Source organism: Amorphus sp. MBR-141, from assembly GCF_053628695.1.
Genome location: NZ_JBRJGW010000007.1, coordinates 165022 through 278558 on the forward strand (window position 1 = coordinate 165022; position 113537 = coordinate 278558).

Annotated in this window: 104 protein-coding genes, 1 tRNA gene and 1 other RNA gene (2 of these 106 only partly in view); 60 read left to right on the top strand and 46 right to left on the bottom strand. The window is 68.5% G+C overall.

All coding sequences use genetic code 11. From position 1 onward, the window contains the following. A protein-coding gene (locus ACSSVZ_RS11890; protein WP_453970237.1) for an N-formylglutamate amidohydrolase crosses the window boundary here: on the top strand, window positions 1-759 show its 3' portion. 129 nt of this gene lie to the left of the window's left edge; only the last 759 of its 888 coding nucleotides appear in the window; the start codon falls outside the window, past its left edge; the stop codon is at window positions 757-759. A gap of 471 nt (window positions 760-1230) precedes the next feature. Continuing rightward, window positions 1231-2016: a histidinol-phosphatase gene (hisN, locus tag ACSSVZ_RS11895; protein ID WP_453970431.1), complete on the top strand. Its 786-nt coding sequence runs from the start codon at window positions 1231-1233 to the stop codon at window positions 2014-2016. 65 nt (window positions 2017-2081) lie between these two features. Here the strand turns inward: hisN and ACSSVZ_RS11900 are convergent, their stop codons facing one another. Genes ACSSVZ_RS11900 through ACSSVZ_RS11915 form a run of 4 tightly spaced genes read right to left on the bottom strand, consistent with a single transcriptional unit; the run spans window position 2082 to window position 4524 of the window. Continuing rightward, a complete protein-coding gene (locus tag ACSSVZ_RS11900; RefSeq protein WP_453970238.1) occupies window positions 2082-2549 on the bottom strand; it encodes a DUF1178 family protein in 468 nt (155 codons plus the stop codon). Beyond that, on the bottom strand, window positions 2546-3412 hold the full coding sequence (locus tag ACSSVZ_RS11905; RefSeq protein WP_453970240.1) for a carbon-nitrogen hydrolase family protein: 867 nt from the start codon (window positions 3410-3412) through the stop codon (window positions 2546-2548). The genes ACSSVZ_RS11900 and ACSSVZ_RS11905 overlap by 4 nt, the downstream gene beginning before the upstream one ends. Beyond that, entirely contained in the window at window positions 3412-3675 is a 264-nt protein-coding gene (grxC, locus tag ACSSVZ_RS11910) for a glutaredoxin 3 (RefSeq protein WP_453970241.1), read from the bottom strand. Before grxC ends, ACSSVZ_RS11905 begins: the two co-directional genes overlap by 1 nt. 30 nt (window positions 3676-3705) lie before the next feature. Continuing rightward, complete coding sequence (locus tag ACSSVZ_RS11915; RefSeq protein ID WP_453970243.1) at window positions 3706-4524, bottom strand: ComF family protein; 819 nt, start codon at window positions 4522-4524, stop codon at window positions 3706-3708. Window positions 4525-4610: 86 nt separating this feature from the next. Between ACSSVZ_RS11915 and ACSSVZ_RS11920 the strand changes: the two genes are divergently transcribed. Next, a complete protein-coding gene (locus ACSSVZ_RS11920) occupies window positions 4611-5543 on the top strand; it encodes a class I SAM-dependent methyltransferase (protein ID WP_453970244.1) in 933 nt (310 codons plus the stop codon). A gap of 57 nt (window positions 5544-5600) precedes the next feature. On the opposite strand, the gene rpe is transcribed toward ACSSVZ_RS11920, so the two are convergent. The 10 genes from rpe to ACSSVZ_RS11970 form a co-directional block, all read right to left on the bottom strand. After that, entirely contained in the window at window positions 5601-6287 is a 687-nt protein-coding gene (rpe, locus tag ACSSVZ_RS11925) for a ribulose-phosphate 3-epimerase (protein ID WP_453970246.1), read from the bottom strand. Window positions 6288-6454: 167 nt separating this feature from the next. Continuing rightward, window positions 6455-7087, bottom strand: a complete 633-nt coding sequence (locus tag ACSSVZ_RS11930; protein WP_453970247.1) for a TetR/AcrR family transcriptional regulator — start codon at window positions 7085-7087, stop codon at window positions 6455-6457. 132 nt (window positions 7088-7219) lie between these two features. Beyond that, window positions 7220-7465, bottom strand: coding sequence for a DUF6356 family protein (locus ACSSVZ_RS11935; RefSeq protein ID WP_453970248.1), 246 nt, complete (start codon window positions 7463-7465; stop codon window positions 7220-7222). A 184-nt stretch (window positions 7466-7649) separates the two neighbouring features. Beyond that, a complete protein-coding gene (locus ACSSVZ_RS11940; protein WP_453970250.1) occupies window positions 7650-8870 on the bottom strand; it encodes a benzoate/H(+) symporter BenE family transporter in 1221 nt (406 codons plus the stop codon). A gap of 87 nt (window positions 8871-8957) precedes the next feature. Beyond that, entirely contained in the window at window positions 8958-10892 is a 1935-nt protein-coding gene (locus tag ACSSVZ_RS11945) for a TRAP transporter permease (protein ID WP_453970252.1), read from the bottom strand. 247 nt (window positions 10893-11139) lie between these two features. After that, entirely contained in the window at window positions 11140-12135 is a 996-nt protein-coding gene (locus ACSSVZ_RS11950) for a TAXI family TRAP transporter solute-binding subunit (protein ID WP_453970254.1), read from the bottom strand. Window positions 12136-12392: 257 nt separating this feature from the next. Beyond that, window positions 12393-12815, bottom strand: coding sequence for a PaaI family thioesterase (locus ACSSVZ_RS11955; RefSeq protein WP_453970256.1), 423 nt, complete (start codon window positions 12813-12815; stop codon window positions 12393-12395). 38 nt (window positions 12816-12853) lie between these two features. Continuing rightward, entirely contained in the window at window positions 12854-14344 is a 1491-nt protein-coding gene (locus ACSSVZ_RS11960) for a class I adenylate-forming enzyme family protein (RefSeq protein WP_453970257.1), read from the bottom strand. Next, window positions 14341-15348: a zinc-binding dehydrogenase gene (locus ACSSVZ_RS11965; protein WP_453970259.1), complete on the bottom strand. Its 1008-nt coding sequence runs from the start codon at window positions 15346-15348 to the stop codon at window positions 14341-14343. The genes ACSSVZ_RS11960 and ACSSVZ_RS11965 overlap by 4 nt, the downstream gene beginning before the upstream one ends. A gap of 15 nt (window positions 15349-15363) precedes the next feature. Then, window positions 15364-15846 (bottom strand): MarR family winged helix-turn-helix transcriptional regulator, encoded by a 483-nt coding sequence (locus ACSSVZ_RS11970; RefSeq protein ID WP_453970261.1) that lies wholly within the window; start codon window positions 15844-15846, stop codon window positions 15364-15366. Window positions 15847-16057: 211 nt separating this feature from the next. On the opposite strand from ACSSVZ_RS11970, the gene ACSSVZ_RS11975 reads away from it, so the two are divergent. The 4 genes from ACSSVZ_RS11975 (at window position 16058) to ACSSVZ_RS11990 (ending at window position 20630) form a co-directional block, all read left to right on the top strand. Beyond that, window positions 16058-17770: a thiamine pyrophosphate-binding protein gene (locus tag ACSSVZ_RS11975; protein ID WP_453970263.1), complete on the top strand. Its 1713-nt coding sequence runs from the start codon at window positions 16058-16060 to the stop codon at window positions 17768-17770. Then, window positions 17770-18711, top strand: coding sequence for a VOC family protein (locus ACSSVZ_RS11980; protein ID WP_453970265.1), 942 nt, complete (start codon window positions 17770-17772; stop codon window positions 18709-18711). The genes ACSSVZ_RS11975 and ACSSVZ_RS11980 overlap by 1 nt, the downstream gene beginning before the upstream one ends. A gap of 34 nt (window positions 18712-18745) precedes the next feature. Further along, window positions 18746-19318: a TIGR02444 family protein gene (locus tag ACSSVZ_RS11985; protein WP_453970266.1), complete on the top strand. Its 573-nt coding sequence runs from the start codon at window positions 18746-18748 to the stop codon at window positions 19316-19318. A 139-nt stretch (window positions 19319-19457) separates the two neighbouring features. Further along, entirely contained in the window at window positions 19458-20630 is a 1173-nt protein-coding gene (locus ACSSVZ_RS11990; RefSeq protein WP_453970268.1) for a M20 aminoacylase family protein, read from the top strand. A 136-nt stretch (window positions 20631-20766) separates the two neighbouring features. Here the strand turns inward: ACSSVZ_RS11990 and ACSSVZ_RS11995 are convergent, their stop codons facing one another. Then, the gene (locus ACSSVZ_RS11995; RefSeq protein ID WP_453961308.1) at window positions 20767-21150 is read right to left on the bottom strand and encodes a DUF2794 domain-containing protein; all 384 of its coding nucleotides are present in this window, start codon (window positions 21148-21150) and stop codon (window positions 20767-20769) included. 477 nt (window positions 21151-21627) lie between these two features. On the opposite strand from ACSSVZ_RS11995, the gene htpG reads away from it, so the two are divergent. The 21 genes from htpG (at window position 21628) to trmB (ending at window position 44513) form a co-directional block, all read left to right on the top strand. Next, window positions 21628-23586 (top strand): molecular chaperone HtpG, encoded by a 1959-nt coding sequence (gene htpG, locus ACSSVZ_RS12000; RefSeq protein ID WP_453970270.1) that lies wholly within the window; start codon window positions 21628-21630, stop codon window positions 23584-23586. Window positions 23587-23642: 56 nt separating this feature from the next. Then, on the top strand, window positions 23643-24860 hold the full coding sequence (locus ACSSVZ_RS12005) for an aminotransferase class I/II-fold pyridoxal phosphate-dependent enzyme (protein WP_453970271.1): 1218 nt from the start codon (window positions 23643-23645) through the stop codon (window positions 24858-24860). After that, window positions 24860-27622: a DNA translocase FtsK gene (locus ACSSVZ_RS12010; protein WP_453970273.1), complete on the top strand. Its 2763-nt coding sequence runs from the start codon at window positions 24860-24862 to the stop codon at window positions 27620-27622. Before ACSSVZ_RS12005 ends, ACSSVZ_RS12010 begins: the two co-directional genes overlap by 1 nt. A 107-nt stretch (window positions 27623-27729) precedes the next feature. After that, a complete protein-coding gene (locus tag ACSSVZ_RS12015) occupies window positions 27730-28401 on the top strand; it encodes a LolA family protein (protein WP_453970275.1) in 672 nt (223 codons plus the stop codon). Window positions 28402-28490: 89 nt separating this feature from the next. Next, a complete protein-coding gene (locus ACSSVZ_RS12020) occupies window positions 28491-28982 on the top strand; it encodes a universal stress protein (RefSeq protein WP_453970276.1) in 492 nt (163 codons plus the stop codon). Between the two features lie 208 nt (window positions 28983-29190). Beyond that, window positions 29191-29619 (top strand): bactofilin family protein, encoded by a 429-nt coding sequence (locus tag ACSSVZ_RS12025; RefSeq protein WP_453970277.1) that lies wholly within the window; start codon window positions 29191-29193, stop codon window positions 29617-29619. A 148-nt stretch (window positions 29620-29767) separates the two neighbouring features. Then, window positions 29768-30652: a hypothetical protein gene (locus ACSSVZ_RS12030; protein WP_453970279.1), complete on the top strand. Its 885-nt coding sequence runs from the start codon at window positions 29768-29770 to the stop codon at window positions 30650-30652. Between the two features lie 123 nt (window positions 30653-30775). Beyond that, window positions 30776-31336, top strand: a complete 561-nt coding sequence (locus ACSSVZ_RS12035; protein WP_453970280.1) for a NifU family protein — start codon at window positions 30776-30778, stop codon at window positions 31334-31336. 231 nt (window positions 31337-31567) lie between these two features. Next, a complete protein-coding gene (gene tsaB / locus ACSSVZ_RS12040) occupies window positions 31568-32239 on the top strand; it encodes a tRNA (adenosine(37)-N6)-threonylcarbamoyltransferase complex dimerization subunit type 1 TsaB (RefSeq protein ID WP_453970282.1) in 672 nt (223 codons plus the stop codon). Further along, window positions 32236-32727, top strand: a complete 492-nt coding sequence (locus tag ACSSVZ_RS12045; RefSeq protein ID WP_453970283.1) for a GNAT family N-acetyltransferase — start codon at window positions 32236-32238, stop codon at window positions 32725-32727. Before tsaB ends, ACSSVZ_RS12045 begins: the two co-directional genes overlap by 4 nt. A gap of 205 nt (window positions 32728-32932) precedes the next feature. Beyond that, on the top strand, window positions 32933-33316 hold the full coding sequence (locus tag ACSSVZ_RS12050) for a Fur family transcriptional regulator (protein WP_453970432.1): 384 nt from the start codon (window positions 32933-32935) through the stop codon (window positions 33314-33316). Window positions 33317-33321: 5 nt separating this feature from the next. Next, window positions 33322-34140, top strand: coding sequence for a lysophospholipid acyltransferase family protein (locus ACSSVZ_RS12055; protein WP_453970285.1), 819 nt, complete (start codon window positions 33322-33324; stop codon window positions 34138-34140). A gap of 85 nt (window positions 34141-34225) precedes the next feature. Then, entirely contained in the window at window positions 34226-35824 is a 1599-nt protein-coding gene (locus tag ACSSVZ_RS12060) for a putative bifunctional diguanylate cyclase/phosphodiesterase (protein ID WP_453970287.1), read from the top strand. Window positions 35825-35954: 130 nt separating this feature from the next. Next, entirely contained in the window at window positions 35955-37349 is a 1395-nt protein-coding gene (gene miaB, locus ACSSVZ_RS12065) for a tRNA (N6-isopentenyl adenosine(37)-C2)-methylthiotransferase MiaB (protein WP_453970288.1), read from the top strand. Next, a complete protein-coding gene (locus ACSSVZ_RS12070; RefSeq protein ID WP_453970289.1) occupies window positions 37346-38449 on the top strand; it encodes a PhoH family protein in 1104 nt (367 codons plus the stop codon). Before miaB ends, ACSSVZ_RS12070 begins: the two co-directional genes overlap by 4 nt. Window positions 38450-38466: 17 nt before the next feature. Continuing rightward, a complete protein-coding gene (gene ybeY / locus ACSSVZ_RS12075) occupies window positions 38467-38952 on the top strand; it encodes an rRNA maturation RNase YbeY (RefSeq protein WP_453970291.1) in 486 nt (161 codons plus the stop codon). A 260-nt stretch (window positions 38953-39212) separates the two neighbouring features. Continuing rightward, window positions 39213-40277 (top strand): hemolysin family protein, encoded by a 1065-nt coding sequence (locus ACSSVZ_RS12080; RefSeq protein ID WP_453970293.1) that lies wholly within the window; start codon window positions 39213-39215, stop codon window positions 40275-40277. Beyond that, on the top strand, window positions 40274-41929 hold the full coding sequence (gene lnt / locus ACSSVZ_RS12085) for an apolipoprotein N-acyltransferase (RefSeq protein ID WP_453970294.1): 1656 nt from the start codon (window positions 40274-40276) through the stop codon (window positions 41927-41929). The genes ACSSVZ_RS12080 and lnt overlap by 4 nt, the downstream gene beginning before the upstream one ends. A gap of 104 nt (window positions 41930-42033) precedes the next feature. Then, entirely contained in the window at window positions 42034-42444 is a 411-nt protein-coding gene (locus tag ACSSVZ_RS12090; RefSeq protein ID WP_453970295.1) for a helix-turn-helix domain-containing protein, read from the top strand. Window positions 42445-42610: 166 nt separating this feature from the next. Further along, complete coding sequence (metK, locus tag ACSSVZ_RS12095) at window positions 42611-43780, top strand: methionine adenosyltransferase (protein ID WP_453970296.1); 1170 nt, start codon at window positions 42611-42613, stop codon at window positions 43778-43780. Next, window positions 43755-44513: a tRNA (guanosine(46)-N7)-methyltransferase TrmB gene (gene trmB / locus ACSSVZ_RS12100; RefSeq protein ID WP_453970297.1), complete on the top strand. Its 759-nt coding sequence runs from the start codon at window positions 43755-43757 to the stop codon at window positions 44511-44513. The genes metK and trmB overlap by 26 nt, the downstream gene beginning before the upstream one ends. 191 nt (window positions 44514-44704) lie before the next feature. Here the strand turns inward: trmB and ACSSVZ_RS12105 are convergent, their stop codons facing one another. After that, complete coding sequence (locus ACSSVZ_RS12105) at window positions 44705-46987, bottom strand: NADP-dependent malic enzyme (protein WP_453970299.1); 2283 nt, start codon at window positions 46985-46987, stop codon at window positions 44705-44707. Window positions 46988-47207: 220 nt separating this feature from the next. On the opposite strand from ACSSVZ_RS12105, the gene mutS reads away from it, so the two are divergent. The 4 genes from mutS (at window position 47208) to ACSSVZ_RS12125 (ending at window position 52184) form a co-directional block, all read left to right on the top strand. After that, on the top strand, window positions 47208-49931 hold the full coding sequence (gene mutS / locus ACSSVZ_RS12110) for a DNA mismatch repair protein MutS (RefSeq protein ID WP_453970300.1): 2724 nt from the start codon (window positions 47208-47210) through the stop codon (window positions 49929-49931). 111 nt (window positions 49932-50042) lie between these two features. Further along, on the top strand, window positions 50043-50855 hold the full coding sequence (dapB, locus tag ACSSVZ_RS12115) for a 4-hydroxy-tetrahydrodipicolinate reductase (RefSeq protein WP_453970302.1): 813 nt from the start codon (window positions 50043-50045) through the stop codon (window positions 50853-50855). Window positions 50856-50898: 43 nt separating this feature from the next. After that, window positions 50899-51519: a 2,3-bisphosphoglycerate-dependent phosphoglycerate mutase gene (locus ACSSVZ_RS12120; RefSeq protein WP_453970304.1), complete on the top strand. Its 621-nt coding sequence runs from the start codon at window positions 50899-50901 to the stop codon at window positions 51517-51519. Between the two features lie 149 nt (window positions 51520-51668). After that, the gene (locus tag ACSSVZ_RS12125) at window positions 51669-52184 is read left to right on the top strand and encodes a GNAT family N-acetyltransferase (protein WP_453970306.1); all 516 of its coding nucleotides are present in this window, start codon (window positions 51669-51671) and stop codon (window positions 52182-52184) included. Here the strand turns inward: ACSSVZ_RS12125 and ACSSVZ_RS12130 are convergent. Beyond that, a complete protein-coding gene (locus tag ACSSVZ_RS12130; RefSeq protein WP_453970308.1) occupies window positions 52166-53026 on the bottom strand; it encodes an AraC family transcriptional regulator in 861 nt (286 codons plus the stop codon). The genes ACSSVZ_RS12125 and ACSSVZ_RS12130 overlap by 19 nt on opposite strands. Window positions 53027-53077: 51 nt before the next feature. On the opposite strand from ACSSVZ_RS12130, the gene ACSSVZ_RS12135 reads away from it, so the two are divergent. Beyond that, window positions 53078-53671 (top strand): LysE family translocator, encoded by a 594-nt coding sequence (locus ACSSVZ_RS12135; RefSeq protein ID WP_453970310.1) that lies wholly within the window; start codon window positions 53078-53080, stop codon window positions 53669-53671. A 35-nt stretch (window positions 53672-53706) separates the two neighbouring features. On the opposite strand, the gene ACSSVZ_RS12140 is transcribed toward ACSSVZ_RS12135, so the two are convergent. Beyond that, window positions 53707-56733, bottom strand: coding sequence for an ATP-binding protein (locus ACSSVZ_RS12140; RefSeq protein WP_453970312.1), 3027 nt, complete (start codon window positions 56731-56733; stop codon window positions 53707-53709). A gap of 376 nt (window positions 56734-57109) precedes the next feature. Between ACSSVZ_RS12140 and ACSSVZ_RS12145 the strand changes: the two genes are divergently transcribed. The 3 genes from ACSSVZ_RS12145 (at window position 57110) to ACSSVZ_RS12155 (ending at window position 58689) form a co-directional block, all read left to right on the top strand. Then, entirely contained in the window at window positions 57110-57496 is a 387-nt protein-coding gene (locus ACSSVZ_RS12145) for a phasin family protein (RefSeq protein ID WP_453970314.1), read from the top strand. A gap of 395 nt (window positions 57497-57891) precedes the next feature. Continuing rightward, a complete protein-coding gene (locus tag ACSSVZ_RS12150; RefSeq protein WP_453970316.1) occupies window positions 57892-58425 on the top strand; it encodes a phasin in 534 nt (177 codons plus the stop codon). A 187-nt stretch (window positions 58426-58612) separates the two neighbouring features. Then, a tRNA-His gene (locus ACSSVZ_RS12155) sits at window positions 58613-58689 on the top strand. Between the two features lie 39 nt (window positions 58690-58728). On the opposite strand, the gene ACSSVZ_RS12160 is transcribed toward ACSSVZ_RS12155, so the two are convergent. From ACSSVZ_RS12160 to plsY, 3 genes are all read right to left on the bottom strand, one after another. Further along, complete coding sequence (locus tag ACSSVZ_RS12160; protein ID WP_453970318.1) at window positions 58729-59526, bottom strand: SDR family NAD(P)-dependent oxidoreductase; 798 nt, start codon at window positions 59524-59526, stop codon at window positions 58729-58731. Between the two features lie 83 nt (window positions 59527-59609). After that, window positions 59610-60740: a DNA-processing protein DprA gene (gene dprA / locus ACSSVZ_RS12165; RefSeq protein ID WP_453970320.1), complete on the bottom strand. Its 1131-nt coding sequence runs from the start codon at window positions 60738-60740 to the stop codon at window positions 59610-59612. After that, on the bottom strand, window positions 60737-61351 hold the full coding sequence (gene plsY / locus ACSSVZ_RS12170; RefSeq protein WP_453970322.1) for a glycerol-3-phosphate 1-O-acyltransferase PlsY: 615 nt from the start codon (window positions 61349-61351) through the stop codon (window positions 60737-60739). The genes dprA and plsY overlap by 4 nt, the downstream gene beginning before the upstream one ends. A 261-nt stretch (window positions 61352-61612) precedes the next feature. Here plsY and ACSSVZ_RS12175 point away from each other — a divergent pair, with 261 nt between their 5' ends. Beyond that, window positions 61613-63298, top strand: coding sequence for an acyl-CoA dehydrogenase family protein (locus ACSSVZ_RS12175; RefSeq protein WP_453970324.1), 1686 nt, complete (start codon window positions 61613-61615; stop codon window positions 63296-63298). 30 nt (window positions 63299-63328) lie between these two features. On the opposite strand, the gene ruvX is transcribed toward ACSSVZ_RS12175, so the two are convergent. Next, window positions 63329-63820 (bottom strand): Holliday junction resolvase RuvX, encoded by a 492-nt coding sequence (gene ruvX / locus ACSSVZ_RS12180; RefSeq protein ID WP_453970325.1) that lies wholly within the window; start codon window positions 63818-63820, stop codon window positions 63329-63331. 183 nt (window positions 63821-64003) lie between these two features. Here ruvX and ACSSVZ_RS12185 point away from each other — a divergent pair, with 183 nt between their 5' ends. Next, on the top strand, window positions 64004-64705 hold the full coding sequence (locus ACSSVZ_RS12185; RefSeq protein WP_453970328.1) for a metal-dependent hydrolase: 702 nt from the start codon (window positions 64004-64006) through the stop codon (window positions 64703-64705). A gap of 18 nt (window positions 64706-64723) precedes the next feature. Here the strand turns inward: ACSSVZ_RS12185 and ACSSVZ_RS12190 are convergent, their stop codons facing one another. From ACSSVZ_RS12190 to ACSSVZ_RS12210, 5 genes are read right to left on the bottom strand one after another with little or no spacing between them, the layout of a single operon-like run. Then, complete coding sequence (locus ACSSVZ_RS12190) at window positions 64724-65482, bottom strand: polysaccharide deacetylase family protein (RefSeq protein ID WP_453970330.1); 759 nt, start codon at window positions 65480-65482, stop codon at window positions 64724-64726. A 4-nt stretch (window positions 65483-65486) separates the two neighbouring features. Then, on the bottom strand, window positions 65487-66635 hold the full coding sequence (locus ACSSVZ_RS12195; RefSeq protein WP_453970331.1) for a glycosyltransferase family protein: 1149 nt from the start codon (window positions 66633-66635) through the stop codon (window positions 65487-65489). Then, the gene (locus ACSSVZ_RS12200) at window positions 66632-67747 is read right to left on the bottom strand and encodes a glycosyltransferase family 4 protein (RefSeq protein ID WP_453970333.1); all 1116 of its coding nucleotides are present in this window, start codon (window positions 67745-67747) and stop codon (window positions 66632-66634) included. The genes ACSSVZ_RS12195 and ACSSVZ_RS12200 overlap by 4 nt, the downstream gene beginning before the upstream one ends. Window positions 67748-67790: 43 nt before the next feature. Beyond that, window positions 67791-69023 carry a glycosyltransferase family 4 protein gene (locus ACSSVZ_RS12205; protein ID WP_453970335.1) on the bottom strand — a complete coding sequence of 411 codons (1233 nt, stop codon included), beginning with the start codon at window positions 69021-69023 and terminating at the stop codon, window positions 67791-67793. Between the two features lie 4 nt (window positions 69024-69027). Further along, a complete protein-coding gene (locus ACSSVZ_RS12210) occupies window positions 69028-70242 on the bottom strand; it encodes a glycosyltransferase family protein (RefSeq protein WP_453970336.1) in 1215 nt (404 codons plus the stop codon). Between the two features lie 329 nt (window positions 70243-70571). On the opposite strand from ACSSVZ_RS12210, the gene ACSSVZ_RS12215 reads away from it, so the two are divergent. Genes ACSSVZ_RS12215 through ACSSVZ_RS12230 form a run of 4 tightly spaced genes read left to right on the top strand, consistent with a single transcriptional unit; the run spans window position 70572 to window position 75386 of the window. After that, a complete protein-coding gene (locus ACSSVZ_RS12215; protein ID WP_453970338.1) occupies window positions 70572-73241 on the top strand; it encodes an ABC transporter transmembrane domain-containing protein in 2670 nt (889 codons plus the stop codon). Then, on the top strand, window positions 73238-73702 hold the full coding sequence (locus ACSSVZ_RS12220; RefSeq protein ID WP_453970340.1) for a cyclic nucleotide-binding domain-containing protein: 465 nt from the start codon (window positions 73238-73240) through the stop codon (window positions 73700-73702). Before ACSSVZ_RS12215 ends, ACSSVZ_RS12220 begins: the two co-directional genes overlap by 4 nt. Continuing rightward, window positions 73699-74562, top strand: a complete 864-nt coding sequence (locus tag ACSSVZ_RS12225; RefSeq protein WP_453970342.1) for an MBL fold metallo-hydrolase — start codon at window positions 73699-73701, stop codon at window positions 74560-74562. The genes ACSSVZ_RS12220 and ACSSVZ_RS12225 overlap by 4 nt, the downstream gene beginning before the upstream one ends. A 56-nt stretch (window positions 74563-74618) precedes the next feature. Next, window positions 74619-75386: an SDR family NAD(P)-dependent oxidoreductase gene (locus ACSSVZ_RS12230; RefSeq protein WP_453970343.1), complete on the top strand. Its 768-nt coding sequence runs from the start codon at window positions 74619-74621 to the stop codon at window positions 75384-75386. Between the two features lie 25 nt (window positions 75387-75411). On the opposite strand, the gene ACSSVZ_RS12235 is transcribed toward ACSSVZ_RS12230, so the two are convergent. From ACSSVZ_RS12235 to ACSSVZ_RS12245, 3 genes are all read right to left on the bottom strand, one after another. Further along, window positions 75412-76113: a retropepsin-like aspartic protease family protein gene (locus ACSSVZ_RS12235; RefSeq protein ID WP_453970345.1), complete on the bottom strand. Its 702-nt coding sequence runs from the start codon at window positions 76111-76113 to the stop codon at window positions 75412-75414. 3 nt (window positions 76114-76116) lie between these two features. After that, the gene (locus ACSSVZ_RS12240) at window positions 76117-76287 is read right to left on the bottom strand and encodes a DUF1289 domain-containing protein (protein WP_453970347.1); all 171 of its coding nucleotides are present in this window, start codon (window positions 76285-76287) and stop codon (window positions 76117-76119) included. Between the two features lie 97 nt (window positions 76288-76384). After that, entirely contained in the window at window positions 76385-77203 is an 819-nt protein-coding gene (locus ACSSVZ_RS12245) for an adenosylcobinamide-GDP ribazoletransferase (protein WP_453970349.1), read from the bottom strand. A gap of 203 nt (window positions 77204-77406) precedes the next feature. Between ACSSVZ_RS12245 and cobT the strand changes: the two genes are divergently transcribed. The 3 genes from cobT to ACSSVZ_RS12260 all read left to right on the top strand — a co-directional run bounded on the left by cobT (window position 77407) and on the right by ACSSVZ_RS12260 (window position 80302). Beyond that, window positions 77407-78429: a nicotinate-nucleotide--dimethylbenzimidazole phosphoribosyltransferase gene (gene cobT / locus ACSSVZ_RS12250; protein WP_453970351.1), complete on the top strand. Its 1023-nt coding sequence runs from the start codon at window positions 77407-77409 to the stop codon at window positions 78427-78429. Between the two features lie 599 nt (window positions 78430-79028). Continuing rightward, window positions 79029-79640: a glutathione S-transferase family protein gene (locus ACSSVZ_RS12255; RefSeq protein ID WP_453970352.1), complete on the top strand. Its 612-nt coding sequence runs from the start codon at window positions 79029-79031 to the stop codon at window positions 79638-79640. Beyond that, on the top strand, window positions 79637-80302 hold the full coding sequence (locus ACSSVZ_RS12260) for a uracil-DNA glycosylase family protein (protein ID WP_453970434.1): 666 nt from the start codon (window positions 79637-79639) through the stop codon (window positions 80300-80302). The genes ACSSVZ_RS12255 and ACSSVZ_RS12260 overlap by 4 nt, the downstream gene beginning before the upstream one ends. A gap of 53 nt (window positions 80303-80355) precedes the next feature. On the opposite strand, the gene ACSSVZ_RS12265 is transcribed toward ACSSVZ_RS12260, so the two are convergent. The 5 genes from ACSSVZ_RS12265 to ACSSVZ_RS12285 all read right to left on the bottom strand — a co-directional run bounded on the left by ACSSVZ_RS12265 (window position 80356) and on the right by ACSSVZ_RS12285 (window position 83072). Beyond that, window positions 80356-81204: a TIGR00282 family metallophosphoesterase gene (locus ACSSVZ_RS12265; RefSeq protein ID WP_453970354.1), complete on the bottom strand. Its 849-nt coding sequence runs from the start codon at window positions 81202-81204 to the stop codon at window positions 80356-80358. Then, window positions 81182-81814, bottom strand: coding sequence for a 5-formyltetrahydrofolate cyclo-ligase (locus tag ACSSVZ_RS12270; RefSeq protein WP_453970356.1), 633 nt, complete (start codon window positions 81812-81814; stop codon window positions 81182-81184). The genes ACSSVZ_RS12265 and ACSSVZ_RS12270 overlap by 23 nt, the downstream gene beginning before the upstream one ends. Window positions 81815-81996: 182 nt before the next feature. Further along, a non-coding RNA gene (gene ssrS / locus ACSSVZ_RS12275) (6S RNA) lies at window positions 81997-82155 on the bottom strand. Between the two features lie 120 nt (window positions 82156-82275). Beyond that, window positions 82276-82656, bottom strand: coding sequence for a cell division protein ZapA (locus tag ACSSVZ_RS12280; protein ID WP_453970358.1), 381 nt, complete (start codon window positions 82654-82656; stop codon window positions 82276-82278). Window positions 82657-82790: 134 nt separating this feature from the next. After that, window positions 82791-83072, bottom strand: a complete 282-nt coding sequence (locus tag ACSSVZ_RS12285; protein WP_453970360.1) for a DUF4164 domain-containing protein — start codon at window positions 83070-83072, stop codon at window positions 82791-82793. 346 nt (window positions 83073-83418) lie between these two features. On the opposite strand from ACSSVZ_RS12285, the gene tkt reads away from it, so the two are divergent. The 10 genes from tkt to ACSSVZ_RS12335 all read left to right on the top strand — a co-directional run bounded on the left by tkt (window position 83419) and on the right by ACSSVZ_RS12335 (window position 94800). Continuing rightward, window positions 83419-85443, top strand: coding sequence for a transketolase (gene tkt, locus ACSSVZ_RS12290; RefSeq protein ID WP_453970361.1), 2025 nt, complete (start codon window positions 83419-83421; stop codon window positions 85441-85443). A gap of 102 nt (window positions 85444-85545) precedes the next feature. Next, on the top strand, window positions 85546-86553 hold the full coding sequence (gap, locus tag ACSSVZ_RS12295; RefSeq protein WP_453970362.1) for a type I glyceraldehyde-3-phosphate dehydrogenase: 1008 nt from the start codon (window positions 85546-85548) through the stop codon (window positions 86551-86553). A gap of 89 nt (window positions 86554-86642) precedes the next feature. Beyond that, window positions 86643-87836 carry a phosphoglycerate kinase gene (locus ACSSVZ_RS12300; protein WP_453970364.1) on the top strand — a complete coding sequence of 398 codons (1194 nt, stop codon included), beginning with the start codon at window positions 86643-86645 and terminating at the stop codon, window positions 87834-87836. A 95-nt stretch (window positions 87837-87931) separates the two neighbouring features. Next, window positions 87932-88963, top strand: coding sequence for a class I fructose-bisphosphate aldolase (locus tag ACSSVZ_RS12305; RefSeq protein WP_453970365.1), 1032 nt, complete (start codon window positions 87932-87934; stop codon window positions 88961-88963). Between the two features lie 71 nt (window positions 88964-89034). Further along, window positions 89035-89673, top strand: a complete 639-nt coding sequence (locus tag ACSSVZ_RS12310) for a thiamine phosphate synthase (RefSeq protein WP_453970366.1) — start codon at window positions 89035-89037, stop codon at window positions 89671-89673. Further along, window positions 89670-91052 (top strand): tetratricopeptide repeat protein, encoded by a 1383-nt coding sequence (locus ACSSVZ_RS12315; RefSeq protein WP_453970368.1) that lies wholly within the window; start codon window positions 89670-89672, stop codon window positions 91050-91052. The genes ACSSVZ_RS12310 and ACSSVZ_RS12315 overlap by 4 nt, the downstream gene beginning before the upstream one ends. Before the next feature lie 144 nt (window positions 91053-91196). Next, a complete protein-coding gene (gene efp, locus ACSSVZ_RS12320; RefSeq protein ID WP_453970370.1) occupies window positions 91197-91760 on the top strand; it encodes an elongation factor P in 564 nt (187 codons plus the stop codon). Between the two features lie 62 nt (window positions 91761-91822). Continuing rightward, window positions 91823-92632 (top strand): inositol monophosphatase family protein, encoded by an 810-nt coding sequence (locus ACSSVZ_RS12325; protein ID WP_453970372.1) that lies wholly within the window; start codon window positions 91823-91825, stop codon window positions 92630-92632. An 81-nt stretch (window positions 92633-92713) separates the two neighbouring features. Next, entirely contained in the window at window positions 92714-93712 is a 999-nt protein-coding gene (locus ACSSVZ_RS12330; RefSeq protein ID WP_453970374.1) for a flagellar motor protein MotA, read from the top strand. 65 nt (window positions 93713-93777) lie between these two features. Beyond that, a complete protein-coding gene (locus ACSSVZ_RS12335) occupies window positions 93778-94800 on the top strand; it encodes a peptidoglycan -binding protein (protein WP_453970376.1) in 1023 nt (340 codons plus the stop codon). A gap of 43 nt (window positions 94801-94843) precedes the next feature. On the opposite strand, the gene ACSSVZ_RS12340 is transcribed toward ACSSVZ_RS12335, so the two are convergent. From ACSSVZ_RS12340 to ACSSVZ_RS12350, 3 genes are all read right to left on the bottom strand, one after another. Further along, entirely contained in the window at window positions 94844-95383 is a 540-nt protein-coding gene (locus ACSSVZ_RS12340) for an RES family NAD+ phosphorylase (protein WP_453970378.1), read from the bottom strand. Then, window positions 95355-95705, bottom strand: a complete 351-nt coding sequence (locus ACSSVZ_RS12345) for an antitoxin Xre/MbcA/ParS toxin-binding domain-containing protein (protein ID WP_453970380.1) — start codon at window positions 95703-95705, stop codon at window positions 95355-95357. The genes ACSSVZ_RS12340 and ACSSVZ_RS12345 overlap by 29 nt, the downstream gene beginning before the upstream one ends. Window positions 95706-95823: 118 nt before the next feature. Beyond that, window positions 95824-97698, bottom strand: coding sequence for an ABC transporter transmembrane domain-containing protein (locus ACSSVZ_RS12350; protein ID WP_453970435.1), 1875 nt, complete (start codon window positions 97696-97698; stop codon window positions 95824-95826). A gap of 303 nt (window positions 97699-98001) precedes the next feature. On the opposite strand from ACSSVZ_RS12350, the gene rpmE reads away from it, so the two are divergent. Beyond that, window positions 98002-98226 (top strand): 50S ribosomal protein L31, encoded by a 225-nt coding sequence (rpmE, locus tag ACSSVZ_RS12355; protein ID WP_453961378.1) that lies wholly within the window; start codon window positions 98002-98004, stop codon window positions 98224-98226. A gap of 309 nt (window positions 98227-98535) precedes the next feature. Here the strand turns inward: rpmE and ACSSVZ_RS12360 are convergent, their stop codons facing one another. The 3 genes from ACSSVZ_RS12360 to ACSSVZ_RS12370 form a co-directional block, all read right to left on the bottom strand. Beyond that, on the bottom strand, window positions 98536-99717 hold the full coding sequence (locus ACSSVZ_RS12360) for an aminotransferase class V-fold PLP-dependent enzyme (protein ID WP_453970382.1): 1182 nt from the start codon (window positions 99715-99717) through the stop codon (window positions 98536-98538). After that, window positions 99714-100805, bottom strand: coding sequence for a tryptophan 2,3-dioxygenase family protein (locus ACSSVZ_RS12365; protein ID WP_453970383.1), 1092 nt, complete (start codon window positions 100803-100805; stop codon window positions 99714-99716). Before ACSSVZ_RS12365 ends, ACSSVZ_RS12360 begins: the two co-directional genes overlap by 4 nt. A gap of 241 nt (window positions 100806-101046) precedes the next feature. Beyond that, window positions 101047-101889 (bottom strand): hypothetical protein, encoded by an 843-nt coding sequence (locus ACSSVZ_RS12370; protein WP_453970385.1) that lies wholly within the window; start codon window positions 101887-101889, stop codon window positions 101047-101049. 525 nt (window positions 101890-102414) lie between these two features. On the opposite strand from ACSSVZ_RS12370, the gene ACSSVZ_RS12375 reads away from it, so the two are divergent. Further along, window positions 102415-103059 carry a hypothetical protein gene (locus tag ACSSVZ_RS12375; protein WP_453970387.1) on the top strand — a complete coding sequence of 215 codons (645 nt, stop codon included), beginning with the start codon at window positions 102415-102417 and terminating at the stop codon, window positions 103057-103059. A gap of 362 nt (window positions 103060-103421) precedes the next feature. Here ACSSVZ_RS12375 and ACSSVZ_RS12380 read toward each other — a convergent pair whose 3' ends face one another. Continuing rightward, complete coding sequence (locus ACSSVZ_RS12380) at window positions 103422-105626, bottom strand: anthranilate synthase component I (RefSeq protein ID WP_453970388.1); 2205 nt, start codon at window positions 105624-105626, stop codon at window positions 103422-103424. A gap of 328 nt (window positions 105627-105954) precedes the next feature. On the opposite strand from ACSSVZ_RS12380, the gene glpK reads away from it, so the two are divergent. The 3 genes from glpK (at window position 105955) to ACSSVZ_RS12395 (ending at window position 109804) form a co-directional block, all read left to right on the top strand. Then, window positions 105955-107472, top strand: a complete 1518-nt coding sequence (glpK, locus tag ACSSVZ_RS12385; RefSeq protein ID WP_453970390.1) for a glycerol kinase GlpK — start codon at window positions 105955-105957, stop codon at window positions 107470-107472. Window positions 107473-107795: 323 nt separating this feature from the next. Continuing rightward, complete coding sequence (locus ACSSVZ_RS12390; RefSeq protein ID WP_453970392.1) at window positions 107796-108998, top strand: ABC transporter substrate-binding protein; 1203 nt, start codon at window positions 107796-107798, stop codon at window positions 108996-108998. 131 nt (window positions 108999-109129) lie between these two features. Next, the gene (locus ACSSVZ_RS12395) at window positions 109130-109804 is read left to right on the top strand and encodes a DUF4136 domain-containing protein (RefSeq protein WP_453970394.1); all 675 of its coding nucleotides are present in this window, start codon (window positions 109130-109132) and stop codon (window positions 109802-109804) included. Between the two features lie 16 nt (window positions 109805-109820). Here ACSSVZ_RS12395 and ACSSVZ_RS12400 read toward each other — a convergent pair whose 3' ends face one another. The 4 genes in view from ACSSVZ_RS12400 to ACSSVZ_RS12415 are tightly spaced (at most 37 nt apart) and all read right to left on the bottom strand, a layout consistent with a single transcriptional unit that may run on beyond the window. Further along, window positions 109821-111212: an AmpG family muropeptide MFS transporter gene (locus ACSSVZ_RS12400; RefSeq protein WP_453970396.1), complete on the bottom strand. Its 1392-nt coding sequence runs from the start codon at window positions 111210-111212 to the stop codon at window positions 109821-109823. An 18-nt stretch (window positions 111213-111230) separates the two neighbouring features. Next, a complete protein-coding gene (locus ACSSVZ_RS12405; RefSeq protein WP_453970398.1) occupies window positions 111231-112175 on the bottom strand; it encodes a branched-chain amino acid ABC transporter permease in 945 nt (314 codons plus the stop codon). A gap of 37 nt (window positions 112176-112212) precedes the next feature. Then, on the bottom strand, window positions 112213-113076 hold the full coding sequence (locus tag ACSSVZ_RS12410) for a branched-chain amino acid ABC transporter permease (protein ID WP_453970400.1): 864 nt from the start codon (window positions 113074-113076) through the stop codon (window positions 112213-112215). A gap of 36 nt (window positions 113077-113112) precedes the next feature. Further along, window positions 113113-113537: the 3' portion of an ABC transporter ATP-binding protein gene (locus ACSSVZ_RS12415; RefSeq protein WP_453970402.1), read on the bottom strand. The gene runs 280 nt beyond the window's last position; 425 of the gene's 705 nt are visible here — the last part of the coding sequence; the start codon falls outside the window, past its right edge; the stop codon is at window positions 113113-113115.

Sequence of the window (113537 nt, forward strand, 5' to 3'; positions counted from 1 at the left end):
TCCCGTCTCGACCGGGTCAGCATCCGACGGTCGGAGGATACCTTCGTCGACGAGCTGTTTTCGGGCGTTGTGGGGCTCGGCGCCCCGTTGATGCGCGCCCAGTTCCCGCGTGCCTTCCTCGACGTGAACCGCGAACCCTACGAGCTCGATCCGACCATGTTCACCGGGCGCCTGCCGGCCTATGTGAACGCGCGTTCGATCCGCGTCGCCGGCGGGCTCGGCACCATCGCGCGCGTCGTGGCGGATGCCGAGGAGATCTACCGCGAGCCGCTGTCGGTGGAGGAGGGCCTCGCGCGCATCGAGGACCTCTACAAGCCCTATCACGCGGCGCTGCGGGCGCGTCTGGCGGCAACGCTGGAGCGTTTCCCGTTCGTCGGGCTGATCGATTGCCATTCCATGCCCTCGACCGCGCGGGGCCTGGAGCACCGGCCGCGGCCGGACATCATCGTCGGTGATCGATTCGGGACGAGTTGCTCAGGCGCGCTGACAGAGGCGGCGGTGGCGATCCTGCGCGATCTCGGCTACCGGGTGGTGCGCAACCGGCCCTACGCCGGCGGGTACATCACCGAGCACTATGGCCGGCCGGCCAACGGCGTTCATGCGCTGCAGATCGAGGTCAATCGCGGTCTCTACATGGACGAGCAGCAGTTCCGCCGCACCGTCGGGTTCGGTGCGCTGACGCAGGATCTCGCGGCCTTCGCCGAGCGCTTGATGCGGATGGATCTGGCCGAGACCTCGCTGGCCGACGCGGCCGAGTGATCCGCAACGCGCAGCGCTGGATGCCCGACTGCGCACCCGCCATGATGCGGTGTCCGTCCGGTCCGGCGGTTCCTATCCCGAACTGCAGCCGTCCGGGTCAAATCGTCCGGGTCGGAGCGTGCGCTTCGTCAACTATTCGGACGACGGCAGGGCAGCGGAGGGCCCAAAAGAAAAAAGGGCCGCTTCAGCTGAAGCGGCCCAAGTCTAGGGAGGAAACGCCCAAGGAGGGCTGCGATACAACAACGTCATATCGCATTGCGGTAAAATGCCAGTGCACCGCAAAAAGGTCAAGTGGGGCGACCACACGGAAGTGCCTTGACCCTGTGGATGAGACGCGTGGTATCCGTTTGGCGGGCTTTGGACGGTGTCGGCCCGGTTTCCCCAACTGATTGATTAAAAAGGAATTTATCTTGATTTTCCAATGTCCCGACGAGGGTTTTCGCCGACGGAGCGAGCTGTCGCATGGCTGATATGCAGGATGCGCAGCAGGCCGTGGCGCTCATGCACCGGCTCGCAGATGCGGCCGCTTCGGCCATTCTTCCTTCCTTCCGCAACCTCGACGAGGTCGAATCCAAGGCTGAGGAGGGGTTCGACCCGGTCACCGTCGCCGATCGCGGTGCCGAAACGGTGATGCGCAGCCTCATCGAGGAGGTGTTCCCGCAGGACGGCATCATCGGCGAGGAATACGGCATGGAGCGTGCAGAGGCCGACGCCGTATGGGTGCTGGACCCCATCGACGGCACCCGGGCCTTCGTCGCCGGGCTGCCGTCCTGGGGCACTCTGATCGCCCGCATGTGGCGGGGCATCCCGCGGGTCGGCATGATGGCGCAGCCGTTCATCGGCGAGCGCTTCTGGTCCGACGGCGAGGCGTCGTATTGGGCGCGCGGCGAGGACAAGGCCCGCCTGATGACCCGGGAATGCCCGGTGCTGGCGGAGGCGACGCTGTTTGCGACCGATCCCTCGATGTTCAAGGGCAGCCAGCGAAAGGCGTTCGATGCCCTGGCGTCACGGGTGAAGACGGTCCGGTTCGGCACCGACTGCTACGGCTACGCAATGGTCGCCGCCGGCCATGGCGACATCGTCCTCGAGAGCGGCATCCAGCTTTACGACGTCGCCCCGTTCGTTCCCATCCTGGCCACCGCCGGCGGGCGCCTGACGGCGTGGAACGGCGGACCGGCGGCGTCCGACAACACCGCCCTCGCGGTCGGCGATCCGGCCCTTGTCGAGGAGATCAGGAGCGTGCTTCTGGAAGGGTGAAAAATGCTGCGATGCAGCATGATCCGGGCAGCGGCGTCTGCGGCTCGGCAATCCCGAAGCGGGCCTCAGTTGCGATCGTCCGGAAGCATCGGCAGCGGCATCACCTCGACCCCCTCTTCGACGAGCGCCGCCGCCTCTTCGGCCGAGGCCTGTCCGTAGATCCCGCGGGCTTCGCTTTCGCCATAGTGGATCCGACGGGCCTCTTCGGGAAAGCGCTCGCCCACGTCGTCGGCGTTGGCGGTGATCCGGTCGCGCAACTCCTTCAGGGCCGCCGCCATCTGGGCAAGCTTCGGGTTCTGGGGAAGCAGCGCCTGGGTCTGCTCCGGATCGGGGGCGGGCGGCGGCTCGGCAAGGCGCGGGGCCTTTGCGGTCCTGGCGATCGCGGGTGCCATCAAGGCCCGGTCGATCGCGCCCGAGCCGCAGGCCGGGCATGTGAGGATGCCGTCCGCAAGCTGCCGGTCGCAATCCTCCGCCGAGCGGAACCAGGCTTCGAAGCCGTGCCGGGCGTCGCAGGTCAGGCTGTAGCGGATCACGCCTGGACCTCGAAGGTCCGCAACGGCTCCGGTGTTGCGAACGTGCGGGCATTGGCGAGCGCGGGGACGCGCCGCCGCGCAGCCGCGACCCGTTCGAGATCGAGGTCGGCGACCACGACGCACGGGTCCTCGCCCCCCTCGGCAACCACCTTGCCCCACGGGTCGATGATGATCGCATGGCCGTAGCTGTCGCGCCCGTCCTCGTGATGGCCGCCTTGGGTGGCGGCGATCAGGAAGCTGCCGGTCTCGATGGCGCGGGCCCGCGTCAGCACGTGCCAGTGGGCCTCGCCGGTCTGCTTGGTGAAGCATGCGGGCACGGTAAGGATGCCGGCGCCGCCGACCGCGAGGGCACGATAAAGCGCAGGAAAGCGCACGTCATAGCAGATCGACATGCCGAGGGCCGCGAACGGCAGGTCAACCACCACCGCCCTCTCGCCGGGGCGATAGGTGCGCGATTCGCGCCAGGATTCCCCGCCGGGCAGGTCGACGTCGAACATGTGGATCTTGTCGTAGCGGGCCAGAATCGTTCCGTCGGGGTCGATCAGGAAGCCCCGATTGACCGCGGGATCGCCATCCTTCAGCGCCAGCGATCCGATGTGGAGATGGATGTTGAGTTCCGACGCGAGCGCCCGCAGATGCGCCAGCATCTCGTCATTCGCCTCGTCGCGCATCGCCGCGCGCATGCGCGCGCCATCGCGCTCGACGAGGTTGCTGATTTCGGGGGTCTGCACGTAGACCGCCCCCTGGCGCGCGGCTTCGCGCACCAGCCGGTCGGCCTCTTCGATGTTGCGCGCCACATCGCGCGTCCCGCGCATCTGGATGGCCGCGACCCGCACGTCGGATCCCTTGCTGCTGGCGTCCATCACGCCGCTCCGCTCAAGAGGCCGTCGAGTTTGCCCGACCGCTCGAGATCGTAGAGGTCGTCGCAACCGCCCACATGGGTGTCTCCGACGAAGATCTGCGGGAACGTGCGGCCGCCGTTGGAACGCTCGATCATTTCCTGGCGCCGGCCCGGGTCGCCCGACGCGTCGATCTCGTCGTAGCTCACGCCCTTCTGGTCGAGCAGACGCTTGGCGGCGACGCAGAAGCCGCAGAACTGACGGGTGTAGATCGTAACGCTGGCCATGGTCTCACTGTCTCGGGAAGCTGATGCACACTATATGGGCCCGCCCGAATTGCCGACAACCCGCGCGAAAACAAGCACATCCACGGAGCCTGCGCCAGCGCGCCTGAGGGCGCGGACGGCGGCCTCCACGGTTGCGCCCGATGTCAGCACGTCGTCGACCAGAATGACGGCCCGGCCGGCGATCTCCAGCTTCGCCTCGGGCCGGACGCGGAAGGCGCCGCGCACGTTGGCTTCGCGCTCCTTGGCGCTCAGTCCGACCTGATGCCGGGTGGCGCGTGTCCGGACGAGCGCGTCGAACGACTGCGGCAGCCCGGTGGCGCGGGAGACGACCCCGGCCAGCGCGGCGGACTGGTTGAAGCCGCGCATGAGCAGCCGTGTGCGGTGGAGTGGGACGGGCACGAGAAGGTCTGCCGATCCGGTCAGATCGGCTCCGGCGCGCGCCATCATCCGGCCCATGACGATGGCGGTCTCCTGGCGATCGCGGTACTTGAGGGCATGGACGAGGCGCTGGGCGATCCTGTCGTAGCGGGCGACGGCGCGGGCGCGGTCGAAGGGTGGCGGATGCGCGATCGCCTCGGCCGAGAGCGCTCCGGGACCGAGGTCGTAGGCAAAGGGGAGACCGAGGCGTTCGCAGAAGGGACGCTCGATCAGCGAGAGTTCGCCCCAGCAGCGGGCGCACAGGCCGCTCTGGTCGGCGACGGGCATCCGGCACGCCGCACAGAGCGGCGGCACGACGAGGTCGAGCATCGCGCGCCCGCCGCGGCGCAGGAGCCCGGCGAGGGTCGCGGCTTTCTCGGTCGCCCAGCCCGCGGGTTCGGGGGCGGCGAGATCTCCGTCGTGCTCCCACATGATGAGAGTGTAGCTCCACGGACCGATGGGGCGAAGGCAATTCAGCGAGCCGCCCGCGGCAGGCGGCGGCAAGGGACGAGGACACGATGAGCCGAGCGAACGCCCTGTTCGACCGGAGCCTGTTGGCCCGACGGCGCGCCCGGGCGCTGGCAAGGCCCCGGCCCGGTGCCGACTTCCTGATGCAGGTGGCGGTGGAGGACACCGTTGATCGGCTGTCGGCGATCAAGCGGACGTTTGCCGCGGCAATCGATCTCGGCGGCCATGGCGGGCGTCTCGCCGAGGCATTGCGTGCGGTTCCCCAGGTTGAGCGGGTGGTGCGGGCCGACAGCCTCGTCGCCGATCCGGCCGGTGGCGGTCCGGACGTCGTCGTCGACGAGGAGGCGCTGCCGTTTGGCCCGGACTCCGCCGATCTGGTGGTCTCGCTCCTGCAGGCGCAGACGGTCAACGATCTGCCGGGCCTGTTTGCCCAGGTGCACCGCGTCCTGCGGCCGGACGGGCTGTTCATGGCGATGGCGGCCGGCAACGACACGCTGTTCGAACTGAAGAGCGCGCTGGCCGCCGCGGAGGCCGAGATCACCGGCGGCGCCAGCCCGCGCGGACACCCGACGCTCGATCTGCGCGACACCGCCGGCCTGCTGCAGCGGGCCGGCTTCGCGATCCCCGTGGCGGACGTCGACCGATACACCGTCCGCTACGGCACCATCGGCGACCTCATCGCCGATCTGCGGGCGATGGGGGCGACCAACGTGCTGACCGGCCGTGACAGGCGGCCGCTGCCAAGGGCGGTGCTCGCCCGGGCCGGCGCCATCTACCGGGAGCGGTTCGCGGATGCCGACGGCCGGCTGCGCGCAACGTTCGATCTGATCGCGCTGTCCGGCTGGCGCCCGCACGAGAGCCAGCAGAAGCCGCTGAAGCCCGGCTCGGCCTCGGCCAGGCTGGCGGATGCACTGGGCGCGGTGGAACGACCGGCGGGCGAAAAGGCGTCCGGGCCATCCGGCTCCGGCGGCTCGCAGACGTAATCGATCCCCGTCCAGACGGTGATGCCTGAGGGCAGAGATACGGGTTGAAGGCGCGTCTCAGCGGTTGCGACGTGCAGCGCCCGCTTCCGCCGAGGCCCGGATCTCGGCGATCGCCTTCGCATAACCCTGCGGGCCATCCTTGAACACGGCGGATCCGGCTACCAGCACGGTTGCGCCGGCCTCGGCGACGGGGCCGGCCGTCTCCGGCGTCACGCCCCCGTCCACCTCGATCTCGATCTCGCGGTCCCCCACCATGTCAGCGACCCGGCGGATCTTGTCGGTGACGGCCGGGATGAAGGCCTGTCCACCGAAGCCCGGGTTGACGGTCATCAGCAGGATAAGGTCGAGGCGATCGAGCACGTAGGCGATCACGCTCTCCGGCGTCGATGGATTGAGGGAGACGCCGGCCCGCTTGCCGAGGGCCCGGACCGCCTGCAGCGAGCGGTCGAGGTGCGGCCCGGCTTCGGCGTGTACGGTGATGATGTCCGAGCCGGCTGTCGCGAACGCCGGCAGGTATGCGTCGCAAGGCGCGATCATCAGGTGGCAGTCGAACGGCTTGGAGGAAGCGCTGCGGATCGCTGAGACGATGGGCGGGCCGAAGGTGATGTTCGGCACGAAGTGCCCGTCCATGACGTCCAGGTGGATGTAGTCGGCCCCGGCCGCGTCGATCGCGGCCACTTCCTCGCCGAGGCGGGCGAAGTCGGACGACAGGATGGACGGGGCGATGCGGATCGGGCCGGGCATTGAACGGGTCTCGGGGCTGTGTCGGGGACGGGTGCGGAAATCGGCGGCAAGATGTCACCCTGGCGCCGTCGCGGCAACGCATCTCCGCCGGCAGGCCGTGCTTTGTGCGCGAGAGGACGGTCGAAGGGGCGGCGCGACGGCTGCCGGCTGTCCCTGCAGCCGTTCGTTCAGCCCGACCCGAGGGCGCGGGCGTAGCCGGTGGACTGCGTTCGCTCGGCCGACTCTCCCAACAGCAGGGAGGCCATGAACTGGGTTGCCCCACCGGCCTGCGCGCCGTCGTCGGCGCGGCGCAGTTGATGGTTCATGGCGTAGCCGTCGAACGCCATGAAGATGATCTCGGCGAGATGCGGGTCGTCGGCGAGATGGATGCGCTCTTCCGGCAGGCTGGCACGGATCATCCGCAGCAGTCTTCCGAGTGCGCTGTTCAGAAGCGCCGGATTGCAGCGCTCTTCCGGCAGGGCGGTGGTCAGGGCCTGCATGGCGTTGTTGGCCAGACCGTTTTCGGCAGCGGGCAGATCACGCCAGAAGGTTTCGAGAATGCGCAGCAGCCGGTCGCGGGGACCGGCGATCTCGCAGAGCTCATGCTCCAGCTCATCCAGGCGTTCCTCGAGCCATGGCTCGTAGATGGCGAACAGGATGTCGAGCTTGGAGAAGTAGTAGACGTAGATGTTGGATGTCGAGATGTTGGAGGCGCGGGCGATTTCGGCCATCGACGTACGGCTGTAGCCGCGCTCGCGGAACAGCGCGCGGGCGGCCCGCAGGATCGCCTCGGCAACCACCTGCTTCTTGATTTGCGCCATGTGCCGACCCTGGTTTGTTCACAAACGAACAAACAGGATCGGCCACCCGTTTGCAACAGCGGACCGCAAACCGCGGCCCGGATGCTCCGGCTGCCCTTCAGATCAGGTCGGGTCCGACCCGGCCCGCTTTGCTCAGCGGGCCTCGGTCGTGTGTGCCGCCGACGGCATCGGCGTGCGTCGGCGGTTTGCCACCATCCGGTCGTGCAGTTCGCTGACGGTCCGGCTGCCAGTGGTGGTGAACATGAACGGGAACAGCCCGTGCAGGACGCACGCGCACCCGGCGCCGAGCATCTTGGAGCCGAAGGAGAAAGCCACTCCCATGTGCTCGAAGTAGCTCTCCCCGACCGATTCAGGGTGCTCGGTGAACATGCGACGCATCGTACCCTCCGTCAGTGTATGGCGTTCTCTAGTTCATGAACTGTAGACGGGGAGCCGTAGGCGCGGGTTGCAAAATCTCCACTCTTTCGGGCCGGGGATAGAGCCTTGTTCCAAGGAATCGCGATCGGGTAGGTCACGATCCCAAGATGGTCGGCGCCCCGAGAATCGGGCATTTGCCGGTGCCCTATTCCGGCTCGGGCCGGTCCATGGTCCAGACGATCACCAGCCCGGCCAGCAGCGCCCAGAACGCGGAGGATAGCCCGAAGGGGGCGATGCCCGAGGCGGAGACCAGGAACGTGACCAGCGCGGCGAAGCGGTGGCCGACGGCGAAGGCACGGCTGAAGGACTCCTCGAGCACGCCCAGCAGGGCGAGCCCGGCCAGTGTCGCGGTCAGTGCCCCGGGAAGCACGAGCGCCAGGTCGGCGACCGTCGGCGCGAAGATGCCGAGCAGGATCGCGTAGCAGCCGAAGATGATGGCCGCGACGAAACGGCCGGCCTTCGGTCCGGCCGCCGAAAACAGGGCGGTGTGGACGGTGGCCACCGCAGCCGGAATGCCGCCGAACAGCGCGTTGACGGCGCTGATCCCCCCGATCCAGACGGTCGTCGCGTTGACCGGCGGCAGGAATCCGCGGGCCCGCAGGACCGCGAACGACTGGGCGTTGTGAATGGCGATGACGGTCAGGATCATCGGCGGGGCAAGCGACAGGATCGCTTCCAGGTGAAACGCCGGCATGATCAGGGCCGGATGGGCGAACCGCAGCCCCGGCAGCGTGGCCGCGTCGACCGGCTGGAACACCGCAACGGCGACCAGGCCGATCGCGACGGCGGCGAGAATCGGTGGGCAGCGTCGCCTCAAGGCCGGAACGCCGGTCACCAGCAGGAACGCGGCTACCGTTGGACCGGCGATGGCCGGCACGTCCGCCACGCTGGTCACCATGCGGGTGCCGAACGGCAGGAACACTCCGAGCAGCATGCCCAGCGCGACCGGCAGCGGGATCAGCGCGGTAAGCCGCTGGATGGAGCCGGACAGGCCGAGGAGCGCCAGGGCGCCCGATGCCACGATGCAGGCCCCCATCGCCTCCGCGAAGCTCATATGGGTGAGGGCAGCCGGCAGCAGGGTTGCGCCGGCGATGGTCCAGAGGACGGTGATGGGCTGCCGATAGAGGATCGACAGGACAATCGTGGTGAGGCCGCCCAGCCCGTAGACGACCGCGGTGAGCGACCCGATCAGCGCCGACGAGAGGCCGGCCTCCCGGCCGATGGTGAGGAGAATGGCGAACGTTCCGGTCGCCGACAGGATCATGGCGATCGCGGCGGCGGCCACGGTGTCCGCGGTGACACCGGCGCGGATCTCGCCCGGCCGGGGGAGCGGGCGGGCGATCGGCTCGATCGTGGAAAGGCGCATGGGACGGAAAACCCCGGCCTGGAACAAGAAAATGGGCGGCGGAGCCGTGCCGTGCTCCGCCGCCCGATTACGAGATCGCCGCCGGTGTCAGGGCGATGGTTCGGTCGACACGGCTGCTGCGGTGCGGCGCGCACTGTACCAGAACCAGCTGATCAGCAGAGCGATCAGCACCAGGGCCGCGATCGACATGAGCGGATTAGGTGCGATCGATAGCACGCCGAGCGCGAACGCCGCGATCCGCTCCACGGGGTTCAGGTCGCGGAACAGCCAGCCGATGATCGCCGGCGCGAAGGCGATGAAGCCGAACAGCAGCGACACGATCCCGATCACCGTGTCCATCGGCGTGTCGATCAGCAGGAGGCCCGGGTGGAGCACGAAGCTGTAGGGGATGAGGAAGCCCGGGATCGCCAGCTTCACCGCCGTCCAGCCCGTATCCGACGCCGACGCCCCCGAGATCGTTGCCGCCGCATAGGACGAAAGCGCCACCGGTGGGGTGAGCATGGAGAGGATGGCGAAGTAGAAGGCGAAGAAGTGGGCGGTGATCGGCTCCAGTCCCAGCCGGATGAGCGCCGGCGCGATGAGGATGGCGCCCATGATATAGGCCGAGCTGGTGGGCATCCCGGCGCCGAGGATGATGGTCGCCACCATGGCGAACAGCAGGATCAGCGGCAGGTACCCGGCCGACAGCTCCACCACCAGCGAGGTGAACTTGGTGCCGAGGCCGGTGAACGCGATGACCGAGATGATCACGCCGGCGAGCGCGCAGGGGAGCGCGACCGAGAGGGCGCGTTCCGAACAGCGGGCCAGCGCCTGCACGATCTCGAGCGGCCTCCGGCGGCTTGCCGGATTGAGGGTCCCGATCAGAATCGTCAGGGCGATCGCCTCGATCGAGGCATAGGTGACGTTCTGGCCGGTGATGATGCGGTAGGCGAGCCAGCCGAGCGGGACGATCATGATCCCGCGCTTGCGCACGGTCTCGCGAACGGTCGGCACCTCGCCTTCCTTGATCAGCGGCAGCTTCTTGCGCCGCGCCTCGAGGTCGACGCACAGCAGGACGGCGAAGAAGTAGAAGAACGCCGGCAGGATCGAGGCCAGCACGATGTCGGAATAGGGCACGCGCAGGAAGTCGGCCATGATGAACGCCGCGGCGCCCATGACCGGCGGCATGATCTGACCGCCGGTGGAGGCGACGGCCTCGACCGCACCTGCGAAACGCGGCGTGTAGCGGACGCGCATCATCAGCGGGATGGTGAAGATGCCCGTGCTCATCACGTTGGCGACGGCGCTGCCCGAGACCGATCCCATCATGCCGGAGGCAATGACGGCGGTCTTCGCCGGGCCGCCCTGGGTGCGGCCGGCGATGGCGAGCGCGAGGTCGATGATCAGGCGGCCGCCGCCGAAGATTTCAAACACGGCGGCGAACAGGATGAAATAGTAGACCACGTCCACCGACACCCCGATGGGGATGCCGAGAAGGCCGTCGGCCGACAGAACCTGCACTTCGATGAAGCCGAACAGGTCGGTGGAGCGGTGCGCCAGCAGGCCGGGCCAGTAGTCGCCGGTGAAGTAGTAGAAGACGAAGAAGGCCGCGAGCAGGGTCATGCCGAGGCCCAGAAGCCGGCGCGACGTCTCGAACAGCAGGCCGAGAAAGACGAAGCAGCTGTAGTAGTCGGCCCAGGCGAGCGGATCGATGCCGGGGAAGCGATCGAGGGTGCGCTCCAGGTTCGCCCACATGACGATGGGCGGCGTGAGCGCGACGACCGCGAGCGCCTGGTTGAGACGCCGCCACCAGACCGGTCCCTCGCGGGATGTCAGGAGGAGCGCCAGGGCGAGCGCGAACGACACGTGCGTGCCGCGTTTGACCAGCGTGTCGATGTACGGGTTGAAGGCGATGACCGCCTGAAAGAGCGCCCAGGCCACCGCGACCAGCGCGGCGGGCTCGAGGACATTGCGCCAGCGGTCGAACGTGAACCGTGCCGAGCTCTCCTCGGCGGGCGTCTCAGTTTCGGTGCCAGTCGTCAAAGGGGTTCGCCTCCGCGATCATCAGTCCGCCCCGACGGCGTCTCTCAAGACGGCGCACCGGTCAGCGTCGAAGAATTCAAGCGGGCAGGGATGCCCGGTCCGAAGCATGATGATGTTGGATCGAGTTCAGCGTCCGGCTCGATCTCTTTGCTCGCCACTCGCTGCCGATGCCGGACGATGCGGACATCGATCTCGCGTTTCCCCGGCGGAGTAGCGGCTCCCGGCACCGCCGGGAGCCGCGGCGCGGCTACATGTAGCCGGCTTCCTTGTAGTAGCGGATCGCGCCCGGATGCAGCGCGATCACGTTGTTTTCGGGCTTCCAGGCTTCCGCGCAGGTGAAGCCGGAGAGCGCCTTGTGGATGGTCTGGAGCGTCTCGGTCTGCTCGCAGATCGTCTTGGTGATCGTGTAGGCGAGCTCCTCGGAGAAGTCCTCCCGCACGAACAGGATGGTGGTCGTGCCGGGGACCTTCACATCGGCGTCCTGGCCTTCGAAGGTTCCCTTCGGCATCGTCACCGGGCTCCAGCCGTACTTCGACTGCAACTCCGACAGCACCTTCTCGGAGGGCTGCAGGAACGACATGGCCGTCGTCGTGGTGATTTCCGTCATCGCCGGGTGGCCGCGGGTCACGGTGTGCACCCAGAAATCGGCCTGGCCGCTCACCAGCGCATCCTTGACGATGCCGAACGAGCGCACGCGGTCGATCGATCCGCCATCCGCCTCGATCTTCTCCGGCGGGTAGCCGGCCGCGGTCAGCATCTGGATGCCGCCTTCGCCACCTGAGCTGCCCTTCTGGAGCAGCACGACGCGGAGCTTCGGGTTCGCCTTCAGATATTCGTCGAGGCTGGCCGGCTGGTCGGCGCCGGTGACGACGGCCGGCAGGTAGTACTGGTCGAGACCGCCGACGAGGGAGCGGAGGTTGGTGATCGGCTCCTTGTAGACGACGTCGCCCGCTTCGGCCCATTTGGCAACCGAGGCCATGCCGAAGCCGAGGTCGAACTTGCCCTGGCTGACCAGCAGGGCGTTGGCCGTTCCACCGCCCTCCGGGGGGGTGTCGATGACCGAACCGGACGGCAGCACCTTGCGCAGCATCTCGCCGAGCCCGACCGAGTAGGCGTACCAGCTGGACGCCTGGCCGAACGACGCGATGCTCAGTTCCACCGGATCCTGAGCGTAGCTCGGCCCCGCAGAGACCATTGCCGTCGCGATCGCCGCGGCTGCAATGCTGTTCTTGATCATGGACATAGTGAAGTTTCCCCTTGTTGCTGTGTTGGACGAGCGGTCCAACTGCTTGCGCGGTGACGCGGAGCACCCGACAGCATCGATGGCCCGCTCGGCCTGGATGCTCCCGGCAGTCGGCGGCCTCATCGCCGCCGCCCCTTTCACGAATGTGCCGCTGGTCGTGTCCCCTCCGGCGGCAACCCGTGGCAGAGCCTAGTCGGCGCCTCGCGTGGCACAAGGCACACGCGTCTTCCCAGGCGTCGACAAGGCACCTTCCTGTTTCACTTCTTGGCGGCCGCGGAGAAGTATGTTCCCCGGCCCGAAGCGAGCAGCTTACCGTTCTCGTCCGCCACAGTCGCCTCGACGGTTGCAAATTGTCCACCCGCGCGGACGATGCGCCCCGTCACCGTCAGGTCGCCCGGCATGGCGGCGCGGTGATAGTCGACGCGCAGATCGATCGTCGGCACCGGCTTGCCGAGGTCAGCGGCCAGCGCGTAGTCGGCGACCACGTCGATGAGCGTCGCCAGGATGCCGCCGTGCGTGTAGCGGCCCTCGGGATTGACGACGAACTCCTCGCGCCAGCGCGACACCACGACGATGTGATCCTCGGCGACTTCCTGGACCTCGAGTCCGAGCCACTGATGGAACGGGGCACGCGTGATCAGGGTCTGGAGCGCTTCTTTAGTCAGTCGGTCGTCTGCCACCTGGATCTCCTTGTGGGTTTCGGTGCGCGGGTCGGGGATCAGCCGGCGGCGAGCGCCTTGAGCTGCTCCTTGTCGACCTTGTTGGTTCCGGTGAGCGGGATCTCCGGGATGATGAACACCCGCCTCGGGTGGGCGTAGGCCGGGCCGTTCTCGATGGTGAAGGCCTTGAGCTCGTCTTCCGACGGGCTGGCGCCGGCGGCGGGCACGACGAAGGCGTAGGGAACCATGCCCTTCATCTCGTGGGCGAACGGCAGCACGGTCGCCTGGGCCACTGAGGGATGGCTCTCCAGCAGCGTCTCGACCTCCTGCGGGTAGACGTTCTCGCCGCCGACCACGAACATGTCGTCGGTGCGGCCGATGAAATAGAACCAGCCGTCGTCGCCGTGGCGCAGCACGTCGCCGGTGCGGTACCAGCCGTCGATGAAGCGCTCGGCCGTCTTGTCGGGCATGCCGTAGTAGCCGAGGGCGACGCCGGGGTTGCGGACCCAGAGCTCGCCGTCGCGCTCGGTCTGGCCGCCGACGAAGCGGTAGTCGCAGCCGGCGATCGGCCAGCCGACGCTGGTCGGAGGCTGCGGGGACCCGTCCGGACTGTACCAGCCGGTCATGATCGGCCCGCCTTCGGTGGTGCCGTAGTTCATGTGGACTTCGGCGGAGGGGAAGGTCGCGGCGATCTCGGACAGCAGGGTGTCGGAAGCCGGCGCCGATCCCATCGAGATGACCCGGACGCCGCTGGTGTCGACGCCGTCGAGGAACTGGCGACGCTGCAGCAGCATCGCCATCATCGTCGGCACGCCGGTCAGCATGGTCGCGCCGTGGTCGCGGATCGCCGCCACGGTAGCCTCTATGTCGAACTTCGGCAGCACCAGCAGCGTCGACCCGACGAGCAGCCCGGTCTTGATCGCGACGATCGCATTCTTGTGGAAGAACGGGGCGGAGAGCAGGGCACGGTCGCTGTTCACGAGGCGGCGGTGCGTCGCCAGCGTTTCGGCGGCCCAGATCTGGCCGGAATGGGTCAGCAGCACGCCCTTCGGCGCGCCGGTGGTGCCGGACGTGTAGAGCTGCATCGACACCTGCTGCGGCTCCGGGACGATCGCCTCGAAGCTGCCCTCGTCCTTGAAGGTGGCGAGGTCGGTGTCGATGTCGATGAGCAGGCGCGAGGCGGCGTCCGCGGCGTCGCGAAACGCGGCCTCGGTGAAGACGACCCGCACGCCGGCGTCGTCCAGCACCGAGCGCAGCCGCTCGCGCGGCAGCTTGATGTTGACCGGCACCGGCACCGCGCCGATGCGCAGGGCGCCGAACAGGATCTCGAAGAACGCGGTCCGGTTGAGGCAGAGAATGCCGACCCGGTCGCCAGCGACGACGCCGTGGTGCGCAAGTCCGCGCGCCACGGCATCACAGGCGGCGTCAAGTTCACCGTATGTGATGGCGCGGCCCCCCGAACCCGGTGCGACGTCAATCGCAGCCAGGCGGTCGGCCGGAACATGGGAAAAAAGCCGTCCGAGATTGGGGTGAGCCGCGCGTTCGATCATGGGGTGACGATCACCTTGCCGATGACCTTGCGGTCTTCGATGAGGCCGAGGGCTTCCTGAGCCTTATCAAGCGGAAGCTCGCGATCGATCACCGGCTTCATCTTGCCTTCCTGGATGTAGCCCATCAGCGCTTCGAGGTCTTCGCGGGCCCAGGAGTTGGAGCCGCAGACCTTGAGCTCGAAGGTCCAGACAAAGCGCAGGTCGGTCTTCGGATCGAAGCCGGCGGTGGCGCCGCAGGTGAGCAGGCGACCGCCGCGCTTCAGCGAGCGCAGCGACGGAACCCAGGTCTCGCCGCCGGTGAAGTTCACGACCACATCCACGCCACCGTCGAAGGAGCGGCGGTGCGGCTTGCCGAACAGCTCGTAGACCTTCTTGTGGAACTCTTCCTTGCTGTAGTCGACCACGTGGTCGGCGCCCATTTCGGTGAGGCGGGCGAGCTTGCTCTCCGACGAGCCGGCCGCCAGCACTTCCATGCCGATCATCTTGGCGAGCAGCAGGGCGCCGGTGCCGACGCCGCCCGATGCGCCGAGGATGAGGGCCTTTTCACCGGCCTTGATGTTGCCGTTGGTGAACATCATGCGATGGGCGGTGCCGTAGGCGACGGGCAGGGAGGCCGCCTGGGCGTAGGTGACGCCTTCCGGGATGCGGACGAGCTGGTGCGCGCGCGTCTTGCAGTACTCCGCCAGGCCGCCGTTGTAGGTTTCGCCCTGAAGGCCGCCTTCGACACGGTTCAGCGGATCGACCAGCACGCGGTCGCCGACCTTCCAGTCGGTGACGTCGGGGCCGACCTCGGCGATCTCGCCGGCGACGTCGAGACCCGGGATCACAGGCAGGGACAGCTTGATGCCGGGCATGCCGTTGCGGGTGAAGATGTCGTGGTAGTTGAGCGAGCAGGCCTTGACGCGAAGGACAACGTCGCCCGGTCCCGGCGTCGGATCCTCGTAGTCGGTATGGTAGACGAGATTTTCTGTTCCGCCGTGCTCGTGAACTGCGACAGCTTTCATGGGGTGGGTTTCTCCTCAGATCTGTTCGATTGGGGCTTTGCCGGCGTGTCCGGCGGCAGGGTCGAGGTTGGCGATCATCACGTCGAGCGTGTCGACGACCTGAGCGACGGCAGCCTCGGAGAGGTTGTGAATGGCCTGTTCGTTGACCGATGCGATGCCGGTCAGCACGATGGACTGGACGGCGCGGCCGTGCGGTGTCAGCCAGTGGCGGACGAGCCGACCGTCGGTCGGGCAGGGCAGGCGGTCGATAAGTCCGTCGCGTTCCATCCGCTTGAGCGTATGGGCGATGGTGGACTGCTCGATGCGGACGCGCTCAACGAGCTGTTTCTGGGTGAGCCCGTCCTCGCCCCACAGCGCCGCCAGCAGCGGATACTGGCCGGGCAGAACGCCTTCTGCCACCGTGTGCGTCTTCAGCGCCTGGGCCATCAGCCGCGCCAACAGGTTGATGCGGTAGCCGATCGTGTCCGGGGCAGCGACCTGGGTCGTGTCTGTCGTCACGGGGTGCCGTCTCGTTCCTGCCAGCTGGCGGTGCCGGATGGGCACCAGCCAATTTATATCGCATGCCATATTGATTACGAAGTGCCGGATGCGTCAAGATATGGCATGCAATATTTTTTGGCAGGGCTCTTCGAACAGCCATAAAGGGGTTCGCACTGGGCCCCGCCCTGTTTCAACCTGCAGCCAGGCAAATCACGAGGCGAGCGACGCGATGACAGATGGTGCGACGAACGGAAACCGGCTGACCGGGGCGGAAGCCATGGTGCGGCTTCTGGAGGCTCACGACGTCGACACCGTCTTCGGATTGTGCGGGGACACCAGCCTTCCGTTCTACGACGCGCTGCATCGGATCGGCGGTTCGATCCGCCACGTGCTGACCCGTGACGAGCGCTCCGCGGGCTACATGGCCGACGCCTATGCCCGCGTCACCGGCCGCATCGGCGTCTGCGAAGGCCCCAGCGGCGGCGGGGCCACCTACATCCTGCCGGCGCTCGTGGAGGCCGGCGAATCGTCGATCCCCATCCTGGCCATCACCACCGACATCGGCGTCGCCGGCCGCGGGCGCTACACTCTGACCGAACTCGATCAGCGGCTGCTCTTCAACCCCGTCACGACTTACAATGAGGTGATCGACACCGCGGAAATGCTGCCGCGGGTGGTCCGCAGGGCGTTCCGCGAGGCGACGTCGGGCCGTTGCGGCTCCGCCCATCTGGGGCTGCCGTTCGACGTGCAGAAGGACCCGGTGAACGAAGCCGACGTCTGGGCCGATCCGCGCTACGGCCATTTCCCGGCGACGCGGTCCGGTCCCGATCCCGATGAGGTCGAGACCGCCGTTCGCCTGATCGGCGAGGCCAAGCGGCCGGTGCTCATCTGCGGCGGCGGCGTGGTCATCTCCGGCGCCGAGGCCGCCCTCGCGGCGCTCGCCGAGGCGTTCGACGCGCCGGTGGCCACGACGATTTCAGGGCAGGGCTCGATCGCCGACGACCATCCGCTGGCGGTCGGCGTGGTCGGGTCCAACGGCGGTACCCCGGAAACCCGCGCCTGCGTCGAGGCGGCCGACCTGGTCGTGTTCGTCTCCTGCCGGGCCGGCTCGGTCACCACCGAGCGCTGGCGTTTCCCGCCGGTCGGCACGAAGATCGTCCATATCGATGCCGACGCGGCCGCCATCGGCGCCAACTACCCGACCGACGCGGTGCTCGTGGGCGACGCGAAGCTGGCCCTGCAAGCGATGCTGAAGGCGCTGCCGGAGCGGGCCGCCGACCCGGAACGCGCCCGTGCCGTGCGGGCCCGGCTCGCCGATGCCCGGGCGCGCAAGGCCGAGCGGTTTATGCAGCTTGCCCGCAGCGACGAGAGCCCGATCCGGCCGGAGCGGCTGATCGCCAGCCTCTATGCCAACACCGATCCCGACACGATCATCGTGGCCGATCCGGGCACGCCCTGCCCGTATTTCTCGGCCTACTACGACATCCGGCAGACCGGGCGCACCTTCATCTCCAACCGGGCCCACGGCGCGCTCGGCTACGCGCTCGCGGCATCGATGGGGGCCGCGGTCGGGCGTCCGGGCGTCAAGACGATCGCGGTGAGCGGCGACGGGTCGTTCGCCATGGGCTGCGGCGAGCTGGAGACGGCGGTACGCCTCAACCTCCCGATCACCTTCGTCACCATCTCCAATTCGGTCTTCGGCTGGATCAAGGCCGGCCAGAAGACCGGCTTCAACGAGCGCTATTTCTCGGTCGATTTCTCCCGCACCGACCATGCGGCGGTGGCCGCCGGCTTCGGCCTGAAGACGTTCCGCGTGACCGATCCGGCCGACCTCGACGCGACGCTGAAGGCGGCGATCGCGCACGACGGGCCGACGCTCGTCGACGTCATCTGCCAGCCGCTGCAGGACGCGGCCGCACCCGTCAGCGAATGGGTGGCGTGATGGCACGTCCGGATATCGGCGCAGAGGGGCAGTTGCCCCACGATCCGGGCGCGGTCTTTCTCGATCACATCGGGCATTTCGTGGCGGACCATGACGCGGCGGCGGAAGCCCTGGTGTCGCTCGGCTTCGCCCCCACGCCCTGGACCGTGCAGACCAACCCCGATCCCGACGGGGGGCCTCCACGCCTCACCGGGACCGGCAACCGCTGCGTGATGTTCCGCCAGGGCTACGTGGAGGTTCTCGCCAAGACCGCCGACACGCCGCTGGCGCGGGAATTCGACCGGGCGGTGGCGCGCTACCCTGGCGTTCACCTGATCGCCTTCGGCACGGCCGACGCGGCGGCCGAACGGGCCCGGCTTGCCGAGGCGGGCTTCGCGGTGCAGCCGATGGTCGATCTGCGCCGCAAGGTGGAGGACGGCAGCGGCGCCGAGGTGGAGCTGGCGTTTTCCGTCGCGCGGGTGGTGGCCGGCGAGATGGAGGAGGGGCGGATCCAGTTCCTCACCCATCGCACCGAAAAGGCCATGTGGCAGCCGCAGATGCTGGACCATCCGAACGGCGCGGAAAGCCTCACCGACCAGATCGTGGTGGTGGCCGACCTGGAGCGGGCCACCGAACGGTGGGAGCGCTTCCTGGCGCGCCCGTCGACGCCGGTGGCCTGCGGGCGCACCTTCCGGCTGGAGCGGGGACGGATCACGCTGTGCTCGGTCGCCCACGCGTCGATGGCCGCGCCCGGAGACTGCCCCGCGCCGCCGGCAATGATCGCCTACGGCGTCGGCGTCGCCGATCTGGCACCGTTGCAGGCCTGTCTCGACCGGTCCGGGATCGCACCGGTGGACACGGCGCCCGGACGGGTGACGGTCGCCATGCCTGAGGCGCTGGGGATTGGCGTCATCCATTTCCTGACGGCCGAGGCCGACCCGCCATGGCTCCGCGGCGGATGAAGCGGCGGCACGCAGCGAACAGGACCTACCGGTCATGAGCTCCCCGGACATCCCCTTCCCGGAACATCCCTTCTGGGCTTTTTCTCTCGCTGTCTATGGCGGCGATGGGGTCGCCCCGGCGTGCCTGGAACTGCAGGACCGGCGCGGCATCGACGTCAATCTGCTGCTGTTCTGCCTCTGGTGCGCGACCGAGCGGGGGGCTGCGTACGAGACCGATGCGTTCCGCACGATCGCTGCCGCCGCAAGCGACTGGCAGCGCACGGTGATCCAGCCGATGCGGACGGCCCGCCGCCGGCTCAAGGCCGGGTCGCCGCACCTTCCCGAGGACACCGTCGCCGCGCTTCGCCGTGAGGTGCTGGCTTCGGAGATCGCCTGCGAGCACGGCGAACAGCTGATCATCGCGGGCGCAGCAGAAGCCCTGCCCGATGCCCCCCGGACCATGGAGGCGGGAGAGGCTGTCGTGGCCAACGTGCTGGCCTACTGCGCGGCGGCCGGGCTCAGGCTCGAACGGTCCGACGCCCAGGCGCTGGCCACGGTGTTCGCCGCGAAGCTGCCAGACCCCGACGCCAATCTGGCCGCTGCGCAGGTGCTGGACAGCCTCGGCTGATCACGGGAAGAGCTTCGGCCGGATTGCCCCTCTCCGATTGACCGTCACCAGAGGACGCATGGTAGTGTGCGCTGCAACGGGGGCGGGCCTGGCAAGGGCACCGATGCGCCCGAACGACCTGCTCCAGCGGAGGCCTTCCATGCCGATCGTCAATCGCTTTGCCGATCTCCTGCCCGACATCACGGCATGGCGCCGCGACTTCCATCAGCACCCCGAGACCCTCTACGACGTGCACCGCACCGCCGCTCGGGTGGCGGAGCTCCTGACCCACTTCGGGGTCGACGAGGTGGCGACCGGGATCGGCCAGACGGGCGTGGTGGGCGTGATCCGGGGGCGGACCGACACCGCCGGGCGGGTGATCGGCCTGCGGGCCGACATGGACGCGCTTCCCATTCACGAAACCACCAACCGCCCCTACGCCTCGACGGAGCCCGGCAAGATGCATGCCTGCGGCCACGACGGCCACACGGCGATGCTTCTAGGTGCGGCCCACTATCTGGCCGAGACCCGCAAATTCGACGGCACGGCGGTGGTGATCTTCCAGCCGGCCGAAGAGGGCGGCGCCGGCGGCAAGGCGATGATCGACGACGGTCTGATGGACCGCTTCGGCATCCAGCAGGTCTACGGCATGCACAATTATCCGGGCCTGCCGGTCGGCGAGTTCGCGATCCGGCCGGGGTCGTTCATGGCGTCGGCGGACCTGATCGAGATCGCCATCGAGGGGAGGGGCGGCCATGCGGCCTGGCCCCACACCACCGTGGATCCGGTGCTTGTCGGCGCGCACATCGTGACCGCCGTCCAGTCGATCGCCTCGCGCTCCGTCGATCCGCTCGAAGCCGTCGTGGTGTCGATCACCCAGTTTCATGCCGGCGATACCGACAACGTGATCCCGGCGACGGCGCGGCTGGCCGGGACGGTGCGCACCCTCAGCCCCGACGTGCGGGATTTCGTCGAGGGGCGGCTGCGGGAACTCGTCGAGGCGACGGCGGCGTCCTTCGGGGCCAGGGCGACGCTCAGCTACGAGCGCAACTATCCGGTCGTGGTGAACGACGCAGCCGAAACGGAATTCGTGAGCCGGGTCGCCGCCGATATCGCCGGCGCCGACCGGGTCGACACCAACGCGGTGCCGATGATGGGCGCGGAGGACTTCTCGTTCATGCTGGAATCCCGGCCGGGCGCGTTCATTTTCATGGGCAACGGCGACAGCGCCAAGCTCCACAATCCCGACTACGACTTCAACGACGAGGCGATCCCCTACGGCTGCTCCTACTGGGTGCGCCTGGCGGAAACCGCGCTGGCGGCGCGCGCCTGAATGCCTGTCTCGTTCATGTCGCGGCGATCTGAACGGGAAGGAATTGCTCGAGCCATTGGTTCTGGAGCGGTTCTCCTCGACCGACTGGTCCTGCCTCGTCGGAAAGGGCCCCCGACGCCGGCGACGTCGGACGGGCTCAGGACCCGACGAGGCGCAGGTCGCGCTTCTTCTCGAAGACCCGCAGCACCTTCTCCAGGTCGTGGCCGCGCTTGAGGACCGCCCCGCCGGCGTTCACCACCGCATAGGCGCCCTGCTTGCGCGCCAGTGCTGGCGTCTTGGTGACGCGATAGAGGGGAACCTCGGCCGTGCGCCGGAAGATCGAGAAGGTCGCCTGATCGCGGTGATGGTCGATGGCGTAGTCGCGCCACTCTCCTTCGGCGACCTTGCGCCCATAGAACCGGAGAATGAGGCTCAGCTCGGTGCGGTGGAAGGTGGTGAGCCGCAGGGCGGGGTTGGACGGTCTGGAGCCGCCGAACTGGATCACGCTGGCCGGGGATCGACTTTCTTCCGTCTCGCTCATCACGCCTCCTGCCGTCATTCCGCTGACATGATCGGGGTAAAGGCGCCAGGCATCAAGGGGTGGCGCCTATGCGTCGCAGGCAATTGCCGGCACCGCAGGCCCTCGGCTTCGCCGCCGCCTGGGGCGCGCAAATGATCCCCGTTCCGACAAAATTCAGCCCTTTCGCCGCCATGGGGAACCTGCAGGTTGGTTTGGCGTTATCCGGTTGATCCGGTCGCGCTCGGCTTTGGTAATCGTCAGCCCCCCAGCCCCCCGAAGCTGACGACGCGGCCGGATCGCCTACCTCCAGGCTAACGCATTAGGGTCGACCGAAAGGTCGGCCCTTTTTTCTTTTCGACCGCCTGCTTAGCTATCGCTCACAGGGGCTGCGGCTCTTGCGAACCGCACGTGGGTTCGGCAAGACAGCGTTGCCTGCGCGCCGGCACCGGCCGGTCGTGCACCTGGACATCGAAGCAACAAGAGACGGTGAAAACGGCCATGACCGGCGAAAGCGATACCTCGCCCGCATCCGAAACCCGCGCCTTCGAGGCAGACGTTTCGCGGCTGCTGCACATGATGGTGCACTCGGTCTATTCTAAGAAGGACGTCTTCCTCCGCGAACTGATCTCGAACGCCGCTGATGCGTGCGAGAAGCTGCGCTATCGCGCCGTCACCGATGTCGACCTCCTCGGTGGCGACGCCGCGCTGAAGGTGCTTGTCGAGACCGACAAGGCGGCGGGGCGCCTCACCATTTCCGACAACGGCGTCGGCATGACGCGCGACGAGCTGGTCGAGAATCTCGGTACCATCGCGCGCTCCGGCACCCGTGCCTTCCTGGAGGCGGCCGCCGGCAGCGGCGACGGATCAGGCCTCATCGGTCAGTTCGGCGTGGGCTTCTACTCCGCCTTCATGGTGGCGAGCGAAGTGGTGGTCGTCAGCCGTGCCGTGGGCGCCGAGGAGGCCTGGACCTGGCGCTCCGACGGATCCGGTTCGTTCACCGTCGAGCCCGCCGGTGACGACGCTCCGGCGCGGGGCACCCGGGTGACCATGATCCTCAACGACGACTCCAAGGAGTTCGCCGAGGCAGCGACGGTCGAGCGCACCATCCGGCACTATTCCGCCCACGTGCCGGTACCGGTGTTCGTCAGGCCGGATCCCGGCGGCGACGAGAAGGAAGTCGTCGACGGCACCGCCCTGTGGGTGAAGCCGAAGAGCGAGATCTCCTCCGAGGAATACAAGGAATTCTACCATTTCGTGTCCGGCAACTGGGATGCGCCGGCGTTCACGATCCACTACCGGGCCGAGGGCCGACAGGAGTACACGGTCCTCCTGTTCGTGCCGGAGACCCAGCCGTTCGATCTCTTCGATCCGGACCGGCGCGGCCGGGTGCGGCTGTATGTCCGCCGGGTGTTCATCACCGACGATGCCGACGTGTTGCCGTCCTGGCTGCGCTTCGTGCGCGGCGTGATCGATTCCCAGGACCTGCCGCTCAACCTCTCCCGCGAGATGCTGCAGACGAACCCGCTGCTGGCGGCGATCCGAAAGGCGGTCACCAACCGCGTTCTGTCGGAGCTGGAGAAGGCTGCCGGCAACGACGCTGAGGCCTATACGAAATTCTGGGCCACTTTCGGCGCGGTGTTGAAAGAGGGCCTCTACGAGGATCCCGAGCGGCGCGATGCCCTCTTCAAGCTGTCCCGCTTCCACACCACCAGCGATCCGGAGGGGTGGCGCTCGCTCAGCGACTATGTCGGCGCCATGAAGGAAAACCAGACGGCGATCTACTACGCGATCGGCGAGAATCCCTCAGCGCTCGCCGAGGCGCCGCACCTGGAAGGTTTCCGGGCCCGCGGCATCGAGGTCCTGCTGCTGACCGACCCGGTCGATTCGTTCTGGGTCCAGGCGGCGGTCGGCTTCGACGGAAAGCCGTTCCAGTCGGTTACCCAGGGCAAGGCGGATCTCGACGCGATCCCGCTCTCCGACGCCGACGGGAGCAAGGATGACGACGCTGCCGCCCGTGCGGGCGACGTCGCGACGCTGTCGGCGCTCTTCAAGCAGGCGCTCGGCGATCGGGTGAGCGACGTGCGCACGTCCGACCGTTTGGCCACGAGCCCGGCCTGCCTGGTTGCGTCCGAGGCCGGACCCGACCGGCAGTTCGAACGGCTGATGGCGCGCCAGCGCGGCGGGGCCGGCGGGCGCATGCCGCCGGTGCTCGAACTCAACCCGCGCAACGCGCTGGTCAAGGCGCTGTCGGAGCAGGCGAGCCGGGGTGGAGAGGCGGCACGCCTGGAGGAGGCGGCGTTCATGCTGCTGGCCAGCGCCGAGATCCTCGACGGCGAGGCGCCCAGCGATCCGGCCGCCTTCAACAAGCGGCTGCTTGCCATGATGGAGCTGGCGTTCAACGCCGCTCCCGCGGACCGGAGCGGCGCCCCGGCGGCCGACGGCGGCGCGGACGGTTAATGGCGGATTAACCTTGTTCGATTAGACATCGGTCCTGGCACAAACCGAGACCGATAATGACCGGACAGCACCGTTCAGAGTTTCCGGCGCACATTGCCGATTCTCCCTTTCAGCGTCTCGCCGCGCTCATCGCCGGCGAGACCCCCGGAGCGACGCCGATCGATCTTGCGGTCGGCAACCCGCGCCATCCGATTCCGCCGTTCGTGGCCGAGACGATCGCCGCGAACGTGCGCGGCTATGGCGACTACCCGGCGATCCGCGGCACCGAGGCCTTTCGCACCGCCGTGGCCGGCTGGCTCGACGGGCGCTTCACGCTGTCCGGGCTGATCGATCCCGAGACCGGTGTCCTTCCCCTCAACGGCAGCCGGGAGGGCCTCTATTTCGCGACCATCGGCGCCGATGCCTATTTGAAGAAGCCCGGCGACCGGCCCGTCGTCCTCGTTCCCAACCCGGGCTATCCGGCCTATTCGGTCGGGGCATTCGCCGTCGGCGCCGAGATCGTGGCCTACGACGCCGCCACGCCGCACGGCGTGATGCCCGACTGGGACGCGCTCGGCACGGACCTGCTCGACCGGGCCATCGCGGTGTTCGTGGCCTCGCCTTCCAATCCGCAAGGCGCGCTCGCCGGCAAGGCCGACTGGGCCGACCTCCTCACGCGCGCCGACACGCACGACTTCATGGTGTTTTCCGACGAGTGCTATTCGGAAATCTACCGCACCACGGTGTCGCCGCCGGCGGGCGCGCTGGAGGCGGCGGCCGAGCGCGGCAGCGCCGCGCGCATCGTGGTCTTCAACTCGCTGTCGAAGCGCTCGAACCTCCCCGGCCTGCGCTGCGGCTTCGCCGCCGGCGATCCCAAGTTCCTCGCCAACTGGGCACGCCTGCGCAATCTCGCCGCGCCCCAGGTGCCGACCCCCGCTCAGGCGGTCGCCGCGGCCGCCTACGGCGACGAGGCGCACGTGGCGGACAACCGCCGTCTCTACGATGCCAAGTTCGCGCTGGCCGAAGCCGCGCTGGGTGATGTCTTCACCCGCCTGACGCCGCCGGCCGGCTTCTTCCTCTGGCTCGACGTATCGCCCTTCGGCGCCGACCCGGAGGTGTGCCGCCGCATGTGGACCGAAGCCGGCGTCCGGGCGGTGCCCGGATCCTACCTCGGCGCGCCCATGGCCGACGGAACCAACCCGGGCGAGGGGTTCGTGCGGATCGCGCTGGTCCAGGACGAGTCCACGACCGAGGAGGCGCTCGCACGCCTCGCCGACCTGTTCAGGAGCCGTTGATGACGATGCTGCGCGCCTTGCCGCTCAACGATCTCTTCGACCATCCCGTCGTCGAAGCCCTGGCTGGCCCGGTCTCGCGCGCCATCGGCGCGGCGCTGATCCTGCTGTCCATCGGGTTGATTGCGGCGCTGGCCAGCTGGTCGGTGACCGATCCGAGCCTCAGCTATGCTGCCGACGTGCCCATCCACAACTGGATGGGCTGGACGGGTTCGGTGACCGCCGATCTTCTGATGCAGACGGTGGGGCTTGCTGCCCCGCTCGTTCTCGTGCTGCCGCTGACGGTTGCGGCCCGCCTTCTGCGGCGCCGGCCGATCCATCTTCACTGGACGCGCTTCGCGTTCACGCTGCTGGCCGTGGCGACGGCCGCCGGCGCGCTGGCGTTGCTGCCCCCGCCGGCCAGCTGGCCGCTGCCCACCGGACTCGGCGGCGCCCTCGGCGACGGCGTCATCAGCCTTGTCGCGGCTCCGTTCGGCGCTGCATCCGGCCTGCCGGGCATGCTGGCGCTCGTCGCGCTCGCGGTTGCGGCCATCTTCTGCCTGCGCCGGGCGGCGGCCCCCCGGCCGCGCCACCGTCTGGCGGCGGCGGCCGTCGAATCGCGCGGCCTGGGCATCCGCAGGTCGATCCCGAAAGAGGAGATGCAGCGCTCGAGCCGTCGTCCGGCGATCGTCGTTGAGGAGCCGGACGCCGAGGATGACGATGCCGACGCGGGCGACGGCCGGTTCAGCGCCTTCGCCGGCCAGGCCACCCACTGGCTGCTGTCGACGAAGGCCCGCCTCCGCCGCAATTTCGGGCGCGAGGACGCCCCGCGGCAGCCACAGCAGCGGCTGCGCACCGGTTCGAAGCTGCGCGACGCGCTGCTCAACGTCACCGAGACCGAGGACGCCTTCGAACTCGTTGCCGAGGACGATGCGGCTCAGCGTCCGCGCCGGCCGCGCGTCGAACCCCGCTTCGACCTTGGCGCCTGGTCCGACGATGTCGCGGATGCGGTCGCCGACGTTCGAGATGGCAGGGGGGACGCGGTCGACTTCGACGGACCGTACGACACCGACCACGATCCGTTCGAGGATGACGACGAGCTGGACGCGCCGCCGTTCGAGACCAATCCGCAGCCGGGCCGTGGAGCGCGCGCGACCGCTGTCGAGCCGCCATCGCAGACGACCCGCGTTGTGCCTCCGGCCGGTCCCGCAAAGGCGGGCCGCCGCATCATCCGCGAGGCGCAGCCGTCGCTGCTGCGCAACCCGGGCGAATACGAGCATCCGCCGCTCGGCCTGCTGACGCCGCCGCCGGCCGGACGCCGCGATACCGGGATGACGCCGGAGGCGCTGGAGCAGAACGCGCGCATCCTCGAAGGGGTACTCGACGACTTCGGCGTGCGCGGTGAGATCATCAACGTGCGTCCCGGCCCGGTCGTGACGCTCTACGAGCTTGAGCCCGCGCCGGGCATCAAGTCGTCGCGGGTGATCGGCCTTGCCGACGACATCGCCCGGTCGATGAGCGCGATCTCGGCCCGCGTGGCCGTCATCTCCGGCAAGAACGCCATCGGCATCGAACTGCCGAACGAGCGCCGGGAGACGGTCTTCCTGCGCGAACTGCTGGCTTCGGCCGATTTCGAGAAATCGAAGGCGCGGCTGCCGCTGGCCCTCGGCAAGACCATCGGCGGCGAATCGGTCATCACCGATCTCGCGCGGATGCCGCATCTGCTCGTCGCCGGCACCACCGGCTCGGGCAAGTCGGTGTCCATCAACACCATGATTCTGTCGCTGCTCTACCGGCTCACGCCCCAGCAGTGCCGGCTGATCATGGTTGATCCCAAGATGCTCGAACTCTCCGTCTATGACGGCGTGCCGCATCTGCTGACGCCTGTCGTCACCGACCCCAAGAAGGCCGTGGTGGCGTTGAAGTGGGCCGTCCGGGAAATGGAAGAGCGCTATCGCAAGATGGCGAAGCTCGGCGTGCGCAACATCGACGGCTACAACAACCGTCTTGCCGAAGCGGAGAAGAAGGGCGAGGTGCTGACCCGCGTCGTGCAGACCGGTTTCGACAGGGAAAGCGGCGAGGCGATCTTCGAGGAAGAAACGCTCGACTTCGAAGCGATGCCCTACATCGTCATCATCGTCGACGAGATGGCCGACCTGATGATGGTGGCCGGCAAGGACATCGAGGGCGCGATCCAGCGTCTTGCCCAGATGGCGCGTGCCGCCGGCCTGCACCTGATCATGGCGACCCAGCGGCCGTCGGTCGACGTCATCACCGGCACCATCAAGGCGAACTTCCCGACCCGCATCTCCTTCCAGGTGACGTCGAAGATCGACAGCCGCACCATCCTGGGCGAGCAGGGCGCCGAACAGCTGCTCGGCCAGGGCGACATGCTGTACATGGCCGGCGGCGGCCGCATCCAGCGTGTCCACGGCCCGTTCGTCTCCGATGAGGAGGTCGAGGAGATCGTCGCCCATCTGAAGGCGCAGGGTGTGCCCGACTATCTGGAGCAGGTTACCGAGGAGGACGGCGAGAGCGGCCAGGCCTCCTTCGACACCGGCGTGGACAACATGGCGGAATCCGACGACGTCTATGACAAGGCGGTCGCCGTGGTGCTGCGCGACCGCAAGGCCTCGACCAGCTACATCCAGCGCCGACTCTCGATCGGCTACAACCGCGCCGCCTCGATCATCGAGCGCATGGAGGACGAGGGCCTGGTGGGGGCTGCCAACCACGCGGGCAAACGCGAGATTCTGGTGGGTGATCCGGAGGGGGCGGACCAGTGATGCTGCCGCAACTTCGTCAAATCTGGGGGGTATCAACCGTAGCAACAGCGCGCCCAACGGCCGGAAACGGTCGCGCGCAGCTGATTCGATTCAGGAGACATTCCGCAATGAACGGCACTTCGAAGCGCCATAATTCGCATGGCGGCCCGGGGTTCTGGATTCGCATCGCGGCCGTCGTCGCAGCGTTGACCGGACTGACGATCGCGGCCTCCGCCGCACGGGCCGAGACCTCCGCCGACGAGGCGCTGCAGGGCATCAACCAGTACTTCAACGGCATTCAGACCATGCGCGGCGAGTTCGTGCAGATCGGCCCGGACGGCGGACGCACCGACGGGCAGTTCGCCCTGAAGCGTCCCGGTCTCGTGCGCTTCTTCTACAATCCGCCCTCCCAGCTCGACATCATCGCCGACGGCACCTCGGTTGCCGTGCGCGACCGCAAGCGCGCCACCCAGGACATCTGGCCGCTGAATCGCACACCGTTGCGCTTCTTGCTGTCCGACCAGATCGACCTGACCAAGGATGCCAAGGTCTCCCGGGTGGAGGTCCGTCCCGACGTGGTCGACGTCACCATCCACGAGGACACGGCGTTCGGCGACGGTACGCTGACGCTGACCTTCGACCGGGGAACGGACGAACTGAAGCAGTGGGAAGTGGTGGATGCCCAGGGGCAGCGCACTCAGGTGTCAATCTACAACGTGGCACTCGACCGGCCGGTAGACAACGATCTGTTCAAGATCGACTACACGGTCATCCGCGAAGGCGTGAACAATCGCCGCTAATTGAGACCTGAAGTCTCAGCCGATCGAGCCGGCCTGCAAGGGCGAAGAGGCCGCTTGTCGGCCGGATTCGCCGATGGCAAAGTCGGCGCATGATCAGCCCGCGCAAAAGCTACGAACCCGGTCACCAGCGGAAGTTCCTGGTGGTCATCGACGAGACGCCGGAGTGCGATCGCGCCGTCGTCTACGCCGCCCGCCGCGCCGAGCACACCGGCGGGAAGCTCACGCTCCTCTACGTCATTTCTCCCGGCGAGTTCCAGCATTGGCTCGGCGTCGAGACGATCATGCGCGAGGAGAAGGAGGAGGAGGCGGCCGCCACTCTCTCCCGCTTCGTCGACCGCGCCCGCGCGGTGGCGAAGGTGGACCCCGAGACGGTCATCCGCGAAGGGGCGCGTGCCGAGGAAATCCGCAACCTCATCGACGAGGACGTCGACATCGCCATCCTCGTCCTCGCCGCCGGCACGGGGTCGGACGGGCCGGGCCCGCTGGTGACGTCGGTGGTAAGCGCGTCGAGCGGATTTCACATCCCGGTCACCATCGTTCCGGGGGATCTGTCGGATGAGGACATCGGCGGCCTCGCCTGAGACAGGACGGGCACGCCGCGATCAGAAGCGCCTCGACCCTTGACCGGAAGGGCCGCCCCGACAAGACCGGGCGCTGCTGCCGGCATTCGCTGCTGGCAACCGCACGGGTTCCAAAGTAGATGTCGATCCTGCGACCAGCGGCCTGGTGTCGGGGCCGCCGACGGCGGAGCGCGCCTCCGCCCGGGGATCATCTTCGGGAGGGGCACCAATGGCTGACGCCAACGAGCACCAGTTCTATGTGGGTCCGGAAACGGTGGTCGAGAACGCGACCGTGAAGGTCATGGGCATCGCCAAGGTCGACGGCGAAGTCCATGGCGTGCTGCAGGCAACCCATCTGATCGTCGGCGAAACCGGGCGCGTCACCGGCACAGTGGCTGGCGAGACCGCGGATGTCATGGGGACGGTCGAGGGCACCGTCGACCTTTCCGGGCAGCTTGCGGTGCGCTCGACCGGCCTGGTCGAAGGTCGGGTGAGTTACGGGTCGCTTTCGGTGGAAGCGGGTGCGCGGCTCGTCGGCGATCTCGCCAACGGCCAGTCCGCAGCAGCGGGCGGCAGTTCCGCACCCTCGTCCTGGCGCCCTTCGCGCGTGCCGAAATCCACCGTCAGATCGTCGTCGCGCACCACGGACGAAATCTGACCGGAGCGGCCTTGCAAAAAGCGGCTGCGGGAGACGACGTTAAGGCCGCAAACATCTTTTCGCCCTCAGGTGACGCGAAGTGCGTCTGACGGCAGGCGTTGGAAGCAGGCGGCCGTCGCCTGCCCATCAGGAAACGAGGCGGGGAACCATGGCGAAGGCGCCGAAGTCCAGCGAACCGGCCAGGCGGCGGTCCATCATCTGCGCGGCGCGCAGCGGCGGGCAGGGCAAGACCACCGTCGCCCAGCTGATCCACACCGTCTGCCAGCGCAACAACATCCCGCACACGCTCTATTCGGCCGATTTCCTCGGGCGCGACGCGCGCTCAAAGCTCGGCAAGCTCTATCCGGGCCGGGTGACCGAGCTGGGGATCGGCGCGACCTTCCAGGACGTGAAGACGAGCGACGACATGAATCGCTCCATCCGCTACTGGGACCGTCTCGGCGACGTGCTGGTGGAGGGCGGCGCGGTGATCGATCTCGGCGCCAACGTCATCGACCGGGTTCTCGACTGGGCGGAGCAGCGCCACGCCGCCACCGTGCTGCAGAAGCGCGGTGCGCCGGGCCTCGACGCCTGTGTCGTCTGCAAGTCGACCATGCATTCGGTCGACCAGGCGGTGAGCCTCGCCGGCACCTTCCTGGAAGGTCGGCTGTTTCCCCTCGGCCGCATCTTCGTGATCATCAACGAGGCGGACGGCAAGGTGCTGAGCGAGCCCGCGCGCGAGAAGCTGCTGGCGCTGGCCGCGCACCCGGAAGTGGACATCATCCGCCTGCCGTTCTGCGATTCGGAAGTCTGGCGTCTGACCGAACTCAACGAGGAGCCGCTGTTCGAGGCGCTCGAATGGGATCCGGAAGAGCTGGTCGAGCGCTACGACATCGACATCTGGGAGGCGACGTCGGGGCTTGCCGAAATGCGGGCCTGGTTCGAAGTCTTCGAGAAGAAGGCGTTTGCGTCGGGACTGCTTGGCGACCAAGCCGCCGGCGGACCGGCGGTGGCGGACGAGGCCGAAGACGATCCGTTCTCGGCCAACGACTGATCCCGCCGCGACGGATGGAGGCACCGGCCCGTCGCTTCTGCTCTTGAAGCCGGGGCGTCGGCACCCGATAACAGGTCCATGTTCCGGTCCATCAGTGCGGCCTTGAACCGCAACGGAGGTACCATGTTTATCCAGACCGAACCCACTCCCAATCCGCAGACCCTGAAGTTCCTGCCCGGCGAGACCGTGCTCGGCGACGGGACGCGCGAATTTCGCTCTCTCGACGACGCCGAAACCTCGCCGCTGGCCCAGCGCCTGTTCGCCGTTCCCGGCGTCACCGGCGTGTTCCTGGGCGCCGACTTCGTGTCGGTGACGAAGGACGAGCAGGACTGGCAGCATCTCAAGCCGGCCATCCTCGGCGCGATCATGGAGCACTACCTCTCGGATGCGCCGGTGATCGTGGAAGGCAGCGTCGAGACCGTCGGCGATGAGTTCTACGAGCCGAAGGACGAGGCCACCGTCGCGACGATCAAGGAGATCCTCGACGAGCGCGTCCGCCCGGCGGTTGCCAACGATGGTGGCGACATCACCTTCCGGGGCTTCCGCGACGGCGTGGTCTTCCTGTCGATGCGCGGCGCGTGTGCCGGTTGCCCGTCCTCGACGGCGACACTGCGCATGGGCATCGAAAACCTGATGCGCCACTTCCTGCCGGAAGTTCAGGAGGTCCGGGCCGTCGAGGCCTGACCTCCTACGTGCCTTGCTCCGTGTGAAACGTCTGCGCCCGCGTCGGGTCGCTCCGGACCGACGCCTCGCCATGGGTATGTCCTGCCGGCGCGGCGCGGCGGGATCGGTGGAATATGTGACCGGATGGATGTGCCCCGGCCGCGCAAATAGGCTATAGCGGGCACCGCCGTTGCCGGTGCGGGCGTTGCGCGCGCGCCGGATTTCCAAGTCGTTCCGGGTCTGGTGAAGCCGATGCACGTCCTCGTCCTCGACACGGCGCTCGACGCCTGCCAGGCGGTCGTCGGCAGCGCGGAGGGGGTTGAAGCCCATGAGCGCCTCATGCCCGCGGTGGGACAGTCGGAGACGATCGTCGCGCTCGCCGATCGGGCATTGGCTGCGGCAGGCCTGACCTATTCGGACATTGGACGCATCGGCGTGGTGGTGGGCCCGGGCAGCTTCACGGGCCTGCGCATCGGCGTCGCTGCTGCCCGCGGCCTCGCGCTCGTCGTCGGCTGCCCGGTGGTCGGTATTTCCAGTCTGGCTGCGATCGCTGCGGGCGCGCGGATGGGTGCCGGGCAGGCGTGCGCAGCCGCGATCGATGCGCGCCACGGCGCCGTCTACGCGCAGCTGTTTGGACCCGGCCTGGTTCCGGCCGGCGCAGCGGCCCATGTGCCGATCGACGCGTTCGCCGCCACGATCCCCGAGAACGCTGTGCTCGTCGGCTCGGGAGCGGCTTTCCTCGCCGAGGCCATCGCCGCCGCCGGTGGCGTGCCGGGGCCCGTGGACCCTGCGGGAGCGCCCGAGGTGGCCGCCCTCGTCGAGCTCGCGCTTGCCGCCCGGCCGCCGTTCGCGCCCGCCCGCCCCAGCTATCTGAAGGCGCCGGACGCCAAACCCGCGGTCCCGATCGCCGGAGCGCGGCGATGATCGGGTTCCTGTGGACAGCGCTGCCGCGGGTGATCGAGGAGGCGACCGTCGACGACATTTCCGTCATCGCCGAGATCCACCGCGCGTCGTTCACCCAGGAGTGGACCGCCGACGAGATCGCCGCGCTCGTGTCGACCCCTGGCGTGAGCGTGCTTGTCGCACGGCGCGCGTCCTGGTGGACCAGCACGCGCCCCGTCGGATTTCTTCTCCTGCGCACCGTCGCCGACGAGGCGGAGATTCTCACCGTCGCGGTGCATCCGTCCAACCGGGGTGGCGGGACCGGGCGGAGCCTCGTCGCCGAAGCGCTGCGCCGGCTCTATCGCGAGCGCATCGACCATGTCTTCCTCGAGGTGGCCTTCGACAACGCCCCGGCGCTTGCAATCTACCGCGGGCTCGGCTTCAGGATGGTGGGCGAGCGGCCGGCCTATTATTCGGGAGCGGACGCGAACGGCGGGCTGGCGCTTGTCATGCGCTGCGATCTTGGCTAATCGCGCCAGATGGGTCGCCGATTGCCGCTCGCGCGACCGGGGGGCCGGTGACGGGAAACGGAACACAGCGATCGCCGGGACGGCGGATTTCGGCAGGTGCCGGGCGATCCGTTCCCCCCGCGAACCGGGAGATTGGCCGGTGGCCGAAGAGGACAGCCGTAGCGAACCGTCTCTCGAGGAGCAGTGCGTCGCCAAGGGGATGCGGATGACGGAGCAGCGCCGCGTCATCGCGCGCGTCATCGAAGCGTCGTCCGACCATCCCGACGTCGAGGAATTGCATCGACGCGCTGCCGACGTCGATTCGCGCATTTCGATCTCGACGGTCTACCGCACGGTGAAGCTGTTCGAGGACGCCGGCATCATCGAGCGTCACGATTTCCGCGACGGGCGGTCGCGGTATGAATCCGTGCCCGACGAGCACCACGACCATCTGATCGACCTTCGTACCGGCCGGGTGGTGGAGTTCCGGCACGAGGAGATCGAACTCCTTCAGGAGAAGATCGCCCGAGAACTCGGTTTCCGGCTGGTGGATCACCGGCTCGAACTCTACGGTGTTCCCCTCGACGATCCGGCCAAGAAGACGCGCTGACGCTCATGGGTGTGATCCGGGCCATTCTGATTATCCTGTCGCTGACCGTGGTCACGCTGGTGCTGATCCCGGCGCAGTACATCGCGCTGTGGACGGGCTCGCGGCGCGCCGAGCGCATCCCGATGACGTGGCATCGCATTGCCACCCGGCTGCTCGGCATCCGCGTCGTCCAGCGCGGCGCACCGTCCGCCGCCCGTCCGTTGATGATTGCCGCGAACCACGTCTCCTGGCTCGACATCGTCGTGCTCGGATCGCTGATGCCGCTCTCCTTCATCGCCAAGGCCGAAGTGGCGAAATGGCCGGTGTTCGGCCTGTTCGCCAAGCTGCAGCGCACGATCTTCGTCGACCGCACCCGCCGCCACGCCACCGGCGCCGTCGCCGGAAAGATCGCCGAGCGCCTGCGCCTCGGCGACGTGATGGTGCTGTTCGCCGAGGGCACCTCTTCGAGTGGCACCTTCGTGCTGCCGTTCCGCACCGCGCTGATCGGCGCGGCGAAGGAGGCGGTGGCCGCCGAGAACGACCGGATCTGGGTGCAACCACTGGCCATCGCCTACACCCGCCTCCACGGCCTGCCGCTCGGGCGCTACCGCCGGCCGATCGTCGCCTGGTACGGCGATATGGACATGGCGCCGCACCTCTGGGGCATCCTGAAGAAGGGCCCCCTGGACGTGGAGATCACCTGGGGGGAGGCCGTGCCGTTCGGCCCGGGTAGCGACCGCAAGGAAATCGCGCGCAAGGCCGAGGAGATCGTTCGAAGCGCGACGGTGCGGGCCCTGACCGGCCGCAGCGAGAAGGCCGCCGTGCCAGCGCTGGGACCGGCTTGACGAAACGATCGTAGCGACCGCGCGAGCCTCTCCGTGGCCGGTCCGCCGAGCTTGCTTTCGGCAGCGATTGCGGGGACCCTTCCCCATGGTTTCAAATCGCCCGCTGCAGGAGTCCGATTCGGTGCGCCGCTGGCATCGCACCCGGCGCTGGCTCTACATCGCGATCGCGGTATGTGCAGTCTTGGCGCTCGGCGCACTGACCGCGCTGGACGTCGTCGGAGCGGTTTATCGGTACGCACACGCGGCACCGGGCGGGGCCTTCTCGCACATCGTCAATCTGAGCATCGTGACGACGCTGGCGCTCATCGCCGTGCTTGCGGTCTATTCGCACGATCTCCGGCGCGAAGTGGCGCGGCGCCAGGAGGCGGAAGGGACCGCCGTCCAACTGGCGCTCTACGATCCCCTCACGGGGCTGCCGAACCGTCGCTATTTCCTGCAGATCTTCGATTGGTGGCTGGAGACCGCGGCAGCCGACGGCACCCAGCTGACGCTGGTGGTGCTCGACCTCGACCGCTTCCGGTCGATCAACGACCTCTACGGACACAGCGGCGGCGACGTGCTCCTGCAGGAGGTGGCCAAGCGCATCCGCAAGGTGGCGCGCGCGCCCCACTTCGTGGCCCGGCTCGGCGCCGACGAATTCGCCATCCTGATCGTCGGCGGGGGAGAGGAGGGCGACATGGTGCGCACGGTGCGCCGCCTCCTCAAGGAGACGCGCAAGCCGATCAGCATCACCGGCGTGGAGCTGACGATCACGGCCAGCATCGGCATCGCCATCTACCCGCGCGACGGGACGAGTCGCGAAGTCCTTCTGCAGCGCGCCGACCTGTCGATGAGCCGGGCGAAGGCCGGCGGCCGGAACACCTACGCCTCGTTCGATTCCGACGTCGATCTGGAGATCCGCCACCGCCTGTCGCTGGAGGCGGATTTGCCGAAGGCGCTGGAGAGCGGTTCCATCGTTCCCTACTTCCAGCCGTTCGTGGATTTCGGCAGCGGGCAGATCGTCGGCTTCGAGGTGCTGGCGCGCTGGCACCATCCGGTTCACGGACGGTTGGGCGGCGAGGTGTTCATCCCGCTGGCGGAAGATGCGGGCCTCATCGACCAGGTCTTCGCCCTCGTTCTCGACGAGGCCTGCCGCGCCGCTGTGGAATGGGAGGGCAGATTGACCATCGCCGTCAACGCCTCGCCCCTGCAACTGGGCGAGCGCGCCCTGGTGACCACCGTGCTCGACAGCCTGGAGCGCACCGGGCTGCCGGCCCGTCGTCTGGAGATCGAAATCACCGAAAATGCCCTCGTGCAGGACTTTCCTCTGGCGCTCGAAATCGTATTGGCGCTGAAGTCCGTCGGCATCGCGATCGCTCTCGACGATTTCGGTACCGGCTACTCCAATCTGCGGCACCTGCACGAGCTGCCCATCGACAAGATCAAGATCGATAAGTCCTTTATCCGGCGTCGCGGCACGGAAGACGTCTCCGAGACCGTCGTGGACCTCGTGGTGGCGCTCGGCCACAGCCTGGGCCTCAAGGTGACGGCCGAGGGGGTGGAGACCCTGGATGACGCGCTGTGGCTGAAGGAGCGGGGCTGCGATCTCGGACAGGGCTATCTGTTCTCCGAAGCCGTGCTTGCCCGGGATGTGCCGGCCCTGCTGGCGGCGACGGGGCAGTCGAGGTCCAGGGCCGTCCTGTGAGTGTGCTTTCCGCGCCAAGGTCTCCGCAAATTGCGCCGAATGGCGGTCCGAGACTGGATTGTGACGGCCTGCGCCCTTGCGTTCGTCCCCATTCTGCGGCACCCCGGAGGGACGAGCAGAAGCGGTGGTGATGACGGGAACAAAGCGCGTATTCATCAAGAGCTATGGCTGTCAGATGAACGTCTATGACGCAGAGCGCATGGGCGAGGCACTGGCGACAGAGGGCTATCTTCCGGCTGCGACCGTGGAGGATGCCGATCTGGTGCTCTTGAACACCTGCCACATCCGGGAAAAGGCGGCCGAAAAGGTCTATTCCGAACTGGGCAGGATGCGGATCCTGAAGGAAGAACGGAAGGCTGCGGGCGGCGATCTCACCGTCGGTGTGGCCGGCTGCGTGGCACAGGCCGAAGGCGACGAGATCGTGCGGCGTGCGCCGTCGGTCGACTTCGTCGTCGGTCCGCAGGCCTATCACCGGCTGCCGGATCTGCTGCGCCGGTCGCGGGCCCGTCCGGGGGTGGTCGACATCGAGTTTCCGGCCGAGGACAAGTTCGACGCGTTGCCGCGAAGGACTAAGCCCGGCCTGATCGCGCGCGGGCCCACCGCGTTCCTCACCGTCCAGGAAGGCTGCGACAAGTTCTGCGCCTTCTGTGTGGTGCCGTACACGCGCGGCGCCGAGATCTCCCGCCCGGTGTCCAAGATCCTCTCCGAGGCGCGCGACCTGGCGGCGGCTGGCGTGCGCGAGATCACGCTGCTCGGCCAGAACGTCAACGCCTATCACGGGGAGGGACCCGACGGCCGGATCTGGGATCTCGCACGGCTGGTGCACGCGCTTGCCGAAATCGCGGGCCTGGCGCGGCTGCGCTACACCACCAGCCATCCCCGCGACATGACCGACAGCCTGATCGAGGCGCACCGCGACCTGCCGGCCCTGATGCCCTACCTGCATCTGCCGGTGCAGTCGGGGTCCGACCGGATCCTGGCGGCCATGAACCGCCGCCACGTCGCCGACGACTATCTGCGGCTGATCGATCGGATCAGGACGGTGCGCCCCGATATCGCGCTGTCGGGCGACTTCATCGTCGGGTTTCCCGGAGAGACCGACGCCGATTTCGAGGACACGATGCGCCTCGTCGAGACCGTCGGCTACGCGTCCGCCTATTCGTTCAAGTACTCGCCGCGGCCGGGTACGCCGGCCGCCGGTCGGGACGACCAGGTGCCGGATGTCGTGATGAACGAGCGCCTTCAGCGTCTGCAGGCGCTTCTCAACGCCCAGTCGGATGCCTTCAACCGGTCGATGGTCGGCCGCACCTTCGACGTTCTGCTCGAAAAGCCTGGACGGAGGTCGGGACAGATCACCGGCCGTTCGCCCTATCTGCAACCGGTTCACCTTTCCGCGCCGCACGGCGCCATCGGAGAGATCATGCCGATTACCGTTACGGAAGTTGCCGGACACAGCCTGTTCGCCGAGCCGGCCGGGTCCGCCCGCGCCCCTTCGCCCCTCGCATCGCTCGGGGGCGCCGCTTGACCGCGGGCAAGCGCTCCACGGCCGGGCGGCCCATCGTGCCGGCCTCCGACATCACCCACATCGTTCTCGCATTCGACGACAACCGGCTTGCCGGCGCGCTCTTCGGCCAGTTCGACCAGAACCTCGCGCTGATCGAGCAGCGGCTGGGGATCGAGGTGGTCGCACGCGGCAACCAGGTGACGATCAAGGGACTGCACGACGCCTGCGAAACCGCGCGCACCGCGCTGGAGTCCCTCTACCACCGGCTGAAGAAGGGGCACGACCTGGAGCCGGGCGACATCGAGGGTTCGCTGCGGATGGCGCAGGCCTCCGAAGGCCAGCTCACCCTGCCGACGCTCGAGCAGGATGGACGGCTCGCCCTCGCGCAGGTCTCCACCCGCAAGCGCACCGTCGTCGCGCGCACGCCTACCCAGGACGCCTATATCCGGGCCATGGACCGGGCCGACCTGATCTTCGGGCTTGGACCGGCAGGAACCGGCAAGACCTTCCTGGCCGTCGCCTATGCGGCCACGCTGCTGGAGCGCGGCGACGTTGCGCGCCTCATCCTGTCGCGACCTGCCGTCGAAGCCGGCGAGCGGCTCGGCTTCCTGCCCGGCGACATGCGCGAGAAGATCGATCCCTATCTGCGGCCGCTCTACGACGCGCTGTACGAGATGATGCCGCCGGAAAAGGTCGAGCGGGGGCTCACGTCGGGCATGATTGAAGTGGCGCCGCTCGCCTTCATGCGCGGCCGCACGCTCTCCAACGCCGTGGTGATTCTCGACGAGGCGCAGAACACCACGTCGATGCAGATGAAGATGTTCCTGACGCGTCTCGGCGAGAATTCCAAGATGATCGTCACCGGCGACCCGAGCCAGGTCGACCTGCCGCCGGGTCAGGTTTCCGGTCTCCGCGAGGCAGTGTCGCTCCTCGACGGGGTCGAGGGCATTGCCACGATCCGCTTCACCGACGCCGACGTAGTGCGTCATGAGCTCGTTGCGCGCATCGTCCGCGCCTACGACCAGTCCAGCCGCGATGCACTGGCTCAGCGCGAGGAGGACCGGCGCCCGAAGGCCGCCACTCCGTCTGCCCATGCGACGCCGGGTCGGAAGGAGCCGTGACGGGACATGAGGCATGCGTGCCCGCAACGGTCTCGGCCGAGATCGTGCGGGAGACGGACGCCTGGCCGGCCGAGGACGCACTCCAGCGGATCTGCGATGAGGCGATCGCTGTAGCCTGCAAGGCTGGCGACATCTCCGTGCCGGATAATGCCGGCGTGGCGATCCTGTTCTCCGACGATGCACACGTCCGCCGGCTCAATGCCGGGTTTCGCGGTCAGGACAAACCGACCAACGTCCTGTCTTTTCCGGCTTCCGGGGATGGCGGCTTCGGCGAGGCGTCCCATCTAGGTGACATCGTTCTCGCCTTCGAGACGGTCGTCGCGGAGGCCGAGAGCGGTGGCACGCCCTTCGACCATCACGTCACCCATCTCGTCATGCACGGATTTCTGCATGTTCTCGGCTATGATCACGTCGACGATGACGAGGCCGCGGCGATGGAGCGACTGGAGACTCTGGCGCTGGCCGAACTCGGGATCGCCGATCCCTATGCCGACGACGGCTAGATGACGATGACTTCAGGCGTGTCCCTCCCATCGGCAAGGGCTACAGGACGACGCGTTAATCGTTGCAGGGCGCAGTTGCGCTCCAGCGGTGAAATCGAGCATCCTTGCAACGCAAGGCTCAACTGCGTTCGCGCTCTGGTCATACGATTGTGGCAGGGCGTACTAAATGAGATGTTCGAACCCCGTCCGGTTCCCGGGCCGGGTTCACGCCAGACGCCGACAGACCGGCCGCTGGCAATGGAGTGACGGACTCAACTGGAATGAACGACGAACCACAGAGTACCGGCGCGGCCGAGCCGCGCCTGCAAGACCCTGATCCGGACGGTCCCGAGACCGCCGAGGATGCGAGTTCGGGGCCCGAACGGTCGCAGGACGGATGGCTCGAGCGCCTGCGCTCGGCCGTCGGGTTCAAGACCAACGGGTCCCTGCGCGAAAATCTCGCGTCGGCCCTCGCCGAAGAGGACGATGGCCCGGCTGCGTTCACGCCGGAAGAGCGGCGGCTGTTGCGCAACATCCTGCACCTGCGGGAAGTGCGCGTCGACGACGTCATGGTCCCGCGCGCCGATATCGATTCCATCGACGAACGCGTGGCGCTGGCGGAACTGCTGAAGCTGTTTCGCGAGGCCGGCCATTCGCGCATGCCGGTCTACCGCGAGACCCTCGACGACCCCATCGGCATGGTCCACATCAAGGACGTCATGTCCTACATCGCCGAGCGCGCCAGCACGCTCGAGGCCGAAGGCCCGGCGTTGGACCTGCGTCAGGTCGATCTCGGCACGGCCCTGTGCGACATGGGGATCATTCGGCCGGTGCTGTTCGTACCGCCGTCGATGCCGGCCGCCGACCTGATGGCGAAGATGCAGGCGACGCGCATCCAGATGGCCCTGGTGATCGACGAATACGGCGGCACCGACGGTCTGGCGTCCCTGGAGGATCTGGTCGAGACGGTCGTCGGCGACATCGAGGACGAGCACGACGATTCCGAAGAGCCGATGATCGCCCGCATCGGCGACGACGTCTGGCTGGCGGACGCGCGCGTCGCCCTCGACGACGCCCAGGAGGAAATCGGCAGCGATTTCGTCGTCGGTGAGCATGGCGACGACGTCGATACCCTCGGGGGGCTGATGTTCACCCTGCTTGGCCGGATTCCGGTTCGCGGCGAGCTGATCTCGACGCCGCAGCTTCCGGGTTTCGAGTTCGAGGTGCTCGACGCCGATCCCCGGCGCATCCGCCGACTGCGTCTCTACCGCCGCCGGCCTTCCGTGCGTGGGAGTCGCAAGCGGGTCGAAACCGCCGCACGGGCTCCGGAGCCTGCCGACACGTGATCAGGGAAGGGCCGGCCGCCGGGCCGACGGTGTCTCCCGTCCGTCCGCTGCCGGCCCTTTTCGCGGTGCCAGGCTGGCCGCGCCGGCTGCTGGCGTTTGCGGCAGGTGCCGGTTCGGCCGCCTCGCTGCCGCCGCTCAATCTTTCCGTCATCCTGCTGCTGACCCTGCCGATCCTCGTGCTGCTGCTCGACGGAGCCGCCCGCGAAGCATCGCCACGGCGCCGTCTCGTGGCGGCCGGCTGGATCGGCTGGTGGTTCGGCTTCGGCTATTTTCTCCTCGGGCTGTGGTGGATCGGCAGCGCGTTCCTGGTGGAGGCGGCCGCGTTCGGATGGATGATCCCGTTCGCGGTGACGGGTCTGCCCGCCGGCCTCGCGCTGTTCTCCGCCGTTGCCACCGTCCTCGCCGCGCTGCTTTGGATGCCGGGCCCAGGGCGGGTCGTTGCGCTCGCGGTCGGCTTCGCCGCCGCCGAATGGCTGCGTGGCCACATCCTGACCGGCTTTCCCTGGAACGGCTTCGGCTACGCGCTGGCAGTAAACGAGGCGACCATGCAGGGCGCCGCGCTGGTGGGTGCCTACGGCCTCGCCTTCCTCGCCGTGCTGATCTTCGCGGCGCCCGCCATGCTGGTCTCGGGCGGCCGGTTCATGGGGCGGCGCGGCACGGCTGCCTGCATCGCGGCGCTGGCCGTGCTGGGCGGGCTCTACGGCTACGGAACCCTCCGCCTGGCGGACGGCGGCGCCGCCACTCCCGCCGCACCTGCCACGCCGCTGCGCATCGTCCAACCGTCGATCGACCAGACCGAGAAGTGGAACCCGGAGCTGCGCAGCCAGGTCTTCGAGACCTATCTCGCGCTGTCGGAGGAACCGCCGGCCGGCGGCGGTGATCTCCCGGACAACCTTCTCGTGATCTGGCCGGAATCGGCGATCCCGTTCTTCCTGTCGGACGCCCCGCTGGCGGCGGAGGCGATCGGCGACATCCTGCCCGAGGGCGGCCGGTTGCTGACCGGAGCGGTGCGTCACCAGCCGCGGAAGTCCGATCCGGCCGTCACCGACTATTTCAACAGCATCCTCGAGGTCACGCGCGATGGAACCGTTCGGCCGCTCTACGACAAGGTTCACCTGGTCCCGTTCGGCGAATATCTGCCGTTCCAGGACTTTCTCGAGCGCGTCGGTCTGCGGCAGCTGACGGAACTCCCCGGCGGCTTCTCCGCCGGCCACGACCGGGTCACACTGCATCTCGACGGCCTGCCGTCCGTCGGTCCGCTCATCTGCTACGAGATCATCTTTCCCGGCGCGGCAGTCGATCCGAGGGACCGGCCGGCATGGCTGCTGAATGTGACGAACGACGCCTGGTTCGGCCGTACGCCGGGGCCCCACCAGCACCTGCTCCAGGCGCGCGTGCGCGCCGTCGAGGAGGGGGTGCCGGTCGTTCGCGCCGCGAACACCGGGATTTCCGCGCTCGTCGATCCCTATGGCCGCGTCCTCGACCGGCTCGGGCTGGATGAAACCGGCGTCATCGACGCGGATCTCCCCGCCGCCATCGCGCCGCCGCCCTATGCCCGGTTCGGCGATCTCCCGCTGTTTGCGGCCCTCGCGCTCTCGGCACTCGGCCTCGGTTGCGCACGCCGGAGTTGCGCTCGCGGGCCGGGAGATTGACGAACCGCCCCGCGGATGGACATTATCCGCGACCCGCCGGGCCTATGCGATGCAACATAGCTGGGGTGTTCACGCGTTCCGGTGGCAGGAAGGACGAATCCGCCATGGCTCTGAAGAAGACGCCGAATCCCGTCGATGTGTACGTCGGCAGTCGCGTGCGGATGCGGCGGATGATGATGTCGATGAGCCAGGAGCGGCTGGGCGAACAACTGGGCATCACGTTCCAGCAGATCCAGAAGTACGAGAAGGGCTCGAACCGGATCGGGGCCAGCCGGCTGCAGGAGATCGCGCGGGCGCTGCAGGTGCCGGTGGCATTCTTCTTCGAGGACGCGCCGGGCGGCGCGGGTGATCAGCCCGGCTTCGCCGAAGGGCAGTCGGCGAGCTATGTGACCGATTTCCTCACGTCCAGCGAAGGCGTTGCCCTCAACCGGGCGTTCGCGCGCATCGCCGATACCAAGGTCCGCCGCCGCGTCATCGATCTCGTCGAGGCACTCGCCGACAAGCCCTCTGAATAGCGCTTCAGCCGACCTTAACTCCGCCCTATCTGCGCAGGAACGCTGGAAGACTTGCGGCTTGACCGGCCTCTCTATCCTTGTCACATAGCCCGTCACCAACCTGTGCCGTATTCTCGGCACTCGCGCCGAATCTCCGTCCAACGGCGCGCCATGCGAGGATCAGATCGTGCCGCACGATACCTATCTCTTCACCAGCGAATCCGTTTCCGAGGGACACCCCGACAAGGTGTGTGACCGCATTTCGGACACCGTGGTGGATGCCTTCCTCTCGGAGATGCCGGAAGCGCGCGTGGCGTGCGAAACGCTGGCGACGACGAACCGGGTCGTGATCGCCGGCGAGACGCGCGGACCCGAGACCATCACCCACGACTACATCGCGCATCTGGCGCGGCTCGCCATCCGCGACATCGGCTACGAGCAGGATGGCTTCCACTGGCAGCACGCCAAGATCGACGTGCACCTGCACGCCCAGTCGGCGGACATCGCCCAGGGCGTCGATTCCGCCGGCAACAAGGACGAGGGTGCCGGCGACCAGGGCATCATGTTCGGCTATGCCTGCCGCGAGACGCCGGAGCTGATGCCGGCGCCGATCTACTATTCCCACAAGATTCTCAAGCTCCTCGCCGATGCCCGCAAGAGCGGCCGCGAGCCGGCGCTCGAGCCGGACGCCAAGAGCCAGGTGACGATCGCCTACGAGAAGGGCAAGCCGGTCCGCTGCACCCAGGTTGTGCTGTCGACCCAGCACACCGGCGATCTTTCCTCCCATGACGTGCGCAGCATCGTCGAGCCCTACATCATGGCCGCGCTGCCCGACGATTGGGTGAACGAGGACACCGTCTGGCACGTCAACCCGACCGGCAAGTTCATCATCGGTGGGCCAGATGGCGACTGCGGCCTCACCGGCCGCAAGATCATCGTCGACACCTATGGCGGTGCCGCGCCCCACGGCGGCGGCGCCTTCTCCGGCAAGGATCCGACGAAGGTCGACCGCTCCGCCGCCTATGCCGCCCGCTATCTGGCGAAGAACGTCGTTGCCGCCGATCTGGCCGACCGCTGCACCATCCAGCTCGCCTACGCGATTGGCGTGTCCGAGCCGCTGGCCGTGTACGTCGACCTGCACGGCACCGGCAAGGTGTCGGAAACCGCGGTGGAGAAGGCCTGCCGGCAGGCCATGAACCTGACGCCGCGCGGCATTCGCGAGCACCTTAAGCTCAACCGCCCGATCTATGCCCGCACCTCGGCGTACGGCCATTTCGGACGGGCTGCCGAATCCGACGGCGGCTTCTCCTGGGAGAACATCGACCTCGTTCATGCCCTCCGCGACGCCGCCCGCTGAAGCGGGCGCGTCGTCGCCCGACAAAGAGACACCGCTCCGCGCAGATGACGCGGAGCGGTCCCGCCGCACACTCTTCGGCCGCCGCAAGGGCCATCCGCTCACCGAGACGCGCGCGGCCCTGTTCGACACGGTGCTGCCGCGGCTCGCGTTTCCGCTCGACCAGGAGCGCATCGCGGACCCGAGGAGCCTCTTTCCCGACCCCGTCGACGCGATCCGTGTCGAGATCGGCTTCGGCGGCGGCGAGCATCTCATTCACGAGGCGAAGCGCCGCCCGAACGACGGCTTCATCGGCTGCGAGCCGTTCCTCAATGGAATGGCCAAGGCGCTGGCGGCGGTGCAGGAGGCGGGTCTCACCAACGTGCGCCTGCATTTCGGCGATGCGGTGGATGTCCTCGACCGTTTGCCGGATGCCTCGCTTGCGCGGGTCGACCTGCTCTATCCGGATCCCTGGCCGAAGCGGCGCCACTGGAAGCGGCGATTCATTGCGTCCGAGCGGATTGCCAAGGTGGCACGCGTGCTGGCGCCGGGGGCTGTCTTCCGGGTGGCGAGCGACATCCCGTCCTACATCGACTGGACGCTGCTGCATCTCGTCGACGATCCGGCGTTCCGCTGGACCGCCCGGACCGCCGACGACTGGCGCAAGCCCTATCCGGGCTGGCCGGGCACGCGGTACGAGGCGAAGGCGCTCAAGGCCGGACGCACGCCCGCATACCTGACGTTCGAGCGGCTCTGAGGGCCGAGCATCGGACACAAAAAAGGGGAGCCGAGGCTCCCCTTTTTCATGATCGCTCGACGCTCAGGCGCCAAGCGTCAATCGCAGTGTGGCGGGCGCCCAGCCAGCGCGCGACCGCGCGCCGGCCGGTCAGGCAGCTCCGACCGGAGCGAGGCGGCAAAGCCGCTTCGCATGAGGACAAAGGGCCTCCCTCAGGTAATCCCGTAGGCCGCGATCGCCGCCAGGTTGACGATGTCGGAGTCCTTGGCGCCGAACGGCACGATCTGGACCGGCTTGTCGAGGCCGACCAGCAGCGGGCCCAGCACCATCGATCCGCCGAGCTCCTGCAGCGTTTTCGTCGTGATGGAGGCCGCGTCGAAGGTCGGCATCACCAGCACGTTCGCCGGTCCGGTGAGACGGCAGAACGGGTAGGCCGTGCGCATGGTCTCGGCGTTCAGGGCCACGTCGGCGGCCATTTCGCCATCGTACTCGAAATCGACACGGCGCGAATCCAGCAGTTTCACGGCTTCCTGGACGCGGCTGGCGCGCTCGCCCGGCGGGTGGCCGAACGAGGCGTAGGTGAGCAGCGCGACGCGGGGCTCGTAGCCCAGTCGGCGGGCGACGTGAGCTGCTTCCTCGGCGATGTCGGCAAGATCGACCGCGGTCGGGTCGTCGTGCACGGCGGTGTCGGCGACGAGCACCGTCCGGCCGCGGGCCAGCACCATCGAGATGCCGATCATGCAGTGGCCGGGCTTCGGCTCGATCACCCGGCGCACGGCTTCGAGCGCCACGGAATAGTTGCGGGTCACACCCGTCACCATGGCGTCCGCGTCCCCGAGGGCGACCATCAGCGCGCCGAAGAAGTTGCGGTCCTGGTTCACCAGCCGCTGGCAGTCGCGCAGCAGCATGCCTTTGCGCTGGAGCTTGGAGTAGAGGTACTCGGCGTAGTCGCGGTTGCGGCGCGACAGCGCCGCGTTGAGGACCTCAAGGCCCGGCTTGAGCTCGATGCCGGCTGCGAGCGCCTGCTCGCGCACGCGTTCCTCGCGGCCGATCAGGATGGCGGTGCCGAGCTCCTGGTTGACGAAGCTGGCGGCGGCCCGGATGACAGCCTCCTCCTCGCCTTCGGCGAAGACGACGCGCTTCGGCGACTGGCGGACCTTGGTGAAGATCCGCTGCAGCGAGCCCGCGACCGGGTCGCGGCGGGCCGACAGGGTCTCGGCGTAGGCCTTCATGTCGATGATGGGATGGCGGGCTACACCGGAGTCCATGGCGGCGCGGGCAACTGCTGGCGGAATCACCGAGATCAGCCGCGGATCGAACGGCACCGGGATGATGTATTCCCGGCCGAAGCGCGGCCGGTTGCCCTGGTAGGCCGCGGCCACCTCGTCGGGCACGTCCTCGCGGGCGAGCTTGGCGAGCGCCTCGGCCGCGGCGATCTTCATCTCCTCGTTGATGGCGGTGGCGCGCACGTCGAGCGCGCCGCGGAAGATGTAGGGGAAGCCGAGGACGTTGTTGACCTGGTTCGGGTAGTCCGAGCGGCCCGTCGCGATGATCGCGTCGTCGCGGATTTCGGCGACCTCTTCCGGCGTGATCTCGGGGTCGGGATTGGCCATCGCGAAGATGATCGGCTTCGGGGCCATCGACCGCACCATCTCGCGCGTCAGCGCCCCCTTCACCGAGACGCCGAAGAACACGTCGGCGCCGTCCATCGCCTCGGCGAGCGTGCGCGCGTCGGTCGGCACCGCATGGGCCGACTTCCACTGGTTCATGCCCTCGGTGCGGCCCTGGTAGATCGGGCCCTTGGTGTCGCACAGGATGACGTTGTTGTGGGGGACGCCCATCGCCTTGATCAGCTCGATGCAGGCGATGCCGGCCGAGCCGGCGCCGTTGCAGACGACCTTGATGTCCTCGAGCTTGCGGTCTGTCAGGTGCAGCGCGTTGATCAGGCCGGCCATGGCGATGATCGCGGTGCCGTGCTGGTCGTCATGGAAGACCGGGATGTCCATGATCTCGCGCAGCTGCTGCTCGATCAGGAAGCAGTCCGGGGCCTTGATGTCTTCCAGGTTGATGCCGCCGAACGACGGGCCGAGATAGCGCACGCAGTTGACGAACGCGTCCACGTCCTCGGTGTCGACTTCCAGGTCGATGCCGTCGATGTCGGCGAAGCGCTTGAACAGCACGGCCTTGCCTTCCATCACCGGCTTGGAGGCGAGGGCGCCGAGATTGCCGAGGCCGAGGATCGCCGTGCCGTTGGAAATCACCGCCACCAGGTTGCCGCGCGCGGTGTAGTCGAAGGCGCGATCGGGATTTTCCGCAATCGCCCGCACCGGCACGGCCACGCCCGGCGAATAGGCGAGCGACAGGTCGCGCTGGGTCGCCATCGGCTTGGTCGGCGTGATCTCCAGCTTGCCCGGCCGGCCACGCTGGTGAAACTGCAGCGCTTCCTGGTCGGTGAAGGCGGGGCGGGTGCGGCTTTTGGTGCCGTCGCTGCTCATGTTGTCGCGTTTCCTCGAAGTCCGGGATTTTGTGGCGTCTGAAATGTCGGTCCGCTGGGACATGCCGTCGGCTGGCGACCTTACTTGCCCGATAATGGCCTCACAAGCAGCGAGCGGCGGCGGCCCGCATCGCCGATGGCGAAAACCGTTGGAGGAACGACGGGCGGTCGGTGAAACCGAGGCCGCGGTTTGATAAGACCGGGGTCAAAGGGGACCGCCCATGGACGCTGACGCAAATCCCGCTCTCGCCCGGCCGACGCCGATGATGGAACAGTACATCGAGATCAAGGCAGCGAACCCCGACTGTCTGCTGTTCTACCGCATGGGCGACTTCTACGAGCTGTTCTTCGACGATGCCGTCGCGGCGTCGCGCTCGCTGGGCATCACGCTGACCAAGCGCGGCAAGCATCTCGGCGACGACATCCCGATGTGCGGGGTGCCGGTCCATGCCGCCGACGACTATCTCCAGAAGCTGATTTCGCTCGGCCACCGGGTCGCGGTCTGCGAGCAGACCGAGGATCCGGCCGAGGCGCGCAAGCGCGGCTCGAAGTCGGTGGTGAAGCGCGACGTGATCCGGCTGGTCACCCCCGGCACGCTCACCGAGGAAACGCTCCTCGACGCCGGCCGCGCCAACAATCTGCTGGCGCTCTCGCGGGTGAAGGCCGGCTCGGGCGGGGAGGACGCGACCTACGGGCTCGCCTGGATCGATATTTCGACGGGTGCGTTCCGGGTCGGCGAGACGAGCGGCGCGGCGCTGTCCGGCGAGATCGCGCGGATCGACCCGAGCGAGATCGTCGTCGCCGAGCAGGTGGCCCAGGAGCTGGAGGTCGCGGCCGCACTGTCCTATGCGCGCGGCGCGGTGTCGCCGGTGGCGCGCGCCCTGTTCGACGGCTCGACCGCCGAGGAACGCATCACCCGCTATTTCGCCGTCGCCACGCTGGACGCCTTCGGCACCTTCTCGCGCGCCGAGATCGCCGCGGCCGGCGCCGCGCTCGCCTATGTCGAAAAAACCCAGATCGGCTCGCGCCCGCCGCTCGATCCGCCGGTGCGCGATGCGGGATCGGCGACGCTCGCCATCGATCCGGCCACTCGCGCCAACCTGGAACTCACCCGCACGCTCTCCGGCGAGCGCAAGGGCGCGCTGCTGGCAGCCGTCGACCGCACCGTGACCGGTGCCGGCAGCCGGCTCCTCGCCGAGCGCCTGGCGAGCCCGCTGACCGACCCGGACGCGATTGCCGAGCGTCTCGACGCCGTCGGCTTCCTGCTCGGGGAGGAGACGCTGCGCACCGACCTGCGGGCGCAGCTCTCAGGCGTGCCGGACATGCCGCGCGCGCTCTCCCGGCTGGCCCTCGACCGGGGTGGGCCCCGCGATCTCGGCGCCTTGCGGGAAGGGCTGTCCACCGCAGGCGCCGTTGCCCGCGATCTCGACCGCGCGACGGATCCGCTGCCGGCGGAGCTCGCCGCCGTGCGGGAAGCGCTCGCGCGCCTGCCGGCCGCCCTGCTCGACGATCTCGAACGCTGTCTGGACGACGACCTGCCGATGCTGCTGCGCGACGGCGGTTTCGTGCGCCGGAGCGTCGATGCCGACCTCGACGAGGCCCGCACCCTGCGCGACGAGAGCCGCCGGGTCATCGCAACACTGCAGGCGACCTATGCCGAGGAAACCGGCATCCGGACGCTGAAGATCAAGCACAACGCGGTGCTCGGCTGGTTCGTCGAGGTGACGGCGCTCAACGCCGACCGGCTGATGGCGGAAGTCGCGACGGGGGACTCCAAGTTCCGGCATCGGCAGACGATGGCGGGCGCGATGCGCTTCACCACCGTCGAACTCGCGGAGCTGGAATCGGCGATCGCCAACGCCGCCGATCGCGCGCTCGCAATCGAAATGCGGATCTTTGCCGAGCTGAAGCGGGCGGTGGTCGACGCCGCCGACGCCATCAAGCAGGCGGCGGCGGGGCTCGCCCGGCTCGACGTCGCGGCCGGACTGGCCGAACTCGCGTCCGACCAGCGCTACGCGCGCCCCCATGTCGACCGCTCGCTGCGCTTCTGCATCGAAGGCGGCCGCCATCCGGTGGTGGAACAGGCGCTGGCCGCCGCCACCGCCGACCCGTTCGTGGCGAACGACTGCGACCTCTCGCCGGAAGGCGGCGGCGAGGCGGGGCGGATCGTGCTCGTCACCGGCCCCAACATGGGCGGCAAGTCGACCTTCCTCCGCCAGAACGCGCTGATCGCGATCCTCGCCCAGGCGGGCTCCTACGTGCCGGCGGACCGGTGCGAGATCGGCGTCGTCGACCGGCTGTTCAGCCGGGTGGGCGCCGCCGACGATCTCGCCCGCGGCCGCTCGACCTTCATGGTGGAGATGGTCGAGACGGCGGCGATCCTGAACCAGGCCGGCCCCCGCGCGCTGGTGATCCTGGACGAGATCGGCCGCGGCACCGCCACCTACGACGGCCTGTCGATCGCCTGGGCCGCCATCGAGCACCTGCACGAGGTGAATCGCTCCCGGGCACTGTTCGCCACCCATTATCACGAGCTGACCGCGCTTCCCGACCGGCTCGATCGCTGCGCCAACGTCACCATGCGGGTGAAGGAATGGAAGGGCGACGTGGTGTTCCTGCACGAGGTGGTGCCGGGCGCGGCCGACCGCTCCTACGGCATCCAGGTCGCCAAACTGGCCGGGCTGCCGAAGGCGGTGGTGGCGCGGGCGCGCGACGTGCTGGACCAGCTGGAGGCGAGCGACCGCAAGTCGGCGCGCGCCGACCTCGTCGACGATCTGCCGCTGTTCTCCGCCACCCTCCGCGCCACTCAGGCGGCCTCGGCGTCGTCGCTCAAGGACGATCCCCTGCGCACCGCGCTGGAGACAATCCATCCCGACGACATGAGCCCGCGCGAGGCGCTCGATGCCCTCTACCGGCTGAAGGCTGCGGCCGCGAAAGACAGATGACCGCGTCTGCAAGGCCGGATGCGTTGCTCCCGGCCGCGCCATCAGGCTAAAAGGCTCCGTCTCAAGAGGTTTGGCGGCTGCCCGCCGCCGCATTCGCAAAGGGGATGGATCATGGAAGCGATGCGACTGGTCGTCGTCGGCGCCGCCGGCCGGATGGGCCGGGTCCTGATCCGTACGGTGTCTGAGACCCGCGGCGCGGTGATCAGCGGTGCGATCGAGCGCCCGGGGGCGGCCGAGATCGGCGAGGATGCGGGCACGCTCGCGGGCCTTGCGCCCCTCGGCGTCAAGGTCACCGACGATGCGGAGGCCGCCTTCGCCGGCGCCGACGGTGTCCTGGATTTCACCATTCCCGCAGCTTCGGTCGTATTCGCCGAACTGGCCGCCCGGGCCGGCATCGCCCACGTCATCGGCACCACCGGGTTCGCCGCCTCGGGCGAGGCTCAGATCGCCGAGGCAGCCGAGAAGATCGCCATCGTCAAGTCCGGCAACATGAGCCTCGGCGTCAACCTCGTCGCCGGGCTGGTGGAGAAGGCCGCCCGGGCGCTCGGCGACGACTTCGACATCGAGGTTCTGGAGATGCACCACCGCCGCAAGATCGACGCGCCGTCCGGCACTGCGCTGCTCTTGGGCCAGGCGGCGGCGCGCGGGCGCCAGGTCGCGCTCGACGAGCACGCCGTCTATGCCCGCGAAGGCGAGACCGGCGCGCGCGAGACCGGCGCCATCGGCTTCGCGACCCTGCGCGGCGGCACCGTCGTCGGTGAGCATTCGGTCATCCTGGCGGGGGAGGGCGAACGCATCGTGCTTACCCATATAGCGGAGGACCGCACGATCTTCGCGCGCGGTGCGGTGCGGGCCGCCCTGTGGGCGCACGGCCGCGCGCCGGGTCTCTATTCGATGACGGACGTGCTCGGCCTCGACGACTGAAGCCGGGCGACCCGTCTCAATTCTCGATCGTTAGGAGTGGACAATGGACCGTCTTCTTGTGCTGGTGCGGCATGGCCAGAGCGAGTGGAACCTGAAGAATCTCTTCACCGGCTGGCACGACGTGGCGCTCACCGAGCAGGGCGTTGCGGAGGCCCACAAGGCCGGCGAGAAGCTCAAGGCGCTCGGCTACGCCTTCGACGCGGCCTACACCTCCGACCTGAAGCGGGCCCAGGACACGCTGGCGATCATCCTTGAGGAGCTCGGCCAGGCCAGCCTTCCGGTGATCCGTGACCAGGCGCTCAACGAGCGCGACTACGGCGACCTCACCGGCCTCAACAAGGACGACGCCCGCAAGCGTTTCGGCGAGGAGCAGGTGCACGTCTGGCGCCGTTCGTTCGACGTGCCGCCCCCCGGCGGCGAGAGCCTGAAGGACACGGCCGCGCGCACGCTCCCTTATTACGAGAAGCACATCCTGCCGCGCGTGCTGGCCGGCGAGCGCATCCTGGTCGCCGCCCACGGCAACTCGCTGCGCGCGCTCATCATGGAGATCGAGGGGCTGTCGGGCGAGGAGATCGTCAAGCGCGAACTCGCCACCGGCGTGCCGATCATCTACCGGCTCAACGAGGACGGATCGATCGCCGAAAAGAACGATCTGGCGGCCTAGCGCGGCATGAGCAGCGGGGGCCGGTTTTTTGCCTGCGTCCGCTCCGGGAGAGAGCGATGAGGAAACGTGGGGGCCGGCATTCCGGCGACGGCCGGAGCGTGCGGGCGCTTCGATCCGCAGGCGTCCTGATCTGATCCGGGATGGGGCGGGTGGCGGTTCGCGCGCTTGATTCACACGACATCCGCGAGCACCGCAAGGAGCTCGGAAAGATCCTCGTCGACTGCGTCGAGGAGGATGCGGCGGTGGGCTTCGTGCTGCCGTTCGGCCTGCGCGAGGCGATGGACTACTGGGACGAGGTCGCGACGTCGGTGGAGGGGCGCCGCATCGTCGTCCTCGGTGCCTGGTCGACGGACCTCAGCTTCGTCGGCGTGGTGCAGGTGGCGCTGAAGATGCAGCCGAACCAGACCCACCGCGCGATCATCAGCAAGCTGATAGTGTCGCCGGCGGTCCGCCGGACCGGCGTCGGCGGCGGGCTGTTGCGCCGGGCGGAGGTGGAGGCGACCCTGCACGGGCGCACGCTGGTCACCCTCGATGCGCCCGCTGGAAGCGATGTGGAGCGCCTGTGCGTGCGCCACGGCTGGCGGCCGGGCGGCGTCATCCCCGGCCTGTCGACCTATCCGGACGGCACCTTCTGCGACACGATCTTCTACTGGAAGGCGATCTGAAGCCGGTCGAGCGGGAGGTCCCGGGTCTGCATCCGACGCCATCGGCCCGGCGCGAAGCCGTACGTCTCCTTGAAGTGCCGCGTCATGTGGCTCTGGTCCGCAAAGCCGCTCGCGACGGCCGCCTCGGCGAGGCTCAGTCCGGAGCGGATCAGGGTGCGGGCGCGGTCCAGGCGACGCATCTTCACGTAGCGATATGGGCTTACGCCGTGCATGAGGCGGAACTGACGGTAGAGCGCCCAGCGTTCGAGCCCGCTGATCCGCTCCAGCGTTTCTACTCGAAAGTCCTCCTCCGGCGCGGCGTCGATGAGCGCCGCCACCCGCTCCATCGCGACCGTGTCGATCGATTCGGCCTGACACGCCTCTTTGTCGGCGACCGCCTTCAGAGCGTCGGCGATGGACGCGACGATCCCGGTCGCCTGCATTTCGTCGATCGGTGCGCCGAAGTCGGCCATCGCGAGCCGCATCGCGGCCGTCAGCCGCGGATCGCTGCTCACCGGCTCCGGCACGAACGGCAGCGTTCCTTCGAGTGCCTCCGCGATGCGGCGTGGCGCGACATAGAGGGCGCGATAGGCAAGGCCTGCCTCGGTCGCCGGATGTCCGTCGTGCAGTTCGTCGGGATGAAGCACGAAGACGTTGCCCGAGAGGGATGCTCGGGCGGATCCGCGATAGCGGAAGGCCTGCACGCCTGCGATGGTCATGCCGAGTGCGTAGGTGTCGTGGCGGTGCAGCGCGTAGGCCTCGTCGGCGAGCACGATCTCGGCGCGCTCGATGCCGTCGGTTCCTCCGCCGAACCGCATCCGGCTGCGGATCGGCCCCTCGAGGCCTCTGTCAGGATCGTTCAAGAGCGGTTCTCCCGTGCCCGGTAGGGTCGCCCTGTCGCTCGGAGGTTGGACATGCTCGAAGCGGTTCTGGTGATAGTGTCGGTCGCCTTGCCCCTGATGGGAAGCCCGGGACCGAACACGCTGTCGGCGGCGGCGGTCGGCTCGGCCTTCGGGGTGCGCGGCGGTGCGCGCTACGTGGCCGGCCTGAGCGCGGGGGCGGCGACGGTGCTCCTCGTGATGGCGTCGGGCGTCACCGGTATGCTCATCGCCGTTCCCGGCGCCTTGCCCGTGCTGATGGCGTTCGCCGCTGGATACATCCTCTATCTGGCCTACAGGATCGCAACCGCCCCCGCCGTCGCGGCCCGCGATGCGGGGCGGCAGGCGCCGTCGTTCGTGCCCGGCTTCCTGCTGGCGATCGCCAACCCCAAGGCCTATGCCGCATTCGGCGCGATCTACGGCTCGACGGCCAGCCTGGGCGGTGGCTCGGCGGCCTATGTGGCGCTGCGGATCGGCGTGGTGGTGGCGCTGATCTTCATCGTGAACCCGGCCTGGCTCGTGCTCGGTTCCGCCTTCACGCGCGTCCTCTCCTCGCCGCGCTGGGGCCGGATCGTCAACGTCGCGTTCGCCGTGCTGCTTGTCGCCTCGGTGGCGGCAATGTTCCTCTGAGCGCCGGTTTCATCTCGCCCGGACGGCAAGCCCGGTCAGGCGGCCAGCACGCGCGGCGCCGGGAAGATGATGTCCACCACCGTGCCGCCGCCGGGTTCGGAGCGGATGGCGAAATCCGCCCGGTTCGCCTCGGCGAGCGCCTTGGTCAGCGGCAGGCCGAGGCCGGTGCCGCTCTTGTTGGTCGAGCCCACACGCCGGAACGGCTCCATCGCCGCTTCCAGGTCGTCGGGCGACATGCCCACGCCGGTGTCGCTCACCCGCAGCACCACCGCGCCGCTCTCGTCGCGGAAGGTCGACAACGACACCTCGCCGCCGGCGCGGTTGAACTTGATTGCGTTGGACAGGAGGTTGAGGGTGATCTGTCGCAGCGCCCGGCTGTCGGCGAGAATGCGCGGCAGATCGCTCTGCAGGCGGGTGCGGATCGCCACCCGGTCCGTGTGCGCCTGGGGTTCCATGATGTTGGCGCAGTCGCGGGCGATGTCGTTGGCCGATACCGGCTCGAACGACAGGTCGAGCTTGCCGGCCTCGATCTTCGACAGGTCGAGGAGGTCGTTGACCAGGCTGAGGATGTGGTGCCCCGAGATCGAAATGTCGCGCAGATAGTCGCGATAGCGGTCGTTGCCGAGTGGACCGAGCTTCTCCGCCAGCATGACGTCCGCGAAGCCGAGGATCGCGTTCAGCGGCGTGCGGATCTCGTGGCTGATGCGGGCCAGCATCTCCGATTTCTGGGCGTTGGCCGTCTCCGCGGCCTCGGTCGCCGCGGAGAAGCGCGCTTCCGCCGATTTCCAGCGCCCCACGTCGCGCAGCACGGCGCAGACGCGGGGACCGTTGCCGACGCGCCCGAGCGACAGGGCGAGCGGAACCTGGCCGCGCCCGCGGCACAGGCCGATCACCTCGTCGATCACCAGCGGCTGCTGGGTGCCGTGGCCGGCCGACAGGTCCTCGAAGAGGGCGCGGGTCGCCCCTGCATCGTCCTCCGAGAGGAGATGCTCCAGCAGCATGCCTCTGAAGGTCGCCGCCGGCCGCCGGAAGATCGCTTCCGCGCCGCTGTTGGCCAGCACGATCCGGCGATCGGGATCGAGCACGAACACCGCATCGGGGATGGCGTCGAGCACGCCCGACAGGTGAGGCGAACCGGCCCCCGCCGGGTCGGCGACCGGGTTCGCGCTGCCGTCGTCTTTCCGTGTCCGGCCGTCCCCGGCGTCGGTCTCATCGCTCATGGCGTGGTGCTCCCGGGCGCGTTTGCCGCCGGGCTCCTCGGCCCGCAAGATTATCAGAAGCGCGCGTCCGTCGCCCCATGGCACCGTATGAAGGCGAACCTCCGCCGGCATGATACGGCCATCCGCGTGGCTGAGATGGATGGCGTTGTCGTTTCCGCCCTCTCCGTCGACGACGTCGGCGAACACCGCCGTGAGCCCGCCGGCACGCTCCAGCGCCTCGTGGCTGCGGTAGCCGAGAAGCTTCAGCGCCGCCTTGTTGGCGTGGGCGACCCTCTGATCGCGGGAAACGATAAGCGCGACCGGCAGCCGGTCGAGGATGCGCGTGTCGGGTTCGCGGCCGGCGCTGGCAAAGGCGGATGGCATCGCAACTGCCTCCGGCTCCGCCGGGCGACGTGGCGCAGGACGGGGCCGGGCGCGCACGGGGGCCGGCTGCGGCGCGGGCACCGAGGGGGCGGCGACGTCGATGAACGAAGGTGGACCGTCATCGTCGCCCTCGAAGCGCGCGCCGAGCGCGGCGGCGATCATCCGGAAGGCATCGCGCTCCGGTCGCGACAGATGCCGGTTGTCGGTTCGCTCCAGCTCGCGGTGCGGCAGGTGGACGACGTTGGCGTGTCGGTCCGGTGGGCTGGCCGGTGCGCCGGCCGGATCGGCGGCAGGGGTTCGGACGAGCGTCAGGTGCGAGTCGGCTGGCGCCGCCGGGGCACTGGCCTGGGCCTCCTCGACAACGGTGTCGCCGGCGCGGATCAGCCCGAAGCCACGGAAGCCGGAAAAGATGCGGTCCCGGCTTTCGATGGCGAGCCCCGCGAGATCGATCGGAACCCGGCCGCCGTGTCGAGGGCTCGGCCAGTAGATGGTGGTGCCGCTCCATGCCGTCCGCTCCGAGAGGGCATCGGCGAAGGCGCCCTCGGGGTCGAGGCCGTAGGCGGTCGACAGCTCGCGCCAGGCCCGGCCGAGGATTTCCTCGCTCGACCCGAACACGGTGGAGAACTCGGGAGACAGATAGGTCAGGCGATCGTCGCCATCGGTCTGCCAGGTGAAGCGGATCGGACGGGCGGATTCACCCGGCTCGGCGATGGCAGCCTCGAACGGCGCCACAGTCTCGTCTTCCGCCTCGTCCGGCGCATCGAAGACGCCGTCATCGTCCCAGGGAGACGGGGTCTCGTCGGCGACGAAGTCTCCCCCGTCTGCCACCGCGTCGACCGGGGCGGGTGAGGGCGCCGCCTCCACCGTTGGCGGGACGGCCTTCGCACCAAGGTCCGCCGGCGCCACGTGCCGGCAGGGTGACAGATGGACGGCATCGAGGGGCGGTCGTATCGGGGCAGACGTTTCGGGCATGTCGGGTGCGGCTTCCGGTTGGCGGGCCAGCCTCAGGAAAAACCCGGTCTCGCCGAGTGCGACCGACCGCGTACCAAGCTGGCGCGGGTACCAGTCGCTGTCGGGGCCGGCGACGATGGTTCCGTTGGCGTCCACGACGGCCGCATTGGCGCCGCCCACGAAGCGGGCGAAGGCGGCAAGCGGATCGTGGCTGCGAAGCGCAAATCTTGCGGGCGAAGCGACGAGGGCGAAGGCGACGGGCTCGCGGAGCTGGTCGCCGCTGACGCCGCGCACCAGGCACTGCAGCACCAGCATCTCGGTGCCGACCCGGACCCGGACCAGCGTCGTCCGCTCCTGCGCGCCGCGCAGCTTCACGTGCCTGGCAAGGTCGCGGGCGAGGGTTGCGGCGCGCCGGGAAGGGGTCGTCACAAGCTCCCAGGCGGTGGCATTGTTGCAGAGCCGCGCACCGGCTGCGTTCGTCCAGGCAACCCTCTCGGCCGCCGGTTCGACGACGACAATCGGTCGCACCTCTCGCGTCGCTCCGCCGATCTCGGGGTGCGTGCACAGGCTGAGGAAAGTTTCGAACGCCTCGTTCATGGGAAGGTGCAACAGGTCCCCGGCGCCTCGGTGTACAACGGCTTCCCGCAGAAATGGCCCGTTTCCGGCTAATTTGGCGTTAATACAAAGCCGCAAGCGGCTGGTCCACCATGCCGGGGCGAAAGGCGGAGACCTTCATCCCGAACGGTTAACGTGATCGGTGCGGTTGTTGCGGCGCAATACCAATCGTGCAAAAGTCGAGCCGGTCAACGGCTGACACTCGCCCTGTTCTTGAGGGCTTCATATTCTTGTGGGCCTTTACCGCCTAAGCCTAGCGGTAGACGTCACGCAGGAGGGAGGGTTCGCGATGAGTGAGACACCGAATAGCCCGTTTGAAATCCCCGATCAGCTCCGGACCTACGCGGAGCAAAGCATCACGCAGGCGCGCAAGGCCATCGAGGATTTCATGAAGGTCGCGCAGTCGACCGTGACATCCGTCGAGGGCTCGACGAACCAGATCCAGGCCGGTGCGACCGACATCAACAACAAGATGCTGACCTACGCCGAGGAGAACATCGCCGCAGCCTTCGATTTTGCGGAAAAGATGGCCCGGGCGAAGGACATGGACGAGATCGTGAAGCTCCAGTCGGAGTTCATGACGAAGCGGATGTCCGCCTTCGGCGAGCAGACCCGCGAGATCGGTGACACTGCAGCCAAGGCGGCAAGCGACGTCGGCAACGCTGCGAAGTCCTGACCCGAAACCTCCCGGCCGGAGGCCCGCTGGCTTTCGGCTGGATTTGACGGCCACGCGGCACGACCGGGGAACGCGCGCAATGTGCCGAGCGCGATGGGCACATCCCGGGCACGCGGCCAGGACCTGATTGCTCAGAGATATCCGCTGGCGCCCGAGCCAAAGAGCCGGGCGCACGCGATGATCTTTTCGCATTTTGCTGCACTGCAATATTTTTATTGCAACGCGATACTTCCTCCCCTATATGGAGGTTGTCGCCCAATGGGCCGCCGGGAAGGTTGGTTGCGACCTTGGATTGAGTTCCCTGACCGCCCGCCTTGATCGGCACGTCAATCGCGCATCTCGACGAGTGAGTAGGCGCGAAGATTGGAAGGACCAAACAAATGACTAAGAAGACTGTGTCCACGCCCGACGCCACTGACGCCAACAAAGCGGTGGAAGCCGCTGCGGACGTCACTGAAGCAGTGGAAACCGCTGCCACCACCGCTCTGCCGGGCAACGTCACCGAATTTCCGGGCTTCTCAGCGCAGAAGTTCGAAATTCCGGATCAGGTTCGCGAGTTCGCCGAACAGGGCGTCGAGCGGGCCAAGCACAATTACGAAACATTCAAGAATGCGGCTGAGGAGGCCACTGACATGATGGAAGACGCTTACGAGAACGCCCGCAAAGGCTTCGTCGACCTGAACCTGAAGGCGATCGAGAACGCCCAGTCGAACACCGACCGCGTGTTCGCCTTCGCCAAGCAGTTCGTGACCGCGAAGTCCGTGTCCGACGCCGTCGAGCTGCAGACCAAGTTTGCCCGTGAGCAGTTCGAGACGCTCACGTCGCAGATGAAGGACATGCAGGAGCTGGCCACCAAGGTGGCTTCCGAGAGCTCGGCTCCGGTGAAGGACGTCTGGGAAAAGACCCAGGAGAAGATGAAGGTCGCGTAACGCGCCTCATCTGACGACCATTCGAAGGGGCGTGCCGGTTCATCCGGCGCGCCCTTTCTGCGTCGTGGGCAAGGTGCCGAGCGGGCTCGGCGCATACGGGTTCGCGACCGTGTGAGATTGCCCGGGAATACGTCGCCACACCCGCTTGCAAAACGCTGGCGTTGAACCTAGGTTGGCGGCCGTTCGCGCAGCCGTAGCTCAGTTGGTTAGAGCGCTGGATTGTGGATCCAGAGGTCGGTGGTTCGAATCCACCCGGCTGTACCATTCCCCGGCGAACGCACTCCCCTCCGCTCCCCGAATTCCTCAGTTTCCCGCCCTGAACCGGCCGGCCCGGTTGACCACTTCGCTGATGGCGTTGCGGGCGAAGGCGGCCGGCCCGAAGGCGACCTTGGAGAGGGGATCGACCACCAGCGTGCGCTGATGGCCAACCGCCCTGTAGGTCGCTTCGACGACCCGCTCCGGTGCAATCGCGCCGGGCAGGTGGCTGCCCTCGTATCCCGCATTCGTCCCGAAATCGGTCCGCGTGGGGCCGGGGCAGACGGTCAGCACGTCGAGCGGTTCGCCGGCGAGCTCGGCCGCCAGCGCCTCCCCGAACGCCAGGATGAACGCCTTGCTTGCCGCGTAGGTGGCAACCCGTGGCGCCGGCACGAAGGCGAGGCTGGAGGAGATCGTCACCAGCGCTGCGTTGCGGCCGTCGGCGTCCGCGCTTGCGATCAGCGTCGGCACCAGCCCGTGGGTCAACGCCAGCACGGCCGAGATGTTGACGGCGACGATGTCCGCGTGGCGCGCGGCGGGCACGTCCATGAACGCGCCGAACGCGCCGAGCCCCGCGTTGTTGATGAGAAGGTCGATCCCGGCTTCCTGGCCTGCTTCGATGACCGCCTGGCTGCCCTCCGGGGTCGCCAGATCGGCCACCAGGGTCTCGATCGTCCGCCCTTCGCCCCTCAAGCGGCCAGCGACCTCGTCGAGGGCTGCGGCATCCCGCCCCGTCAGAATCAGGTCCGTCCCGGGGGAAATCCCTTCGGCATAGGCACGGCCGAGGCCCCGCGAGGCACCGGTGATGAGCGCGCAGCGGTAGGTGCGGTCGGATTGACGAAGCACGTGGCGTCTCCTTGTTGGCCCGCCCCCGGATTCTGAATATCGGCGTTGCAGCCGCCGTTTCCAGCCCGGCGATGCGGCGACGCTCAGATCAGCGACACCGATCCGCCGCCATGGCGGGCCAGCCGCCCGGCGAGGTCGAGCTCAAGCAGCACCAGCTGGACGACCGCCGGCGCGAATCCCGTTTCGCGGATGATCTCGTCGACCAGCACCGGCGTGGGGCCCAGCGCCTCGATGATGACCGAGCGGGCGCTGTCGTCGGGTTCCGGTGTCGTGTCGGTCAGCGGCATCGCGTCCTCCAGCCGCGGCGGCGGTGCGAGCGGCCGTTCGATGAGCGGGGCGAGCGCCTCGATGACGTCGTCGGCACTCACGATCAGCGTCGCTCCCTCGCGGATGAGATGGTTGCACCCTTCCGCCCTGGGGTCGAGGGGGGACCCCGGGACGGCAAACACGTCGCGCCCCTGGCTGCCGGCGAACCGGGCCGTATGCAGCGAGCCCGACCGCTTCGCCGCCTCGACCACGACGACGCCCATGCTCATGCCGGAAATCAGCCGGTTGCGGCGGGGGAAGTCCTGGGCGCGGGCGGTCCAGCCGAGCGGCATCTCCGTGACCGCCGCGCCACCTTCGCCGATAATGGCCTCCAGCAGCGGCACGTTCTCCGGCGGATAGACGCGGTCGAGCCCGCCGGCCAGCACGGCGACAGTGCCGGTCTTGAGCGCCGCCTCGTGGGCCGCGGCGTCGATGCCGCGCGCCAGCCCCGAGACGATGACGAAGCCGGCCTCGCCGAGATCTGCCGCCAGCCGCCGGGCCATCTTGCGGCCGGCCAGCGAGGCGTTGCGCGCCCCCACCAAAGCGACGGCCGGCCGGTCGGCGATGTCGTCACCGCCGATCATCGAGACCAGCGGCGGCGGCGCGTCGATGGTGCGCAGGTGGACGGGATAGCCGGGCTCGCCGATCGCCACCAGCCGGGCGCCCATCTGCCGGGTCGCCTCCAGCTCCGCCTCCGCCTCGTCGCGCGACGCGATGCGGATGCCGCGCACGGCGCCGCCGCGGCGCGACAGCTCCGGCAGAGCCGCGACGGCGGCTGCCGCCGATCCATAATGATTGAGGAGTTCCCGAAACGTCGTCGGTCCGACCCGCTCGGAGCGGATCAGGCGAAGCCATGCGACCCGCTGCTCGAAGGTGAGCTGGACGGCCGATGGCGGCGCGCCGGTCATGCCTTGCTGCCGATCTTGCTCTCTTGGCCCGTCGCCAGCCGGGCGATGTTCTTCCAGTGCTTGGCCCAGGAGAGCGCGGTCAGGAGCGCGAACAGCTCGGCCCACTGGAGGCGGGAGAAGAAGGCCAGGAAGATCACGGCCGCAAGGCTCGCCAGCAGGGCCGCCAGCGACGAGTAGCGCAGCGTGAAGGCGATCGCCAGCCAGACGACGGCGAACACCAGCGCCGCCGGCCAGGCGATGACGATCAGGATGCCGAGGTAGGTCGCCACCCCCTTGCCGCCGCGGAAGCCGAGCCAGATCGGGAACAGGTGGCCGAGAAACGCGCCGAGCGCGGCGAAGACGACCGTGTCCGGTCCCCAGTGCGCGGCGATCAGCACGGCGACGGCGCCCTTGCCGGCGTCGCCGAGGAGGGTGAGGGCGGCAAGCCCCTTGCGGCCGGTGCGCAGCACGTTGGTAGCGCCGATGTTGCCGGAGCCGATGGTGCGCAGGTCGCCGGCGCCGGCCAGGCGGGTCAGGATGATGCCGAACGGGATCGAGCCGATGAGGTATCCGACCGCGAACGCCGCCAGGAAATAGGGCCACACCAGGGACCAACTGATCGGATCGGGCATGCGGGCTTCCTTGGACCGTGCAGTGCGCCAGATGGCGCGAGAGACCCTAGATCATAGATCGGCGGCGGGAAATCTCCCGCCCCACGAAATCCGCGGAGAGGGGCCGCCATGCCGGTTTGCCGGTCCGGCAGCATGACGGTCGCCGCAAGCCGATGCGCGTTCAGCAAAATTTAGGATGCACGCCCCTAGACTCGGTTCCCGATTCGTCCCGACCCGCCGCCGTGCCACCCCGCAGGGGCCGGCGCAAAGGAGCCGACCGACATGTCGACCCCCGTGGACCCGCATTCCGAGGCCGACGACTGGCTCGGATCGTTCGAGACCCACCGGGTGACGAACCAGGTGCCCCCCTCCGACGGGCGCAACCTGTTCGACGGCGATCCCATCCTCATCGCCATGCTGGAAGAGCTGCTCGAACCCGAGACCGAGGACGATCTCTACCGGGCTGGCGCCTACTGGGGATCGGCGGATGCCCGCGACATCGCCCGCCTCGCCAACGAGCACACCCCGGTGCTGCGCACCCACGACCGCAGCGGCCGCCGGCTCGACGTGGTGGAGTTCCACCCCGCCTATCACGCCCTGATGAGCCGCAGCGTCGCCGCCGGCCTCCATGCCTCCATCTGGGAGGAGCCCGAAGGGACCGCCGGTACCCAGCACCGGCTGCGCGCCGCACGGCTCTACCTCACCGCCCAGACCGAGTGCGGACACCTGTGCCCGCTCACCATGACCAATGCCTCGCTGGCGGCGCTTGCCACCTCGGCCGATCTCTTCGAGGACTGGCTGCCCGCCGTGTGCGCGCGCCGTTACGACTACCGGTTCATGCCGGTGGGAGAAAAGGCGGGCGCGACGCTCGGCATGGGCATGACGGAAAAGCAGGGCGGCACCGACGTGCGCGCCAACCGGACCGTGGCCGAGTGGAGTGCGGCCGACGAGGCGTACCGGCTGATTGGTCACAAATGGTTCCTGTCGGCGCCGATGTCCGACGGGTTCCTGGTGCTGGCCCAGGCGTCGGAAGGCCTCAGCTGCTTCCTGGTGCCGCGCTGGCGGCCCGACGGGACGCTGAACGCCATCCAGTTCCAGCGCCTGAAGGACAAGCTCGGCAACCGCTCCAATGCGTCGGCGGAAGCGGAATTCCTCGGCGCGTCAGGGTTTCTCGTCGGCCAGGAGGGCCGGGGGCTGCGCACCATCCTGGAAATGGTCACGCTGACCCGCCTCGACTGCGCGGTCGCGTCGGCTGGGCTGATGCGGTCGGCCGTCGTCGAGGCTGTGCATCATGCGCGTTACCGTTCCGTCTTCGACAAGACGTTGATCGAGCAGCCGCTTATGCAGCGGGTGCTGGCCGACATGGCGCTCGACGCGGCCGGCGCGATCGCCCTCGCCATGCGGCTCGCGGAAGCGTTCGACAAGGCGGCCGACGACGATCTCGAGCAGACCTACGCCCGGCTGATCACGCCGGTCGCCAAATACTGGATCTGCAAGTCAGCGCCCCGGCTCGCCTACGAGGCGATGGAGTGCATCGGCGGCAACGGCTACGTCGAGGAGTCGATGATGCCGCGCCTCTACCGGGAGGCGCCGGTGAACGCGATCTGGGAAGGCTCCGGCAACGTCATGTGCCTCGACGTGATGCGGGTTGCACAGCGGATGCCGGATGCGATCGAGGAAGTCTTGGCCGACATTGCCGGCGAACTGGGTGCCAGCGTCGAGACCGAAGTCGGCGCCCTTCGCACCGCGCTGACCGGTGGTGAGCCCGACGAGGCCTCGCTGCGGGGGCATACCGAGCGGCTGGCCCTGCTTGCCGCCGCCGCCGCCCTCAAGCGCCATGCGCCGCGGGTGGTTTCCGATGCGTTCGTGTCGGCCCGCATCCACGCGCCGTGGCGGGCAAGCTACGGCACGCTGGATACCCGCTACGACGCCTCCGCCCTCATCGACTTCATCGTCCCCGATCACTAAGGCTGAAGACGTGCCCCCCGGGGCGGGCGGTCAGCTGGAGAAGCCCGGCGACGACATGCGGTCGAGCGCCCCCTGCAGGATGTAGGCGGCGGCGACCTTGTCGACCACTTCCCGCCGCCGCGCACGCGAGGTGTCCGCCTCGATGAGGGTGCGGGTGACCGCCGCCGTCGACATGCGCTCGTCCCAGGCCAGCATCGGCAGGTCCGTCAGCTGAGAGAGGTTGCGCGCGAACGCCTTCGTCGCCTGCACGCGCGGCCCGGTGCTGCCGTCCATGTTGAACGGCATGCCCAGCACCAGGCCCGCGATCTCGCGCGAGGCGGCGAGGCGCAGGAGTTCTGCCGCATCGGTCTTGAAGGCCTTGCGGCGCAGCGTCACCATCGGCGTCGCCACCCGCCGTCTGAGGTCGGAGATGGCGATGCCGATCGTCTTGGTGCCGAGATCGAGGCCGAACAGGGCGGTGCCGGCCGGCGCCGCCGCCAGAAAATCCTCCAGCGACAGAAGCGGATCGTTACGGGCGATCATGCGTTGGCCTTCCTGAACCCGACCGCCACGATTTCGTGTGGCGCCGGTTGAGCCGTCTTGCAGCGGCGGGTTAGATCCTGTCGTCCGCCGGAGTGGCTCTTATCGACCCCATGTGCGACGGGATCAATCGATCCCCGCCGGGAGAGCCTTGCCCGGCGCCATTCCAGAACGGAGCGACCCAACATGCAGATCACCTGGCTCGGACACTCCGCCTTCCGCATCGAAATTGGCGAAGCGGTCGTCCTCATCGACCCGTTCCTGACGGGCAATTCCCTGTTCACCGGTTCCGTCGAGGCGGCCCAGGAGGGCTGCACCCATATCGTGCTGACCCACGGCCACGACGACCACGTCGGCGACGCGCCTGAGATCGCCAAGGCCACCGGCGCCCAGGTGGTCGCCAGCTTCGAGATCTGCATGTGGCTCTCCGAGAGCTTCGGGATCGAGAACATCAACCCGGGCAACACCGGCGGCACCGTCAACTGCGGCCCGTTCAGCGTGAGCTTCGTGCGGGCCGACCATTCGTCGGGAACCGTCCGTGACGGCAAATCGGTCTATCTCGGCAATCCCCTCGGCGTCGTCATCAAGGCCGACGGACAGCCGACGCTCTATCACATGGGTGACACCGACATCTTCTCCGACATGGCGCTGATCAACGAGCTCCATCAGCCGGAGATCGGCATCGTGCCGATCGGCGACCGCTTCACAATGGGCGCCCGCTCGGCCGCGCTCGCCTGCACCCGCTACTTCTCCTTCAAGACGGTCATCCCGTGCCACTACCGGACCTTCCCGATCATCGACCAGTCCGCGGACGGCTTCCTGGAGGCCATGGGCTCCGGGCGGGATGCCGTCGTGGTTCCCGACCCGATGGTGCCGTTCGAGGCCTGATCCGCCGCGGAAGAACGGTCAGCCCTGGCCGAAGCCGAAGGCATCGGCCGGGTGCGGCCAGCGGGCAGCCGGATGGGACGCCGCGGCGCCCAGAAAGGCGTCCAGAAACGACCAGGTGGGCTCATCCTGCACCAGGTGATGGGTCAGGATGCCGATTGGCGTCCGGCTCGTCGTCCGGCGGCCGATTTCCGCCGCGATCGCCTCTCCCGCCGGCTGCCAGCCGATGAAGCCGCGATCGCCTCGCCAGGCGATCGGATCGACGTGGGTGTCGAGCCGGTGGTCGGCGGTCTCCAGCGACGTGAAGCAGGAGAGGCCGGGCAGGCCGGCCTCGACGCGGCGGGCGGCGACGTCGTCGGCGATGCGGTTCCAGGGCGGCACCACGACCGGCAGGAAGCGGCTGCCGAACATGCGCGACAGCCGCTGATGCCCCCGGCTCAGATCGTCGAGCACCGTGCCGATCGGCCGGCCGTTGCCGAGTTCGGCAGACTTGTGGCCTTCGCCTTCGTGGTTGGCGTGGGCCCAGCCGTGCTGCAGGACCACCACGTCTCCGGTCGGCTCCAGGCGGTCGCCCAGCGCGCGCTCCGCGTCGGCCGGAATGACGGCGAGGGCCAGAGGAACGGAGTGGATTTGCGCCAGGGCGAGCAGCCGGTCGAGTTCGGCGCCCGGCGCCACGGCGTCGTCGTCCCGCCACCAGAAGGCAACGGTCCGCTCGTCGGCCGCAGCCGCATCGAGCAACTGGCCGATGCGTGTCACGAAGTCGGCTGCCGTGCCGCGCATGATGTCAGATCCCTTTCCGGCGGGTCATTTCGTCAATCAGGATCTCGGCGCTCGCCGCCGCGCCGTCGGTGCGGAGGCTCACGTCGGGGGACTCCAGATCGAGGGCCCGATCGGCCGCCGCCGCCAGCCGCTCGGGCGTCACGGCGTCTTCGGGCACAAGTTCGGCCATGCCGCGCTCGGCGAGGATCTGGGCCCGTTGCATCTGTTCGGTCTCGCCTTCCTCCGCGAACGGAACCAGCACCGCCGGGCACCCCGCCGAAATCACGTCGAGGACCGTGTTGTAACCCGCCTGGCTGATCGAAACCGCTGCGCGGTTCAGAAGTCCGGGAAAATCTCTTCGGGCGGCTTCGACGATCGTGCCGGGGCCGGCGCGCGCCTTGAGTTCGGCAAGCCGGTCGGCGCCATGCTCCGGGCTCACCAGGATCCGCCAGGGCCCTGTGGCCCGGCGGGCATGGGCGCGTGCCTCGAGCGCCACGTTCAGAAGGCGGTATCCCACCGGTCCGCCGCCGCAGGACACGATGACCTCGCCATCTCCCTCCCCCTCGGGCGGGATGTGGTCCGACGGCGCGTAGACATATCCCGTGTAGCGTATCATCTCCGCGACATCGGCGGTGAACGGGAAGGAATCCTCGAGCCGCACGAAGGCGGGGTCGGAGTGCACGAGCAGCACGTCGTAGAATGTCCGCGCGACCTCCGCCATCCAGCGTTCCTTGGCGATCTCCTGCTTCCGCACGAGGATGTCGCGCACCGATGCGGCGATCAGCGGTGGGCGGGGCAGGGAGCCGGCCACTTCCAGGGTCGGGAACAGCTCGAAGGCGAACTGCCGGCGCCCAAGCGGAAACGTCTCGGTGAGGAACAGGTCCGGCGCCGTCTCGGCCACGAGCCGCGTCAGCCGGTTGGCCCGGTCGTTGCGAAAGGCATCGTCCACCTCCCGCCCGTCGGCTGTCACGTAGCGCGAGAAGCGCGCGTCTGCCGCCCGCATCGGCGGCAGTTCCTCGATGGCGAGGCCGCTCGTCTCAAGGGTCGCCGGCAGCGTGTTGCCGGTCACCAGCGTCACCTCGACGCCGCGCTCGAGGAGCGCACGGGCGATGGCGACGGCACGCACCACATGGCCGGTACCGAGCAGGTGCTGGACGTAGAAGAGGGCTTTCATGTCGCCTTGCCCGTCGCTCGGCGGGCCGTCGCCGCCTGTAGGATCGCGGACAATGCCTCGGTCGCCTGGGCGATATCGTGGCGGGCGAGGGCATGCGACCGCGCCGCCTCCGCCATCCTGGTGCGGCGGGGGGCGTCACCGAGCAGCGCGGACACCGCGTCGGCGAACGCAACCGCGTCGCCCGCCTCCACCAGCAGACCGGTCATCCCGTCGGCCACCACCTCCGGCACGCCCCGCGACCGCCCGCCGACCACCGGCAGCCCGGATGCCTGGGCTTCGAGGAACACCAGCCCGAACGGTTCGTTGACGGCCGGCCAGACGAACAGGTCGGCGTCGGCGTAGACGCCGGGCATGCGTGCCTTGTCGACCGCGCCGAGGAAGGTCGTGCGGGCGGGGTCGAACAGCGGCCGGATGTCGTCGGCTGCCTCGCCGTCGCCGGCGATGGTCAGGTGCCAGTCCGTCGCGGCGAGGGCGGCGAGCGCGTCGGCGAGCGTCCGGTAACAGGCCTCCTTGTTGCCCCGGCGCATCATGCCGGCGGCCAGCAGCCGCGGCGGTGTCCCGGGCGGCCGCGGCCGCGGCGCAGCGGCGGCGAAGGGCGCCGTGTCGATGAACGGGGCGAGGTCGAACAGCCGGTCGGCCGCGACCACGGGTGCCAGCCCCTCGCGATCCTCCGCATGCATCGCCACCACCGCGTCGGCCGCTGCGAGCGCTTGATCGGCGGCGGCGAAGCCCGGCGCCCATGGTCCGCTCGCCCGCTTCGGCGCGCGGCTGGCCTCCACCACCACATAGGGGATGTCGAGGGCGCGGGTGACCGCCGGCCCGATCCAGTCCGGCGCCCTGTGGTACAGGTGATAGGTGATCCAGGCGGCCGGCCGGGTGCCGTCGGCGCGCCACGCGGCGACGATCCGCTCCGCCTCGGCGACCGAGTCCGCCTCAAGCGCGGCGAAGGTCGCCGCGTCCGGCTCGGCGCGCCATGTCCGCAGCCGCGAGGCGAGCACGGCCGTTTCGCCGAGCTCATCGATGATGCGGGCGATCAGGCGGGCGAATTCGCGGTCGCCCGAGGCGACCGGATGGTCGGGCGGCTTCATCGGACAGTAGAGGGCGATGGTCATCGCTGGGTTGCCAGATGACGCTCGGTGCCGCGGTCGGGCAGGGTCACGCCGCGCGCCGTCCCGCCACGGCAAATCGGTTGGCCAGCCAGTCGAACCCCGGCGCGCTGGAGAAGCGCGCACGCACGTCCGCGGCAGCGGCGTGGCCTAGCCCGGCGCGCCGGGCCGGGTCGGTGACCAGCCGGCGCAGGGCATCGGCCAGCGCCTTGCCGTCGTCCGGCGGCACCAGAACGCCGGTCTCGCCGTCGCGCACCAGCTCGGGGATGGCCGAAACCTCGGTCGCCAGGATGGCGAGCCCGGTGGAGGCGGCCTCCATCAGCACGTTCGGCAGGCCGTCGCGGTCGCCGGACTTGGCGACGCGGCTCGCCAGCACGAACAGGTCGGCGTCGCGGTAGGCAGCCACCACGTCGTCGCGGGACCTGGCGCCCAGGAAGGTGATTCGGTCGGCGATGCCGAGCCGGGCAGCCAGCTTCTGCAGCTTGCCGGTCAGCGGCCCGGCGCCGATGTGGTCGAAGCGCCAGGCTACATCCTTCGGCAGGGCGGACAGCGCCTTCAGCACCTGGTCGAGCCCCTTCTTCTCCACCGCCCGGCAGACCGACAGGATGCGCACCGGATCGCCGCTCGCGCCGTCCCGGGCAGGCCGCGTCGCCTCGGCCGGGAAGCGCGACAGCTCCAACCCGTGATAGACGAGGTCCACGCTCTTCGGATTCGCCGTCAGGCTGCGCAGGTAGGCCGTGTTCGCGGCCGTGCAGGTGACGCCCCAGTCGGCGTCGGCCAGCTTTTCGCGCAGCTCCCACTCCGGCGTCGTCCAGATGTCCTTGGCGTGGGCGGAGAACGACCACGGCAGGCCGGTCATCTTCGCCGTGTAGCGAACGACCGAGGCCGGCGTGTGGAGGTAGTGCACGTGGAGGCGGGTGATGTCGGCCGGCAGCTCGTTGGCCAGCACGCAGGCCTGGCCGAAGCGCCGGTGGCGGCTGGCCGATCGGTCGCGCTCAAGGTCGTGCCGGTAGGCGGCTTCCGCCGCGCCGTATCCGGCCAGCGTTTCCGCATGCCGCCGGCCCGCCCGCACCCGCGCCGGATCGTCCTTCAGATATTCGGGAAGATAGAGGACGTCGGCGGCGATCTGGTCGTGCAGGTCGTGGTGGGTGGCGTCGGTGGGGTGGCGCAGCGACACGATCAGGCTTTGGATGCCGCGCCGCTCGAGGCCCAGGATCTCCTGGGCGATGAACGTCTCCGACAGGCGCGGATAGCCTTTGACGACGATCGCGATACGTCCCATGGGCCTATTCGCCGGCGGCCGCGCGGGACGGCTTGGTCAGCGGTGCCGAGAGGAAGTCGGCAACGCGGTTGTTGATCACGTCGAGGCCGTCGAGCAGGCCGTCGACACCGGCCACCGACGGCGGCGCCTGGCGCGGCAGCCGGGCCAGCGCGTCGACCATGGCGTCGACGTCGGGATAGAGCTCGATCGACAGCACGCTCAGGAGGCCGGCCGATTCGGCCTTGGCGGCGCGGATCGCCTGCTCGCGGCGCGGCTGCACGCGCGGCACCAGCAACGTCGGCTTGTCGAACGACAGGATCTCGCAAAAGATATTGTAGCCGCCCATGCCGACGATCGCGACCGCCTCGTCCATCAGGTTCTCGATGGTGGGCGTGAAGCGGATGATGTGGACGTCGCGCAACTGCTCGGTGCGGGCGATGAAGCTTTCCTGGTGCTCGGTGGCCATGAACGGGCCCAGCACGATGACCGCCGGGAACAGCGGCTGGTCGTGGGCCTCATAGGCGCGCAGCACCCAGTCGATCAGTTCCACGCCGTCGCCGCCGCCACCGGGCGTGACCAGGATGAACGGCTCCTCGCCGAACGGCGAGCGGAACGAATGCGGCGTCAGCGCCGGCATCTCGCGGCGCAGGTAGCCGGTGAACAGCGCCTTCTCGCGCACGCTGTCCGGCACCCCGATGCCCTCGAGCGGGTCGTGGATCTCCTTGCGGCCGTACACCCAGACGTCGTCGTAGAGGTTCTCGACGGCCTCGGGGGCGCCCTTGCGCTCCCATTCCTCCTTCAGCACGTCGGGATCGTCCATGACGTCGCGCAGGCCGAGCACCAGCCGGGTGCCGCGCTTGCCGAGTTTCTCCAGCGTGGTGCGGACCTCGCCGCGCAGGCCGAGCGGCTCCTTGTCGACGATGAAGACGTGCGGATCGAACACTTCTGCGGTGTGTTCGATGATCGAGGCGCGCAGTTCGAGCATCTCCTCGATGCCCAGCGGCAGCGTGTGCGCGCTGTACTGGCCGTTGCGCAGCTTGATCACCCCCGGCACGCGGACGAAGTCGACGCGGCTGCGGAAATCGAACGAGCCGATGATCGGCGAGCCGGACAGGATGATGACCGACAGCTCTTCGAACGCGCCGACGAGCGAATGCGCGATCGTCCGGCATCGCCGCAAATGGCCGAGGCCGAACGAATCGTGGCTGTAGATCAGGATCTTCGGTTGGTCACACCGCATCGGTAGGTCGCCGGGGAACTCTTTTGCTAGGCTGGACGTCCCCGCCGAAGAGGGAGCGAGGCTCGACACGTGCGGACACCGTTTGGTTGGCCAGGGCACGGCCGGGATCTCGTCCCGGGGTTCGCCACGACCCTAATCCGGAAACGAAGGCGCCGTCCAGCACGAGCGCGGCGGCGATGGTGCGGGTGCGCTCTTTTTTGATCACCGCCGAAACGGGCGGAGCAGCGGCGTGCGAACGCGGGGTTTCCGGGTTATGTCTTGCAAAGGGAGCCCGGTTGGCCACACAACCGGATGGCACGACCCCGTTCCGGGGCGTTCGAGGCGGGCGGATGCAGAAGAGCCTTTTTGCTTTCATCTGGGAATACAGCAAGCGCCAGCAGTTCGTGATCCTCGGGATCACCGTGCTGTCGTTTCCCATTCTCTACATGACCCTCGAGCTGCCGAAGTGGATCGTCAACGATGCGATCGACGGGAAGGTATTTCCCCGCACGATCGCCGGCTACAGCCTCGACCAGATCCCCTACCTGCTGACGTTGTGCGCCATCTTCCTCGGGCTGGTGGTGCTCAACAACGGCGTGAAGTTCGTCCTCAATCTCTACAAGGGCATCGTCGGCGAGCGCATGCTGCGCCGCCTTCGCTACCAGCTCTACTACCAGATCATGCGGTTCCGGCTGCCGCAGTTCCGCGGCGTCAGCGCCGGCGAGCTCATCTCGATGATGATCGCGGAGGTCGAGGACCTCGGCGTGTTCATCGGCGACGCGGTGGCCACGCCCGCCTTCCAGGGCGGCACGCTGATCGTCTACATCGTCTTCATCTTCGTGCAGGACCCGTTCCTCGGCGCGGCCGCGGTGTCGCTCTACCCGATCCAGGGCTACATCATCCCGAAGCTGCAGCGGAAGGTCGTTCTGCTCGCGCGCGAGCGGGTGAAGAACGTCCGCAAGATCTCCGACAAGGTGGGCGAGAGCGTCGCCGGTATCTCCGAGATCCACGCCCACGATACCGCCCAGTGGCACCTGGCCGACATCACCGACAAGCTTCTGACGAACTATCGCATCCGCTTGGACATCTACAAGCGGAAGTACATGATCAAGTTCATCAACAATTTCATGAATCAGCTCCCGCCGTTCTTTTTCTACTCGGTCGGCGGGTATTTCGTGATCTCCGGGCAGCTGTCGTTCGGTGCGCTCGTCGCGGTACTGGCGGCCTACAAGGATCTTGCCAACCCGTGGAAGGAGCTGATCACCTACTATCAGAACCTGTCCAACATGAACGTGAAGTACGACACCGTGATCGAGAATTTCGATCCGCCGAACATGTATCCGCCGGCGCGCCTCGACACGGACCGCGGCGACGACGAGGTTCTCGACGGCGACATCGTGTTCACCAACGCCAACGCCGCGTTCGGAAGCGGCCAGGAGGTCATCGACCTCGGGCTGACCATCCGCGCCAACGAGCAGGTGGCCGTGTTCGGCACCGGCTCAAGCGGGCGCACGGAAGTCCTGCTGCTCGCCGCCGGCCTGATGGATCCCGCAACGGGCCGGGTCGAGATCGGCGGCAAGTCCCTCGACGGCATGGCCGAGTCGGTCCTCGGCCGCGAGATCGCCTATGTCGGCCCGTCGCCGTACATGTTCAACGACACCATCCGGGGCAACGTCGTCTATTCCTTGCGGCACCGGCCGATGGCGCCGGCGGAGATCGACGACGACGAGCACAAGCTGCGGCTGACCGAGGCCCGGCTCACCGGCAACAGCCGTTATGACTTCGACGCACACTGGGAGGATCTCGCCAGCGCCGATGTCGCCGACCTGAAGGATCTCGATCAGCACATCCTCGATCTGTTCGACCGCACCGGCCTCGGCAACGATCTGTTCCGGATGGGCCTGAAGTCGAACATCGACCCGGAGGCCGATCCGGGTCTGGCCGAGCGCGTGCTCGAGGCGCGACGCACCATCACGGAGCGGATCCGCGGCGACGACGAGTTGCAGGATCTGGTCGAACTCTGGCGGGCCGACGCCTTCAACGCGAGCGGCACTCTGGCCGAGAACGTCCTGTTCGCGCTTCCGTCCGACCCGGGCGTGTCGGTCGACGCGATCGCCCAGGACGATGACGTCATGGCCGCCCTGAAGGAGGCCGGGGTTCACGACGATCTCGTCGACATCGGGGCCAAGGTCGCCGAGACGATGATCGAGCTGTTCTCGGGGATGGCCGTCGACGAAGGATTGATGGGCGATTTCAGCCTGCTCACGAGCGATCAGCTTCCGGCCTTCGAACCGTATGTGCGGGCCTACAAGGCGGGTGGCGTCGAAGGTCTCAAGCCGGTCCAGGCAAGCGACCTGATCGGGTTGGCCTTCCGTCTGATTCCCGCCCGTCACCGCCTCGTGGAGATCGACGAGGACCGCGCTGCGCGCTTCGTCGCCGGGCGCGACGTCATGCGCCAGCGACTCGAGGCGCTCGGCGGCCGGTATGCGTTCTTCGATCCGGAACACTATATCAAGCCCCTGAAGGTCGAAGAGAACATCCTGTTTGGCCGGCCGCGGCTCGACCGCCGCGGCTCCGCCGAGCGCATCGAGGGCTTCATCCGCAGCGCGCTGACGGAGCTTGGCGTCCGCGATCCCATCGCCCGGGCCGGGCTCGACTATCACGTCGGCGTTGCCGGCTCGCGGCTCTCGCCGGTGCAGCGCCGGCGGGTCGGGCTGGTGCGCGCGCTGCTGAAGCGGCCGCGGATCACCCTGCTCGACGGTACGGTGGATGAGGAGCCGCGCGTCATCGATGAGGTGCGCAAGGCCGTCGGCGACAACACCCTGGTGGTGGGCACTTCGTCCACCCAGGTTGCCCGCCGGTTCGGCCGGGTCGTGGTAATGCTGGACGGGCGCTTGGTCGCCGACGGCGATTACGATAGCGTTGCGGACGAGATATCCGACGAGCAGGATAGCGAGCGTGAGCGGGGAACGGCCGACGCGGCCGGCGATCCCGCGGAAGCCCAGGAGGAGACGGCGTGAGCCTGGACACGGAGGTTGAGGCTCTGAGAAAGGTCCCGCTCTTCCGCGGGGTCGACGACGCGAAGCTTCGGCTGCTCGCCTTCATCAGCGAGCGGATGAGCTTTCGCCCCGGCGAGCACCTGTGCGAGCAGGGCGAGCGCGGCGACGTCGCCTACATCATCCTGGACGGGTCGGCGGACATCCAGATCGGCACCGACCATGGTCAGGAAACTGTCGCGTCGGTGAAGCAGAATGATGTGGTGGGCGAGATCGCGATCCTCATCGATGTACCTCGCACGGCGACGGTCGTGGCCACCACCGAAATGAAGGTGCTGGCCATTGCCAAGGACAATTTCTTGAAACTTCTTAAGAATTTCCCAGATATGGCGATTGAGGTCATGCGCGTGCTGGCGCATCGTCTTGAGCGGACGACGCGGGAAGTTGGCCGGCTGCGCGCTGGATCGGCAGAGGCCGAACAATGACGATGATCGACCAGAGGGACGATCTCCGCATCAATTTCTGGGGTGTCCGGGGTTCGATCCCGACGCCAGGCAAGCACACGCTTCGCTATGGCGGCGAGACCACCTGCCTTGAAATCCGCGCCGGGCCGCATCTGCTGATCATCGATTGCGGGTCGGGCGCCCGCCGGCTTGGCTGGCAGATGGACAAGCGGCAGCCCCAGCCCGCCGACCTTCTGTTCACCCACACCCATCTCGACCACATCTGCGGACTGCCGTTCTTCTGCCCGGCCTACAGCCAGCGCTCGGAAATCAAGGTCTGGGCGGGCCACGTGCCGCGCGACGGTTCGCTGGAGGACATGCTGGCGCGACTGATGTCGCCGCCTTTGTTCCCGGTGCCGACCTCGGCGCTGCGTGGCTGCCAGTTCCGGCGCTTCACGGCCGGGGAGGCCGTCGGGCTCCGGCCGGGCCTGACCATCAAGACCATGCTTCTCAACCATCCGGGCGGGTCGACGGCGTACCGCATCGAATGGGGTGGCGGGGTCATCGTGACCGTCACCGATCATGAACACGGAAATCCCGAGATCGACGCGGCCGTCGCCAAGTTCGTCGAGGGCGCCGACATCATGGTCTACGATGCCACCTACCGGGACGAGGAATACGACCGCTACGTCGGGTGGGGCCATTCGACGTGGCAGAAGGCGGTTGCGCTCGCCGACAAGGCGGGCGTCAGCCATCCGGTCCTGTTCCACCACGACCCGACCCGCACCGATGACGATCTCGACCTCATCGCAGAACAGGCGATGGCGCGCCACGCCGGCGCCATCGTGGCCCGCGAAGGCCTCGAACTGGTGGCGGGTGCGGCGCCCGTCACGGTCGGCTGACGGGCCTGATTTCCTGACAAGCAGAACACGGACAGCGACCGAGAGGAACGCTCGCGATGAAACTCGACGACAGTGTAGCCGCCGTGGTCACCGGCGGGGCCTCGGGCCTCGGCGCGGCCACCGCCCGTGATCTTGCCGACCGGGGCGTCAAGGTCGCCCTGTTCGATCTGTCCGAGGAGGCGGGCGAAAAGCTCGCCGCGGAGATCGGCGGTGTCTTCGTCCGCGTCGACGTGACCGACGACGAGAGCGTGGCCGCAGGCTTCGCAGCGGCCCGCGCCCGCCACGGCCAGGAGCGCATTCTCGTCAACTGTGCCGGCATCGCGCCTGCGGCCAAGACGACGTCTCGGGGCGAGCCGCATCCGCTCGGCATGTTCGAGAGCGTGATCGCGGTCAATCTCGTCGGAACGTTCCGCTGCGTGGCCCATGCCTCGACCGGTATGGCGGAACTCGAGCCACGCGGTCCCGACGGCGAGCGGGGCGTCATCGTGATGACGGCCTCCGTCGCCGCCTTCGACGGCCAGATCGGGCAGGCGGCCTATGCGGCCTCCAAGGGCGGCATCGCCTCCCTCACGCTGCCGGTGGCGCGCGATCTGTCGAAACTCGGCATCCGGGTGATGACCATCGCGCCTGGAATCTTCGAGACGCCGATGCTGACCGGGCTGCCGCAGGAGGTGCAGGATTCGCTCGGCACCCAGGTGCCGTTTCCGTCGCGTCTCGGCAAGGGCGGGGAGTATGCGGCGCTCGCCCTGCACATCTACGAGAATCCGATGCTGAATGGCGAGACCATCCGCCTCGACGGCGCCATCCGGATGGCGCCGCGCTGATCCTTCGTTCGGCTGCCGCTGGCGGCTACTGCTGCAGGACGAGCCGGTCGCCGGTGATCTCGAAACGGTAGAGCCGGGAGAGGAAGCTCATCCCGAGGAGGCTGGTCGGCACCGAGCCGGCCGGCGCGACGGCGCCCACCACATGGGTTTCCTCCACCGAGCCGACGGTGACGAGATCGAGCGACACCGGGGCCACATGGGTCATGCCGTTGGCGGTCGATACCGGCAGCGAGAAATCCGTTCCTTCCGGGGCGATGCCGGCGCGCGACGCGTCTTCGGCGGTCAGCAGGACGAGGCTGGCGCCGGTGTCGAGCAGGAACGTCACCGGCGTGCCGTTGACAGCCCCCTGGATTCGGAAGTGTCCGTCGGCGCTGCGGGTGACGGTCACCCCGTCCTGGATGGTGACGGCGAGGCCCGGAACGACCGACGACAGGACGGTCCGTCCGGCCCGCTCGATGTCGGTCCGGTAGCTGTAGACGGCGATCAGCACGACGGCCAGAGCGCCCCAAACCAGCAGCGCGCGGCCGATCTCCACCAGCCGGGGGCCTCCGGCGATCACGCCGGCACCCAGCACCGCCAGGAGCAGGACGAGGCTGATGACGCGGGGCCAGGTGCTGTCCAACTGGGCGCTCAGTTCCTCGGTCGTGGTGGGCGATCCTGAGACCATCCACCAGAGGACGGCGGTGGCGCAGATCGCGGCAATCACGAAAACGGCGATGCGGCGCATGGGCTAGGCCTCCTGGACGCGGCGGAGGCGGTTTGTGAGCCGGCTCATGATCTCCCGCCGACGCGCCTCCGGCAGCGACCCCCAGGCAGCGATCTCATCGATCGTGCGTCCGCAGCCGACGCAGTAGCCGCTCGCGTTGTCCATCCGGCAGGTCTTCACGCAGGGGCTCGTCACGTCGGCGCGCTCACGGGTTCGGGCCAGGGGCTCTCCCGTTCGGATCGAGGCGACCCGAACGAAGAGAAGGGATCAGCAGGAAGGGGTCGGCACAGTCTCACGAGACAGAGATAACGATGGCGGCGAGAACCGCAATCTCGGCGACCTGCTGGGTCGCGCCCAGCACGTCTCCGGTGTGGCCGCCGATCAGCCGTTCGGCCGAGGTGGCCAGGTACCATCCGGCGAGCGCCGCCCCGATCGCCGCCGGCACGACAGCGATCGGGGCGAACCATACCGTGAATGCGAACACGATGACGGCGGCGGTGATCCCGGCGACGATCGCTGCCGAACTCTGTGGCCGTCCCACCAGCCGGGCGAGGCCATCCGGGCGCGCCGGCGGCAGGGAGATCCACGGCCACAGCATGGCGGTGCGGCTGGCGGCCGCGGCCGCGATCAGCCCCGCTGCGCCGATGAGCGGCGCCTCGGCGGCGAGCGCGCCGAGCAGGCTGGCGCGCACCAGCACCGTCAGGGCGAGGCCGAGCGCACCGAATGCGCCGATCCGGCTGTCGCGCATGATGGTGAGGCGCTGCTCGGGATCGCGGCCGCCGAAGAACCCGTCGCAGACGTCGGCAAGTCCATCCTCGTGCAGCGCGCCGGTGGTGATCGCAAGCACCGCGAGTGCCACGGCGGCGCAGGCGAGCGGCGGCAGGTCGATGGCGGCAAGCACCGCCAGCACGCACGCGGCGGGCAGCGCGATCAGCGCGCACGCGACAGGCAGCGCACGCACCGCGCCAGCCAGGCGTCGGCGGCCGGCCAGCCTGGAAAAGCGGTCCGGAAGCGCCAGTGCGAGCCGCGAGAAAAAGCGCAGGCAGACGACGACGTCCGCGCCGTAGGCGGAGATGGGGTCCAGGCTGTCTTGGCGGTCGCGCTCGGTCATCGGGATCCCTCTCGAATGGGTCGGTTCAGGTCGCTTCGGTCGCCGGTCGCGCAGCCCGGTACCCGCCGCCGGCAGGGTAGGAGGCCGGGCCGTCCCTGCCAACACGCGAACGTGGATATTCCTCCACCGTTGCATCGGTGCGAACCGAGCCTGTATGAGGCGGGCTCGGCTCCGGCTCCGGAGCGGCACATTCGAGAGTGATCATGACAGCTTCAACCGGGCTTCCGTTCGACGACATCCGCGCCCTCATCGCCTCGATGCCCGGGCCCGACACGGATGCGGTTGCGGCGGTTGCCGAACGTGATGCGACGCTGACCAAGCCGGCCGGGTCGCTTGGCCGGCTGGAGGACATCGCGGGCTGGGTGGCGGCCTGGCAGCGGCGCGGCGAGCCGGAAATCCAGGCGCCGATGGTGGCCGTGTTCGCAGCAAACCACGGCGTCGTGGACCAGGGCGTATCGGCCTTCCCGGCCGCCGTCACCAAGCAGATGGTCGAGAATTTCCGCGCCAACGGCGCCGCCATCAATCAGATCTGCCTGGCCAACGACATGTCGCTGCGGGTGTTCGAACTGGCCCTCGACCGGCCGACCGGCGACATTTCACTGGTCGATGCCTTCGACAGCGAGCGCGAATGCGCGGCCACCATCGCCTACGGCATGGAAGCGATCGCCGGCGCGGTCGACCTCCTGTGCCTGGGCGAGATGGGGATCGCCAACACCGCGGTGGCAGCGGCGGTGTTCCACGCGCTATATGGCGGCGAGGCGACCGACTGGGTCGGACGGGGCACCGGCGTCACCGGCGATGCGCTGGTCCACAAGGCCGAGATCGTTGCGCGGGCCGTCGCCCGCATCGAGGGCGAGCGCGATCCGCTGGTCATCCTGCAGCGGCTCGGCGGCCGCGAGATCGCGGCCATGGTCGGCGCCATCATCGCGTCGCGCCACCAGAACATCCCGGTGATCGTCGACGGTTTCGTCACCACCGCCGCGGCCGCAGTGCTCCATGCCGTCGATCCGTCGGCCATCGGTCACTGCATCTTCGGCCATGTCTCGGCGGAGAAGGCGCACCGGGCGGCGCTGGAGCGCCTCGGCGCCGAGCCGCTCCTCGATCTCGGCATGCGTCTCGGAGAGGGCACGGGCGCGGCGCTGGCGGCCGGCATCGTCCGCTCCGCCATCCAGGTCCATCGCGGCATGGCGAGCTTTGCCGACGCGGGCGTATCCGGGCCCGCCTGAACCGGCGGCCCCCAAGCCTCACGCAAGGTTGACGTGGGAGTGTGCCCTCGCCCTGTCGGGGCCCTCGTCGCACTCCCCCCCGGCGACAGAGCCCTGCAGTCGCGCCCTTGCGCGCGACAAAGCACCGCGGGGGCATGCGTGCGCCCGCGGTGCTTCAATCTTGTCAATCACCAGAAGTCCGTCAGGTCCCTGTGATCCGGATGTTGCCGGCGACGCCGGGCCGTCCGACTGCTCGGTATCGGATCAGCGCAGACGCGTCCTGATCCATTCGGCGGACGCGCGGGACAGCTGGGCCCACCGGTTTTCGGAGGCCTGATCATGCCGGTGCTTGTCCCGGCAATAGAGGGCTCGCCCAAGAAGAAGCTCATTCAGCATAGCAAGACCTCCCTAACGCAACACGCCCCCACAACTCACTGAGCAAGTATGCACTCCGTACGCTTCGGTGCAACTAAAAAAGCGCAGTCAGTGCGCTGCATTGCAGCATGGTGCCGGGCATGCTTTCGCCCCGGGACCTGCCGATGCCATATTGTATCCGCGACCGGCCCGACCGAGGCTCCGCACAACGGCATGCCAGACGCGGCGACAGCGAGAAAAACCCAATGAAACTCTACGATTCTCCACGCGCGGCCAATCCGCGCCGGGTGCGCATCTTTCTCGCCGAGAAGGACATCGTCATCGAAACCGTGCCGGTCGACATCATGGCAGGGGAGCATCTGGAGGACACGTTCACCCGGCTCAACCCGTTGCAGCGCCTGCCCGTCCTGGTGCTCGACGACGGCACGGTGATCGCCGAATCAGTTGCGATCTGCCGCTACTTCGAGGAGACGCATCCCGATCCGCCGCTGTTCGGACGTGACCCGAAGGAAAAGGCCTTGGTCGAGATGTGGCAGCGCCACGTCGAGTTCGGCCTGCTGATCCCGGCCCAGCACGCCTTCCGGCACATCAATCCGGCGATGCGCGAGCTCGAGGTGCCGCAGGTGCCGGATTGGGGCGAGGCGAACAAGTCGAAGATCCTGTCCTTCCTCAGCATCCTCGAGCAGCAGCTCTGCCACGACGAGTTCATCGTGGGGGACACCTACTCCATTGCGGACATCACGGCGCTGGTCGGCATGGACAGCCTGAAGCTCGCCAAGGTGCGGGTGCCGGACGAACTGGAACGGTTGAAGAAGTGGCACGATCGCGCGTCGAGCCGGCCCAGCACGGTGCTGTGACCGCGCCGCCGGAGGGCGGCGGCTGGTGCGGGCATCCCGATCCGCCGGACAGTGAACTCGGCGGCCTCGTCGGCGAGGTCCGCCGCTGCCGGATCTGTGTGGAGCGGCCGCTCGGCAGGCCGTTGCCGCATCAGCCGCGGCCGGTCATCCGGGCGGCCTCGGCGGCCTCGATCGCGGTCTGCGGCCAGGCCCCGGGCACGCGGGTGCACGCCAGCGGCCAGCCGTTCACCGACCCCTCCGGGGTGCGGCTGCGCGACTGGATGGGGATCGACGAGGCCGTCTTCTACGACACCACCAAGGTGGCGGTCGTGCCGATGGGCTTCTGCTTTCCCGGCCAGGATGCCAAGGGCGGCGACCTGCCGCCGCGCCGCGAGTGCGCACCGACCTGGCACGACCGCGTGTTCGCGTCGATGCCCAACCTGAAGCTGATCCTCGCCGTCGGGCTCTATGCCCACGGCTACCACCTGCCGGCGTGGCGCAAGCATTCGCTGACCGAGCGGGTCGCGGCGTTTCGCGAGATCATGGCCGCGGGCCGGCCGACCGTCGTGCCGCTGCCGCACCCCTCGTGGCGCAACAACGCCTGGATCCACCGGAACCCGTGGTTCAGCGAGGACCTGCTGCCGGTCCTGCGCCGGCAAGTCTCCGAGGCACTTGAGGGCTGAGAGTCTGGAGCCTTTTCGTCTCGCCGCGGTCGTTTCGATCACAGCGGAAATGCTCAGTCCGGCGCAAGGCCCCGCGGCATCTCGCCGAGCATCGACGGCCAGGCATGGGAGAGGTCGCCGCCGAGGCGCAGGGGTTCGATGGCCAGGGCGAGACCCGTCGCCTCGTCCAGTTCCACCACGACCCCCGACAGGGTCGGCGGACCGCTCGCCGCGGCGAAGCGGTTCTGCGGGATCTTGCGGAGGAACCGGCCAAGCGGCTCGTCCTTTTCCATGCCGATGATCGAATCGTAGGAGCCGCACATGCCGATGTCGGTCATGAAGCCGGTGCCGCCCGGCAGGATCCGGTGATCGGCGGTGGGCACGTGGGTGTGGGTGCCGACGACGAGGCTGGCGCGTCCGTCGAGATGATAGGCGATGCCCTGCTTCTCCGATGTCGCCTCCGCATGGAAGTCGACGATCACCGCGTCGACGTCGCGCCCCAGCACCAGGCCGTCGAGGATCCGGTCGGCCGCGGCAAACGGATCGTCGAGGGGATCCATGAAGATCCGGCCCATCAGGTTGGCGACGAGCACCCGCGCGCCGTTGGTGGCGGTGAAGATGTTGGCGCCGCGCCCGGGCGTGCCGGCCGGATAGTTGGCCGGCCGGATCAGGCAGGGCTGACGCTCGATGAAGACGAGCGCCTCGCGCTGGTCCCAGGAGTGGTTGCCCAGCGTCACCGCGTCGGCGCCGGCGTCCAGCAGATCCTGGCAGATCGCCTCGGTGATGCCGAACCCACCCGCCGCGTTCTCGCCGTTGATGACGACGAAATCCAGGCGGCCGTCCGCCACGATCTCGGGCAGCATGTCGGCGACGGCCGTCCGGCCGGCGCGGCCGACGACGTCACCCAGAAACAGTACGCGCATCGGGTTCTCCGGAGAGCGGGGGAAAGCGGAGGAGGCCGGCCTCGGTCAGCACGGCGTCGAGATGGCGGTCGTGGGGTTCCATGGGTACCACGTCCACCTCCTGGGTGGCGAAGGCAACCCCGATCGTCCGCAGCGGCCCGTTCTCGGCAAGGCGCCGGATGGCGCCGTCGTAGTGGCCCTTGCCGTAGCCGAGGCGCGCGCCCCCACGGTCGAAGGCGGCCAGCGGAACCAGCAGGATCGCGGGATCGCACTCGGGGCAATCGGGGCCGGGCTCCGAGGTGCCGAAGCCGGCCGGCACCAGCGGTGCGCCGGTGGTCCATTCGCGGAACGCGAGGTGCCGGTCCGGCCCGATCACCGGCAGCGCCAGCCGGTGGCCGGCCTCCGCCAGCGCCGCCATCAGCGGCCGCACGTCGATCTCGTCGCGGATCGGCCAGAAGCCGGAGATCAGCGCGGGCGTGTCGGGGAGCTTCAGGTCGGGAATCTGGTCGACGAGGGTCTGCGCCGCGGCTTCGCGCTCGGCGGGCGAGAGCGCTGCGCGGCGCGCCAGAACCGTCTTCCGCAGCTCGCTCTTCCTGCGGACGGTGTCGCTCGGCGCGGTTGCATCGGTCAATGGATCGGCTCGCGGACAGGGCAGGGGAAGGATGCGCCGGGGGCCGTGTCGCCGGGGCGCCCGGGCCGTGAGGGCCGCGGCGGGCGACGAACGCGGGTCGGCCGCGCCGGAGGACATTCCCCTCCCCAGGCGTGCACCCGGGACCATGGGCTCCGGCCGCCTGGCAGGGCGGAGAATCGGTCGGCGAACCGCCTCGGCCGTCGGAGGTATCGATCCCGGGAAACCTACAGAGTAGGTGGGCGCCGTTTTGCCCGAGCCCACGAGCCCGGACAGTGACAGCTCCCTTTTGGGTCGATAAGGCCCCGGGGATGCGTGGCTCCAGTCGAACCGTGCAGTATCGCCTGGCGCTCAATATAGGATGTCGCGGGGGCCGCGCGAAGGGGGGCGGATGCGATTTCCGCGGATGGCCGGAGCGGCGGTCGAAAGCCGGTCCGAACCGGCCAGGCCGGATCCCGAAAGCTCTAGCCGTCGCGGTCGGTGCGCACGCTGTCGTTGAGGCTCTTGGCGAACCGGTCGATGGTATCCGCCGTTTCGCCGACGCGCGCGGCGATGCTGGCTTCCCGCTCGTACCCCTGCTGGACCACCGCGTCGCGGGATTCCTTGAGGCTCTGGATCTCGGCGGTGAGCGCGACCAGACGGCGCTCGGCCTCCACCAGCGAATCGGTGACCCGGATGCCGGCCATGACGGTGAGGCGCTGATCGCCGATTTCACCGAAGGCGCCCCGCAGTTCTTCGATCGCCCCATCGAAGCGCTCGGCCAGGGTGGCCAGCCGCTCTTCCTCGCCGTCATCGCATGCCATGCGATAGCTGCGGCCATTGATGGTTACGGTGATGTGGGACATGCGCAGACCTTTCGAGCCCCCTCGGAGGCGATAAACGACCGGCCATGACGGTCTAACCGGTTGGCATGAGGCGCCTTTTCATCGCCATAGATAGGGTGGGAGGCGGCCAGCATAAAGAGGGGCGGGGCCAGGACCTAACCGCCGTGCTTGTCGAGCACGGTGCGGACGGTCTCCATTGCCGTCACCAGACGGCGCGAGACTTCCCGGTTGGTTTCTTCCAGACGGGTCGCCCGGCCCTCGGCGCGGTCGAGCGAGCCGGCGAGTTCGGAGCGGTCCTCGGTCAGTCGCTGGATCTCGTCCTCGAGCGTACCGACACTGCGATCGGCATCGATGCGCCGGTTCACGGCCGCTTCGAGCCGATCCAGCGCGGTCAGCAGTCTGTCGAATGCCTGATCAATGGCTGGCCGGTCCGCCATGGCGGCAGGGTTTCCTACGCGGTCGCGATTCGATAGCCATATCAGCCGGTTTCGCTTCTTGCATCCAGTTCTGCATGAAGCGGGGTGGCGGACGGCCGGATCCTCCTCGCATCCGGGCGCGCCAAGATCAAGCCGCGAGTGGCGGGCGGCTCCGGCGAACGGGGCGCGACGACGCGTGTACAGGCTCGTTCGCCGCCTCACGTTGACTCGCGTCGGCGACTTGGTATTGAACGGCGCCGTTGCGACGATGACGACGGATGGTGGACCGCTCGAAAGAGGCAGGCCGCGATCGAGGGCCCTGCAGGTCCGGACGTTCCCACAGACCAAACCGTGTTCGCCCGACCTCATGACGAGCGTCCGGGACGCGGCGGAGTTCACGATGATCGACTTCGACAAACAAAAGACGATGGCCAATGCGATCCGCGCGCTCGCGATCGACGCCGTCGAGGCGGCGAAGTCCGGCCATCCCGGAATGCCGATGGGCGCGGCCGATGTCGCGACCGTTCTGTTCTCGTCGATCATCAAGGTCGATCCCAGCCAGCCGGACTGGCCGGACCGCGACCGGTTCGTGCTGTCGGCCGGCCATGGCTCGATGCTCCTGTATTCCGTGCTGCATCTGCTGGGCTTCGAAGACTTCGGCAGCAGCGAGCTGCGCCGCTTCCGTCAGCTTGGCTCGCGTGCCGCCGGCCATCCGGAATACGGCCACGGTGCGGGCATCGAGACGACCACCGGTCCGCTCGGCCAGGGCCTGGCGACGGCCGTGGGCATGGCGCTCGGCGAGCGCATGCTGAATGCGGAGTTCGGCGACGGCCTGGTCGACCACTACACCTACGTGCTCGCCTCCGACGGCGACCTGATGGAAGGCATCAGCCACGAGGCGATCTCGATCGCCGGGCACCTGAAGCTGAACCGCCTCATCGTGCTCTACGACGACAACGAGATTTCCATCGACGGCAAGCTGGACCTGTCGGAATCCGGCGACGCGCTGAAGCGCTTCGAGGCGGCCGGCTGGGCCGCCGTGCGCATCGACGGTCATAGCCCAGCCGACGTGCACGCGGCGCTCGTCGCGGCGCAGGCGAGCGACCGGCCGACGCTGATCGCCTGCCGCACCATCATCGGCTTCGGCTCGCCCAACAAGGCGGGCAGCTCGGCCTCGCACGGTTCGCCGCTCGGCGCGGCCGAGGCGGCTGCGACCCGCGACATGCTGAAGTGGAAGGCGGAGCCGTTCGAGATTCCCGCCGACATCCGCGACGCCTGGCGCATCGCCGGCCTGCGCTCCGGCAGCTCCCGCAAGGAGTGGGAGAAGCGCTATCAGGCGATGGATCCGGAACGGCGCGCCGAGTTCGACCGGCGCATCCGCGGCGATCTGCCGGCGAGCTTCCAGGACGCGATGACCGGGCTGCGCGCGACGATCGCCCGCGACCGTCCGACGCTGGCCACCCGCAAGGCCTCCGAGATGGTGCTGGAGACCGTCAACCAGGCGGTGCCGGAGACGGTGGGCGGCTCGGCCGACCTGACCGGCTCCAACAACACCAAGACCAAGGCGATGGGCATCGTTTCGGCCGGTCACTACGGCGGCCGCTACATCCACTGGGGCGTGCGCGAGCACGGCATGGCGGCGGCGATGAACGGGCTGTCGCTGCACGGCGGCTTCATTCCGTACGGCGGCACCTTCCTGGTGTTCTCCGACTACTGCCGGCCGGCGATCCGGCTGGCCGCGCTGATGGGCGTGCGCTCGATCTACGTGATGACCCACGATTCCATCGGCCTCGGCGAGGACGGTCCGACCCATCAGCCGGTCGAGCACCTGGCGGCGCTGCGCGCCATCCCGAACCTGGTGGTGCTGCGCCCGGCCGATGCCATGGAGACGGCGGAGGCCTGGGACATCGCCCTGTCGCGCGCCTCCGGCCCGACCTTGCTGGCGCTCACCCGGCAGAACTGCGAGGCGCTGCGCCTCGACGACCACGACGGCAACCGGTCCAAGCGCGGCGCCTACGAGCTGGCCGACGCGAACGGAGACGCCGTGGTGTCGCTGTTCGCCACCGGTTCGGAGGTCGGCACCGCGGTGCGGGCTAAGGGGCTACTCGACATGGACGGCATTCCGACCCGCGTCGTCTCGGTGCCATCGTTCGAGCTGTTCGAGCGGCAGCCGGCGGAATACCGCAGCGAAGTGATCGGCACGGCGCAGGTGAATGTCGGCATCGAGGCGGCGGTCCGGATGGGCTGGGACCGGCTGATCGGCATGGACGGCATCTTCGTCGGCATGTCGGGCTTCGGCGCCAGCGCGCCGTTCGAGGAGCTCTACGAGCACTTCGGCATCACCCCGGAGGCCGTGGTTGCCAAGGTGAAGGCCCGTCTGGCGGACGAGTAGGGATCTTTCGGCGTTTATTTGACTTTCCCTCCCGGGAAATCGGATGCATCAGAACGTCATGATCGCATCCGATCAGGCGACAAGACGAGGTGAGAAGACGTCATGACCGTACGCGTCGGCATCAACGGGTTTGGCCGCATCGGCCGCAACGTGTTGCGCGCCATCATCGAGTCGGGCCGGACCGACATCGAGGTGGTCGCCGTGAACGATCTCGGCCCGGTGGAAACCAATGCCCACCTGCTGCGACACGATTCCGTGCACGGGCACTTCCCGGCGAAGGTGACCGTCGACGGCGACACCATCGATGTCGGCCAGGGGCCGATCAAGGTGACCGCCGAGCGCGATCCGAAGGCGCTGCCGTGGGGCGATCTCGGCGTCGACATCGCGATGGAGTGCACGGGCATCTTCACCGCCCGCGACAAGGCGGCGCTGCATCTGGAGAACGGCTCCAAGCGCGTGCTGGTCTCCGCGCCGTCGAGCGGCGCCGACAAGACCATCGTCTACGGCGTGAACCACCAGGCGCTGACCAAGGACGACCTGGTCGTCTCCAACGCGTCCTGCACCACCAACTGCCTGGCGCCGGTCGCCCACGTCATGCACGACCTCCTCGGCATCGACAAAGGCTTCATGACGACGATCCATTCCTACACCGGCGACCAGCCGACCCTCGACACCATGCACAAGGACCTCTACCGGGCCCGTGCCGCCGCCATGTCGATGATCCCGACCTCAACCGGTGCGGCTCGCGCCGTCGGGCTCGTGCTGCCGGAACTGGAAGGCCGCCTCGACGGCGTGTCGATCCGTGTGCCCACCCCGAACGTCTCGGTGATCGACTTCAAGTTCGTGCCCAAGCGCGCCACCACCGTGGAAGAAGTCAACGAGGCTTTCCGCGCTGCGGCCGCCGGCAAGCTCGCCGGCATCATGGCCATCACCGACGAGCCGCTGGTCTCGATCGACTTCAACCACGACCCGGCGTCCTCGACCGTGCACATGTCGGAGACGAAGGTGATCGACGGGACGCTGGTCCGCGTGATGAGCTGGTACGACAACGAGTGGGGCTTCTCCAACCGGATGAGCGACACCGCCGTTGCGATGGCCAAGCTGATCTAGGCCGGCGTTCGTTCAGAGTGGACCCTGCCGGGGCGGCGCGATCCGATTGCGCCGCCCCTGCTCACGACAAGAAGACAAGACCGGAACACATGACCGAGATCAGGACCCTCGACGACGCCAACGTGGCCAACATGCGGGTCCTCACCCGCGTCGACTTCAACGTCCCGATCCATGACGGCAAGGTCGCCGATGTGAGCCGGATCGAGGCCGCCGCGCCGACGATCGCCGAACTGGCGGGGCAGGGCGCCAAGGTCATCCTGCTGGCGCACTTCGGCCGCCCGAAGGGCAAGCGCGTCGCCGACGAGTCGCTCGGCAAGATCGTCGAGACGGTCGCCCGGGTGCTTGGCAGGCCGGTGGGGTTCGTCGACGACTGCATCGGCGGCGACGTGAAGGCCGCCGTCGACAACATGGTGCCGGGCGAGATCCTGCTGCTGGAAAACACCCGCTTCCACGCCGGCGAGGAAAAGAACGATCCCGCTTTCGTCGATTCGCTGGCCGACAACGGCGACGTCTTCGTCAACGACGCCTTTTCCGCCGCCCACCGCGCCCACGCCTCGACCGAAGGCCTCGCCCACAAGCTGCCGAGCTATGCCGGCCGGGCGATGGAAGCCGAGATCGTCGCGCTGACCAAGGCCTGCGAGAAGCCGCAGCGGCCCGTGGTCGCCATCGTCGGTGGCGCCAAGGTCTCGACCAAGATCGCGCTGCTTGAAAATCTCTGCGAGAAGATGGACGCGATCGTCATCGGTGGCGCCATGGCCAACACGTTCGTGGCTGCGCACGGCGGCGACGTCGGTCGCTCGCTGTACGAACCGGACCAGGCCGAACTCGCCCGTCGCATCGTGCTGCGCGGCGAAGAGACGGGCTGCGCCATCGTGCTGCCGAAGGATGCGACGGTTGCGCGCAGCTTCGAGGAAGGCGCCGAGAGCTGGGCGGTGGGGCTCGACGCCATGCCGGAGGATGCGATGATCCTCGACCTCGGCCCGCACTCGGTGGATACGGTGAAGGCGGAGATCCGCACCGCCAAGACGCTTCTGTGGAATGGCCCGCTGGGAGCGTTCGAAGTGGCGCCGTTCGATCGCGCGACCGTCGAGGTGGCCAGATACGCCGCCGAGCTGACGCAAGCCGGCAAGCTGACGACGGTGGCTGGCGGCGGCGATACGCTGTCGGCGCTCCACCATGCGGGCGTTGCCGACAAGATGACCTATGTTTCGATGGCGGGCGGCGCCTTCCTCGAATGGCTCGAGGGCAAGTCGCTGCCGGGCGTCGAGGCCTTGAAGAAGTAGGCCGGAGCCGTCCGGGACGGTTTTCGTGTTTTGCGCCGGGTCGCCAGTGGGCCCCGCGCCCCGCAGATGATGGAACAGGGATGAAGGGTGGAACGATGAGCGAGCGTCTCGAAGATATTGCTGCCGCGATGATGGCTGAGGGGCAGGGCATCCTGGCCGCGGACGAGAGCTCCGGCACGATCAAGAAGCGGTTCGACACGATCGGCCTGACCTCCACCGAGGACGCACGGCGCGACTACCGCGAGATGCTGTTCCGCTCCAAGCAGGCGATGACCGACTACATCTCCGGCGTCATCCTTTACGACGAGACGATCCGCCAGAAGGCCGCCGACGGCACGCCGCTGGTCGAGCTCCTGAAGGCCACCGGCTCCGTGCCGGGCATCAAGGTCGACATGGGCGCCAAGCCGATGGCCGGCTGCCCGGACGAGAAGCTGACCGAGGGCCTCGACGGCCTCAGCGGCCGCCTGAAGGAATATTACGAGCTCGGCGCGCGGTTCGCGAAGTGGCGGGCGGTGATCGACATCTCCAGGTCGACCCCGTCCTGGACGGCGCTGCGCGCCAACGCCCACGCGCTCGCCCGCTACGCCATCCTGTGCCAGGAAGCCGGCATCGTGCCGATCGTCGAGCCGGAGGTCATCATGGACGGCCCGGACACCGACCACACGATCGACCGCTGCTACGAGGTCACCGAGTGGGCGCTGAAGACCGTGTTCGACGAGCTCTATGAGGCGCACGTCTCGCTCGAAGGCATGATCCTGAAGCCGAACATGGTGATCGCCGGCCAGAAGTGCGCGACCCAGGCGTCGCCGGATGAGGTCGCCGAAAAGACCATCAAGTGCCTGAAGGCATGCGTGCCGCCGGCGGTGCCGGGGATCGCCTTCCTGTCGGGCGGACAGTCGGACGAGGCCGCCACCCAGCACCTGTCGCTGATGAACGCCATGGGCGGGCTTCCGTGGACGCTGACCTTCTCCTACGGTCGCGCTCTGCAGGCGGCTGCCATCAAGGCGTGGGGCGGCAAGCCGGAAAACGTCGCGGCCGGCCAGCGGGCGTTCACCCACCGCGCCAAGATGAACTCGCTGGCGTCGCTCGGCACCTGGTCCGCCGAGCAGGAACGCTCGGCAGCCTAATTGAAGCTCGCGGCGGCCCGATACGGGTCGCCGCCACCACCTCGCCATGATGGTCGAGGAAGGAACGGTCGATGGATCGCACCCGCCTCGTTCTCGTTGTTCCCGCCACCGGCCCCGAGCCGGTCGACGCCGTGCGTCTCGACGCTGCCCTGGCGGGCGGTGACGTGGCCGCGGTGATCATCGACGCGGGCGACGCCGACGCAGGCGACACCGTCCAGGCAGCCGTCTCCGCGCTGGTCGACAGCGCCCAGAAGGCCGGCGCCGCGGCCCTCATTCGGGGCGACACGCGGCTGGTCGGTCGCACCCATGCCGATGGCGTCCACGTCGACGAGAGCTTCGAGGAGATCGAGGCGGCGCTCGAACGCTTCCATCCCAACAGCATTGTCGGCACCGGCGGCGCCGACACCCGTCACGACGCGATGCTGATCGCCGAGACCGGGCCGGATTACATCTTGTTCGGCGACATCGACGCGCCGGACGCCGCCGAGACCGACCCGCGGTACTTCGAGTTCGGCACCTGGTGGGCGGAAGTCTTCGAGATCCCGGTGGTTGTGCTGGTCGGTGTCGACCTGGCCGATGTGCCGGACCTCGCCGCTGCCGGCGTCGAGTTCGTCGCCGTGCGTGGAGCGGTCTGGAAGCACCCGGACGGCCCCGCCGCGGCGGTCGCCAAGGCGAACGCGCTGATCGACGAGGGCATGGCGGTTACATGATCCGACGGCTTGCCATCGCCTGTCTCGCGCTGTCGATCGCTGGGGGAACGGTCGCCGCCCAGACGACGGCGCCGCGTGGCCAGGGCCAGGGCACCGCGCAGGGGCCGGGCACGGCCGTGCCGTTGACCGACCTGCTCGGCGGGCCGGCAATCCCGTTCAGCAAGCCAACCGACGCCACCGAGGGCCGCGACCTGACCCTGGACGTGCCGGCTAAGAGCGGCCGGCGGACGCTGCCGAGCGCCATCGCGTTTCCGCCGCGCATGCCGCCGCGCGACCGGCCGGGCCTGCGCACGGTGGGCCACGGCGACAGCGCCGACGCGGCCGAAGGCGCGGAAGCTGCCGGTGCGGCCGAAGACGGCGTGTCGGAGGATGGCGCGACGGCCGCAACCGATCAGGCGGAGGCGCCGAAGCCGGAGAGCGACGAGGCCGCCGAGGCGCCTGATGCGGCCGCCGGAGACGCGGAGACGGCCGCCGATGAGGCGGATGAGGTGGCCACCGACGCGATGGACGGCGAGGCGGTGTCTGCCGCCGAACTGGCCGCCGAACCGGGGGTCGACCGCGCCTATGGCGCCTTTCAGCGCGGCTTCTTCCTGACGGCGCTTGCCTACGCGCTCAGGCCTGCCGAAGCCGGCGATCCCACCGCCCAGACGCTGATGGGGGTGCTTTACGAGGACGGGCGCGCGACCCGGCGCGACTATGCCGCCGCCGCCGACTGGTTCAAGCTGGCCGCGGCAAAGGGCGACATCGGCGCCACCTACCGTCTCGCCCTGCTCTATCTGAGCGGCGAGGGCGGGGTGAAGGACGAAGTCGAGGCAGCGCGGCTGTTCCGGATCGCGGCCGACGCCGGCAACGAGGACGCCGCCTACAATCTGGCCATCATGACGCTGCAGGGCAGCGGCGGGCTGAAACGCGATGCCGCCGCGGCCGCCCAACTGCTGCAGAAAGCCTCCGACGCCGGCAGCGCCGATGCCACCTATGCGCTGGCGCTCCTCTACGGAGCCGGCAACGGGGTGGTGCCGGACGATCGGCGGTCGACCCAGCTCCTGCTCGAGGCGGCGGAGGCCGGCAGCGTGCCGGGACAGGTCGAATATGCGATCCGCCTGTTCAAGGGCGTCGGCGTGCCGGCGAACGAGGCCCTCGCCGCCGCCTGGTTCGAGCGCGCGGCCCAGGCCGGCAATCCGGTGGCGATGAACCGGCTCGCCCGTCTGTACGCAACGGGCCGCGGCGTCGGGATCGACGCCGTCGAGGCGGTCAAGTGGCACCTGATCGCCCGCTCGCGGGGGCTTTCCGACATCTGGCTGGACAGCTTCATGGAGGCGCAGCAGGAAGATGTCCTGAAGCAGGCGCGCCAGCGGGCGCGGACCTGGTGGAACGGCTGAAGGGGCCCCTCCCGGACGGGGTTTCCCCTTGAATCCGCCTGTGCTTTGTGGTCCAGAAGCCACGACTTCTGCTTGCTTCCCGCCGCTTTCGCAGTCGATACGACGCGCGGGAAGGCGCATTTCAACTTCGACAAGGCGTAATCTATGAAGATCAACGGCAACGAAATACGACCGGGCAACGTGATCGAGCACCAGAGCACCCTCTGGGCGGCGGTCAAGGTTCAGCACGTGAAGCCCGGCAAGGGCGGCGCGTTTGCCCAGGTCGAGCTCAAGAACCTGATCGACGGCCGCAAGCTCAACGAGCGGTTCCGCTCCGCCGACACCGTCGAGCGCGTGCGCCTCGAGCAGAAGGATTTCCAGTACCTCTATGCCGAAGGGGACAACCTGGTCTTCATGGACACCGATTCCTACGAGCAGATCGAACTGTCGCTGGACTTTGTCGGCGAGCGGGCGGCGTTCCTGCAGGACGGCATGACCGTGACGGTGGAGCTGTACGAGGAGAAGCCGATCGGCGTGACGCTGCCCCAGTATGTGACGCTGGAGATTTCCGAGGCCGACCCGGTGGTGAAGGGGCAGACGGCGTCGTCGTCCTACAAGCCGGCGATGCTGGAGAACGGCGTGAAGCTGATGGTGCCGCCATTCATCGCCGCGGGCGAGAAGGTCGTCGTCGACACCGAGGAAATCACCTACGTTCGCCGCTCGGAATGATCCGAACCGCCCTTCGGACGTTGTTCCACTGCCCGACATTCGAAACGCATAGGTAGATCGCGATGGCTCGCTCGGCGATCCTCAACGTAATGGTTTCGGCCGCAATGAAGGCCGGGCGTGCGCTCGCGCGGGACTTCGGCGAGGTCGAGAACCTGCAGGTCTCCCGCAAGGGGCCGGGCGACTTCGTGTCGGCCGCCGACCGGAAGGCCGAAGAGATCATCCGCGCCGAACTGGAGAAGGCGCGGCCCGGCTATTCCTTCCTGATGGAGGAATCCGGCGCCCACAAGGGCACCGACGACCAGCACCGCTGGATCGTCGATCCGCTCGACGGCACCACCAACTTCCTCCACTCCATCCCGCTGTTTGCGATCTCCATCGCGCTGGAGAGCCAGGGCCAGCTGGTGGCGGGCGTCATCCTCAACCCGGTGACGGACGAGCTGTACGTCGCGGAAAAGGGGCGCGGCGCCTTTCTGAACGACCGCAGGCTCCGGGTTTCGGCGCGCCGCGACCTGCCCGATGCGGTGATCGCCACCGGCGTTCCGCACCTCGGGCGCGGCGACCACGCGCGCTTCATGGCCGAGCTCAAGGCGGTGATGGGAGAGGTCTCCGGCATCCGCCGCGCCGGCGCTGCCTCGCTCGACCTCGCCTGGACCGCGGCCGGCCGCTACGACGCCTACTGGGAGCACGACCTGTCGCCCTGGGACGTCGCCGCCGGCATCCTGATGGTGCGCGAGGCGGGCGGCTTCGTTACCGATCTGGACGACCGCGATCGCATCTTCGAGACCGGTTCGATCTGCGCCGGGACCGAGGAGATCCGTCGCGATCTGCTCAAGCTCGTGCGCGGGGCGCGGCCCGGCGCAGCCGGAAAATGAAGCCTTGGGTGCTCGAAATCACGGGTTCGTTTTCCGCAACAAATCGGCTATTTCTGGCCGTTGCAGGAAGGTAGCTGATTGATGGCCCGCGACCGAGACCCGTATCGCCTGGTGAGCCCGCACGTCTATCTCGTGCGGATGGTGATATTCTTGGTAATCGCCGTATTTCTCGGCCTGATCCTCCACCGGCCGATCGTCACGGCGTTCATGAGCAATCCCGGCCTCAACGGCCTGATCATCGGGGTCGGGCTGATCGGCGTCGCGCTGGCGTTTCGCCAGGTGATCCGGCTGTATCCGGAAACCAACTGGGTCAACAACTACCGGGCCGGCCGGATCGACGAGGGCCGGACACCTGCGCTGCTGGGGCCGATGGCCTCGTTGCTGGGCGGCCGCGCCGACGACAGCTACCTGAGCGCCACCGCCATGCGCTCGATCCTCGACACCATCGGAACCCGCCTCGACGAGGCGCGCGAGATCAGCCGCTACCTCACCGGCCTGCTGGTGTTCCTCGGTCTGCTCGGCACCTTCTGGGGCCTCCTGCAGACGGTGAGCTCGGTCGGCGCGACGATCCAGAACCTCGACGTCGGTGCCGGCGATGCGGCCGTGGTGTTTCAGGATCTGAAGGCCGGTCTCGAAGCGCCCCTGTCGGGCATGGGCACGGCATTCTCCTCGTCGCTGTTCGGCCTCACCGGCTCGCTGATCCTCGGCTTCCTCGACCTGCAGGCCGGGCAGGCGCAGAACCGCTTCTACACCGACCTGGAAGACTGGCTGTCGACGGTGACCGAGATCGACGTGAGCCGGGCCGGCGACGGCAGCGGCGCGGCGGCGCTGCAGGCGCACGGCCTGCAGCAGGCGGTCGACCGGCTGACCCGGACGATGAAGGAGACCGGTGCCTCGGCCACGCCGCCGGCGACGCAGGCGATGGCCAACCTCGCCGACGGAATCCAGGGTCTGGTCAACCATCTGCGCAGCGAACAGAAGCTGATGCGCGAGTGGGCCGAATCCCAGGCCCAGCAGAATGCGCGTATCGAGCAGCTGCTCGAGCGCCTCAACACCGCGCTGGAGCAGGAAGACCGCTAGCGCGGTTTCCCGCCGCTGGACCCGGCAGGTGCCGGCCCGGCCGACAATCGCGAGGATCTTGACCGATGCCGCTCAGTGCCTCCCGACGCCGCCAGCCGCGGCCCGACTACTGGCCGGGCTTCGTCGATGCGATGGCGACGCTGCTGCTCGTCATCATCTTCCTCCTGTCGGTGTTCATGCTGGCGCAGTTCTTCCTGAGCCAGGAGATCTCCGGCAAGGACACCGCGCTCACCCGCCTGAACGCGCAGATCGCCGAACTGACCAATCTGCTGGCGCTCGAACGCGCCAACAGCGGCGGGCTGGAGGACCAGTTGGCGGTGCTGCAGGCTTCCATTCAGGACGTGGAGAGCGAGCGCGACAGCCTGCAGGGCCGCCTCGCCGCCCTCAGGGCGGAGAATGAGGGGCCGGGCGTCGGCGCGCTGCAGTCCCAGCTGGACGAGGAACAGCAGTTGAGCCAGCAGGCGCTGGCGCGGGTGGAACTGCTCAACCAGCAGCTGACCGCGCTGCGTCGGCAGATCGCTGCGCTGGAGGCGGCGCTGGAGGCGTCGGAGGGGCGCGACCAGGAAAGCCAGACCCGCATCGCCGATCTCGGCCGACGGCTGAACGTGGCGCTGGCGCAGCGTGTGCAGGAGCTGTCGCGCTACCGCTCGGATTTCTTCGGCCGGCTGAGGCAGCTTCTCTCCGACCGGTCCAACATCAAGATCGTCGGCGACCGGTTCGTGTTCCAGTCGGAGGTGCTGTTCCCGTCGGCGTCCGACGAGCTCAATCCGGGCGGCGAGGCGGAACTCGATACGCTGGCGAGCCAGCTGATCGAGCTCGGCAACGAGATCCCCGACGATATCGACTGGGTGCTTCGGGTCGATGGCCACACCGATGCGCGGCCGGTGACGGGCGGCCGCTTCGCCTCCAACTGGGAGCTCTCGGCGGCACGCGCCATCTCGGTGGTGAAGTATCTGATTTCGCAGGGCGTTCCGCCCAACCGGCTGGTCGCGGCGGGCTTCGGCGAATTCCAGCCGCTGGTCGAGGGCGACACGCCGGAGGCCTACGACCAGAACCGCCGCATCGAGCTCAAGCTCACCGAACGGTAGGGCACACCGGGGCCGGGCCGATCTGCTCGCCCCGTCCCTCCGATCAGGTGGGCATCCGGGACAGTCGCTTCTCGTCGTCGATGAGGACCAGGCGGTCGCGCTCGCCCGTGTTCCAGCGCCACAGCACCAGATTCATCTCGTCGGGCGGCGCTCCGCGCGCGAAGCTCGGCACCAGCATCCCCGCGTAGCCGGCGGAGGACAGCGCCACCGCGAGATCCTGGGTGGGCACGGCGGCACCCCTGTGCATCCGCTCCCGCCAGCCCGTGTCGGCGAGATCGGCCGGGGTCATCGACCAGGGGGTGAGGGCGTCCGGGCTGCGCGTGTCGAAGATGGCGGCGATGTCGGCCCGATAGGCGACCAGGGTCGTCGGCTGCAGCGTGCCGACCTGGTTGGCCTCGCGGATCGCGCCTTCCGGCGACAGCGACGTGTAGAGCGCTTCCATGCCGCGGGGATTGAATCGCCCGCCGAAGAGCGCCGCGCCCCGGCCCGACAGCGGCTGGCGGGCATGGACCGGATTCAGGCTCCGGTAGAGCAGGCCGCGAAAGGGTGGGCGCTCAAGCGTGGACGCCGGCATCGACGGCATCGATCAGCGTCATCACCTCGTCGGCTCGGCCCTCGCGAACGAGCTGCATGGCCGTCTGCCCTCCGAACCCCGCCAGCGGTTCGGAGCGGTACCAGGCGTAGGCGATGAGCGCCGATCCGAAGCGGGGCTCGACGCGGTTGAGGATCTCGAGCATCTCGCGCAGCCGCCGCTGCGTGCGGGGCGACTGGAGACGGCTGGTCCGCTGCAGGGCATCCTTGCTGAGGCCGAGCGTCCGCGCGACCTCGTCGGCCGACGTCCGGAGCTGGCCGGCGATCTTGCGCGGCGCGAAAAGTCCGTTCTCCGAGTATTCCGCCAGATTCATGACGCGGGTCCCTGCCAGTTTGATGCACGCAATATCGTGTCATTCTGGCTGGCGTGCAAGGGCGGTGCCCGTCAGTGTGCCGGCCAACCATGGCTGGCCACGCCGTGAGGGCGCGCGGCTACTCGGCGGCGGGATCGTAGGCTGCGCGGCCGTCCTGACCCGTCGCCGCCGCCCCCAAGGCAGACCGGGAGGTGTCGAACTGGAGCCGGGCGAGGCGGGCGTAGAGCCCGTTGCGGGCGACGAGGCTGGAGTGGTCGCCCTCCTCGACGATCTGGCCGCCATCCAGCACGAGGATCCGGTCCGCCGCTAGCACCGTCGCCAGACGGTGGGCGATGACGAGCGTCGTGCGTCCGACCATCAGCCGCTCCAGCGCGCCCTGCACCAGGGTCTCGCTCTCCGCGTCCAGCGCGCTGGTGGCCTCGTCGAGGAGCAGGATCGGCGCATCCTTGAGGATGGCGCGGGCGATGGCGATCCGCTGGCGCTGGCCGCCCGAAAGCGTCACGCCGCGCTCGCCCACCCGGGTCGCGTAGCCGTCGGGCAGGTCGCGCACGAACCCGTCCACCCGCGCGGCCTCGGCGGCGGCGATGATCTCGGCGTCGCTCGCCCCTGGCCGGCCGAAACGGATGTTCTCCATGATCGTCGTCGCGAAGACGGTGGAATCTTGCGGGACGATGGCGATCCGGCTGCGCACCTCGAACGGGTCGGCGGCGCGGATGTCGGTGCCGTCGATCAGGATGCGTCCCGACGCCGGATCGTAGAAGCGCAGCAGCAGATGGAAGAGCGTCGACTTGCCGGCGCCGGAGGGCCCGACGATGGCGACGGTGGAGCCCGCGTCGATGGCGACCGACACGCCGTCCAGAACTGGAAGGTTGCCGCCGGCAGGATAGGCGAAGCCGACGTCCTCGAAGCGGACGTCGCCGCGGGCGGGCTCGGGCAGGGCCGCGGGGGTCGCGGGCGCGGCGACCTCCGTCTCCTCTCCGAGCAGGTCGGCCAGGCGTTCGGCCGCCCCGGCCGCCTGGGCGACCTCGCCCCACACCTGGCTCAGCTGCCCCAGCGCGCTCGAGGCCAGCACTGCGTAGAGCACGAACTGGCCGAGCGTGCCGCCGGTCGTGGTGCCGTCGAGGACGTCCTGCGCGCCCACCCAAAGCACGGCGACGACGCTCGCGGAGACCATGAAGATGGCGATGCCCGTCAGCAGGGCGCGGGAGGCGGTGGCCGCGCGGGCGTTGTCGAACGCCGTCTCGACATCGGCGTCGAAGCGCTGCGCGGCGGCGGCCTCGGCGGTGAACGCCTGCAGGGTGCGGACCGCGCCGATCGCCTCGATGGCGAACGCGGAGGCATCCGCCAGCGTGTCCTGGGCAAGCCGCGAGCGTCGGCGCACCGAGCGGCTGAAAGCCACCAGCGGCAGCACGATGAACGGGATGGCCAGCAGCACCATCGCCGACAGCCAGGGGCTGGTGACGACCATCATGACGGCGGCGCCGACGAACAGGAACAGGTTGCGCAGGGCGATCGACGCGCTGGCGCCGACGGCCGCCTTGATCTGGGTGGTGTCGGCGGTCAGCCGCGAGACGATCTCGCCGGACAGCGTCCGGTCGAAGAAGGCGGGGGACAGGCGTGTCACGTGGGCGAACACGTCGGACCGGACGTCGGCGACGACGCGCTCGCCGATCCAGGTGACGAAGTAGTAGCGCATCCCACTGGCCGCCGCGAGAATGGTGACGACGACGATCAGCATCATGAAATACTGATTGATGAAGCTCGCATCGGCGCTGCTGAAGCCGTGGTCGATCATCCGGCGGACCGCCAGCGGCAGCGCCAGGGTGGCGATCGACGCGGCGATCAGGGCGACGAGGGCCAGCGCCACGTGCCATCGATACCGCAGCACATACGGCACGAGGTGGCCGAGAGGCCGCAGCTTCGGGCGCCTGCGCTTGCCGTCGGCTGCCGTCGCGGGAGCCGCTTCCGGTGCGGTTTGTCCGTCTTGTGCCACCACGGCCTCTTTCCAACGTTTCGAAGTCTGAACTCGTGTGTTGGTGTTGCGCCGGGGCTTCCGGTCTTGTCAACGCGCGTATGGTCCCAGGCGTGGCCGGCGGGCCTTGCTTTGCCATGCGCCCCGGGCTATATCGGCCTCCTTGTGGCGCAGCGTCGCGGATCGACGATCCCTATGCCGTTGCCGACAATCCAGTTCCCACGCGACGTACGAGCACTGGCCCAAAGGTCGGCTCTCGTCGGTGTCCCTCCGGCGCGCTGCCGTGACGGACGGTGCAGTTTGCGCGATCAGGCGAAGCGAACGATGAAGAAAGACATCCATCCCGACTATCATCGGGTCACGGTCGTGATGACCGACGGCACCGAGTTCCTTACCCGCTCGACCTACGGCGAGGAAGGCGACACGATCCGTCTCGACATCGACCCGAGCACGCACCCGGCGTGGACCGGCGGCGAGACGCGTCTTCTCGACCGCGGCGGCCGCGTGTCGCGCTTCAAGAGCAAGTACAAGGGCATCCTCGGCAACTGAGCCGGTCGGCCGGCCTCCGGCCACCAGACGTCAGTTGCAAAGGCCGACCTTCGGGCGCGATCGGATCATCCGGCCGCGCCCTTTCGCGTTTCTGCGCGGGAGGGAAGCAGGGCAGGCGGAACGGCTCCCGACAAAAAAAGAGCCGCCAACGAGGGCGGCTCTGAAGTCAGATAAGGAGGCGTCAAACGGAGTGGACGAACCACTCGATCCAGCGGGCTGGATGACCCCTTCATAGTTTGGAAACCTTACCAGGCCGTTAACGCTGCCGACGGTTTGCCGGGCCGGCTGCGAAAAAGGCATTGGGCCGGCTCATGCGGCCGCAAGCGTCTCCTCGATCCGCATGAGCGCCCGGTCGATGACGGCCTCGGTGTGATAGCAGCCGAAGCCGAAGCGGAGCCGGTCGCCGCGCACGTCGGTGACCACGCCGGCGTCCAGCAGCCGCGTGTGAAGATCGGCCGCCCGCGGCGTCTCGAAGGTCAGGAAATGGCCGCGCTCGACGCCGGCTCCGACCGGCGTCACCAGCCGCGCATCGCTCAGCAGCGCGATCCCCGCCGCCGCCACGCCGCCCAGGAACCGGTCCTGCAGGCCGAGCACGTGGGCGTGGATCGCCGGCACGGTCAGCCCGATCCCGTCCATCCACGCGAACACCGCGCGCATCCGGTAGAGCCCGCTCGGATCGAAGGTGGAGCCGAAGAAGCGGTTGCCGTCGGTGGAGTAGGGCACCCCCCCGTCTGACCGCTCGAGCGCGGAAAACGCCGCGTACCAGCCGGTGTCGCGCGGCCGCTCGCCATAGCCCGGCGGGCAATGGAGGAAGCAGCAGCCTTCGCCGCTCATGGCGTATTTGTAGCCGCCCGCGAGATAGAAGATCCGATCGGCCACCGCCGAGAGATCGGTCGGCACCGCCATGAAGCCGTGATAGCCGTCGACGACGATGAACGTCTCCGGATCGGGCACGGCGGCAGCGAGCGCCGCGATGTCCGGACCGATCGCGCCCGACGAGAAGAACACGTGGCTGACGAACACCAGGTCGTGGGGCCGCACCGCGGCGGCCGCCGCCAGCCGCTCGGTGAAGCCCGCGAACGGCTCGGCCGGCACCCGGTCGACGACGACGAGACCCGCCTCCTCCAGCCGCGCGATCTGGCGGGAGAAGGAATGGAACTCGGCGTCGCTGGCGAGGATGCGGACGGGCCGGTCGGCGGGGAAGCACGACAGCAGCCGCTTGACGAACTCGTGGGTGTTGGGCGCGAACGCGATGGTCGCCGGGTCGGGCAGCGACAGCCGCTCCGCGATGCCCCGCTGCACCGCCGGGACCACCTCGCCGAACACGGTGGCCCATTTCTGGTCGACGTGGAGCGCGGCGTCGGACCAGGCGCGGTGCTGGCCCTTTTCGCTGGCGTCCGGCCAGAAATGATGGCTGTGGGCGGCCAGGTGCAGGCGGTCGGGGTCGGCGTCCAGAAAGCGGCTGAAGTGGGCGGTGAGGTCCAGGCTCATTCCGCCGGCTCCTCGGAATAGACGAACTGCATCATCCGCTCGACCTCGCGCGGCAGCGCCGGCAGCGCCGATCGCGGAATGAGGTAGGTCGACAGGTGGAAGAGGTCGGTGAAGATTTTGTGCTTCTCGGCGGTCTGGCGCAGATAGTCGTGGCCCGACGAGCCGCCGGTGCCGATCTTCACGCCGATCATCCGCTGCACCATCAGCGCGTGGCGGTAGCGCCACAGCGTCATCGTCTCGTCGATGTCCATCAGCGTCTGGAAGATGCGGCTCGGCACGTGCAGCACCGGGCGGTCGTTGTAGACGGTGATGAACAGCGCCGCCTGCACGGCCTTCGGCGACATCCGCCACGCCCCCTGGTGGGCCTCCGGCTCGAACAGCGCCTTGAAGGATTCCTTGGCCTTTTCCAGCGCCCGGGCCTCGGCTTCCCGCTGCTCCTCGTCGAGGCCTTCGTTGGCGCGCAGCGTACGGATGTCCTTGGTCAGGAAATCGAGCACGGCCGCGCGATAGGCCTCGGAGAAGGCGAAGCTGCCGGCCTTCACGAAGGGGGTGCGCGCCAGCCACGCGTCGAGCTGCTCGATCAGCGACGGATGGCTCTCCGCCGCGCCCAGCAGCTTGCTTTCCTCCGGCTTCAGCCGGCTGTGGACGCCGGTTCCGTCATACAGCATCCGCTGGTTCGGGCCGAGGCCGAGGCGCGTCTCGACGAGGCGGAACTGCAGCGACTGGAAGCCCGAGCCGGAGGTGAGCAGGTCGCGGAATTCCAGGAAGTCCTGGGAGGTCATGGTCTCCAGTACGTCGATCTGGTTGACCAGCAGCTTCATGATCTCGTTCACCCGCAGCAGCGAGTGCAGGATCTGGCCCATCCGCCAGTCGTCGATGGGGGCATGGGAGAAGTTCGCCTGGACCCGGTCGAGCTCGTGCAGGATCTGCTTGAACCACAGCTCGTAGGTCTGGTGGATGATGATGAAGAGCATCTCGTCGTGGGCTTCCCGCCCGACCTTGACGCTCTGCAGGTCCTGAGCGTTCAGGATCCGGTCGAGGCTCAGATAGTCGGCGTAGCCGATCTCGGTTCCGGTGGGAGATGCCATGGTGCTCACCTGGGTTCGGGGTGTCGACCCCGAGACTATCCGACCTGACGAGACGCTTTAAGCTTAAAATGTTTGCGGAGCCGGCCTCGGCCGAGGCGGCAGGCGGGGGATGCTCCGGGCGTGGGGCGGGACGAGGGGTCGCCGCGCGTCTTCCCACGCAAAACCGCGCCGGGCACAGGTGCCCGACGCGGTCTGTAAGGCTAGCTGCCCCGACGGCTCTCGCGGACGGGGCAGGCGCAATCTACTGCAGCTCGTTGGCCAGCATGCAGAGCTCGGCCACCGAATCGTCGAAGCGCGCCGGGTTGGACAGAACGTCCTGGCACTTGGTCATCAGCGCTTCGCGTTCGGTCTGCGACATGGCGCCCAGCCGGGCAGACACCTCCTGCGAGGTGATGGAGCCGGTGCTGGCGCCTGTCACGTTCGATCCGGCCGAGCCGTCGAGACCGGTCGCCCCGGGCGTCGTTCCAGCTGTCGCCTGTCCGGTGCCCCCGCCTGCGGTTCCGCCTCCGGCGCCACCGCCCGGCGTCCCGCCGGTGCCCCCGCCGGCGTTGGTTCCACCCGTGCCGCCGACCGAAGCGCCGACCCCGGCATTCACACCGCTGCCGCCGCCGACCGAAGCGCCGACGCCAGCGTCAACGCCCGTACCGCCGCCGACCGATGCACCAGCCCCGGCATTGACGCCACCGCCACCGCCGACGGATGCGCCGGCACCGGCATCGACGCCGGTTCCGCCGCCAACGCTTGCCCCCACACCGGCGTTGGCACCGTCGGCGCCACCGACCGATGCGCCCGCACCGGCGTCGACGCCCTGTCCGCCACCGGCGGACGCACCGGCGCCGGCATCCACACCATCCGCACCGCCAGCCGTCGCCCCCACGCCGGCATCCACGCCGCTTCCGCCACCGATGCCGACACCTGCGCCGACCCCGACGCCGCCGACATCGGCGCCCACGCCGACCCCGACACCGCCTCCTCCGGTGCCGCCGACGCCCTGCGCGCGGACCTCCGTTCCCGACACCATCATCACGGCGCAGAACGCCGCCACGGCACAGCCTGTCATCAGGTGATTTCCGAGCTGTCGCATCTCACTCTCCTCCAAAGTTACGATGTGCATCGAGGGAGTAATGCGGGGTTGTGGCGACTTGTTCCCGAGAATCTGAGGATGCATTTCAACCATCCATGACTGAAACCCTTAGCCGTCTACAATCATTGCGTACGCGCCGGGGCCGGCCCCGGCGCGCATTTCCGCCATTTTCGCAACAGGTTGGATGCGTGTGCCGAGGCGGGCTGCCGGAACGAAAAAAGACCCGTGAACGGGGGTGCCGTCCACGGGTCCTTTCCGACGATGATTGGATCTGGCGGATCGTGGCCGGACGGGCCACGATCCATTGAACTACTCCTGGACGCGCAGAGCGCAATAGTCGCGATCCTGCTTCGGATAGTCTTCCAGGTTGTTCAGAACATCGAGGCACCGCTCGCGATCATACTGCTCACGATTGTTGAAGCGGTTCACGTTCGAGCCCGATGAGGGCGACGTCTGAGTCTGGCTGCCGTGGCTGGAGAAGCCGAAGCTCCCTCCGTTGTCGCGGTCCTCTGCGTGTTGACCGCCATGATCGCCACCACCGGAGTCGCCACTGCCACCGGAGTGGCCACCACCACCGGAATGGCCGCCGCCGCCGGAGTTACCGCCACCACCGGAGTGGCCACCGCCGCCGGAATCGCCGCCGCCACCGGAGTGGCCACCACCACCGGAATGGCCGCCGCCGCCGGAGTTACCGCCACCACCGGAGTTACCGCCACCACCGGAGTGGCCACCGCCGCCGGAATCGCCGCCGCCACCGGAGTGGCCGCCACCACCGGAATGGCCGCCGCCGCCGGAGTTACCGCCACCACCGGAGTGGCCGCCGCCGCCGGAGTTACCGCCACCACCGGAGTGGCCGCCGCCGCCGGAATCGCCGCCACCACCGGAGTGGCCACCGCCGCCAGAATCGCCGCCGCCACCGGAGTGGCCACCGCCACCGGAGTGGCCACCACCACCGGAATGGCCGCCGCCGCCGGAATGGCCGCCGCCACCGGAATGGCCGCCGCCGCCGGAATGGCCGCCGCCACCGGAATGGCCGCCGCCGCCGGAATGGCCGCCGCCACCGGAGTGGCCACCACCACCGGAATGGCCGCCGCCGCCGGAATGGCCGCCGCCGCCGGAGTTACCGCCACCACCGGAGTGGCCACCGCCGCCGGAATCGCCGCCACCTGACCCGCTGCTGCCGGTTCCCGTGGCGATCTGGAATTCCGTGGCGGCCCGCCCTGGCGCTGCAGGGCCACCGAACGCAAGGCCGGCTCCCGCCGTGGCTCCGGAGCCTGCAATATGCAGGGGCTGAGCCCCCAGGTGAATGCTGGCCGGAGCTTCCGCGAGGGCGGGAACCGGCCCGGTCATGAACGCGCACAGAGCCACTGTGGCGCAGCTTGCAGCTGCGACCATTTTTGGAAATTGCATAATTTCTCCCAGAAGTTGGTGAAAATCAGTCGGCTTGCTGGAAGAAATTTAAAAATCCTGACAATGTTCCAATATTTATTCTTGATTAACAAATATTATCCTGAATGTTAACTATAAATTATTCATCGCGTTCGCGCGTTAATTACAAGTTGCGAGGAATTAACGCTGTCATGCGCGGTAATATTAGTGATTGCATTTCGGATTATATTTAACCCCAGGTCTTGGCCGAGCATCATGATCGATTCCGGGTGGAACTGTACGGCGGCCACGGGCTCGATGGCGTGCTGGATCGCCATGATCGACCCGTCGTCGCTGGTGGCCGTCACCACAAGGTCGGCCGGCAGGTCGGTCGGGTTGGCGACCAGCGAGTGGTAGCGCCCGACCGGGAAGCTCTCCGGCAGGCCCTCGAACAGCGGCGTCGGGGCGGTTCTCGTCACCCGCGAGCTCTTCCCGTGCACCGGCACGTCGAGCTGGCGAAGGCTGCCGCCGAACGCCTCCACCAGCGCTTGCAGTCCCAGGCAGACGCCGAAGATCGGCAGCGCGTGGCGGCGGGCGGTGGCGATGCTGGCGGCGCAGTCGAAGTCCGATGGCCGGCCCGGCCCAGGCGACAGCACCACCATCTCCGGAGCCAGGCGATCGATGTCGGCATCGGTGATCGGGCCGCGCATGGTCGTCACCTCCGCTCCCGCCTGGCGCAGGTAGTTGGCCAGCGTGTGGACGAACGAATCCTCGTGGTCGACCAGCAGCACCCGCCGCGTCGGAGGGGCGGCCCGTGCCGCCGTCGGGATCGCACCGCCTGCGTTGCTGCCGGCGGTGCGGATCGCGGCGATCATCGCCGAGGCCTTGAGCTCGGTCTCGCGCTCCTCGGCCTCGGGTTCGGAATCGGCGAGCACCGTGGCCCCGGCGCGCACTTCGGCGACCCCGTCCTTGATGCGCACGGTGCGGAGCGTCAGGCCGGTGTTCATGTCGCCGTTGAAGTTGAGCAGGCCGACGGCGCCGCCGTACCAGAAGCGCGGGCTGCGCTCGTGCGCCTCGATGAAGCGCATCGCCCACGGCTTCGGCGCACCGGTCACCGTCACTGCCCAGGCGTGGGAGAGGAAGGCGTCCAGCGCGTCGCGGTCGTCCAGCAGCGTCCCCTCGATGTGGTCGACGGTATGGATCAGCCGGGAATAGAGCTCGATCTGCCGGCGGGCGAGCACGCGCACGCTGCCCGGCACGCAGACGCGGCTCTTGTCGTTGCGGTCGACGTCGGAGCACATGGTCAGCTCCGTCTCGTCCTTCTCGGAATTGAGCAGGCGGCGGATCTGGGCCTCGTCCTCAATGGCGTCGCGACCGCGGGCGATGGTGCCGGAGATCGGACAAGTCTCGACGCGCTTGCCGGTGACGCGCACGAACATTTCCGGCGAGGCGCCGACCACGTACTCCCCGTGGCCCAGGTTGATGAGGAAGCCGTAGGGGCTCGGGTTGATGTCGGTCAGGCGGCGGCTGACGGCGGCCGGCGATGCTGCGCACGGCTCCCGGAACACCTGGCTCGGCACCACCTCGAACAGTTCGCCGCGGGCGAACGGGCCGAACGCCTTGGCGACCGTCTGGGCGTATTCGCCCGGCTTGTGGTCGCCTTCGGGCGCGGCGTCGAGATCCGGCGCATAGGGGCGCCGTTCGCCGCCGCGTTCGATTCCGTCGGTCGCCTGGCCGTCGACGGTGAAGTCATAGGCGTAGACGGTCGCCTTGCGCCCGTAGTGGTCGACCACCAGGATCTCGTCGGGAAAATACAGCACCAGGTCGCGTTGGCCGGCCTCGCGCGGCACCTGCTTCTCAACCGGCTCGAACTGGTAGACGAGGTCGTAGCCGAAGGCGCCGGCAAGCCCGAGCTTGTCGTCCTCGTGGCTGGCGAAATGGGCGATCAGGGCGCGCACCACGCCGAACACCGACGGTTGCCGGCTGCGCTCTTCCTCGGTGAACGTGGCCTCCGACGGCACCACCCGCAGCGTGATGCGGTCTGCCTCGGTGGTCCGGTCGGCGACGTAATCGAGATCCGCCACGGCGGCCGAAAAGGCCGGCAGCAGCACCCGCCCGCGCCCGTTCAGCGCCGAGATGGTCACGCCGTAGCCGGTCGCCTCGATGGCGACGGGCGGATTGACGAGCGCGAAGTCCCAGCGCGTGTAGCGGCCGGGATACTCGTAGGTTGACGAGAACACGGCGCCGCGCTCGGCGTCGAGACGGGCGATCCACGACGCGGTCGCGTCCGCGTAGGCGATCTCGCGGCTGATGCGCCGGACGGAGATGCCGCCGGCCGTGGTGTAGAGGGTTTCTGCAGTCGTCCGCATCGTCGAAGCTCCCGGTGAACGGGGAACGAACGGGGACGGTTGACACCTGTTGCCGCCGGTCGGTCCCGGGCGGCACAGTCGATTGGGTATACGTCCCCTACCGCGCCGCCAATGAAGCGACGCGCCACCAGCGCGCGGTGAGGAGGAGGAAAGACCCGACCATCATGGGCGCTAGCGTTACGCAACCTCCGCGCGGCTGGCAACGGGGAAATGACATGGGGCGCGGCCTTTCTGTTCGGACCGTGGTCGCCATCGGACTGGCGGAACCGCCCGGCCCTGATAGGGTTCGCTCCCAAGAATCGAAAAAAAGCGTTTTGGGAGAATGCCCATGGCGGATCCGATCCTCGCCATCGACCAGGGAACGACCTCGAGCCGGGCGATGCTGTTTTCCGGGCCCACCTGGGTCGCGGCCATCGCCCAGGAGGAGTTCGCCCAGGCCTATCCGCGTGCGGGCTGGGTCGAGCACGACCCGGCGCTGATCTGGGAGACGACGCTGCGCACGGCCCGCGACGTGCTCGCCAAGACGCGGACTAAGGCCGACGCGGTGGCGGCGATCGGCATCACCAACCAGCGCGAGACGACGCTCGTCTGGGACCGCGAGACCGGCCGTCCCATCGCACGCGCCATCGTTTGGCAGGACCGGCGGACCAGCAAAGCGTGCGAGGACCTGAAGGCGGAGGGCGCCCAGCCGCTGGTCACCGAGCGCACCGGGCTGATCATCGATCCCTACTTCTCCGCCACCAAGATCGCCTGGCTGCTCGACCACGTCGACGGCGCGCGGCAGGCCGCGGAGGCCGGCCGGCTCGCCTTCGGAACGGTCGACTGCTGGCTGGTCTGGCAGCTCACCGGCGGCAGGGTGCACGCCACCGACGCCACCAACGCCTCGCGCACCATGCTCTACGACATCCGCCGCAACCGCTGGGACGAGGAGCTGTGCGCCCTGTTCCGGGTGCCGATGGCGATGCTGCCGGCGGTGCGCGACAGCGACGGCGATTTCGGCACCACCGATCCCGACCTCCTCGGCGCGGCGATTCCGATCCGCGGCGTCGCCGGCGACCAGCAGGCGGCGACGCTCGGGCAGGCCTGCTTCCGGCCGGGCATGATGAAGGCCACCTACGGCACCGGCGCGTTCGTGCTTCTGGTCACCGGCAACGAGCCGGTGGTCTCCTCCAACCGGCTGCTGACCACCGTCGCCGTGCGGCGTGGCGGCGAGACCCGCTACGCCCTCGAGGGCGCGATCTTCGCCGCCGGCTCCACGGTGCAGTGGCTGCGCGACGGGCTCGGCCTGATCGGTTCCGCCTCGGAAGCGGGTCCGCTCGCCGCCCGCGCCGACGACGATCAGGAGGTCTACATGGTGCCGGCCTTCACCGGCCTCGGCGCGCCGTGGTGGGACCCCGAGGCGCGCGGCGCGATCTATGGCCTCACGCGGGGAACCGGGCCGGCCGAGCTCGCCCGCGCCGCGCTGGAGGCGGTCTGCTACCAGACCGGCGATCTCTACGCGGCGATGCGCGAGGACTATGCGGGCGGCGAGGCCACCGTGCTCCGCGTTGACGGCGGCATGGCGGTGAGCGACTGGACCATGCAGCGCCTCGCCGACCTGCTCGCCGCCCCGGTCGACCGGCCGACGATTCCCGAGACGACGGCGCTCGGTGCGGCCTGGCTGGCCGGCCAGGCCGCCGGCGTCTGGCCGGACGAAGAGGGGTTTGCCCGCATGTGGGCCCGGGACCGGCGCTTCGAACCGGAGATGGGCTCGCAGGAACGCGAGCGGCGCGTCGCCGGCTGGAAGACGGCCGTCCGGCGGACCCTCAGCGAAGGGGCCGGCCGCAACCCGTCCGCATCGGGATGACGGGGTGCGCATGACCGCATGGGCGCCCGCCCGTTGCGCGCGAAAACGCAAGGTTGCAGGGGCGGCCGCGCGCGGAAACGCGCAACAACGCGCGGAATCGCGCAGCCGGCGCGCGCGCACCGCGTCTGTGCGCAGCCCGAAAACGATGCGTCGGGAATGTCTTACCTTCACCCCCGGGCGGCAGCGAAGGCCGCCGCATGCCCTTTCGAAGCGCACCACGATCGGCTAGTAATGTCGGTACACTCGGTCGGACCCGTGCAACCGCCAAGGGGCTGCTCAAGGCTTGCGGTTGGCAACCCGACCACATCAGGAGGGAGTGTTACATGGCAATCAATCGTTGGATGACGGCCGCGTCCGTCGTCGCGTTCGCCGCGGCCGCCTTCGCCGGCCCGGCGTCTGCTCAGGACCTGAAGATCGGCGCACTGATGCCGATGACGGGCGACCTGTCGGCCTACGGCGAGGCGGACCTCAGCGGCATCCAGCTCGCCGCCGAGGAGATCAATGCCGGGGGCGGCAAGGTCGAGATCGTCGTGGCCGATACCCAGACCAACCCGCAGGCCGGCGTCGACGCCGCCCAGAAGCTCGTCAACGTCGAAGGCGTCAATGCCATCGTCGGCGCGCTGTCCTCGGGCGTGACCATTCCGGTCGCCACCTCGATCACCAGCCGCGAGGGCGTTCTGCAGATCACCAGCGCCTCGACGTCGCCGACCATCACGACGCTGAAGGACAACGACTTCCTGTTCCGCACCGTGCCGTCCGACGCCTTCCAGGGCATCGCGCTGGCCAAGCTGGTGACGGAAAAGGGCGTGAAGAACGTCTCGATCATCTACGTGAACAACGCCTACGGACAGGGCCTCGCCGATGCGTTCGCGAAGGCCTATCAGGGCATGAACGGCACGGTGACCGAGTCGATCCCGTTCGAGGCCGGCCAGGCCTCGTATCGCGGCGAACTGCAGCGCGCCAAGACCGGTGACGCCGAAGCGCTCCTGCTGGTCGCCTATCCGGAAAACGGCACGGTGATCCTGAAGCAGTCGCTCGAAGGCGGCTATTTCGACAAGTTCATCTTCACCGACGGCATGAAGGCCCCCGAGGTCATCGAGCAGATCGGTGCCGACTACATGAACGGGTCCTACGGCTCGGTCCCGCAGTCGCCGGAGAGCGACGGCCTGACCAAGTTCCAGGATGCCTACAAGGCGAAGAACGGCGAAATCCCGCCGCTGCCGTACATCGACACCGCCTATGATGCGACAATGCTGATCGCGCTGGCCGCCGTGAAGGCCGGCTCGAACGACCGCACGGCCATCCGCAACGCGCTCCGCGAGGTCGCCAATCCTCCCGGCGAGAAGGTCGGCCCGGGCGACTACGCCAAGGCCGTCGAACTGCTGAAGGCCGGCACGGACATCAACTACGAAGGCGCTGCCGGTTCCCAGGACTTCGACGACAACGGCGACGTGCCGGGCACCATCGGCATGTGGTCCTTCGAGGACGGCAAGATCGTCGAAGGCGGACTGATCAAGCTGAACTAGTCCTGCGCGACAGCCGGGCTTCACACCTGGCGATTTGCCTGAGACAACAGAGGCGCGGACCCGGACGGGGCCGCGCCTTTTTCGTGGCGTGCGCGCGCTTCCGCGCGCGGCGAGTTCGGGACGAGGGACCCATGCGACCTTTCCGTTTGCTGGCCGTGGCCGCGGCCATCGCGCTTTTGGCCGGGTGCATGCAGGTGCGCACCCAGGTGGACGCCTATTCGGTCATCCCGGCCGACATCCAACCGAAGACGGTGTACATCGCCCCCTACAAGGGCATGGACGGATCGTCGCTCGCCTGGCAGGCGAATGCCGCGCTGGTCGCGCAGGTCCTGGCGGAGCGGGGCTACACCCGGGTGGCGACCCGCAAGCAGGCGCGTCTCGTCGCCTTCTTCGGCTTCGCCGTCGACCAGGGCGAGCGCGTCACCACCCCCTATCTCATCCCCCAGTGGGGCTACGTGGGCTACGGCCCCGGCTGGTACGGGCCCGGGCCGGGCTTCTACGGGCCGGGCTGGGGTGGCGGTGTCTATTTCGGCGGGCCGGGGCCCTACTGGGGCTGGGGCGGGCCGCAGATCGGCGTCGTCGGCTACACCACGGCGCTGCGCACGGAGACCGTCTTCACCCGCTCGGTGTCCATCGACATGATCGACACGCGCCTCGGCAAGCAGGTGTTCCAGGCAAGGGCGGTCAGCCGCGGCGCCTGCGGGCTGTTCGCCCCGGTGGCGGAGCCGATCGTTCGCGCCGCGCTCAAGCAGTTTCCGCTCGGCGTGTCCGGAACGATCACGCTGCCGCAGGCCGACAGCTGCTGATGGAAGGCGGCTCCGGTCAGGAGGGGGGCGTCGCGGCGCGGAAATGTCCGCGCCGCCCGAGCCACCACAGCAGCGCCAGGCCCGGGATCGCGGCAAGCGCCGTGACGGCGAAGAAAACGATCCAGCCCACCGCCTCGGCGGCATAGCCGGAGGTGGCCGCCAGCACCGTCCGGCCGACCGCCGACAGGGCCGCCAGCAGGGCGTACTGGGTGGCCGTGTGGCGGGCATCGGTGCACAGGCTGGAGATGTAGGCGACGAACACCACCGTCCCGAGGCCACCGGTGAAGTTCTCCACGGCGATGGTCACCGACAGCGCCCAGACCTCCGGCCCGATCATCGCCTGCCAGGAGAAGACGAGGTTCGACGCCATCTGCAGCAGCCCGGCGATCCACAGCGCCCGGTACATGGGGAGCGCCTTCGCCATGGCCCCGCCGGCAAAGCCGCCGAGCAGCGCCGCGCCGAAGCCGACGCCCTTGACGATGCCCGCATAGGCCGCCTTGGAGAATCCGATGTCGATCACGAACGGCGCCGTCATCACGCCCGCGAAGGCGTCGCAGAACTTGTAAAGCACCACGAACAGCAGGATCGCCAGCGCGTCCTGGCGGGTCAGGAACTCGTGGAACGCCGCATAGGCGGTGGTGGCGACGCGCAGCAACGGGTTCTGCTCGGGAGCGGGGATCTCGCCCAGATGGGCCTCGCCCGGGCGCACCGGCGCTTCCGCAGGCTCCCGGCCCGGCTCGGTGGCCACCAGCGTCGTCACCATGCCGATCAGCACGAGCCCGGCCATGCCGGCGTAGGCCCAGCCCCAGGCATCTGCCAGGCCATACCCCTCCAGCTGCAGGGCTGCGACCAGCAGCGCCGCGCCGGCGGTGGAGGCCAGCATGCCGACCCGGTAGGCGGAGACGAACCACGCCATGCCGGCCGCCTGCTCCTCGTCGGGAAGGCTTTCCACGCGGAACGCGTCGATGACGATGTCCTGGGTCGCCGAGGCGATGGCGACCAGCACGGCACCGAACGCCACCGCCCATGGCGCCAGTGTCGGGTCGAGCCAGCCGAGATAGAGGATGGCGGCGATCAGCAGCAGCTGGGAGAAGATCAGCCAGCCGCGCCGCCGGCCAAGCAGGCGCGACAGGATCGGCACCCGGGTGGCGTCGACGATCGGCGCCCAGAGGAACTTGATGGTGTAGGGAATGCCCGCAAGCGAGAACAGGCCGATGGTGGAGAGATCCACGCCCTGGTCGGCCATGCGCAGCGCCAGCGTCGAGCCCGACAGCGCCAGCGGCAGGCCCGACGCGAAGCCAAGGAACAGGACGATCAGCACGCGTGGCTTCAGGAACACCGCAAGTGCGGCCCTGAACCGGGCCGTGCGCGAGGCCGGCGGCTCCTCCGCCGGCGCGTCCTGGGTCATCGTCGGCACCGCCGTCCCTTATGTCTTGCGACGGGCAATCGGCTTCGGCCTTTCCTCCGGCAGCATGCCCTGGGGCCGGGTCAGCAGCACCACCTGCAGCAGCACGCCGACGAGCAGCACGCGGGCCGAACTCGCCTGGGTGGCGTATTCGGGCGGCAGCCGGCTGGCCAGCGTCTCGGTGCCCGACCAGACCAGCCAGACGACGATGGAGCCGAGAAGGGCACCCTTGTTGTTGCCGCTGCCGCCGGCGATCAGCATCACCCAGACGATGAAGGTGGCGAACACCGGCTCGAAGGCATCGGGCGAAATGAAGCCAATGAAGTGGGCGTAGAGCGCGCCCGCAAATCCCATGATGGCGGAGCCGAACACGAACGCCTGCAGGCGGAAGAGGCGCACGTTCTTGCCGGCGGCGGCCGTCGCGTCCTCGTTGTCGCGGATCGCGCGCAGCACGCGTCCCCAGGGGGCCAGGCGGGCACGCTCGACGAGGAAATAGACGAGCCCCAGGCTGACCAGCACGACGGCGAGGAAGACCAGGCCGGACTCCTTGCCGTCGGTGAACGGGCGGGGAATGTCGGCGATGCCGCGCACGCCGTGGGAGAGCCACTGCTCGTTCTGGAAGAAGAAGCGGATGATCTCGGCGATGCCGATGGTGGCGATCGCCAGATAGTCGGACCTGAGGTTGACCGTGATCATGCCGATCAGGAGCGCGATGACGCCGGACAGCACGATGGCCGCGGCCGCGCCCGCCAGGAACGGCAGGCCGAAGCCGCCGACATGCTCGGGATTGGCGCCGCCGGTCAGGATCGCCGTGGTGTAGGCGCCGATGGCATAGAACCCGGCGATGCCGATGTTGATCTGGCCGGTCAGGCCCCACTGCACGTTCAGCCCGAGGGCGAGGATCGCGTAGATCGAGACCGTCGACAGGAAGAAGACGAGGTAGCCGGCGAGGCCGCTCAACTCCATGACGCGTCTCCGCTCAAGAAGGGAAGGGGCGAACGGGTCATAGCGACGTCCCCTTGAAGATACCCGTCGGGCGCACGATCAGCATCAGCACCAGCAGCGCGAACGCCACGGCGTGTTTGTAGCCGGGGTCGATCACCATGGTCGACAGTTCCATGGAGATGCCGATGATGAGGCCGCCGGCGATGGCGCCATAGGGCCGGCCGATGCCGCCGAGGATGGCGGCGGCGAAGATCGGCAGGAGCAGGCGCCAGCCCATCACCGGGTGAAGCCGCGTGTCCATGCCGAGGAACACGCCGGCGACGGCGGCGAGCGCCGCGGCGATGACCCAGGTGATCAGGATCATGCGGTAGGCGGGAATGCCGGAGATCCGTGCCAGGTCCATGTTGTCGGACATGGCGCGCATCGCCTTGCCGAACTTCGAGCGCGAGAGGAACAGGTGTAGCGCCAGGATGATCACGATCGTGCCGCCGACGATCCAGAAATGATCGGGGCGAATGACGATGCCGGCGTAGCGGATCGGCATCTGGATGCCGGACTTGAAGACCTGCGGCGACGGGCCGGCAAACAACTGGATGGCGCTGCGCAGGATGAGGGCCACGCCGAAGGACGAGATGAGCAGGATGATAGGGTGGCTGGACCTCAGCGGGCGGTAGAGCAGCACCTCGGCGGCGAGCGCGACGGCGACGGAAAAGACGATCGCAAATGGAATGGCGAGGATCGGCGAGATGCCAGTGAGCGTCACCCCGACGAGCGCGCCGTAGGCCCCCACCGTCATCACGTCGCCGTGGGCGAAGTGGGCGAAGCGCAGGATCGAGAACACCAGCGAGACGCCGATGGCGCCGAGCGCCAGGATCGAGCCGGTCACGATACCGTAGACGACGAGTTGCAGGACATCGGTCACGGGCGTGGATCCATCGTCTCTGGTTGCCTCGCGGTGTCAGCCGCCAAGGAACATCTCCGCGATTTCTTTATTTTCCAGCAGGCCGCGGCCGGTGTCCTCGAACCGGTTCTGGCCGCTGGCAAACACGTAGCCTCGGTCGGCGATGGCCAGCGCCTGCTTGGCGTTCTGCTCGACCATCAGGATGCCGACGCCGAGGGCATTGACGCGCTTCACCTGCCGGAAGGTCTCGTCGATGAACTTGGGCGACAGCCCGGCGGTCGGTTCGTCGAGCAGCAGCAGCTTCGGCTCCAGCATCAGCGCGCGGCCCATGGCCACCATCTGGCGCTCGCCGCCGGACATCTGTCCGACCGGTTGGCGCTTGCGTTCGGCAAGCCGGGGAAACAGCTCGTAGATGCGCTGCATCTGCGGGCGCCAGTCGTCGGTCCGGATGAAGGCGCCCATTTCCAGGTTTTCCTGGACGC

Bases quoted from the DNA above. Each gene is read 5' to 3' on its own strand.
- htpG (WP_453970270.1), top strand. From the start codon at position 21,628: ATGACCGGCGAAAGCGATACCTCGCCCGCATCCGAAACCCGCGCCTTC.
- miaB (WP_453970288.1), top strand. From the start codon at position 35,955: ATGACGGGAACAAAGCGCGTATTCATCAAGAGCTATGGCTGTCAGATG.
- ACSSVZ_RS12225 (WP_453970342.1), top strand. From the start codon at position 73,699: ATGACGATGATCGACCAGAGGGACGATCTCCGCATCAATTTCTGGGGT.
- ruvX (WP_453970325.1), bottom strand. From the start codon at position 63,820: ATGATCGCCCGTAACGATCCGCTTCTGTCGCTGGAGGATTTTCTGGCG.
- ACSSVZ_RS12060 (WP_453970287.1), top strand. From the start codon at position 34,226: ATGGTTTCAAATCGCCCGCTGCAGGAGTCCGATTCGGTGCGCCGCTGG.
- rpmE (WP_453961378.1), top strand. From the start codon at position 98,002: ATGAAGAAAGACATCCATCCCGACTATCATCGGGTCACGGTCGTGATG.
- ACSSVZ_RS12255 (WP_453970352.1), top strand. From the start codon at position 79,029: ATGAAACTCTACGATTCTCCACGCGCGGCCAATCCGCGCCGGGTGCGC.
- ACSSVZ_RS11905 (WP_453970240.1), bottom strand. From the start codon at position 3,412: ATGGACGCCAGCAGCAAGGGATCCGACGTGCGGGTCGCGGCCATCCAG.
- ACSSVZ_RS11940 (WP_453970250.1), bottom strand. From the start codon at position 8,870: ATGCGCCTTTCCACGATCGAGCCGATCGCCCGCCCGCTCCCCCGGCCG.
- ACSSVZ_RS12345 (WP_453970380.1), bottom strand. From the start codon at position 95,705: ATGAATCTGGCGGAATACTCGGAGAACGGACTTTTCGCGCCGCGCAAG.
- ACSSVZ_RS12265 (WP_453970354.1), bottom strand. From the start codon at position 81,204: ATGCGCGTACTGTTTCTGGGTGACGTCGTCGGCCGCGCCGGCCGGACG.
- tsaB (WP_453970282.1), top strand. From the start codon at position 31,568: ATGCACGTCCTCGTCCTCGACACGGCGCTCGACGCCTGCCAGGCGGTC.
- ACSSVZ_RS11980 (WP_453970265.1), top strand. From the start codon at position 17,770: ATGGCACGTCCGGATATCGGCGCAGAGGGGCAGTTGCCCCACGATCCG.
- ACSSVZ_RS11985 (WP_453970266.1), top strand. From the start codon at position 18,746: ATGAGCTCCCCGGACATCCCCTTCCCGGAACATCCCTTCTGGGCTTTT.
- ACSSVZ_RS12135 (WP_453970310.1), top strand. From the start codon at position 53,078: ATGCTCGAAGCGGTTCTGGTGATAGTGTCGGTCGCCTTGCCCCTGATG.
- ACSSVZ_RS11995 (WP_453961308.1), bottom strand. From the start codon at position 21,150: ATGAGCGAGACGGAAGAAAGTCGATCCCCGGCCAGCGTGATCCAGTTC.
- trmB (WP_453970297.1), top strand. From the start codon at position 43,755: ATGCCCTCCGCGACGCCGCCCGCTGAAGCGGGCGCGTCGTCGCCCGAC.
- ACSSVZ_RS12030 (WP_453970279.1), top strand. From the start codon at position 29,768: ATGGCGAAGGCGCCGAAGTCCAGCGAACCGGCCAGGCGGCGGTCCATC.
- ACSSVZ_RS12090 (WP_453970295.1), top strand. From the start codon at position 42,034: ATGGCTCTGAAGAAGACGCCGAATCCCGTCGATGTGTACGTCGGCAGT.
- ACSSVZ_RS12395 (WP_453970394.1), top strand. From the start codon at position 109,130: ATGCGACCTTTCCGTTTGCTGGCCGTGGCCGCGGCCATCGCGCTTTTG.
- ACSSVZ_RS11950 (WP_453970254.1), bottom strand. From the start codon at position 12,135: ATGTCCATGATCAAGAACAGCATTGCAGCCGCGGCGATCGCGACGGCA.
- ACSSVZ_RS12300 (WP_453970364.1), top strand. From the start codon at position 86,643: ATGACCGAGATCAGGACCCTCGACGACGCCAACGTGGCCAACATGCGG.
- mutS (WP_453970300.1), top strand. From the start codon at position 47,208: ATGGACGCTGACGCAAATCCCGCTCTCGCCCGGCCGACGCCGATGATG.
- ACSSVZ_RS12020 (WP_453970276.1), top strand. From the start codon at position 28,491: ATGATCAGCCCGCGCAAAAGCTACGAACCCGGTCACCAGCGGAAGTTC.
- dapB (WP_453970302.1), top strand. From the start codon at position 50,043: ATGGAAGCGATGCGACTGGTCGTCGTCGGCGCCGCCGGCCGGATGGGC.
- ACSSVZ_RS12390 (WP_453970392.1), top strand. From the start codon at position 107,796: ATGGCAATCAATCGTTGGATGACGGCCGCGTCCGTCGTCGCGTTCGCC.
- ACSSVZ_RS11920 (WP_453970244.1), top strand. From the start codon at position 4,611: ATGAGCCGAGCGAACGCCCTGTTCGACCGGAGCCTGTTGGCCCGACGG.
- ACSSVZ_RS12235 (WP_453970345.1), bottom strand. From the start codon at position 76,113: ATGCGCCGCATCGCCGTTTTCGTGATTGCCGCGATCTGCGCCACCGCC.
- rpe (WP_453970246.1), bottom strand. From the start codon at position 6,287: ATGCCCGGCCCGATCCGCATCGCCCCGTCCATCCTGTCGTCCGACTTC.
- ACSSVZ_RS12370 (WP_453970385.1), bottom strand. From the start codon at position 101,889: ATGCGACAGCTCGGAAATCACCTGATGACAGGCTGTGCCGTGGCGGCG.
- ACSSVZ_RS12310 (WP_453970366.1), top strand. From the start codon at position 89,035: ATGGATCGCACCCGCCTCGTTCTCGTTGTTCCCGCCACCGGCCCCGAG.
- ACSSVZ_RS12315 (WP_453970368.1), top strand. From the start codon at position 89,670: ATGATCCGACGGCTTGCCATCGCCTGTCTCGCGCTGTCGATCGCTGGG.
- cobT (WP_453970351.1), top strand. From the start codon at position 77,407: ATGACAGCTTCAACCGGGCTTCCGTTCGACGACATCCGCGCCCTCATC.
- ACSSVZ_RS12325 (WP_453970372.1), top strand. From the start codon at position 91,823: ATGGCTCGCTCGGCGATCCTCAACGTAATGGTTTCGGCCGCAATGAAG.
- hisN (WP_453970431.1), top strand. From the start codon at position 1,231: ATGCAGGATGCGCAGCAGGCCGTGGCGCTCATGCACCGGCTCGCAGAT.
- ACSSVZ_RS12375 (WP_453970387.1), top strand. From the start codon at position 102,415: ATGATCGCCACCACCGGAGTCGCCACTGCCACCGGAGTGGCCACCACC.
- ACSSVZ_RS12145 (WP_453970314.1), top strand. From the start codon at position 57,110: ATGAGTGAGACACCGAATAGCCCGTTTGAAATCCCCGATCAGCTCCGG.
- ACSSVZ_RS12400 (WP_453970396.1), bottom strand. From the start codon at position 111,212: ATGACCCAGGACGCGCCGGCGGAGGAGCCGCCGGCCTCGCGCACGGCC.
- ACSSVZ_RS12365 (WP_453970383.1), bottom strand. From the start codon at position 100,805: ATGGCATCTCCCACCGGAACCGAGATCGGCTACGCCGACTATCTGAGC.
- ACSSVZ_RS11915 (WP_453970243.1), bottom strand. From the start codon at position 4,524: ATGTGGGAGCACGACGGAGATCTCGCCGCCCCCGAACCCGCGGGCTGG.
- ACSSVZ_RS11930 (WP_453970247.1), bottom strand. From the start codon at position 7,087: ATGGCGCAAATCAAGAAGCAGGTGGTTGCCGAGGCGATCCTGCGGGCC.
- ACSSVZ_RS12340 (WP_453970378.1), bottom strand. From the start codon at position 95,383: ATGCCGTCGATGCCGGCGTCCACGCTTGAGCGCCCACCCTTTCGCGGC.
- ACSSVZ_RS12015 (WP_453970275.1), top strand. From the start codon at position 27,730: ATGAACGGCACTTCGAAGCGCCATAATTCGCATGGCGGCCCGGGGTTC.
- ACSSVZ_RS11935 (WP_453970248.1), bottom strand. From the start codon at position 7,465: ATGCGTCGCATGTTCACCGAGCACCCTGAATCGGTCGGGGAGAGCTAC.
- ACSSVZ_RS12330 (WP_453970374.1), top strand. From the start codon at position 92,714: ATGGCCCGCGACCGAGACCCGTATCGCCTGGTGAGCCCGCACGTCTAT.
- ACSSVZ_RS12050 (WP_453970432.1), top strand. From the start codon at position 32,933: ATGACGGAGCAGCGCCGCGTCATCGCGCGCGTCATCGAAGCGTCGTCC.
- ACSSVZ_RS11975 (WP_453970263.1), top strand. From the start codon at position 16,058: ATGACAGATGGTGCGACGAACGGAAACCGGCTGACCGGGGCGGAAGCC.
- ACSSVZ_RS12285 (WP_453970360.1), bottom strand. From the start codon at position 83,072: ATGGCGGACCGGCCAGCCATTGATCAGGCATTCGACAGACTGCTGACC.
- glpK (WP_453970390.1), top strand. From the start codon at position 105,955: ATGGCGGATCCGATCCTCGCCATCGACCAGGGAACGACCTCGAGCCGG.
- grxC (WP_453970241.1), bottom strand. From the start codon at position 3,675: ATGGCCAGCGTTACGATCTACACCCGTCAGTTCTGCGGCTTCTGCGTC.
- ACSSVZ_RS12280 (WP_453970358.1), bottom strand. From the start codon at position 82,656: ATGTCCCACATCACCGTAACCATCAATGGCCGCAGCTATCGCATGGCA.
- ACSSVZ_RS11965 (WP_453970259.1), bottom strand. From the start codon at position 15,348: ATGAAAGCTGTCGCAGTTCACGAGCACGGCGGAACAGAAAATCTCGTC.
- gap (WP_453970362.1), top strand. From the start codon at position 85,546: ATGACCGTACGCGTCGGCATCAACGGGTTTGGCCGCATCGGCCGCAAC.
- ACSSVZ_RS11960 (WP_453970257.1), bottom strand. From the start codon at position 14,344: ATGATCGAACGCGCGGCTCACCCCAATCTCGGACGGCTTTTTTCCCAT.
- ACSSVZ_RS12405 (WP_453970398.1), bottom strand. From the start codon at position 112,175: ATGGAGTTGAGCGGCCTCGCCGGCTACCTCGTCTTCTTCCTGTCGACG.
- ACSSVZ_RS12335 (WP_453970376.1), top strand. From the start codon at position 93,778: ATGCCGCTCAGTGCCTCCCGACGCCGCCAGCCGCGGCCCGACTACTGG.
- ACSSVZ_RS12175 (WP_453970324.1), top strand. From the start codon at position 61,613: ATGTCGACCCCCGTGGACCCGCATTCCGAGGCCGACGACTGGCTCGGA.
- ACSSVZ_RS12190 (WP_453970330.1), bottom strand. From the start codon at position 65,482: ATGCGCGGCACGGCAGCCGACTTCGTGACACGCATCGGCCAGTTGCTC.
- ACSSVZ_RS11990 (WP_453970268.1), top strand. From the start codon at position 19,458: ATGCCGATCGTCAATCGCTTTGCCGATCTCCTGCCCGACATCACGGCA.
- ACSSVZ_RS12005 (WP_453970271.1), top strand. From the start codon at position 23,643: ATGACCGGACAGCACCGTTCAGAGTTTCCGGCGCACATTGCCGATTCT.
- ACSSVZ_RS12185 (WP_453970328.1), top strand. From the start codon at position 64,004: ATGCAGATCACCTGGCTCGGACACTCCGCCTTCCGCATCGAAATTGGC.
- ACSSVZ_RS12305 (WP_453970365.1), top strand. From the start codon at position 87,932: ATGAGCGAGCGTCTCGAAGATATTGCTGCCGCGATGATGGCTGAGGGG.
- ACSSVZ_RS12105 (WP_453970299.1), bottom strand. From the start codon at position 46,987: ATGAGCAGCGACGGCACCAAAAGCCGCACCCGCCCCGCCTTCACCGAC.
- efp (WP_453970370.1), top strand. From the start codon at position 91,197: ATGAAGATCAACGGCAACGAAATACGACCGGGCAACGTGATCGAGCAC.
- ACSSVZ_RS12380 (WP_453970388.1), bottom strand. From the start codon at position 105,626: ATGCGGACGACTGCAGAAACCCTCTACACCACGGCCGGCGGCATCTCC.
- ACSSVZ_RS12055 (WP_453970285.1), top strand. From the start codon at position 33,322: ATGGGTGTGATCCGGGCCATTCTGATTATCCTGTCGCTGACCGTGGTC.
- ACSSVZ_RS12195 (WP_453970331.1), bottom strand. From the start codon at position 66,635: ATGAAAGCCCTCTTCTACGTCCAGCACCTGCTCGGTACCGGCCATGTG.
- ACSSVZ_RS12035 (WP_453970280.1), top strand. From the start codon at position 30,776: ATGTTTATCCAGACCGAACCCACTCCCAATCCGCAGACCCTGAAGTTC.
- ACSSVZ_RS12245 (WP_453970349.1), bottom strand. From the start codon at position 77,203: ATGACCGAGCGCGACCGCCAAGACAGCCTGGACCCCATCTCCGCCTAC.
- ACSSVZ_RS12080 (WP_453970293.1), top strand. From the start codon at position 39,213: ATGAACGACGAACCACAGAGTACCGGCGCGGCCGAGCCGCGCCTGCAA.
- ACSSVZ_RS12230 (WP_453970343.1), top strand. From the start codon at position 74,619: ATGAAACTCGACGACAGTGTAGCCGCCGTGGTCACCGGCGGGGCCTCG.
- ACSSVZ_RS12045 (WP_453970283.1), top strand. From the start codon at position 32,236: ATGATCGGGTTCCTGTGGACAGCGCTGCCGCGGGTGATCGAGGAGGCG.
- ACSSVZ_RS12360 (WP_453970382.1), bottom strand. From the start codon at position 99,717: ATGAGCCTGGACCTCACCGCCCACTTCAGCCGCTTTCTGGACGCCGAC.
- ACSSVZ_RS12010 (WP_453970273.1), top strand. From the start codon at position 24,860: ATGACGATGCTGCGCGCCTTGCCGCTCAACGATCTCTTCGACCATCCC.
- ACSSVZ_RS12205 (WP_453970335.1), bottom strand. From the start codon at position 69,023: ATGGGACGTATCGCGATCGTCGTCAAAGGCTATCCGCGCCTGTCGGAG.
- ACSSVZ_RS12120 (WP_453970304.1), top strand. From the start codon at position 50,899: ATGGACCGTCTTCTTGTGCTGGTGCGGCATGGCCAGAGCGAGTGGAAC.
- ACSSVZ_RS12025 (WP_453970277.1), top strand. From the start codon at position 29,191: ATGGCTGACGCCAACGAGCACCAGTTCTATGTGGGTCCGGAAACGGTG.
- ACSSVZ_RS12200 (WP_453970333.1), bottom strand. From the start codon at position 67,747: ATGACCATCGCCCTCTACTGTCCGATGAAGCCGCCCGACCATCCGGTC.
- ACSSVZ_RS12210 (WP_453970336.1), bottom strand. From the start codon at position 70,242: ATGCGGTGTGACCAACCGAAGATCCTGATCTACAGCCACGATTCGTTC.
- dprA (WP_453970320.1), bottom strand. From the start codon at position 60,740: ATGACCGGCGCGCCGCCATCGGCCGTCCAGCTCACCTTCGAGCAGCGG.
- tkt (WP_453970361.1), top strand. From the start codon at position 83,419: ATGACGAGCGTCCGGGACGCGGCGGAGTTCACGATGATCGACTTCGAC.
- plsY (WP_453970322.1), bottom strand. From the start codon at position 61,351: ATGCCCGATCCGATCAGTTGGTCCCTGGTGTGGCCCTATTTCCTGGCG.
- ACSSVZ_RS12215 (WP_453970338.1), top strand. From the start codon at position 70,572: ATGCAGAAGAGCCTTTTTGCTTTCATCTGGGAATACAGCAAGCGCCAG.